The 115343-nt window shown below is 67.1% G+C and carries 99 protein-coding genes and 1 pseudogene (1 of these 100 running past the window's edge); 49 read left to right on the top strand and 51 right to left on the bottom strand.

What is annotated here, in order from left to right; genetic code table 11:
- The 5 genes from N825_RS39870 to N825_RS25660 all read left to right on the top strand — a co-directional run.
- A partial coding sequence (locus N825_RS39870; RefSeq protein WP_483852543.1) for a tetratricopeptide repeat protein occupies positions 1-718 on the top strand: 718 nt, incomplete at its 5' end.
- Complete coding sequence (locus tag N825_RS25645) at positions 715-1560, top strand: alpha/beta fold hydrolase (RefSeq protein ID WP_157619538.1); 846 nt, start codon at positions 715-717, stop codon at positions 1558-1560. The genes N825_RS39870 and N825_RS25645, both read left to right, overlap by 4 nt.
- On the top strand, positions 1554-2180 hold the full coding sequence (locus N825_RS25650; RefSeq protein WP_051513086.1) for a VTT domain-containing protein: 627 nt from the start codon (positions 1554-1556) through the stop codon (positions 2178-2180). The genes N825_RS25645 and N825_RS25650 overlap by 7 nt, the downstream gene beginning before the upstream one ends.
- Positions 2177-3322: a hypothetical protein gene (locus N825_RS25655; RefSeq protein WP_051513088.1), complete on the top strand. Its 1146-nt coding sequence runs from the start codon at positions 2177-2179 to the stop codon at positions 3320-3322. Before N825_RS25650 ends, N825_RS25655 begins: the two co-directional genes overlap by 4 nt.
- A 49-nt stretch (positions 3323-3371) precedes the next feature.
- Positions 3372-4961 (top strand): methyl-accepting chemotaxis protein, encoded by a 1590-nt coding sequence (locus N825_RS25660; protein ID WP_051513089.1) that lies wholly within the window; start codon positions 3372-3374, stop codon positions 4959-4961.
- Here the strand turns inward: N825_RS25660 and N825_RS41035 are convergent.
- The 3 genes from N825_RS41035 to N825_RS25675 all read right to left on the bottom strand — a co-directional run bounded on the left by N825_RS41035 (position 4948) and on the right by N825_RS25675 (position 7097).
- Positions 4948-5979, bottom strand: coding sequence for a glutathione S-transferase family protein (locus N825_RS41035; RefSeq protein WP_198038898.1), 1032 nt, complete (start codon positions 5977-5979; stop codon positions 4948-4950). The genes N825_RS25660 and N825_RS41035 overlap by 14 nt on opposite strands.
- A complete protein-coding gene (locus tag N825_RS25670; RefSeq protein ID WP_037458409.1) occupies positions 5976-6644 on the bottom strand; it encodes a glutathione S-transferase family protein in 669 nt (222 codons plus the stop codon). The genes N825_RS41035 and N825_RS25670 overlap by 4 nt, the downstream gene beginning before the upstream one ends.
- 144 nt (positions 6645-6788) lie before the next feature.
- On the bottom strand, positions 6789-7097 hold the full coding sequence (locus tag N825_RS25675) for a DUF427 domain-containing protein (RefSeq protein WP_084165065.1): 309 nt from the start codon (positions 7095-7097) through the stop codon (positions 6789-6791).
- 158 nt (positions 7098-7255) lie between these two features.
- Between N825_RS25675 and N825_RS25680 the strand changes: the two genes are divergently transcribed.
- A complete protein-coding gene (locus tag N825_RS25680) occupies positions 7256-8167 on the top strand; it encodes a LysR family transcriptional regulator (protein WP_037458513.1) in 912 nt (303 codons plus the stop codon).
- Here the strand turns inward: N825_RS25680 and N825_RS39155 are convergent.
- The 3 genes and pseudogenes from N825_RS39155 to N825_RS25690 all read right to left on the bottom strand — a co-directional run.
- Positions 8164-8439: pseudogene (locus tag N825_RS39155) on the bottom strand (IS701 family transposase); the annotation flags it as partial. The gene N825_RS25680 and the pseudogene N825_RS39155 sit on opposite strands and share 4 nt — an antisense overlap.
- A 269-nt stretch (positions 8440-8708) precedes the next feature.
- A complete protein-coding gene (locus N825_RS25685; protein ID WP_037458415.1) occupies positions 8709-10262 on the bottom strand; it encodes an ABC transporter ATP-binding protein in 1554 nt (517 codons plus the stop codon).
- Positions 10259-11266: a BMP family lipoprotein gene (locus N825_RS25690; protein WP_037458417.1), complete on the bottom strand. Its 1008-nt coding sequence runs from the start codon at positions 11264-11266 to the stop codon at positions 10259-10261. The genes N825_RS25685 and N825_RS25690 overlap by 4 nt, the downstream gene beginning before the upstream one ends.
- Positions 11267-11577: 311 nt before the next feature.
- On the opposite strand from N825_RS25690, the gene trhA reads away from it, so the two are divergent.
- The 3 genes from trhA to N825_RS25705 all read left to right on the top strand — a co-directional run bounded on the left by trhA (position 11578) and on the right by N825_RS25705 (position 14446).
- Complete coding sequence (gene trhA, locus N825_RS25695) at positions 11578-12234, top strand: PAQR family membrane homeostasis protein TrhA (RefSeq protein WP_157619539.1); 657 nt, start codon at positions 11578-11580, stop codon at positions 12232-12234.
- Positions 12231-13085 (top strand): alpha/beta hydrolase, encoded by an 855-nt coding sequence (locus N825_RS25700; protein ID WP_198038899.1) that lies wholly within the window; start codon positions 12231-12233, stop codon positions 13083-13085. Before trhA ends, N825_RS25700 begins: the two co-directional genes overlap by 4 nt.
- Positions 13086-13261: 176 nt before the next feature.
- Positions 13262-14446: an MFS transporter gene (locus N825_RS25705; RefSeq protein WP_051513093.1), complete on the top strand. Its 1185-nt coding sequence runs from the start codon at positions 13262-13264 to the stop codon at positions 14444-14446.
- A 94-nt stretch (positions 14447-14540) separates the two neighbouring features.
- On the opposite strand, the gene N825_RS25710 is transcribed toward N825_RS25705, so the two are convergent.
- Positions 14541-16574, bottom strand: coding sequence for a M3 family metallopeptidase (locus N825_RS25710; RefSeq protein WP_037458419.1), 2034 nt, complete (start codon positions 16572-16574; stop codon positions 14541-14543).
- A 305-nt stretch (positions 16575-16879) separates the two neighbouring features.
- Between N825_RS25710 and N825_RS25715 the strand changes: the two genes are divergently transcribed.
- Together N825_RS25715 and N825_RS25720 are read left to right on the top strand one after the other, a co-directional pair.
- Entirely contained in the window at positions 16880-18184 is a 1305-nt protein-coding gene (locus N825_RS25715) for a hemolysin family protein (RefSeq protein WP_037458422.1), read from the top strand.
- A gap of 3 nt (positions 18185-18187) precedes the next feature.
- Entirely contained in the window at positions 18188-18979 is a 792-nt protein-coding gene (locus N825_RS25720) for a ZIP family metal transporter (protein ID WP_051513094.1), read from the top strand.
- Between the two features lie 35 nt (positions 18980-19014).
- Here N825_RS25720 and N825_RS25725 read toward each other — a convergent pair whose 3' ends face one another.
- Both N825_RS25725 and N825_RS25730 read right to left on the bottom strand, forming a co-directional pair.
- Positions 19015-19647, bottom strand: coding sequence for a carbonic anhydrase (locus tag N825_RS25725; RefSeq protein WP_051513095.1), 633 nt, complete (start codon positions 19645-19647; stop codon positions 19015-19017).
- A gap of 244 nt (positions 19648-19891) precedes the next feature.
- Positions 19892-22555 (bottom strand): MGH1-like glycoside hydrolase domain-containing protein, encoded by a 2664-nt coding sequence (locus N825_RS25730; RefSeq protein WP_037458425.1) that lies wholly within the window; start codon positions 22553-22555, stop codon positions 19892-19894.
- A 188-nt stretch (positions 22556-22743) separates the two neighbouring features.
- Here N825_RS25730 and N825_RS25735 point away from each other — a divergent pair, with 188 nt between their 5' ends.
- Positions 22744-23352, top strand: a complete 609-nt coding sequence (locus N825_RS25735) for a peptidoglycan-binding domain-containing protein (RefSeq protein WP_198038900.1) — start codon at positions 22744-22746, stop codon at positions 23350-23352.
- Between the two features lie 23 nt (positions 23353-23375).
- Here the strand turns inward: N825_RS25735 and N825_RS25740 are convergent, their stop codons facing one another.
- A complete protein-coding gene (locus tag N825_RS25740) occupies positions 23376-24134 on the bottom strand; it encodes an SDR family oxidoreductase (RefSeq protein ID WP_037458429.1) in 759 nt (252 codons plus the stop codon).
- A gap of 115 nt (positions 24135-24249) precedes the next feature.
- On the opposite strand from N825_RS25740, the gene N825_RS25745 reads away from it, so the two are divergent.
- The 3 genes from N825_RS25745 (at position 24250) to N825_RS36930 (ending at position 29380) form a co-directional block, all read left to right on the top strand.
- The gene (locus tag N825_RS25745; protein ID WP_157619540.1) at positions 24250-24588 is read left to right on the top strand and encodes a hypothetical protein; all 339 of its coding nucleotides are present in this window, start codon (positions 24250-24252) and stop codon (positions 24586-24588) included.
- Positions 24589-24750: 162 nt separating this feature from the next.
- Positions 24751-25758: a TerC family protein gene (locus N825_RS25750; protein WP_037458434.1), complete on the top strand. Its 1008-nt coding sequence runs from the start codon at positions 24751-24753 to the stop codon at positions 25756-25758.
- 157 nt (positions 25759-25915) lie between these two features.
- Positions 25916-29380, top strand: coding sequence for a GAF domain-containing protein (locus N825_RS36930; protein ID WP_051513097.1), 3465 nt, complete (start codon positions 25916-25918; stop codon positions 29378-29380).
- A gap of 230 nt (positions 29381-29610) precedes the next feature.
- Here N825_RS36930 and N825_RS25760 read toward each other — a convergent pair whose 3' ends face one another.
- Positions 29611-30663 (bottom strand): DMT family transporter, encoded by a 1053-nt coding sequence (locus N825_RS25760; protein WP_037458437.1) that lies wholly within the window; start codon positions 30661-30663, stop codon positions 29611-29613.
- Between the two features lie 317 nt (positions 30664-30980).
- On the opposite strand from N825_RS25760, the gene N825_RS25765 reads away from it, so the two are divergent.
- Positions 30981-32906, top strand: a complete 1926-nt coding sequence (locus tag N825_RS25765) for a potassium transporter Kup (RefSeq protein ID WP_084165067.1) — start codon at positions 30981-30983, stop codon at positions 32904-32906.
- A 16-nt stretch (positions 32907-32922) separates the two neighbouring features.
- Here the strand turns inward: N825_RS25765 and N825_RS25770 are convergent, their stop codons facing one another.
- The 3 genes from N825_RS25770 to N825_RS25780 are packed head-to-tail and all read right to left on the bottom strand — an operon-like array spanning position 32923 to position 34471.
- The gene (locus tag N825_RS25770; protein ID WP_037458439.1) at positions 32923-33171 is read right to left on the bottom strand and encodes a twin-arginine translocase TatA/TatE family subunit; all 249 of its coding nucleotides are present in this window, start codon (positions 33169-33171) and stop codon (positions 32923-32925) included.
- Positions 33172-33219: 48 nt separating this feature from the next.
- Entirely contained in the window at positions 33220-33825 is a 606-nt protein-coding gene (locus tag N825_RS25775) for a hypothetical protein (RefSeq protein WP_037458441.1), read from the bottom strand.
- Position 33826: 1 nt separating this feature from the next.
- Entirely contained in the window at positions 33827-34471 is a 645-nt protein-coding gene (locus N825_RS25780; protein WP_245613233.1) for a MotA/TolQ/ExbB proton channel family protein, read from the bottom strand.
- Between the two features lie 441 nt (positions 34472-34912).
- Between N825_RS25780 and N825_RS25785 the strand changes: the two genes are divergently transcribed.
- From N825_RS25785 to soxA, 8 genes are read left to right on the top strand one after another with little or no spacing between them, the layout of a single operon-like run.
- Positions 34913-35407 (top strand): (2Fe-2S)-binding protein, encoded by a 495-nt coding sequence (locus N825_RS25785; protein ID WP_051513099.1) that lies wholly within the window; start codon positions 34913-34915, stop codon positions 35405-35407.
- Positions 35408-35430: 23 nt separating this feature from the next.
- Complete coding sequence (locus tag N825_RS25790; protein WP_037458445.1) at positions 35431-37635, top strand: xanthine dehydrogenase family protein molybdopterin-binding subunit; 2205 nt, start codon at positions 35431-35433, stop codon at positions 37633-37635.
- A complete protein-coding gene (locus tag N825_RS25795) occupies positions 37632-37919 on the top strand; it encodes a c-type cytochrome (protein ID WP_037458446.1) in 288 nt (95 codons plus the stop codon). The genes N825_RS25790 and N825_RS25795 overlap by 4 nt, the downstream gene beginning before the upstream one ends.
- Before the next feature lie 10 nt (positions 37920-37929).
- Positions 37930-39213, top strand: coding sequence for an NAD(P)/FAD-dependent oxidoreductase (locus N825_RS25800; RefSeq protein WP_084165068.1), 1284 nt, complete (start codon positions 37930-37932; stop codon positions 39211-39213).
- Positions 39210-39647, top strand: a complete 438-nt coding sequence (soxX, locus tag N825_RS25805; RefSeq protein WP_245613234.1) for a sulfur oxidation c-type cytochrome SoxX — start codon at positions 39210-39212, stop codon at positions 39645-39647. Before N825_RS25800 ends, soxX begins: the two co-directional genes overlap by 4 nt.
- A gap of 12 nt (positions 39648-39659) precedes the next feature.
- Positions 39660-40109: a SoxY-related AACIE arm protein gene (locus N825_RS25810; protein ID WP_037458447.1), complete on the top strand. Its 450-nt coding sequence runs from the start codon at positions 39660-39662 to the stop codon at positions 40107-40109.
- A 3-nt stretch (positions 40110-40112) separates the two neighbouring features.
- Positions 40113-40448, top strand: a complete 336-nt coding sequence (gene soxZ, locus N825_RS25815) for a thiosulfate oxidation carrier complex protein SoxZ (protein WP_037458448.1) — start codon at positions 40113-40115, stop codon at positions 40446-40448.
- The gene (gene soxA / locus N825_RS25820) at positions 40445-41215 is read left to right on the top strand and encodes a sulfur oxidation c-type cytochrome SoxA (protein WP_037458449.1); all 771 of its coding nucleotides are present in this window, start codon (positions 40445-40447) and stop codon (positions 41213-41215) included. The genes soxZ and soxA overlap by 4 nt, the downstream gene beginning before the upstream one ends.
- A gap of 20 nt (positions 41216-41235) precedes the next feature.
- Here soxA and N825_RS25825 read toward each other — a convergent pair whose 3' ends face one another.
- From N825_RS25825 to ilvA, 4 genes are all read right to left on the bottom strand, one after another.
- Entirely contained in the window at positions 41236-42264 is a 1029-nt protein-coding gene (locus N825_RS25825; RefSeq protein ID WP_051513101.1) for an ABC transporter substrate-binding protein, read from the bottom strand.
- Between the two features lie 79 nt (positions 42265-42343).
- The gene (locus N825_RS25830) at positions 42344-43132 is read right to left on the bottom strand and encodes an ABC transporter permease (protein WP_037458450.1); all 789 of its coding nucleotides are present in this window, start codon (positions 43130-43132) and stop codon (positions 42344-42346) included.
- Positions 43129-43980 (bottom strand): ABC transporter ATP-binding protein, encoded by an 852-nt coding sequence (locus tag N825_RS25835; protein ID WP_051513103.1) that lies wholly within the window; start codon positions 43978-43980, stop codon positions 43129-43131. The genes N825_RS25830 and N825_RS25835 overlap by 4 nt, the downstream gene beginning before the upstream one ends.
- A gap of 253 nt (positions 43981-44233) precedes the next feature.
- Positions 44234-45754, bottom strand: coding sequence for a threonine ammonia-lyase, biosynthetic (gene ilvA, locus N825_RS25840; RefSeq protein ID WP_037458536.1), 1521 nt, complete (start codon positions 45752-45754; stop codon positions 44234-44236).
- Between the two features lie 282 nt (positions 45755-46036).
- On the opposite strand from ilvA, the gene N825_RS25845 reads away from it, so the two are divergent.
- The 5 genes from N825_RS25845 (at position 46037) to N825_RS25865 (ending at position 53981) form a co-directional block, all read left to right on the top strand.
- Positions 46037-49366, top strand: coding sequence for an adenylate/guanylate cyclase domain-containing protein (locus tag N825_RS25845; protein ID WP_037458451.1), 3330 nt, complete (start codon positions 46037-46039; stop codon positions 49364-49366).
- Positions 49363-50616 carry a YcaO-like family protein gene (locus N825_RS25850; protein ID WP_198038902.1) on the top strand — a complete coding sequence of 418 codons (1254 nt, stop codon included), beginning with the start codon at positions 49363-49365 and terminating at the stop codon, positions 50614-50616. The genes N825_RS25845 and N825_RS25850 overlap by 4 nt, the downstream gene beginning before the upstream one ends.
- Positions 50613-51959, top strand: coding sequence for a TfuA-like protein (locus tag N825_RS25855; protein WP_037458452.1), 1347 nt, complete (start codon positions 50613-50615; stop codon positions 51957-51959). Before N825_RS25850 ends, N825_RS25855 begins: the two co-directional genes overlap by 4 nt.
- Entirely contained in the window at positions 51952-53319 is a 1368-nt protein-coding gene (locus N825_RS25860) for a gluzincin family metallopeptidase (protein ID WP_157619541.1), read from the top strand. The genes N825_RS25855 and N825_RS25860 overlap by 8 nt, the downstream gene beginning before the upstream one ends.
- Positions 53320-53426: 107 nt before the next feature.
- Positions 53427-53981 carry a hypothetical protein gene (locus N825_RS25865; protein WP_037458453.1) on the top strand — a complete coding sequence of 185 codons (555 nt, stop codon included), beginning with the start codon at positions 53427-53429 and terminating at the stop codon, positions 53979-53981.
- On the opposite strand, the gene N825_RS25870 is transcribed toward N825_RS25865, so the two are convergent.
- A complete protein-coding gene (locus tag N825_RS25870) occupies positions 53941-54429 on the bottom strand; it encodes an NUDIX hydrolase (RefSeq protein WP_084165069.1) in 489 nt (162 codons plus the stop codon). The two genes, N825_RS25865 and N825_RS25870, sit on opposite strands and share 41 nt — an antisense overlap.
- Positions 54430-54931: 502 nt before the next feature.
- Between N825_RS25870 and N825_RS25875 the strand changes: the two genes are divergently transcribed.
- The 5 genes from N825_RS25875 to N825_RS36935 all read left to right on the top strand — a co-directional run bounded on the left by N825_RS25875 (position 54932) and on the right by N825_RS36935 (position 61079).
- Entirely contained in the window at positions 54932-55429 is a 498-nt protein-coding gene (locus tag N825_RS25875) for a tripartite tricarboxylate transporter TctB family protein (protein WP_037458454.1), read from the top strand.
- 10 nt (positions 55430-55439) lie between these two features.
- A complete protein-coding gene (locus N825_RS25880) occupies positions 55440-56945 on the top strand; it encodes a tripartite tricarboxylate transporter permease (RefSeq protein WP_037458455.1) in 1506 nt (501 codons plus the stop codon).
- Between the two features lie 151 nt (positions 56946-57096).
- Positions 57097-58770 (top strand): alpha-amylase family protein, encoded by a 1674-nt coding sequence (locus N825_RS25885; protein ID WP_037458456.1) that lies wholly within the window; start codon positions 57097-57099, stop codon positions 58768-58770.
- 238 nt (positions 58771-59008) lie between these two features.
- On the top strand, positions 59009-59584 hold the full coding sequence (locus N825_RS25890) for a putative pterin-binding protein (RefSeq protein WP_051513107.1): 576 nt from the start codon (positions 59009-59011) through the stop codon (positions 59582-59584).
- 82 nt (positions 59585-59666) lie between these two features.
- Positions 59667-61079, top strand: coding sequence for a sensor histidine kinase (locus N825_RS36935; RefSeq protein ID WP_198038903.1), 1413 nt, complete (start codon positions 59667-59669; stop codon positions 61077-61079).
- 34 nt (positions 61080-61113) lie between these two features.
- Here the strand turns inward: N825_RS36935 and N825_RS25900 are convergent, their stop codons facing one another.
- On the bottom strand, positions 61114-61818 hold the full coding sequence (locus N825_RS25900) for a class I SAM-dependent methyltransferase (protein ID WP_051513111.1): 705 nt from the start codon (positions 61816-61818) through the stop codon (positions 61114-61116).
- Between the two features lie 321 nt (positions 61819-62139).
- A complete protein-coding gene (locus N825_RS25905) occupies positions 62140-62358 on the bottom strand; it encodes a hypothetical protein (RefSeq protein ID WP_157619542.1) in 219 nt (72 codons plus the stop codon).
- 64 nt (positions 62359-62422) lie between these two features.
- Between N825_RS25905 and N825_RS39160 the strand changes: the two genes are divergently transcribed.
- Together N825_RS39160 and N825_RS25910 are read left to right on the top strand one after the other, a co-directional pair.
- Positions 62423-62590 (top strand): hypothetical protein, encoded by a 168-nt coding sequence (locus N825_RS39160; RefSeq protein WP_157619543.1) that lies wholly within the window; start codon positions 62423-62425, stop codon positions 62588-62590.
- Positions 62580-63098, top strand: a complete 519-nt coding sequence (locus N825_RS25910; RefSeq protein ID WP_037458458.1) for a 2'-5' RNA ligase family protein — start codon at positions 62580-62582, stop codon at positions 63096-63098. Before N825_RS39160 ends, N825_RS25910 begins: the two co-directional genes overlap by 11 nt.
- On the opposite strand, the gene N825_RS25915 is transcribed toward N825_RS25910, so the two are convergent.
- Positions 63095-64270, bottom strand: a complete 1176-nt coding sequence (locus N825_RS25915; protein WP_037458555.1) for an epoxide hydrolase family protein — start codon at positions 64268-64270, stop codon at positions 63095-63097. The genes N825_RS25910 and N825_RS25915 overlap by 4 nt on opposite strands.
- Before the next feature lie 205 nt (positions 64271-64475).
- Here N825_RS25915 and N825_RS25920 point away from each other — a divergent pair, with 205 nt between their 5' ends.
- Both N825_RS25920 and N825_RS41040 read left to right on the top strand, forming a co-directional pair.
- The gene (locus N825_RS25920) at positions 64476-66041 is read left to right on the top strand and encodes a methyl-accepting chemotaxis protein (protein ID WP_037458557.1); all 1566 of its coding nucleotides are present in this window, start codon (positions 64476-64478) and stop codon (positions 66039-66041) included.
- 25 nt (positions 66042-66066) lie between these two features.
- On the top strand, positions 66067-67611 hold the full coding sequence (locus N825_RS41040) for a sensor histidine kinase (RefSeq protein ID WP_157619544.1): 1545 nt from the start codon (positions 66067-66069) through the stop codon (positions 67609-67611).
- 32 nt (positions 67612-67643) lie between these two features.
- Here N825_RS41040 and N825_RS25930 read toward each other — a convergent pair whose 3' ends face one another.
- From N825_RS25930 to N825_RS25945, 5 genes are all read right to left on the bottom strand, one after another.
- Entirely contained in the window at positions 67644-69926 is a 2283-nt protein-coding gene (locus N825_RS25930; RefSeq protein WP_037458460.1) for a putative bifunctional diguanylate cyclase/phosphodiesterase, read from the bottom strand.
- Between the two features lie 135 nt (positions 69927-70061).
- The gene (locus N825_RS25935) at positions 70062-72638 is read right to left on the bottom strand and encodes a cellulase family glycosylhydrolase (RefSeq protein WP_051513118.1); all 2577 of its coding nucleotides are present in this window, start codon (positions 72636-72638) and stop codon (positions 70062-70064) included.
- Positions 72639-72719: 81 nt separating this feature from the next.
- Positions 72720-72848 carry a hypothetical protein gene (locus tag N825_RS40835; protein ID WP_281174381.1) on the bottom strand — a complete coding sequence of 43 codons (129 nt, stop codon included), beginning with the start codon at positions 72846-72848 and terminating at the stop codon, positions 72720-72722.
- Between the two features lie 92 nt (positions 72849-72940).
- Entirely contained in the window at positions 72941-74275 is a 1335-nt protein-coding gene (locus N825_RS25940; RefSeq protein WP_037458461.1) for a hypothetical protein, read from the bottom strand.
- Complete coding sequence (locus tag N825_RS25945; RefSeq protein ID WP_157619545.1) at positions 74272-75402, bottom strand: hypothetical protein; 1131 nt, start codon at positions 75400-75402, stop codon at positions 74272-74274. Before N825_RS25945 ends, N825_RS25940 begins: the two co-directional genes overlap by 4 nt.
- A 182-nt stretch (positions 75403-75584) precedes the next feature.
- Here N825_RS25945 and N825_RS25950 point away from each other — a divergent pair, with 182 nt between their 5' ends.
- Positions 75585-77051 carry a protein adenylyltransferase SelO family protein gene (locus N825_RS25950; protein WP_037458463.1) on the top strand — a complete coding sequence of 489 codons (1467 nt, stop codon included), beginning with the start codon at positions 75585-75587 and terminating at the stop codon, positions 77049-77051.
- Here N825_RS25950 and N825_RS25955 read toward each other — a convergent pair.
- Entirely contained in the window at positions 77020-77382 is a 363-nt protein-coding gene (locus tag N825_RS25955; RefSeq protein ID WP_037458464.1) for a hypothetical protein, read from the bottom strand. The two genes, N825_RS25950 and N825_RS25955, sit on opposite strands and share 32 nt — an antisense overlap.
- A 175-nt stretch (positions 77383-77557) precedes the next feature.
- Here N825_RS25955 and ppk2 point away from each other — a divergent pair, with 175 nt between their 5' ends.
- Positions 77558-78478 (top strand): polyphosphate kinase 2, encoded by a 921-nt coding sequence (gene ppk2 / locus N825_RS25960; protein ID WP_084165076.1) that lies wholly within the window; start codon positions 77558-77560, stop codon positions 78476-78478.
- Positions 78479-78526: 48 nt separating this feature from the next.
- Here ppk2 and N825_RS25965 read toward each other — a convergent pair whose 3' ends face one another.
- The 9 genes from N825_RS25965 to N825_RS26005 form a co-directional block, all read right to left on the bottom strand.
- A complete protein-coding gene (locus N825_RS25965; RefSeq protein ID WP_037458465.1) occupies positions 78527-80212 on the bottom strand; it encodes an ABC transporter permease in 1686 nt (561 codons plus the stop codon).
- A gap of 119 nt (positions 80213-80331) precedes the next feature.
- On the bottom strand, positions 80332-80982 hold the full coding sequence (gene upp / locus N825_RS25970; RefSeq protein WP_037458466.1) for a uracil phosphoribosyltransferase: 651 nt from the start codon (positions 80980-80982) through the stop codon (positions 80332-80334).
- A 169-nt stretch (positions 80983-81151) separates the two neighbouring features.
- On the bottom strand, positions 81152-81457 hold the full coding sequence (rpmB, locus tag N825_RS25975; RefSeq protein WP_037458467.1) for a 50S ribosomal protein L28: 306 nt from the start codon (positions 81455-81457) through the stop codon (positions 81152-81154).
- Positions 81458-81551: 94 nt separating this feature from the next.
- Complete coding sequence (murI, locus tag N825_RS25980) at positions 81552-82451, bottom strand: glutamate racemase (protein ID WP_051513120.1); 900 nt, start codon at positions 82449-82451, stop codon at positions 81552-81554.
- A 101-nt stretch (positions 82452-82552) separates the two neighbouring features.
- Positions 82553-83236, bottom strand: coding sequence for a thiaminase II (gene tenA / locus N825_RS25985; RefSeq protein ID WP_037458469.1), 684 nt, complete (start codon positions 83234-83236; stop codon positions 82553-82555).
- A 6-nt stretch (positions 83237-83242) separates the two neighbouring features.
- The gene (locus N825_RS25990) at positions 83243-83575 is read right to left on the bottom strand and encodes a ferredoxin family 2Fe-2S iron-sulfur cluster binding protein (protein ID WP_037458471.1); all 333 of its coding nucleotides are present in this window, start codon (positions 83573-83575) and stop codon (positions 83243-83245) included.
- A gap of 156 nt (positions 83576-83731) precedes the next feature.
- Positions 83732-84400, bottom strand: coding sequence for a hypothetical protein (locus tag N825_RS25995; RefSeq protein WP_051513122.1), 669 nt, complete (start codon positions 84398-84400; stop codon positions 83732-83734).
- 72 nt (positions 84401-84472) lie between these two features.
- Positions 84473-85630 (bottom strand): cysteine desulfurase family protein, encoded by a 1158-nt coding sequence (locus tag N825_RS26000; protein ID WP_037458473.1) that lies wholly within the window; start codon positions 85628-85630, stop codon positions 84473-84475.
- Between the two features lie 27 nt (positions 85631-85657).
- Positions 85658-86134 (bottom strand): Rrf2 family transcriptional regulator, encoded by a 477-nt coding sequence (locus tag N825_RS26005; RefSeq protein ID WP_037458474.1) that lies wholly within the window; start codon positions 86132-86134, stop codon positions 85658-85660.
- 381 nt (positions 86135-86515) lie between these two features.
- On the opposite strand from N825_RS26005, the gene N825_RS26010 reads away from it, so the two are divergent.
- Positions 86516-87178 carry an alpha/beta hydrolase gene (locus N825_RS26010; RefSeq protein WP_037458476.1) on the top strand — a complete coding sequence of 221 codons (663 nt, stop codon included), beginning with the start codon at positions 86516-86518 and terminating at the stop codon, positions 87176-87178.
- Between the two features lie 57 nt (positions 87179-87235).
- Here N825_RS26010 and N825_RS38105 read toward each other — a convergent pair whose 3' ends face one another.
- Positions 87236-87409 (bottom strand): helix-turn-helix transcriptional regulator, encoded by a 174-nt coding sequence (locus N825_RS38105; RefSeq protein WP_084165072.1) that lies wholly within the window; start codon positions 87407-87409, stop codon positions 87236-87238.
- A 149-nt stretch (positions 87410-87558) separates the two neighbouring features.
- The gene (locus N825_RS26015; RefSeq protein WP_037458478.1) at positions 87559-88629 is read right to left on the bottom strand and encodes an anhydro-N-acetylmuramic acid kinase; all 1071 of its coding nucleotides are present in this window, start codon (positions 88627-88629) and stop codon (positions 87559-87561) included.
- A 160-nt stretch (positions 88630-88789) separates the two neighbouring features.
- Between N825_RS26015 and tyrS the strand changes: the two genes are divergently transcribed.
- The gene (gene tyrS, locus N825_RS26020; protein ID WP_037458480.1) at positions 88790-90043 is read left to right on the top strand and encodes a tyrosine--tRNA ligase; all 1254 of its coding nucleotides are present in this window, start codon (positions 88790-88792) and stop codon (positions 90041-90043) included.
- A gap of 142 nt (positions 90044-90185) precedes the next feature.
- Here the strand turns inward: tyrS and N825_RS26025 are convergent, their stop codons facing one another.
- Positions 90186-93458 (bottom strand): YhdP family protein, encoded by a 3273-nt coding sequence (locus N825_RS26025; RefSeq protein ID WP_198038904.1) that lies wholly within the window; start codon positions 93456-93458, stop codon positions 90186-90188.
- 147 nt (positions 93459-93605) lie between these two features.
- On the opposite strand from N825_RS26025, the gene N825_RS26030 reads away from it, so the two are divergent.
- Complete coding sequence (locus N825_RS26030; RefSeq protein WP_051513124.1) at positions 93606-96629, top strand: bifunctional [glutamine synthetase] adenylyltransferase/[glutamine synthetase]-adenylyl-L-tyrosine phosphorylase; 3024 nt, start codon at positions 93606-93608, stop codon at positions 96627-96629.
- Positions 96630-96634: 5 nt separating this feature from the next.
- Here the strand turns inward: N825_RS26030 and N825_RS26035 are convergent, their stop codons facing one another.
- From N825_RS26035 to N825_RS40840, 3 genes are all read right to left on the bottom strand, one after another.
- A complete protein-coding gene (locus N825_RS26035) occupies positions 96635-96949 on the bottom strand; it encodes a CcdB family protein (protein WP_037458485.1) in 315 nt (104 codons plus the stop codon).
- Positions 96949-97236 (bottom strand): type II toxin-antitoxin system CcdA family antitoxin, encoded by a 288-nt coding sequence (locus N825_RS26040; RefSeq protein WP_063833934.1) that lies wholly within the window; start codon positions 97234-97236, stop codon positions 96949-96951. The genes N825_RS26035 and N825_RS26040 overlap by 1 nt, the downstream gene beginning before the upstream one ends.
- A gap of 79 nt (positions 97237-97315) precedes the next feature.
- Positions 97316-100192, bottom strand: coding sequence for a DUF4214 domain-containing protein (locus N825_RS40840; RefSeq protein ID WP_051513126.1), 2877 nt, complete (start codon positions 100190-100192; stop codon positions 97316-97318).
- Positions 100193-100461: 269 nt separating this feature from the next.
- Between N825_RS40840 and N825_RS26050 the strand changes: the two genes are divergently transcribed.
- Together N825_RS26050 and N825_RS36945 are read left to right on the top strand one after the other, a co-directional pair.
- Positions 100462-100671, top strand: a complete 210-nt coding sequence (locus tag N825_RS26050) for a hypothetical protein (protein WP_037458488.1) — start codon at positions 100462-100464, stop codon at positions 100669-100671.
- Positions 100672-100802: 131 nt separating this feature from the next.
- Positions 100803-102167, top strand: a complete 1365-nt coding sequence (locus tag N825_RS36945; protein WP_051513129.1) for a hypothetical protein — start codon at positions 100803-100805, stop codon at positions 102165-102167.
- Position 102168: 1 nt separating this feature from the next.
- On the opposite strand, the gene pqqE is transcribed toward N825_RS36945, so the two are convergent.
- The 7 genes from pqqE to N825_RS26085 form a co-directional block, all read right to left on the bottom strand.
- On the bottom strand, positions 102169-103302 hold the full coding sequence (gene pqqE / locus N825_RS26060; protein WP_037458490.1) for a pyrroloquinoline quinone biosynthesis protein PqqE: 1134 nt from the start codon (positions 103300-103302) through the stop codon (positions 102169-102171).
- Positions 103299-103577 (bottom strand): pyrroloquinoline quinone biosynthesis peptide chaperone PqqD, encoded by a 279-nt coding sequence (gene pqqD / locus N825_RS26065; RefSeq protein WP_037458491.1) that lies wholly within the window; start codon positions 103575-103577, stop codon positions 103299-103301. Before pqqD ends, pqqE begins: the two co-directional genes overlap by 4 nt.
- A 4-nt stretch (positions 103578-103581) precedes the next feature.
- Entirely contained in the window at positions 103582-104316 is a 735-nt protein-coding gene (gene pqqC, locus N825_RS26070; protein WP_037458493.1) for a pyrroloquinoline-quinone synthase PqqC, read from the bottom strand.
- On the bottom strand, positions 104313-105227 hold the full coding sequence (gene pqqB, locus N825_RS26075) for a pyrroloquinoline quinone biosynthesis protein PqqB (protein WP_037458494.1): 915 nt from the start codon (positions 105225-105227) through the stop codon (positions 104313-104315). Before pqqB ends, pqqC begins: the two co-directional genes overlap by 4 nt.
- A gap of 39 nt (positions 105228-105266) precedes the next feature.
- Positions 105267-105344, bottom strand: a complete 78-nt coding sequence (gene pqqA, locus N825_RS41045) for a pyrroloquinoline quinone precursor peptide PqqA (RefSeq protein WP_084165078.1) — start codon at positions 105342-105344, stop codon at positions 105267-105269.
- Positions 105345-105483: 139 nt separating this feature from the next.
- Entirely contained in the window at positions 105484-106410 is a 927-nt protein-coding gene (locus tag N825_RS26080) for a phosphatase PAP2 family protein (protein ID WP_051513131.1), read from the bottom strand.
- Positions 106411-106511: 101 nt separating this feature from the next.
- Positions 106512-109565, bottom strand: coding sequence for a phosphoenolpyruvate carboxylase (locus N825_RS26085; RefSeq protein WP_051513133.1), 3054 nt, complete (start codon positions 109563-109565; stop codon positions 106512-106514).
- A 296-nt stretch (positions 109566-109861) separates the two neighbouring features.
- On the opposite strand from N825_RS26085, the gene N825_RS26090 reads away from it, so the two are divergent.
- The 4 genes from N825_RS26090 (at position 109862) to N825_RS26105 (ending at position 115249) form a co-directional block, all read left to right on the top strand.
- Complete coding sequence (locus N825_RS26090) at positions 109862-111433, top strand: bifunctional aminoglycoside phosphotransferase/ATP-binding protein (protein ID WP_051513135.1); 1572 nt, start codon at positions 109862-109864, stop codon at positions 111431-111433.
- 160 nt (positions 111434-111593) lie between these two features.
- Positions 111594-112457, top strand: a complete 864-nt coding sequence (locus N825_RS26095; RefSeq protein ID WP_037458496.1) for a universal stress protein — start codon at positions 111594-111596, stop codon at positions 112455-112457.
- Positions 112458-112591: 134 nt separating this feature from the next.
- Complete coding sequence (locus tag N825_RS26100; protein ID WP_037458497.1) at positions 112592-112867, top strand: hypothetical protein; 276 nt, start codon at positions 112592-112594, stop codon at positions 112865-112867.
- 96 nt (positions 112868-112963) lie between these two features.
- Positions 112964-115249 carry a glycosyltransferase family 2 protein gene (locus N825_RS26105; RefSeq protein ID WP_051513137.1) on the top strand — a complete coding sequence of 762 codons (2286 nt, stop codon included), beginning with the start codon at positions 112964-112966 and terminating at the stop codon, positions 115247-115249.
- A 6-nt stretch (positions 115250-115255) separates the two neighbouring features.
- On the opposite strand, the gene N825_RS36950 is transcribed toward N825_RS26105, so the two are convergent.
- Positions 115256-115343: the final stretch of a phytanoyl-CoA dioxygenase family protein gene (locus N825_RS36950; protein ID WP_198038905.1), read on the bottom strand. It continues 827 nt past the right edge of the window; the window shows 88 of its 915 coding nt (coding positions 828-915); its start codon lies beyond the right edge, outside the window; the stop codon is at positions 115256-115258.

Here is a 115343-nt window from a genome sequence, read left to right on the forward strand (position 1 = left end):
CGGCCGGCGCGCGGTCGGGCACGCGGCCGAGACGGGCGCCGACGATCCCTGGGCGCAGCACGCGGTCGCCCATGTGCTGGAGGCGCGTGGCGATCCCGCCGGCGGGCTGGCTTTCCTCGAACCGCTTTCGGCTGGCTGGGACCGCTGCTCCAGCTTCATGTACACCCACAACTGGTGGCACGCCGCCCTGTTCCACCTGGACCTGGACGACCCGGCCGCGGCGCTGGCGCTGTACGACACCCGCGTCTGGGGTGTGCGCAAGACCTATGTGCAGGATCAGATAAACGCCGTCTCGCTGCTGTCCCGGCTGGAACTGCGCGGGGTCGATGTCGGCGGGCGCTGGGCCGATGTGGCTGACCATGTCGGCCCCCGGGTCCACGACCGGCAGAACGGCTTCCTCGACCTGCACTACCTCTACGCCCTGGCGCGGGCCGGGCGGGACGCCGCCGTCGCCGGGATGCTGGCGGCGCTCGATACCCCTTCGCCAGAGGTCCCAGGCGCGAACCATCCGATCTGGCGCGAGGTCGCGGCGCCAGCATCCCACGCCCTGGCGGCCCACGCGCGCGGCCGGTACGCGGAAGCCGCCGCCCGGCTCGGTCCCGTGCTGCCCCGGATGTTCCTGCTCGGCGGCAGCACCGCCCAGCAGACTTGGTTCCACCGCCTCCACGCGGATGCCAGCCGGCGGGCATCCGGCCGCGCGTCGGGAGCTTGCGCGTGAGCGCCCGAAGCCTGTTCCGCACCGCTGGCGTTGTTCTGGTCGCCTTTGGCGTGTCCGGCTGCGGCGTGCCGGGACCGGCGACACCGGCGGAGGCGATGGCGCCGCTGCGCCGGGACCTGTCCTTGCCGGCCAAGGGCGACCGGACGGAGGCCGTCACCGTCAGTTATCTGGTGGCCGGCGATCCGGTCGGGCCGCGCCTGATCCTGGTCCATGGCACGCCGGGTGCCGCGGAAGGTTGGGCCGACTTCCTGTCCGATCCGCCTCCAGGGTTGGAGGTCGTGGCGCTCGACCGTCCGGGCTTCGGCCTCAGCGGTCCGGAGGAGGGCGCCATGACGACGCTCGACGATCAGGCCAACGCGGTCGCGGCGCTGCTGCCTGAAACCCGCCCCGCCATCCTGCTCGGTCATTCGTTGGGCGGCCCGATCGCGGCGCTCGCCGCCGCGCGCCATCCCGATCGGGTCGCGGCACTGATCCTACTGGCCGGCTCGCTCGATCCCGGTCTGGAGACCATCCATCCGCTCCAGCGGGTCGGCGCCTGGGCTCCCGTGCGTTCGATGCTGCCGCGTCCGATCCGCAACGCCAACGCCGAACTGCTAGACCTCAAGCCCCAGTTGGAGGCCTTGCGGGCGGAGCTGCCGCTGATCCGCTGTCCCGTCCTGATCGTCCACGGCACGGACGACGACCTCGTGCCCTTCTCCAACACCGCCTACGCGGCGGCGAACCTGACGGGAGCCTGCGCGGTCGAGACGACCGTGCTGGAGGGCGCCGACCATTTCCTGCCCTGGAACGCCGTGGCCGCCGTGCGCGCCGCGATCGCGCGTGCGGAGGAAATCCGATGCTGACGCCCGCGATCGATTGGCTGGGTTTCCTGGTGCTGTCGATGGACCCGTGGCTGCTGGTGCCGGCGCTGGTCCTGATGACGTTCCTGCTGGAGGACGTCGCCATCGCCGCCGGCGTGGCGCTGGCGATCGACGGCACGCTCGGCTGGCCCGTGGCGTTCCTCGCGGTCGCCGGCGGCATCGCGCTCGGCGATCTCGGCCTCTACGGCTTGGGACATCTCGCGGTCGGGGTGCCGTCCTTGCGGCGGCGTCTCGCCGATGGACGGTTCGACCGCGCGAAGCTGGCGCTGGAGGATAGGCTGGTCGCCGCCGTGCTGGTCGCCCGCGTGGTGCCGGGCCTGCGGCTGGCGACCTACACGGCGGCGGGCTTCCTGGCGGTCCCGTTCGCCCGCTTCACGGCACTGGTCGTCGTGGCCGTCGCCGCCTGGACCGCCGGCCTGTTCTGGCTGACCTCCGCGCTGGGCCAAGCTCTCGGTGGCGCGCTGGAGCGCGCGCTGGGCCTCTCCCCGACGACCGCCGTCATCGTCGCGATCCTGGCGCTGGCGTTTCTCGCCACCCGCCTGCCACGCGTCGCGCGCGGCTTTCGATCCACCCATACCTTGAACACGGGGGTATCGCCATGACCATGCTCGCCGAACCACCCGCCAAGCTCGCCACCATTTGGCCGGTGCCGCACGCGGGAATGCCGCCGCTGGACACGGCCGGCGAACCGCTCAGCGCGTTCGAGTTCTGGTCGATGCGCCGGTTCTACTGGCCGGTGGCGCTTTACGCGCTCTGGCTGATGATCCGCCATCGCGGCGTCACCTTGCCGCTTTCGGCCAATCCCTCCTTTCCCGGTGGCGGTTTCGTCGGCGAGTCGAAATCGGAAATCCTTGGACTCGCCGTCAAATCGGCGCCCCGCCACGTGGCTCCCTTCATCGCCATCGACCGGCCGGCGCACCCTGAGGACGCGGTCGGAGAGGCGCTGGCGGCGGAGGCGGCGCTGAAGGCGGCAGGCCTGGACTTTCCCGTCGTCGCCAAGCCCGACCTGGGCTGCCGGGGGGCCGGCGTGAGGCTGGTGCGCGACCTGGGGCAGTTGGCGGCCTATCTGGAGGGTTTCCCCGCCGATGCCCGGCTGGTTCTCCAACGCCATATCGCCCACGAGGCGGAGGCTGGCGTCTTCTATGTCAGGCAGGCGGGCGAGGCCAAGGGCCGGATCGTCTCCCTGACGCTCAAATACTTTCCCTACGTCCACGGTGACGGGCGCCGGACGCTGCGCCAGCTGATCCTGGCGGACCCGAGGGCCGGCAAGCTGTCGCATCTCTACCTGCCGCGCCACGCCGACCGCCTCGACACGGTACCGGCGCCGGGGGAACCCGTCCGCCTCGCCTTCGCCGGCAGCCACAGTCGGGGCAGCATCTTCCGCGACGGCACCGCTCTGATCACGCCCGCGATGACCGACCGGTTCGACGCCATCGCCCAATCCATGCCGGAGTTCTGGTTCGGCCGCTTTGACATCCGCTTCGAGGATATTGGGCGTCTCCAGGCCGGCGAGGGCTTCACCATCCTGGAGATCAACGGCGCCGGGGCGGAGATGACCCATGTCTGGGACCGCTCGACCCCCCTGGCGAAGGCGCGCCGCGACCTGATGGAGCAGTACCGCCTGCTGTTCACCATCGGCAGGGCCAACCGCGACCGCGGCCACCGGGGCCAGGGGATGCGCGACTTCATCCGCGCCTACCGGCGTGAGAAGGCGCTGACGCCGCTCTACCCGCCGACCCTGTGAATCCCCAATCTCCCGACCCACGATCCACGACCGCCCGGAGCGACCGCCCATGAATCTCGCCGCCATCCTCACCAGCCCGCTCGCCCGCAAGGTTGCCGCCGGGGTCCTGGCCGCCTTGGTGGCGGTTCAGCTGATCCTGCTGCTGGTCTTCTACATCGGCCAGCGCTCGATCTTCCTCGGCAAGATCTCCGAGGAAGGCATCAACATCGTGCGGGCGCTGGACCGCCTGCTGCCCGACGGCGCCGACGCGGCCTCCGTCAAGGCCGCGGCCGAACGGGTGATCCGGGACAACCGGGTGGTCGGTCTGGTGCTGGTCCAGGGCGACGGGACGGTCCTGGCCCGCGTCGGCGACGCCCCCACCCTGGCCTATGGTCCGCGGCCGGCCGACCAGCTCAACGCGGAGGAAACCCGCTACGACATCGTCATCCCGGCCAGCGCCCTGTCTGGAAATCCGGGGCGGCGAGGGGAAGGGCTGGGCGCCGTCGCGCGCCTGACGACCGACGGCGGCGACGCCTTCGTCCAGGGCAATGTCTGGCGCAGGTTCCTGTCCGACATGGGGGTGGCGCTGGTCGGCGGCGTCGTCACCCTGATCGTTCTCTCCAACCTGGTGCTGGCGCCGCTGTCGCGCCTGCGTCAAAGCTTGCGCGCGGGAGAGGGTGACCTGCCGGTCGAACGTCGGGACGACATCGGCGATGTCGCCCGCGCCTTGGCCGAGTCCCGGGCGCGGGACGCCGAGGTCGAGCGGTCACGGGCCGACCGGCAGCGCGCCGAGCGGGAGGCGGAGGATGACCGGCGCGCCCGGCTGGCGCGGCTCGCCGACGAGGTCGAAGGCGGCGTCAGCGCGATCCTGAGCCAGCTGGAATCGGACTCGGTCCAGCTTGGGGTGGTCTCCGGCGTCATGGTCGACGCCTCGTCCCAGACCGGCGAACGGGCCGAGGCCGTCCGGTCGGCGTCGGAGGACGCCGCCGCCAATGTCGAGACGGTGGCCGCCGCGGCGGAGCAGCTGACCGCCGCCAGCCACGAGATCGCCCGCCAGGTGGCGACGAGTTCCGAGATCGCGAAGCACGCCAACGCGGAGGCCAAGCGGACCGACGCCACCGTGCGTGGCCTGCAGGACGCCGCCTCGCGGATCGGCGACGTCGTGAACCTGATCCAGGAGATCGCGGCGCAGACAAACCTGCTGGCGCTCAACGCCACCATCGAGGCGGCCCGCGCCGGCGATGCCGGCAAGGGGTTCGCGGTGGTGGCGGGCGAGGTCAAGTCCCTCGCCGGTCAGACGGCGCGGGCGACCGAGGATATCTCCGCCCAAGTCACCGGCATCCGCGCCGCCAGCGAGGCGGCCGCCGGTGCCATCGGCGGCATCTCCACCACGGTGACCCGGATCGACGAGATCGCCGCCGGCATCGCCGCCTCGGTCGAGCGGCAGGGGGCGGCCACCGCCGAGATCACCCGCAACGTCGTCCAGGCGGCGGCCTCGACCCGCGGCGTCACCGGCCACGCCGTCGGCATGGCGGAAGCCGCGTCCGACACCAGCCGGGCCGCCGGCGATGTCCGCGTCGTCGGCGTGCGGCTGACCGCCAGCACCGCCGACCTGCGGGGTGCCGTGTCCCGGCTGGTCCGCCAGATCAGGGAAGGGTGAGCCCAGGGATAAGCCGGAGGGGAAAGTCGGGAAGGCGGCTAGTGCGGTTCCGCGTCAGACGGCATATCTCGAGTGTTTTATGGAGTTTGCGCATTCTCGTGGAGGGGAGTGGTCGAGGGTGGAGGCGATGGCCGCCCAAAGATCCTCGACGGATCTGGCGGCGATGCCTCGCGGGATGGTTTTGAGCTTGGCGAAGACCTGCTCGATGGGATCGGGACCTGTCGCTCACCAGCAGCCAATTCGCCGGCCTTGTCCCCTGCGCCAGGGCGGCCGGCCAACGCGGCAGCTCGGCCTCTTCCGAGCCGTACATCGCGTGCGCGCTGCCCGCCCCTTCAACTCCGCCAGTGCGGCGGATAAGCAGCGTCGTAGCCCCGCATGGCTCGATCCGCGACAGCCACGCGCCCAATGCTGGCAGACGCGCGCCTAGGTCTTCGAGGCCAAGAGCCATCTCGATAGCTTCCGGACGCGCTCCCACCCGTCGCAGCATCTGGATGTTCGGCAGCGCGACGATATCCGCCGCGGTGAGATCGTCACCCGCCAGATAAGGCACTACCGACAGCGCCTGCTCCATCCAGCCAAGCGCGTCATACGCCCGGGCAGCGGACACGCGCATGGCCTCTGGATCGTCTTTCGCATGACCGCGCAACAGCGGGCGGACAATCTCCACATCAAACAGATCGCGAGTGTAGTTCTCGAACTCGCTCACGCGCTGCCAGATGCGGCCGTGCTCCCGCGCCGTTTGGCCGAACAGCGGTACGGCGGGATGGGCGCGATCCAGGAAGGCGATGATCGCCACGGATTCGTGGAGCGCGCCGTTGCCCGTCTTCAGCACCGGCACCTTGCCGCGCGGATTGAGATGGAGAAATGCGAGTGAGCGTTCCGCCAACTGGGCCGAGTCCATACGGCGGGACGCATATGGCACGCCCTTGTATTCAAGCGCCAGTTGCACCCGCCAAGCGTAGGGGCTGCCGCTGACCCAGAAGAGTTCGTAATCCACCACCGACCCTTCCGCGCTCATAGCATGATCCCCGCGCCAGCCAGCGCGCTGTCGATACGGTCATCCACCTCCTGCTTCGTTTCCGCCCAGGCCGGCACGGTGTCGAGCAGCCGCTGTTGCCATGCGACAAGGTTCGGGAACTCCGAGAACGGCACCTTGGTACGAGCGTTCTGCGAAAAGGGCGCTGCGATATCGATGTCTGCGAGTGTCAGATGATCACCAACGATGAACCGATGCTCCGCCAGGTGAGCGTCAAGCACGGCGGCCGCGGCCCGGATCTTGTCGGCCGCCAACTGGACGATGCTGTTATCCTCCGGTTGACCCATGAAGCGCTTCGCGATCCGTTCATCGAACGTGAGCGTCGCGAATATCCGCCACTGCTCACCCGACCAGAACATCCACTGCAATATCTGGTAACGTTCAGCAGGCGAGGTGCTGAGCAGGTCCGAGCCGACTTTCTCGGCTAAGTAAATGTTGATCGCCGACGCCTCGTAGAGAACGACATCACCGTCCACCATCACAGGCGTCAGCCCATGGGGATTGAGCTTCAGGAATTCGGGCGTATGGCTCTCGCCTTTGAAAAGATCGATGTTCACACGCTCGATCTCGATGCCCATGATCGCTGCCGCGGACGTGACGCGACGCCGGCTACCAGACCCGGGATCGCCGTAAACCTTGATTGCCATAACTATTCCTTCCAGTTCGTGGCCCGTGAACGGGCGGTCGACTAACGTTTCTCATATTCTTATCTCGAACGATATTGACGGGTCTTGAATACCATCTATTCTTATTTGGAATGAATCGGGTGTTGTGCGCGTGGTGGGTTGTGGCTAGTCAGCAAGTTCGATCGCCACCCTGTCCGGATGAGAAGCGAGGTAGCCGGCGATCTCGCCGACCGCTTCGAAGGGCGTCTCGTAGTTCCACACACTGTTAAGCCCAGGCTCGCCGAGGGCCGGTATGCCGTAGTAGTTTGCTTCGCCTTTGTACGGGCAATAGGTGGTGTATTGCGGTCGCTCCAGTAGCGACATGTCGATGTCTTGAGGTGGCATATACTGAACAGGCGGATAAGACGCCTCCGAAAGCGTCAGGGCGGCCCGTGTTCTTGCAATATCAAGCCGTCCTTTTGTGACGTCGACCATCGACGAACATTTAGTGATCGTGATCGGATGACTTGCGTCGGGAGTCAAAATTTTGCGGTCGCCATAAGGTGTCCTTTCAACCGCGAAACTACGTCAATCAAGCAGCCAGGAAAGATTGGAAACCGTTATGCCTACTACTCTCCCGCGGAATGCGAGCGGTGGATAAGCTGGACGCGATGCGGATGTTCGTGCGCGTCGTCGAAAGCGGAAGCTTCTCGCAGGCGGCACGGGATCTGAACGTCAGTCAGCCAACCGTCAGCAAACAGCTCGCCGCGCTCGAAGCGCGGCTCGGGACGCAACTCGTTGCGAGAAACTCCCGGGCCCTTGCCGTGACGCCAACAGGACAGGACTATTACGAGGCCACCGTCCGTATCCTACAGGATCTCGACGTCGTTGAGGAAAGACTGCTTGAAGGGCAGTCGGTGCCTTCAGGGTTGGTCCGCGTGACCCTCTCGCCGGCCTTCGGGAGGATGTTCGTCATTCCCCGGCTACCCGATTTCAGGAACTGTTTCCCCGACGTGGCGATCGAAATGGAAGTCTCCGGGCGACACGTGGACCTTATCGAGGAAGGGATAGACGTCGCGATCCGTATCGGTCGGCTTTCCGATTCAGCACTTATTGCCCGGCGCATTGGCGACATGCGGATGATAACCCTGGCCTCCGCCGGCTATCTTGCCCAACACGGTACGCCGCAAACGTTGGACGAACTGCGCACCCACCAGCGTATCAGCTATGTTTACCAGAGCGATGTCATAGGGTGGGGCTTCCAGGTGGACGGTCGGCAAGTCACGATCGGCGGCGCGGGAGCGTTCCGCACAAATGACGCCGAGCATGTGCGCGGCGCAGTCCTCGCGGGCCTCGGCATTGCCCATCATGCGAGTTGGTTATTCACGGATGTGCTGGCCTCCGGCGAAGTTGTGCGAATTTTAGATCAGCACGCGCCGCCGCTCTTTCCAATCAACGCAGTTACCGCCGCCGGACGGCGCATGCCCTCCCGAGTGCGGCAATTCGTCGATTTCCTCGCTGCGATTTGCGCCGAGGAGCCGGAATTAAAGGTCGGCGACGGCTAGCGAGAACGGTGTTCGGATCGTATGGGTTCCGGGCGACGAGTCGATGAAGCAGGCGGCGCGCTTCGGGCACGGTCAGGGGCGGAAGGTCGGCCGCCAGATCGGCGGGGTCCTTTCCCCCCGATTGCCGCCTTGCGCGGGACGGTGAGAAAGGCGAAGCCCAGCAGGGCCAAGGTGATGTGCCGGGGCCGGCCGGTCCAGGAGCGGACCTCGTACTGGTCGAGCCCAACCTCCCGCTTGGCCATCTCGAAACTGCTTTCGATGCTCCAGCGCGCAGGTCGTCGCGCACGGCTTCGGCGTCCCAGCGCATGCGCCACAGGAAATCCCGAACGCCGTCGGGACTGGCGTCACCAGCGGCCCCAGCCAGATACCGCCGCACCCGGTCCCGAGCCTCGGTGCGGCATAACCGGCGACCGATACGCTCCACAACAGCGTCCAAATCATCCGACCAACTCGCCACTTCCGTTGCTGTCGTCAACCATACCTCCCGCAACTGGGAAGGCATATTCAACAGACTGCCAACCTAATTATCCCGGCTGTAGTACTAGTCGGCCGCCTCCTCGGTGATGCCGGCCATCATCAGACCCAGACGGCGCTCGGTGGCCTCGCCGGCGGGGATCTCGCCGACCAGATGGCCGTCGAACATGACCAGGATGCGGTCGCTCAGCGCCAGGATCTCGTCCAGCTCGACCGAGACCAGCAGGATCGCCTTGCCATCGTCGCGGAGCGCCACCAGCCGGCGGTGGATGAACTCGATGGCTCCGATATCGACGCCGCGGGTCGGCTGGCCGACCAGCAGCACGTCGGGGTTCCGCTCGATCTCGCGGGCCAGCACGATCTTTTGCTGGTTGCCGCCGGAAAAGCTGGACACGCGCAGGCTGGAGTCCGGCGGGCGCACGTCGTAGCTCTTCATCTGCGCCCGGCAGCGGCTCAGCATGGCGCCGTGGTCCATCAGGACGCGGCCGTTGTAGCGCGGGTCGTCCTGATAGCCCAGCACCGCGCATTCGGAGGCGCTGAACGAGGTCACCAGACCCACCTTCTGGCGATCCTCCGGCACATGCGCGATGCCGAGCCGGCGCAGCATCCGGGCGTTGAACACCGACTTGTCGCTGATCTTCTCGCCATGCAGCCGGATCGAGCCGCCGGCGATCGGCTGGATGCCGGCCAGCGCCTCCAGCAATTCCGACTGGCCGTTGCCGGAGACGCCCGCGATCCCGACGATCTCGCCGGCGCGCAGGTTGAAACTGACCTCCTTGACGCGGGCGACGCCGCCGCGGTCGATCACCCTAAGCCCGCGCACGTTGAGCACGACAGCACCTGGTTCCGCCAGCGTCTTGTCGACCCGCAGCAGCACCTTGCGCCCGACCATCAGTTCCGCCAGCTGTTCGCGGCTGGTCTCGGCCGTCCGCACGTTGGCGACCACCTCGCCCCGGCGCATCACGGTGACCGCGTCGGTCAGGTCCATGATCTCGCGCAGCTTGTGGGTGATGATGATGATCGTCTTGCCCTGATCGCGCAGCGCCCGCAGGATGCGGAACAGGTGATCGGCCTCCTGGGGGGTCAGCACGCCGGTCGGCTCATCCAGGATCAGCAGGTCGGCGCCCCGGTACAAAGCCTTGAGGATCTCCACCCGCTGCTGGAGCCCGACCGGAAGCTCACCGACCACGGCGTCGACATCGACCTCCAGCGCGTATTCCCGCTCCAGCCGCCTCAGCTCCTCGCGGGCCCGGGCGAGCCCGGGCGCCAGCGTCGGCCCGCCCTCGGCGCCCAGCAGCACGTTCTCCGCCACTGTGAAGGTGTCGACCAGCATGAAGTGCTGGTGAACCATGCCAATGCCGGCGGCGATGGCGTCCCTCGGCGTGCGGATGTCGGTGGGCTTGCCGTTGACCAGCACGGTGCCGCCATCGGCAAGCAAGTAGCCATAGACGATGCTCATGATCGTCGACTTGCCGGCGCCGTTCTCGCCGATCACGCCATGGATGCCGCCTCGGCGGACCGAGAGCGAGACATCCTTGTTGGCGTGGTTGGCGCCGAACCACTTGTTGACGCCAACCAGCTCCAGCGCTGGCGGCGCGTCACCCACCCCGATCGCCGTCATTGCTTGTACGGCTGCACCTGAAGCTCACCGGCGATGATCTGGGCCTTGGCGCCCTCGACCTTCGCCTTCATGTCGTCGGTGACCAGGGCCTTGTTGTCGTCGTCCAACGAATAGCCGACGCCGTCCTCCTTGAGGCCCAGGACGCGGGAGCCCGGAACCCAGGTGCCGTTCTTGGCCGAGTTCATGCAGTTGTGGACGGCGACGTCGACCCGCTTGATCATGGAGGTCAGCACCGAACCGGGATGCAGGTGGTTTTGGTTGCTGTCCACGCCGATCGACAGCTTCTTGTTGTCGGCGACCGCCTGGAGCACGCCAAGCCCGGTCCCGCCGGCCGCCGCGTAGATCACGTCGGCGCCGCGGTCCATCTGGCTCTTAGCCAACTCGCCGCCGCGGGTCGGATCGCGCCAGGCCGCCGGGGTGGTGCCGGTCATGTTCTGGAAGATCTCGGCCCCTGCGTTGGCGTGTTTGACGCCCTGCTGGTAGCCGGTCGCGAAGTTGCGGATCAGCGGGATGTCCATGCCGCCGACGAACCCGACCTTGCCGGTCTTGGACGCCATCGCGGCCATCATGCCGACCAGGAACGAGCCCTCGTGCTCCTTGAAGGTGATGGATTGGACATTGGGCCGCTCGACCACGCTGTCGATGATGCAGAACTTGGTGCCGGGGAACTCGTCAGCGACCTTCTCCATGGCGCTGGCCTGGGCGAAGCCCACGCCGACCACGATGGTGGCGCCGCGCCGCGCCATGGTGCGCAAGGCCTGCTCGCGCTGGGCCTCCTGCGTCACCTCGAACTCGCGGTACTCGATCCCGCTTTCCTTCTTGAAGCGTTCGGCCCCGACATAGGCCGCCTCGTTGAAGGACTTGTCGAACTTGCCACCCATGTCGAAGACGATGGCGGGCTGGAAACCCTGGGCCGCCGCAGGGCTGGACGCCATTCCGCCGGTGATGGCGCCGGCCGCCGCGATGCTGGCCGTGATGGACAAGGCTTTGAAAAGTCTCTTCATCGTTTCCCATCCGCTCCCTGGAATTCTGGGTTGGTTGAAGCATAGCGCCCACGCCCAATCGATCACAGGGGGATAATGCCGCTGGCCCACCCGCCGTGCCGCCAAAGCTCCCTTTGACCCAAAGGGTATCCAATCCTTCATTGGGACGACACAAAGCGGGTCTAGACTTGTTGATGTAACCATCGGGGCGCCACCGGACTTCCAAGGGAGGTCCACACAGGAGGGACCGCCGCATGTCCACGCGACGACTTGAGCCGGGTTTGGTGACAGGGGATGGGGCGGTCACCGCGGATCCGCTTGCCCTGGACCCCATGGCACTGGATAACGAATACACCCTGCTTGAAGAGGTCGCGAACGCCGTCACCCACGGCATCGGCGCGGTTCTCGCGGTCATGGCCCTGATCGCCATGGTGGCGCTGGCGGCCGTCGACGGGGATGTCTGGGTCATCGTCAGCCTGACGATCTACGGCTCGACGCTGGTGCTGCTGTATCTGGCGTCCACCCTGTACCACTCGGTCCGGCACGCCAAGGTCAAGCTGGTGTTCAAGACCTGCGACCACGCCGCCATCTTCCTGCTGATCGCCGGCACCTACACGCCCTACTGCCTGCTGGTGTTGCGCGGAGCCTGGGGCTGGACGATGTTCGCCGTGGTTTGGAGCATCGCCGCGTTCGGCGTCGTGTTCAAGATCCTGCACGTCAACCGGTACGCCCGCCTGTCGCTGATGCTCTATCTCGGGATGGGCTGGGTCGGGGTGCTCGCGGCCGTGCCGATCTTCGAGAACATGGAGACCGGCGGCTTGCTGCTGCTGGCGTTCGGCGGGCTCGCCTATACCGGTGGCGTGGCGTTCTATGTGTGGGAGAGCATGCCCTTCAACCATGCGGTCTGGCACCTTTTCGTCCTGGCGGGCAGCACCTGCCATTTCCTGTCGATCTACTACTATGTCGCGCGGGGCGCCGTTTCGGTTTGAGGCTGTTTCGACCGCTGGCGCCGCTCCTGGCGCTTCTGCTCGCCGGTTGCTCCGGCGCCACCCTCGTCGACGCGCTGGTCCCCTCGGATGGCTACCATGTCGCTGGCGACCTCCGGTACCGCGACGGGCCACGCGGCACTCTGGACGTCTACGTGCCGGACGCGGAGGAGAAATCCCCGCCGCTGGTCATCTTCCTCTACGGCGGCGGTTGGGAGAGCGGCGCCAAGGAGGACTACCGATTCGCCGGCCAAGCCTTCGCGTCGCGGGGCTACGTCACCGCCATCCCGGACTATCGCCTCTACCCGGAGGTCAAGTTCCCCGACTTCCTGCGCGACGCGGCGGCGGCCGTGGTCTGGGCGCGGCGGCACGCCGCGGAGTGGGGCGCCGCCGACGGTCCGGTCTTTCTAATCGGCCATTCGGCCGGAGCGCACATCGCGGCGATGCTCACCCTGGACGAACGCTGGCTGGCGGAGGCTGGCATGCCGGTCGGCGAGACCGTCCGCGCCACAGTCGGCCTCGCGGGCCCCTATGACTTCCTGCCGCTCACCGATCCGGTCCTGATGGAGATATTCGGCCCGGAGGCGACCCGATCCGAGAGCCAGCCGATCAACTTCGTCGACGGAACCGAACCCCCCATGCTGCTGGCGACCGGCACCGACGACACGCGGGTCAGGCCTCGCAACACCGCCAACTTGGCGGCGCGTATCGCCGAACGCGGTGGACGGGTTGAGACCTTGAGCTATGACGGGATCGGCCACATCCAACTGGTCGCCGCCTTGGCGGCACCGTTGCGCTGGCTGGCTCCCGTGCTGTCCGACATCGATACCTACCTGCGCCGACAAGCTCCGTGAAGCGATAGGCATGCGGGGCCGGTAATGCTGCGATGCGACGAAACACCTGTCCGAGTTGCTCCGTCAGACATACAGTTTCAATAACCAACCAAAAAGCGCCGGGAGGAACGCGTGTCCACGACGCCCCTCAACCTCCATCGCGGCCGCCTTGACCGGCGCCCTCCCGAGCGAGCCCCATGCCTCTCCCGCTTCTCGCCCTGGCCGTCGCTTCCTTCGGCATCGGCACCACCGAATTCGTGATCATGGGTCTGCTGCCCAACGTGGCGGCCGACCTTGGCGTCAGCATCCCCAGCGCCGGCATGCTGGTGTCCGGATATGCCTTGGGCGTCGTCGTCGGAGCGCCGATCCTGGCGATCCTGACCTCGCGCCTGCGCCGCAAGACGGCGCTGGTGGCATTGATGGCGCTGTTCATCGTCGGCAATATCCTGTGCGCCGTGGCGCCAAGCTACGCCTCGCTGATGGCGGCGCGCATCGTCACCGCGTTCTGCCACGGCACCTTCTTCGGCATCGGGTCGGTCGTGGCCTCCGGCCTCGTGCCGCCCAGTCAGCGCGCCCGCGCCATCGCCCTGATGTTCGCCGGGCTGACGCTCGCCAACGTGCTGGGCGTGCCGTTGGGAACGGCGCTTGGCCAATGGGCCGGCTGGCGCTCGACCTTCTGGGGCGTGGTCGCGATCAGCGTGCTCGCGGAACTCGCCATCATCATCTGGGTCCCCAAGGGTGGTGAGGAGGCGCCGTCGAACCTGCTGAGCGAGTTCCGGGTCGTCCGCCGGCCGCAGGTCCTGCTGGCGATGGGCATCAGCGTGCTCGCGTCCTCCAGCCTGTTCAGCGTCTTCACCTACATCACGCCGATCCTGCAGGAGGTCACCGGCGTCTCGCCGCATGGCGTCACCCTTGTGCTGCTGCTGTTCGGCGTCGGCCTGACCATCGGCAACCTGCTGGGCGGCCGCTTGGCCGACTGGAAGCTGATGCCGTCGGTGATCGGCATCTTCTGCGCCCTGGTCCCGGTGCTGGCGGCGTTCAGCTTCACCAGCGCGTGGTTCATCCCCGCCGTCATCACGATCTTCGTCTGGGGCGTCCTGGTCTTCGCGCTGGTCGCCCCGCTCCAGATGCGGGTGGTCGACGAGGCGCGCGGCGCCCCGAACCTGGCCGCCATCCTCAACCAGGGCGCCTTCAACCTGGGCAACGCCTCGGGTGCGTGGTTCGGCGGCATCGCGATCTCGTCCGGCCTGTCCTACACCGCGATCCCTTGGGTCGGCGTCGTCCTGGCCCTGGCCGCCCTTGGCGTCACGCTGCTATCCACCACCCTGCAACGCCGCCAGACCCAACGCCAGCAAGCCGAGATGGAATGCGGGATGGCGTGACGGCACGGGTCGGCGTTCGGCCCACGAGCCCAAGGCCGACCCACATCCACCAACGCTTCGGCGGGACCAAGTCCCGCCATCCCGCCGTTGAACGCTACGCCACCGGCAAGCCGCGGTGCCTCAGCAGCGCGTCGGTCTCGGGTTCGCGGCCGCGGAAGGCGACGTAGAGTTCCATCGGGTCGCGGGTGTCGCCCGCCTCGTAGATGTCCTTCAGCTTCGCGGCCAGACGCGGGTCGAAGATGTCGCCGGCTTCCTTGAAGGCGTCGAAGCCGTCGGCGTCCAGCACCTCCGACCACATGTACGAGTAATAGCCGGCCGCGTAGCCGCCCGAGAACAGGTGCTTGAAGTGGGGCAGGCGGTGCATCAGCCCGACCTCCTTCGGCATTCCCAGCCGGTCCAGCACATCGCGCTCGAACGCCTCCGGGTCCAGGTTGTCCGGGTTGGTCTGGGAGTGGATCTCCATGTCGATCAGCGCCGAGCCGGTATAGGCCACGGTGTTGAAGCCCTGGCCGAACTTCCGGGCCTCCAGCAGACGGCCCAGCAGCTCCTCCGGGATCGGTTCGCCGGTCTGGAAATGGGTGGCGTAGACCCGCAGCGTTTCCGGCGCGGTCAGCCAGTGCTCGTAGACCTGGGATGGGAACTCGACGAAGTCACGCCGCACCGAGGTGCCGGACTGCGACGGATAGCGCGCCTTGCTCAGCAATCCATGCAGCGCGTGGCCGAACTCGTGGAACAACGTCTCCGCGTCGTTGAAGGTCAGCAGGGACGGGCTGCTCTTGGCGAAGTTGCTGTTGTTGACGATGATCGGCGTGATCTCCGTCTCGTATGATTCGCCGTCGCGGTAGCTGCTCATCCAGGCGCCCGACCGCTTGGAGGCGCGCGCGAAGTTGTCCTGGATGAACAACCCGACATGCCGCCCGGTCCCGGTCTCGCGCACCTCGTAGACATGGGCGTCGGGATGATAGACCGGCAGGTCGTCGCGCGCGACGAAGCTGACGCCGAACAGCTTGGTCGCCGTGTCGAACGCGGCCTGGACCATGTTCTCCAGCAGGAAGTACGGCTTGACCTCGCCGTCGTCCAGGTCGTACCGGGCCTTGCGGACCCGCTCGGCGTAGAAGCGCCAGTCCCAGGCCTCGATCCCGCCGTCGAACCCGGCGGCCTCGGCCTCGGCCTGGATCACGCCGCGCTCGGCGATGGCCTGGACGCGGGCGGGCTCCCAAACCTTGTTCAGCAGCGACAGCACGGCGGTGGGGGTCTTCGCCATGGTGTCGTCGAGCTTGTAGTCCGCGTATGTCGGGTAGCCCAGCATGCGGGCCTGCTCGGTGCGCAGCGCCACGATCTCGCGGATCAGGTCGCGGTTGTCGGTTTCGCCCGCGTTGGCGCCCCGGCTGGTCCAGGCGCGTTGCGCCTTCTCCCGCAGGTCGCGCCGGGTCGAGAAGGTCAGGAACGGCTCGACCGACGAGCGCAGCAGGGTGATGACGTACTTGCCCTCCAGCCCCCGCTCCGCCGCGGCCTGCGCCGCCGCCTCGCGCACATAGCCCGGCAAGCCGTCGAGGTCGGTCTCCTCCAGCACCAGCTGCCACGCCTGCTCGTCGGCCTGGACATGCTGGCCGAACAGCGTCGTCAGCGTCGCCAGCCGCTCGGAGGTCTCCGCCATGCGCGCCTTGGCCGCCGGATCGAGGGCGGCGCCACTGCGCACGAAGCCGAGATGGCTACGCTCCAGCAGGCGCATTTGGTCGGGCTCCAAACCCAGGGTGTCGCGCCGGGCATGAAGGTCGGCGACCCGCTCGAACAGCACGGGGTTCAGCGAGATCTTGGAATTGTATTGCGACAGCTTGGGGCTGAAATCGCGGGCGATCGCTTCCAGCGCGTCGTTTGTGTCGCTGGAGTTGAGGTTGAAGAACACGGAGCAAACCCGGTTCAGCAGCCGCCCGGCCGCTTCCATGGCCTCGATCGTGTTGGCGAAAGTCGGAGGCTCGGACGAATTGGCGATGGCCTCGAACTCGGCCAAGCCCTCCTCCATGCCCCGCTCCAGCGCCGCCGGAATATGCTCGGGCTTGATCAAGTCGAAGGGGGGAAAACCGAACTCGTTGGTCCACGGCGAGAAGAAGGGATTTTCGGCGGACATCAAGGCCTCGTGAGGAAACGGATGCCGGATGATACTCCCTTCCGGCGGCGACCTCAAATCATGGGGACCACGCTCATGTTCTGTTGCCCCTGGACGGATCGGGCGTTCGGCCATATCTTCGGGAACACAACAATTTGGAGCGCTCCCGCGCCTCTCGGGCGGGGAACACGATGAATATCCTTCCAAGCGCTCCCAAGCGACCGATCCACCAATCCCAAATCATTCCGTGCCGGCCCAAACGCCGCTGGTTGACCGCCAGCGGCGTTTGGCTTTGGCGCATTCCTCCATGACCAACAGGACCCACCATGTTTGAAATCGTCATCATCGTCGCGCTGACATTGCTGAACGGAGTGTTCGCCATGTCCGAGCTCGCGGTGGTGTCGTCCCGCAAGGCCCGACTCCAGGGCATGGCGGACCAGGGCGTTCACGGCGCCCGCGCGGCACTCAGGCTGATCGACGACCCCAGCCGCTTCCTCAGCACGGTCCAGATCGGCATCACCATGGTCGGTGTCGTCGCCGGCGCCTATGGCGGCGCCACGCTGGGAGCGCGGTTCGGAACGTGGCTGGACGGCTTCGGCGCGCTGGGCGGCTATGGCGCCGCGATCGGCTACGTGAGCGTCATCGTCGCGATCACCTATCTGTCGATCGTGCTGGGCGAACTGATCCCCAAGCGCATCGCCTTGCGGGCGCCCGAGCGGACCGCCGCGATCATCGCCGGTCCCATGAGGACGCTGTCGCGCGTCACCGCGCCGTTCGTCTGGTTGCTGGGGACCACGACCGATCTGCTGCTCCGTCTCCTCGGGCTCCAAGGCGGCCGGGAGGAGACCGTGACCGAGGATGAGATCCGCTCCATGATCACCGAAGGCACGGAGACCGGCGTCTTCGATCCCCGCGAGAAGGAGATGATCGACGGCGTGCTCCGCTTGGCCGACCGGACGGTGCGGACCATCATGACTCCTCGGCCCGACGTCGTGTGGCTCGATGTCGGCGACAGCCAAGCGGACGTGATCAACGAGATCCGCACCTCGGGCCACTCGCGCTTCCCGGTCTGCCGGGGCGAGCTCGACGAGATCGTCGGCGTCATCCACAACAAGGACCTGCTCGAACTGGCGTTCCAAGGCAAGCCGGTCGACCTCGCGGCGGCGGCGGCGAAGCCTCTGGTCGTCCACGACGGCACCGCGATCCTGAAGCTGCTCGACATGATGAAGCGATCGGGCCTGCATCTGGCGATCGTCGTGGACGAGTATGGCAGCGTCGAGGGCTTGGTGACCATCACCGACATCCTGGAGACGATCGCCGGCGACCTGCCGGAGCCGGGCGAGGACGAGGAACCGGACGCGGTCCGGCGCCAGGATGGCTCGTGGCTGGTCAACGGCTCCATGCCGGTCGATGAATTCGAGGATGTGATCGGCATCCGCGGCTTGAAGGACGCTGGCGACTATCACACGATCGCCGGCTTCGCCCTGCATGGCATCGGGCATGTGCCGCGCGCGGGCGAGACGTTCGAGCACAACGGCGTCCGTTTCGAGATCCTGGACATGGACGGGCGCCGGATCGACAAGATCCTGGTCGTGCCGCCCACTCCGGCCGTCGAGACGGAAGTGGATTGATCGATGCTCTCCGCCCTGTCCGGCGTGGTGTCCGGAGCATTGCCCGAGCCGGTGATCGCCAGCCTGATCGCCGGTCTCGCCACAGGCGTGGGGGCACTTCCGGTGCTGCTGGTCCCGCGGATCTCGGAACGCCTCCAGGATACGCTGCTGGGGTTCTCGGCGGGCATCATGCTCGCGGCCAGTTTCTTCTCCCTGATCATCCCGGCATTGGCCGAAGCGGAAGCCCTTTATGGCAGCCCGCTGAACGGAGCGTCGGCGGTGGTCGCGGCGCTGCTGATCGGCGCCGCGGGGCTATGGTCGTTCGAATACATCACGCCGCACCTTCATTTCACCGACGCCGCGGGCCGGAAGGACCCGGTGGCCCTGCCGCTGATCGCCATCGCGATCACCCTCCACAACATCCCCGAAGGCTTGGCGGTCGGCGTCGGCTATGGCGCGATGGATGGTTCCGTCGGCGCCAACCTCGCGATCGCGATCGGCATCCAGAACATGCCGGAGGGCTTGGCCGTGGCCGTCTCCCTGATCGCGCTGGGCTGGCAGCGGTCGACCGCCTTGCTGGTGGCCTTCGGGACTGGGCTGGTCGAGCCGATCGGAGCCCTGATCGGGGTCACCGCCGTCGGGATGGCCGCCACCCTACTGCCTTGGGGGCTGGGCATCGCGGCTGGCGCCATGATCTTCGTGATCAGCCACGAGATCATCCCCGAGACCCATCGCAAGGGTCATGAGAACTCCGCCACCACGGGCCTGCTGGTCGGCCTGGGCGGCATGGTCCTGATCAGCGCGGCACTCGGCTGATCCAACACCGCGTCGCCGCTGGTTCCCACCGGTTCTCAGGCGACGCGGTTGAACGGCTCCGGCCCCTCCGTGCCGCCCCACAGCTCGCCCTTCTCCAGGTCGAACCACCAGCCGTGGAGTTCCAGGTTACCGGCCTCGACGCGCTCGCGGACCCAGGGAAAGGTCATCAGGTTGCCCAGCGACACCTTCAGCGCGGCGTGCTCCATCAGGCGGACGCCTTCCGGGCTGCTCAGGTCGTGCGGGTGGGCGCAGCGGCAGGCCGACTCCGCGATCGACACCCACTGAGCGATGAACTCGCGGTCCGATCCACCGCCCATGGCGGTGTGGCGCAGCGCCTCCATGCCGCCGCAGCGGGAGTGGCCCAGGATGACGATATGACTGACCTTGAGGTCGCGGACGGCGAATTCCAAGGCGGCGCTGGTGCCGTGATACTGGCCGTCGGGCTGGTAGGGCGGGATCAGGTTGGCGACGTTCCGGACGACGAACAACTCACCTGGCCGCGCGCTCAGCAGCAGTGCCGGATCGACCCGCGAGTCCGAGCACGCGATCATCAGCACCTCGGGCGATTGGCCCTGGCTGACCAGCTGCTCGTAAAGCTCCGGTCGGTGTTCGAAGTTCGAGACGCGAAAGGCCCTGAACCCGGCGACCAGCCGATCGATGGAAGACATGCTCGTTCTCTCCACGGTAGCGGAAGGAGCGGTGCTCCGACGCATCATCCGGGACCCGTCACCGCCATGCCCGCGTCGGCAAGCAAGCGGCGCGCCAAGCCCCGGCCGCGTCACGCGACGCGGCGGGCAGGTGATGCCTCGGATTGGCGGGTCCAGGCAAGCCCATTCTTTGATCATGCGCGCGCCTCATTGTCGCAAACGCGTGCAATTCGATGTCTCTCGATTAGCGTTCCCAGGATCGCCGTCAGCTCCGCTGGCCGTTCCGCCGCGACAGCAGATTGGCGACCAGCCCGGTCCACCCGGTCTGGTGCGAAGCACCCAGCCCGGCGCCGGTGTCGCCGTGGAAATACTCGTGGAACCAGACATGGTCGACGAAGGCGGGATCGGCTTGTAGCACCTCGCGGTCGCCGTGGATCGGCCGCCGGCCTTCCGCGTCCTTCAGGAACAGCCGCGTCAGCCGGTCGGACACCTCGCCGGCGACCTGTTTCAATGTCATCAGCGTGCCCGATCCGGTCGGGCACTCGACCAGGAAGTCGTCGCCGTAGTAGTGGTGGAACCGCTCCAGCGCCTCGACCAGCAGGTAGTTCATCGGGAACCAGACGGGTCCGCGCCAGTTCGAATTGCCGCCGAACATGTAGGTCTGGCTCTCGCCCGGCTCGTAGCCGACGCTGATCCGCTGGTGCTCGGTTTCGAACACATAGGGTTCCTTGGCGTGCGCCCGCGACATCGACCGGATGCCGTGGTCCGACAGGAACTCCTCCGGGTCCAGCATCCGGACCAGCAGCCGCTTGACCCGGTGGCCGCGCAGCAGCGACAGCAGCCGGCGCTCGCCGACGCCCGGCTCGTCCCAGCGCGACACCAGGCTGGCCAGATCGGTGCGCCGGTTGAGGAACAGGTCCAGCCGGCGGGCGAAGCGGGGCAGGCGGCGCAGCAGGTCGGGTTCGATCGTCTCGACCGCGAACAGCGGCGTCAGTCCGACCATGGAGCGCAGCTTCAACTCGTGCATGGTGCCGTCGGGCAGGTTCAGGACATCGTGGAAGAACTTGTCGCTCTCGCTCCACAATCCGATGCCGCGCTCGCCGATGTTGTTCAGCGCCTGGGCGATGTACAGGAAGTGCTCGAAGAACTTGCTGGCGATGTCCTCGAAGACATCGTCCTCCAGCGCCAACTCCAAGGCGATCCGCATCATCTTCAGCGCGAACATCGCCATCCAGGCGGTGCCGTCGGCCTGATCCAGGAAGCCCCCGGTCGGCAGCGGCCGGCTGCGGTCGAACACGCCGATATTATCCAGCCCCAGGAACCCGCCCTGGAAGACGTTGCGGCCCTGCGCGTCCTTGCGGTTGACCCACCACGCGAAGTTCAGCATCAACTTGTGGAAGATCCGCTCCAGGAAAACGCGGTCGCCCCGGCCGCCATTTGCCTGCCGCTCGATCTCGAACACGCGCCAAGCCGCCCAGGCGTGGACGGGAGGGTTGACGTCGCCGAAGGCCCATTCATAGGCCGGGATCTGCCCGTTCGGGTGCATGTAGTCTTCGGAGGTCAGCAGCAGCAACTGGTGCTTGGCGAAGGCCGGATCGATCAGCGCCAGGGGAACGCAGTGGAACGCCAGGTCCCAGGCCGCGAACCATGGGTACTCCCACTTGTCGGGCATCGAGATGATGTCCTCGGCCGACAGGTGGCGCCAATCGGCGTTGCGGCCCTGCTTCCGTTGCGGCGGGGGTGGCGGCATGGTCGGGTCGCCGCGCAGCCATCTGTAGACGTCGAACTTGTAGAACTGCTTGTTCCAGATCATCCCGGCGAAGGCTTGGCGCTGGACCGACCGCGCGTCGGCGTCCTCCAGGCCGCGCTGGATCACCTCGTAGAAACGGTCGGCCTCGGCCCGGCGCAGATCGACCAGCGAGTCGAATCCGGTGAAGGGCGGCAGGATCGGCTGGCCCCGCACCAGCCGGGTGCGGACCACCCAGCTCTCCCCCGGCGCCAGCGTCCGGATGTGCCAGGCGCCGACCTTGGTCGCGGGACCGTTGAACCTGATGGCGCCGCGCCGCTCGTGGACGATCCTCTCGTGCAGCCCGTCCTTGAAGACGCCGTTGCCGGGCGACAGGCCGAAGGTGTTCGGGTTGCTCTCGTTCTCACAGAAGAGCAATTCCGCGTCGACCTCGACGTGGAACGTGTGGCGGCCCAGCATCCTGTGGTCCGCCGCCACGCAGCGCGGCCCGTCCAGCGCCATGCTCGGCTTGGGATGGCCGTCGCGCCAGGACCAGTGATTGGCGAACCACATCTGGGGCAACATGTGCAGCCGGGCGGGTTCCGGCCCGCGGTTGACCGCCGTGATCCGCATCAGGATATCGGCCTCGTCGGCCTTGGCGTATTCCACGAAAACGTCGAAATAGCGGTTTTCGTCGAGGATGCCGGTATCCAGCAGCTCGAATTCGCCCTCCGACCGGGGGCGGCCCCGATTGGCGGCGCGCAGCTGGTCATAGGGAAACTCCCGCTGCGGGTACTTGTAGAGCATCCGCAGATAGGAATGCGTCGGTACCGCGTCGAGGTGCCAGTACAGCTCCTTGACGTCCTCGCCGTGGCTGCCCTCCGGCCCGGACAGGCCGAACAAGCGTTCCTTCAGGATCGGATCGACGCCGTTCCACAAACCCAGTCCCAGGCACAGGCGCTGCGTCGAATCACAGAAACCGGCCAGCCCATCCTCGCCCCAGCGGTACGCCCGCGAGCACGCCTGCTCGTAGGTCAGGTGATTCCACGCCTCGCCGTCGGCGCTGTAGTCCTCACGCACCGTGCCCCATTGCCGGTCACTCAGATAGGGTCCCCAGAGCTGCCAATCACGGAGACCTTGCGCCTGCTCCTTGAGCCGAAGGCGCTCTGGGTCCAACGCGTGGGTGCCAAAGGCTGCCGTCATCGCCTCTATTTCCTCGTGTCTCACGGTCGCTCACCCACGGAGAGGCCAACCATTGAATGAAAATACGCAAGAAGCGCGCCATGGCCGGGCCGGCGGGAGTAAATCCGCCGCCGGCTGTTGTCATCGGTGAAAGGTCGCGGCCTCCGACAGCCGAAGCCTCAACACTCAGACAAGGGGGAACACGGGAGATGAAGCGTATCGTACTGCTGGGACTGCTGCTGACGGGAACACTCTTTTCATCAACCACCATCCCATCGGTGACCCTCGCCCAGACGGCCGCCGCCCCATCAGCCACCAGCGGCCCGTCGCAGCTTAGCTACACGCAGCCGCTATCCCCCCAGGCGCAGAAGGAGATCCAGCGACGCCTGAAGGAGTTGGGCTCCTATACCGGAGCCGTGGACGGTATCTGGGGGCGCGATAGCCAGGAGGCCCTGGAGAACTTCCAGCGGAGCCGGAGCCTGCAAGTCACCAGCGGCCTCAATCAGGCGACGCTCGCGACCATGGGCATCAAGCCGGTCGATCTGTTGGATCTCGGCGGCGAGGCTGGCGTGGCGGCCCTGCCGTCGGAGGTTCAAGGCAGGGCCTTGACCAGGGATGCCGCCCGCACCGTCCAAGGCCGCCTGAAGCAGCTTGGCATCTACGCCGGCGAGACGGACGGGCTCTGGGGCGAGAGCACGCAAGCCGCCCTGGAGCGTTTCCAGCGCGACAGGGGGCTCCAAGTGACCGGGACGGTCAACCCGAACACGCTGACGACCATGGGGCTGGACAGCCAAGTCGTCATGGCGGGAACGCGCTGACCGTCACCGGCTTCCGAAAGCCTTCAGCCGCGGCCGACGAACGGCATCTTGGTCGCCATCACCGTCATGAACAGCACGTTGGCGTCCAACGGCAGGCTCGCCATGTGAACGACCGAACTGGCGACATGGCGCGGGTCCATCCGGGGTTCCGCCGCCATGGAGCCGTCGGCCTGGAGCACGCCCGCCGTCATCCGCTCGGTCATGTCGGTCGCGGCGTTGCCGATGTCGACCTGACCGCAGGCGATGTCGTATTTCCTGCCGTCCAGCGCCGTCGACTTGGTCAGGCCCGAGATGGCGTGCTTGGTCGCCGTGTAGGGAGCCGAGTTCGGCCGCGGCGTGGTGGCGGAGATCGACCCGTTGTTGATGATCCTGCCGCCGCGCGGGTCCTGGTCCTTCATCAGCCGGAACGCCCCTTGGGTGCACAGGAACGCGCCGGTCAGGTTGACGTCCACCACCTTCTTCCACTGGTCGAAGGTCAGTTCCTCCAGCGGTATGGCGGGTGCGCCACTGCCGGCGTTGTTGAACAGCACGTCGAGCCGGCCGAATGTCTCCTTGGTCCGGGCGAACAGCGCGTCGACCGAGGCCGGGTCGCCGATATCGGTCGGCACGGCCAAGGTCCGCTTGCCGAACTTGGCGCCAAGCTCCGCCGTTTCCTCCAGCGGTTCCTGGCGACGCCCGGCCAGCACGACCGAATATCCGGCCTCGAGCAGGGCCAGCGCCACCGCCCTGCCGATGCCCGTTCCAGCCCCTGTGACCAATGCGATTTTTTCGATGGAAGCCATATCCGTCGATTTCCTCCCCTGATGTTTCGAGCCCTGATGCTTGGAGCTTGAATTGCCCCTTCATCAAGCATGCTACATCAGGGATGGCAACCTTGACAGGACGAGGACCGATCCGATGCGTGCTTCGCACCTCCTGACGTTGTCTTGCCTGCTCCTGGTGGGGTGCTCCGACGTCCCGGATCAGGATTGGGGATATGGCACCGGCGGGCCCGCCGACTTGGAATGGGAACGTCGGTCCATCCTGATCGATCTGGCGCGGACATGTCGGGAGGGTGATCGCCAAGCCTGCGACACCCTCGATCGGGCGATCGAGGAACGGCGACGCCAAGACAGGTATTCGGGACCGCTGCCATCCCTGTCGGAGCGAAACCTCGATCAGCGGAGACGCGACCAGGAGAGATATGAGGAGAAGTCGAGGCGCCAGCGGCAGTTGCCCAACGACCTGTCGCGATAGTGAGGGCCGGCATCGCATGAGCCTTGACACACCCCACCCTGCGACCTAGCTAAGGCCGCTCTACCGAATCCGGGCCCCTCTGGCAGGTGGGTCGCCACCTGTGATGTCGGATTCCTTCATCTGCTCTTGCACCGACGGGTGTGACCGCATCTGGAGGGACCGATGGAAACATCGCCTCTTTTATGGATAGGCTTCAACGCCTTCGTCCTCGTTCTGCTTGCCCTCGATCTGGGCGTCTTCAATAAAAAACCACATGCCATCACGGTCCGCGAAGCGCTCATCGCCAGCGGGTGCTACATCTCCCTGGCCTTCGCCTTCAACGCCGGCATTTATTGGTTTATGGGAACCGAGAAGGGGCTGGAGTTCACCACCGGCTACCTGATCGAATGGAGTCTCTCGGTCGATAACATCTTCGTCATGGCCATGATATTCGGCCATTTCGCGGTCCCGCGGCAGTTCCAGCACCGCGTCCTGTTCTGGGGCATCCTGGGCGCCCTGGTCATGCGGGCGGCGCTGATCTTCGCCGGCACGGCGTTGATCCATCAGTTCCATTGGACGATCTACGTGTTCGGCGCTTTCCTGCTGTTCACCGGCGTCAAGATGTTCTTCTCCTCCGACGAGGAGCAGGACCTGGAGAGCAATCGCATCGTGCGCTTCGTCAAGTCGCGCGTCCGCATGACCGAGACCTACGAGGGCACGGCGTTCTTCGTGCGCCGCAACGGCTTGCTGCTGGCGACGCCGATGCTGCTCGTGCTGGTGATGATCGAGGCGACCGACCTGATGTTCGCGCTCGACAGCGTGCCCGCGATCTTCGCGGTCACCGACGATCCGTTCATCGTCTACACCTCCAACGTCTTCGCCATCCTGGGCCTGCGGTCGCTCTACTTCGCCCTGGCCGGCATCATCCACCGTTTCAGCTATTTGAAATACGGATTGTCGCTGGTGCTGGTGTTCATTGGCACGAAGATGATGCTGATCGACATCTGGAAGGTCCCGACCGCGCTGGCGCTGGGCGTCACCGCCGGACTGATCGTCGGCTCGATCGTGCTGTCGCTGATCAAGACCCGGAACGACCCCGCGCCCGAGGAGGACGCGCTGGCGGACCACGCGCCCACCGACTATGCCAAGGATCGGGCTGGCGAAGGCCGGGAAGCCACCCAGTCGTCTTGACCGACCGCCAATGGTCGTTGTGCGGGACGGTTTGGAGCCCTATGGTCGCATACGCTGATATGGTGTGTGCGTCCATGATCCAACCGACCCGTCCGCGACCCGTTCCGCCCCGCCGCGATCCCTCCGTCTCCGACCAGACCGCCGGATCGACCGCCGGATGATGATCGCGCCGGAGGGGGATCAGCCGGCTTTCCTATCGGGCGGCGGCGAGATGGGCGCCCGGATGCGCGCCCATGATTGGTCGGCATCCCCGCTGGGAATCCCGCGGGACTGGCCGGTGGCGCTGCGGACCGCCATCGGGATCACGCTGAACTCGCGCCACCCGATGTATGTGGCGTGGGGGCCCGATCTCCTCTTCTTCCACAACGACAGCTACATTCCCCTGCTCGGCGCCAAACACCCGGCCGAACTGGGGCAGCCGTTCCAGCGGCTATGGGCGGAGATCTGGGATGATCTCCGCCTCCTGACCGAGCGCGCCCTGGCGGGGGAGGCGATCTGGTTCGAGGATTTCCACCTCTCCATGAGCCGCAACGGGGTGATCGAGGATACCTGGTTCACCTTCTCCTTCTCGCCGCTGCGGGACGAGGGGGGAGAGGTGGCCGGTTTTCTCTGCGCCTGCATGGAGACGACGCGTGAGGTCCTGGCGCGGCGGCGCCTGACCCTGCAACTGGATCTCGCCGAACGGCTCCGCACGCTGGACACCTCCGGCGACATCGCCCTGGTCGCGGCGGAGACCTTGGGACGGCACTTCAAGGCGGCCCGAGCGGGCTATGGCGAGATCGACCGCGACGGGCTGACGGTCTCGATCGAACGCGATTGGACCGATGGCAGGTTGCCTGGCTTGGCCGGGCGCTCCTTTCCGCTCGATCTGTTCGGAAGCGCCGTGGTGGCGTGCCTCCAGGGCGGGCGGACGCTGTTGATCAACGATGTCGGGACCGACCCGCGCCTGTCCGGCGTCCCGTTCTCCTTGGAGATCGCCGCGCGGGCGGTGCTGGCCGTGCCTCTGATCAAGTCGGGGCGGCTCGCCGCCATCCTCTACCTGCACGAACCGATGCCGCGCCAGTGGACCGACGCCGACGCCGAACTGGCTGGCGGCGTGGTCGAGAGGACTTGGGAGGCGATCGAGCGGGCGCGCGCCGTCGCGGCCCTGAACCTCCAGCGGGCCGAGGAGAGCGAGCGTCTCCGCCGCCTGTTCGAACAGGCGCCCAGCTTCATGGCGGTGCTGCGCGAACCGGGCCACGTCCACGAACTGGCCAACGCCACCTACCGGCGCTTGGTCGGCGACCGCGACATCATCGGTCTGCCGATCCGGCAAGCCATGCCGGAATTGGCGGAGCAGGGGATCGTCCAACTGTTGGACCGGGTCCACGCGACCGGTCGCCCCCATGTCGGCGGGGCGGTCCGCCTGCTGTTCCAGCGGAGCGGCGACGCCACGCGGTCGGCGGCGCTGGAGGAACGGTTCGTCGATCTCGTGTTCCAGCCGATCACGCGGGGTGACGGGACGACGGCGGGCATCTTCATCGACGGCAACGACGTCACCGATCTGGTTCGGGCGCGGGAGCGGTCGGCTTGTCTGGTCGAGTTGGGCGACCGGTTGCGCGATCTCAATGACACCGGCGCCATAGCGCGGACGGCGGCGGAGATCCTGGGACGGACGCTGGGCGTCCCACGCGCCGGCTACGGCAAGGTCGACCCCACCGGACGCACCGTGACGATCGAGCGGGATTGGACCGACGGGAGGGTGGCGAGTGTCGCCGGCCTTCATCATTTTCGCGACTACGGGGACTTCGTCGACGCGTTGCGTCACGGCGAGACCGTCGTCATCCCCGACGTGACGACCGATCCCCACACCGCCGGTAAAGCCGATTTGCTGAACTCGCTCGACGTCGCGGCGCTGGTCAACGTGCCGATCATGGAGGATGGCCGCCTCTCGGCGTTGCTCTACCTGCACGACGTGACGCCGCGCGACTGGTCCGACGACGAGTTGAGCCTGATCCGCGATGTAGCCGACCGCACCTGGGCCGCCGCCGAGCGCGCCCGCTCCGAGGCGGCGCTCCGACAGTTCAACCGCACGCTGGAACAGCAGGTCGCGGAGCGGACCCGCGACCGCGACCGGATGTGGCGCCTGTCGACCGATGTGATGCTGGTCGCCCGCTTCGACGGCACCGTGGTCGCCGTCAATCCCGCCTGGACGACGCTGCTGGGCTGGAGCGAGGCCGAATTGCTGGCCGGCTCCTTCCTCGACCTGGTCCATCCCGACGATCGCGCCACCACGGAGGCCGAGGCTGGCAACTTGGCGAAGGGGCTGGTCACGTTGCGGTTCGAGAACCGCTACCGTCACAAGGATGGCTCCTATCGGGTGATCTCATGGACGGCGGTTCCCGACGAGAACCACATCCACGCCGTCGGCCGCGACATGACGGCGGAACGGGAAGCGGTGCAGGCCTTGCGCGCCGCCGAGGACGCGTTGCGGCAATCGCAGAAGATGGAGGCGGTCGGCCAGTTGACCGGCGGCGTCGCCCACGACTTCAACAACCTGCTCCAGGCGATCCTGGGCAATCTCGACATGCTGCGCGACAAGGTCGCCGATCGCCCCGACCTGTCGCGTCATGTCGACTTCGCGATCCAGGCTGGCGACAGGGCGGCGACACTGACCCAACGGCTGCTGGCCTTCGCGCGCCGTCAACCCCTGGCGCCGACCAGCCTCAATCTCAACACGCTGGTCGGCGACATGCGGGAGCTGATCCAGCGTTCCGTCGGCGAGGCGATCGTGTTGAGAACTGTGCTGGCGGGCGGCCTCTGGCGCGTTTGGGCCGACGCCAACCAGGTCGAGAATGGCCTTCTCAACCTCGTCATCAACGCCCGCGACGCCATGCCCGCGGGGGGGCGCCTGACCATCGAGACGTGCAACGCCAGCTTGGACGGCCGCTACATCGCGACCGAGTTCGGCCTTCAGCCGGGAGAGTACGCCTGCCTCAGCGTCACCGACACGGGCGCGGGAATGCCGCGCGATGTCGTGGACAGGGCCTTCGAGCCGTTCTTCACCACCAAGCCGATCGGGCAGGGCACCGGGTTGGGACTGAGTCAACTCTATGGTTTCGCCCGCCAGTCTGGCGGCCACGCGGCGATCTACTCCGAGGAGGGCAAAGGCACGACGGTCAAGCTGTACCTGCCGCGCCACGCCGACGCGCCCCCGCCCGAGCCGGAGACGACACCCGCCCCGGCGCCCCCGGAGCCGAAAACCGTCGGCAAGGGCGAGACCATCCTCGTGCTCGAGGACGAGGGACTGGTGAGGATGTTGCTGGTCCAGTCGCTGGAGAAGCGCGGCTACCGCGTGATCGAGACCTACGATCCCGAGGACGCCGTCAAGGTCCTGGAATCCGGCGACAGGATCGACCTGCTGGCGACCGATGTGGGCTTGCCCGGCATGAACGGCCGTCAAGTCGCCGAGATCGCCCGCCGGCACCGTCCCGACCTGCCGATCCTGTTCCTGACCGGCTACGCCCACAACGCCGCCCTGGACGACGACACACTCGGCCCCCGCACCCAGGTGCTGAGCAAACCCTTCAACATCCGCGTCCTGCTGGCGAAGATCGCCGCCATGCTGGCGAGCGCCGGGTAACTTTTCCCGAAACCATCCAGTGGCATGGTGGCCGGAGCCGTAGGTCGGGTAGAGCGCAGCGGCACCCGACAAGCAGGCGAGTTGGTGTCGGGTGCCGCTGCGCTCTACCCGACCTACGGTTGAATGACTTGTGGGCTAGTTGCAATCGCGGCAGATCGGCGCCCCGCGCTGGTCGCAACTCTAGCCGGCGGACGGCCTCGTTCCCGCCGCGAACTTCGGAATACCCAGCCTCAATGCGAATGCCGGTGGTGCAGGTCGGGGTAATGCGGGTGGCGGTGGACCATCGGGGCGTGGCGGTGCCAGTGGCTATGGGGTTCCCCCGACGGGTCGCCGGGGCCGTGGGTGTGCCGGTGGTGCCGGTCGTGGGTATGCCGGTGCTCATGCCCCAGGGGCGGATGCGCGTGTTCGTGCTCGTGCCGCTCGGTCAGGTGGAGCCAGAGGCCGACGGCCATCAGGCACCCCGCGATCAGCAGGCGCGTCGAAAGCGGTTCGCCCAGCATGACGACGGCCAATGAAGCGCCAATGAAGGGCGCCAGCGAGAAATAGGCCCCCGTGCGCGCGGTTCCCAGATGCCGCAGGCCAAGCACGAACAGCGCCAGACTGACGCCATAGCCGAGGAAGCCCACCACCCCAGCCGCCAGCAGCGTTCCGGCTCCCGGCCAAGCCGCTCCTTGGGCCAGCGCCAGCGACAGGTTGACGCAACCCGCAACCAGTCCTTTGGTCATGGCGATCTGGACCGGGTCGGCCGACGACAGCTTGCGGGTCAGGTTGTTGTCCACGCCCCACGCGAGGCAGGCCGCCGCGATGAAGGCGGCTCCCCAGCCCAATTCCGTGGCGTCTCCTCCCCGCCACGACAGCAGTGCCGCGCCAGCCAGGATCGCGAAGGCGCCCAGGATCAGGCGCCGGTCGACATTCTCCCGAAAGACGATCCAGGCGATCGCCATCGTGGCGAGGCCTTCCAGGTTGAGCAGCAGCGAGGCGCTGGCGGCGTCGGTCGTTGTCAGTCCCAGCATCAGGAACAGCGGCCCCAGGATGCCGCCCGAAACCACGACCACCGCCAGCCAGGGCATGTCCGACCGGCGGAGCGGCGCCTCCACCGCCGGCAGGCCCAAGGACCCGCGCGACCGGTGGACGACTCCAAGTCCCAGTCCCGCTCCCAGGTAAAGCAGCCCCGCCAGCAACCATGCGTCGACGTCGCCGAGCAAAAGTTTGGCGAAAGGCGTGCTGGCACCGAACAGGATCGCGGAAAGTAGAGCCAAGGCGACTCCAGTCGGCAGTACCATGTCAGGCTCTCCATGAACGCCTTTTGATCGATGTCCGGACGGGCGGCCCGACATCCGTCTTGTGGGTTCCTTATAGTGGATTATATTCGCTCCCTCCGGTGTCGGCATCCAAAAGCATCGACACCAAGGACCCATCCTGAAAGAGATCGAAGCCTTCCACGCTCCGGCCCCGCTGGACGGTGCCTCCTGGGTTGGGGGCAACAGGTGGGAGAGCCGCGCTTTCGTGGCAAACAAAGTGACGGAAAGATGCAAGCTGTGTATGGATGGCTGTCAGTCGTGTGCGAACGTCCACAGACCGCGATCGTGGGATAAGGTGTATGCAGAGCAGAAGTGAAACCGCTCCCATCGCGGCGCACGGTCCAGCGGACGCACATGGAGGAAAATCCTCCATCTTCACCCTGTTCTTCGGGGCCATCGGCGTGGTCTTCGGAGATATCGGCACCAGTCCGCTCTACACGATGAAGGAGACCTTCGCCGGTCCCCACCCCCTGGCCCTCGATCGACTTCACGTCTACGGCGTCCTATCCTTGATCTTTTGGGCCGTGATGTGCGTCGTGTCGATCAAGTACGTCATCATCATCATGCGGGCCGACAACAGGGGCGAGGGCGGCAGCTTGGCGTTGCTGGCCCTGCTGCGCCGCACGGCGGAGGGCAGGCTCGGCATCGTCAGGCTGGTCAGCGTGCTCGGCGTCTTCGCGGCGGCGCTGTTCTACGGCGACAGCATGATCACGCCGGCGATCTCCGTGCTGTCCGCCGTGGAGGGGCTGGAGGTGGCGGCGCCGCAGCTCCACTACGCGGTCGTGCCACTGACCATCGCGATCCTGGTCGGATTGTTCCTGGTCCAGCGCCACGGATCGGCCAGCATCGGCGTGCTGTTCGGCCCGGTCATGACGCTGTGGTTCGGCATGCTGGCCTTCCTGGGCGTCATGAACATCGGGCAGGCTCCCGACGTGCTCTGGGCGCTCAGCCCGCATTACGCGCTCGCCTTCATCATGCAGGATGGCGTCATCGCCTTCCTGGCGCTGGGATCGGTCGTGCTGGCGGTGACGGGAGCCGAGGCGCTGTACACCGACATGGGCCATTTCGGACGGCTGCCGATCCGGCTCGCCTGGTACCTGCTGGTGTTGCCGGCCCTGATGCTGAACTATTTCGGCCAGGGCGCGCTCCTGCTCAAGCATCCCGAGTCGATCGAGAACCCTTTCTTCCATCTGGCGCCCGCCTGGGCCGGCGTCCCGATGGTCATCCTCGCCACGGTCGCGTCGGTGATCGCCTCGCAGGCGGTGATCTCCGGGGCGTTCTCCGTCACCCGGCAGGCGATCCAGCTGGGCTATCTGCCCCGGATGAACATCGTCCACACCTCGGAGCGCGAGATCGGCCAGATCTACATCCCGGCGCTCAACTGGACGCTGGCGGTGTTCGTGATAGCGCTGGTCCTGGGCTTCCAGACGTCGAGCAGTCTGGCGTCGGCCTATGGCATCGCCGTCACCGGAACCATGATCATCGACACCGTGCTGATCGCCATGGTGATGCTGCTGCTGTGGAAATGGGCGGCGAAGCCGACGATCCTGCTGATCGCGTTCTTCCTGTTCATCGACCTCTCGTTCTTCCTCGCCAACTCGACCAAGATCCTGCATGGCGGCTGGTTCCCGCTGGCGGTCGGCATCGCGATCTTCATCCTGCTGACGACCTGGAACTATGGCCGGGCGCTGCTGAAGGCGGGCTTGGAGCGCGACGCCATCCCGGTCGAGGATTTCTTCGCCAACGTGTCGACCCGAATCACCCGGGTTCCCGGCACCGCCGTGTTCCTGGCCAGCGTCTCGGGCGGCGTGCCGCTCTCGCTCCTGCACAACCTCAAGCACAATCACGTGCTGCACGAGCGGGTCGTGCTGCTGAGCGTGATCGTCGACGAGGTGCCGTTCGTGCCAGCCGACCGCTGCGTCGAATCGCAGGAGATCGGCGGCAACTGCTTCCGGGTGAACCTGCATTACGGCTACATGCAGGCGACCAACATCCCCAAGACATTGGCCAACGCGCGCTATGACCAGTTGGGATTCTTCTACGAGCCGATGCGGATCTCGTATTTCCTCAGCCGCAAGACGGTGATCCCCAGCTCCAAGCCGGGCATGTCCCTGTGGCGGGAAAAGCTGTTCGCCTGGATGGTGCGCAGTTCGGCGACGCCGATGGAATTCTTCTGCCTGCCGGTCAACCGGGTGGTGGAGTTGGGCGGTCAGGTCGAGATCTGACCACCCTCTCCCGTGTTTAGAGCGAGTCCTCGCGGGACCGGGCGCGGGCGACATCCTCGCGCCGCTGTTCCAGGCGCTCGTCCAGGGTGCCTGGTCCGCCAGCGACCGGACCAGGGGTTTCCTTGTCGTCATCGTTCATGTTGCGCTTGAAGCTCTTGATGCCTTTGGCGACGTCGCCCATGACATTGGGAAGCTTGCCGGCGCCGAAGATGATCACGATCACCACGAGAACGACGATCCAATGCCAGATACTGAAAGAGCCCATGAATAACCTGCGTTTGGGTGCTCCGCTCCTCCTTGTTCCGGCCTGACCCTAGGTCTTGCCCGGAGAACGGAGCGGCTTGAAGACCGAGTGGACGGAGTTTGGCGCGAGATTGCATTGCTCATCAAGCCTGAATCGCAGCGCCGTCAGTTCCTGCCCCTCCCGATCGAGTTGAACCCGCGTGTTGACCACGTTCCGCGCGTTCTGCTCGGCCGAGCAGCGGACCGTCACATCGACGGGAACGGGATACTTGGCCTCGAGGTTGCGGAACAAATGCAGGTTGATCGTGTATTCGCCGGGCGGGACGCTGCGGCTGAACTGGTTCTCATAGCGCAACGGCGTCGGATTGTTGGATCCCAGATCGTCGCGCAGCAGGTTCATGATCAGCCCGCCCTTGTTCGAATACCCGACGGGCGTGTCGCCGGGCGCCTGCACCCACAGGTCGACATCGGTCCGCCAATTGTCCGGCCATTGGGCGTCGACGATCACGTTGCCAGGCGGGTTGATCGAGCCCGAGGTCTGGGCGTCGGCCTTCTTGGGGTCGTTCATGAAAGGCACCGCCAGGACGGCGCAGGCGACGAAGCCGCACAGCAGCAGCGTGAGCATGTCGCGGGCCACCAATGTGCCCGTCTGGTCCTCGCCGATGAAGTCGTTCATCTCACAGCCCTCCGCTGGTCGCGGCACCCCGAGGCAAGGCGGCGCCCAGGGCCGGGGTCGGAACCGGCGCGTGGGGGGCCGGAGGCGGAGTCGTCAGCTGGGCGCGCTGGTGCTTTTGGGCATGAGCCCGGTCCATGATCAGCGCGCAGAGCGATGCCGTGGCGCCGCGCAGCAGTTGGAGGTTGCAGGTCGTCCACAGGCAGAAGATGCCGCCCAGCATGGTGGCGTAGATCGCGACACCCAGACCGCCCGCCAGCGTGCTGACCAAGGCTCCGGCCGAGGACGCGTTGCTGACCTTGTCGGGGGTGATGTTGGCGGCGAACAGGCTGAAGCCCCAGGCGGTTCCGATCAGCCCCAGCAGTCCGAGCGAGTTGGCGACGTGCTGAATGTGGGAGATCCGTGAGAACAGGCGCATCTCCAGGGCGCGCTCGCTCTCCACGCTCAGCATCCGGCCCTGTCCCCGCTTGACCCGGTCCAACTCGTCGCCGACCTTCCACACCCGGTAGGCCGTCATGATCAGCCCGACCACGAACACGAAGCCGATGATCATCGCCGCGAGGGCGATATCCCCATGAAAGATCCTATCGAGGAAGCCCTGGTAATAGAAAACGAGCCCAATGGCAAAGCCGGCGATGTTGAAAGCCACGAATTTCGCTCTGAGGAGTCCTTCGAATTCCATGACGGCAAACCCTTTCATTTCTCTCTGAGAAGCTGACAGGTTCCAGTTTTGGACGCACCCTTGGCGCGGGATGCCGACTATCAGGGCGGGCCGGAGCTAAACTGGGTTCGAGCGGTAAACAAGCGGACGGGCCTTTCAGCCCAAGGCGTTTTTGGCCTTGCTGTTCATTGGCATCAATCATGGCGCGATGACTGGACTGGAAAAGCTGGGCAAACGGATGACTTGAATACCGGGACAGGTCGCCCTCGGGCCGGGCACGAACCCTCGGCGGTCCGTCTCAACCCGATTGCGCCACACCCGGCTCCGGGTTATCGTGAACACCGGACATGATTGGTCAAACCAACTAAAATAATCAACAAGTTCATGGGATTGGCAGGTCGCTTCGGTGACCGGGACAGGAGGGAGCCCGTGGTACAGCTTACCGTCAATGGCAAGACGCACGATGTCGAGGTCGATCCCGATACACCCTTGCTCTGGGTGATCCGAGAGCAGATCGGCCTCACGGGCACCAAGTTCGGCTGCGGCATCGCGCAGTGCGGCGCCTGCACCGTCCATCTCGACGGCGTCGCCGTCCGGTCCTGCGTGACACCGGTCAACTCCGTCGCGCCCGAACAGCAAATCGTCACGATCGAGGGCCTGTCGCCCGATGGCGCCCACCCGCTCCAGAAGGCCTGGGTGGCGTTGGACGTGCCGCAATGCGGCTACTGTCAGTCAGGCCAGATCATGGCCGCCGCCGCCCTGCTCCAGTCGAACCAGAACCCCAGCGACGACGACATCAACGCGGAGATGACCAACATCTGCCGCTGCGGCACCTACAACCGCATCCGCGCCGCCATCCGGATGGCGACGGGCGCGGATACCGGTTCCAACGAAACCCGGCCCAAAGAAGTCGGGCGCGGCTAAGGCCACCATTCGGGAGATATCAGATGACGATAGCGTTCAAGCCGTCGCGCCGTGACTTCCTGGCTGGCTCCACCGCCGCCGCGGGCGGTCTCATGCTGGGCTTCCACATTCCGTTCAACGCGGTGTCCGAGGCGAATGCCGCGACGCCCCCGTTCGCCGGGACCGCCACGCCGGAACTCAACGCCTGGGTCGTGGTCAAGCCGGACGAGACCGTGGTGATCCGGATCGCGCGGGTTGAGATGGGGCAGGGGACCCTGACCGGTCTCGCCCAATTGGTCGCCGAGGAGTTGGATTGCGATTGGTCGCGCGTCACGACCGAGTATCCCAGCCCCGGCCAGAACGTCGCGCGCAACCGGGTCTGGGGCAACTTCCAGACGGCGGGCAGCCGCGGCATCCGCGATTCCCAGGATTACGTCCGCAAGGGCGGGGCCGCCGCCCGCGTCATGCTGATCCAGGCCGCCGCCAACGAGTGGAAGGTGCCGGCCTCGGAATGCGCCGCGGAGAAGGGCGTCATCACCCACAAGGCGTCCGGCCGCACCACCACCTATGGCAAGGTGACCTTGGCCGCCGCCCAGCTCACCCCGCCCGCCGAGGTGACGCTGAAGGACCCGAAGGACTGGAAGATCGCCGGCAAGTCGGTCAACCGGCTCGATACGCCGGACAAGACCAATGGCAAGCTGGTCTATTCGATCGACGTCACGATGCCCGGCATGCTGAACGCGGCGATCCGCGAATGCCCTGTGTTCGGCGGCAAGGTCAAGAGCTTCGACGCCGCGGCGGTGGAGAAGATGCCCGGCGTCAAGCGGGTCGTCGCCGTCGGCGACACGGGTGTCGCGGTGGTCGCCGATACCTGGTGGCGCGCCAAGACCGCGCTCGATGCCCTGCCGGTCGAATGGGATGACGGCCCCAACGCCGATGTGTCGAGCGAGGACATCGCCGCGACGCTGCGGGAAGGACTCGACGCCACCGACGCCTTCGTCGGCAACCAGTCCGGCGACGTCAAGGCCTCGCTGGCCAAGCCCGGCAACAAGGTGGTGGAGGCGGTCTATGGCTATCCGTTCCAGCATCACGTGACCATGGAACCGATGAACGCGACCGCGCTGTTCACCGCCGACCGCTGCGAGGTATGGACCGCGACCCAGAACGCCGAGGCGGCGCTCGCCACGGCCTCCACCGCCGCCGGTCTGCCGATCCCGCAATGCGACGTCCATCGCCTGCACCTGGGAGGCGGCTTTGGGCGGCGTTCGTCCAGCCACGACTATGTCCGGCAGGCGGTCCTGATCGCCAAGGAGATGCCGGGCACGCCGGTCAAGCTGATCTGGACGCGCGAGGAGGACATGCTCCATGGCCGGTACCACCCGGTCACCCAATGCAAGCTGACCGGGGCGCTCGACGCCAAGGGCGATCTCGACGGGCTGCACATGCGGATCTCCGGCCAGTCGATCCTGGCGACGATCAACCCGCAGGCCCTCCAGAACGGACGCGACCCGGCGACATTCCAGGGCTTGAACGCGGGGGGCGCCGAGGGGGTTCTGGGTTACACCATCCCCAACCTCCTGATCGACCACGCCATGCGCAACCCGCCGGTGCCGCCGGGTTTCTGGCGCGGCGTCAACAACAACCAGAACGCCATCTACCTGGAATGCTTCATGGACGAGCTGGCCCACGCGGCCGGCGCCGATCCCCTGGAGTTCCGCCGCAAGCTGCTGGTCAACCATCCCAAGCACCGGGCCGTGCTCGACGCCGTCGCGGAGAAGGCCGGCTGGGGCAAGCCAGCACCGGAGGGCGTCTTCCGCGGCTTGTCGCAGCAGATGGGGTTCGGCAGCTATGTGGCGGCCTGCGCCGAGGTCTCGGTCAGCGACGATGGCAAGCTCAAGATCCACCGCATCGTCGCCGCGACCGACAGCGGACACGCGGTCAATCCCCAGCAGATCGCGGCCCAGGTCGAGGGCTCGTTCGTCTATGGACTGACGGCGCTGCTCCATGGTGAGATCACCGTGAAAGGCGGCCGGGTCGAGCAGGAGAACTTCGACACCTACCCGATGATGCTGATGGACGAGATGCCCGAGGTCGAGACCATCGTGATGCCATCGGGCGGCTTCTGGGGAGGTGTCGGCGAGCCGACCATCTTCGTGGCGGCGCCCGCCGTGCTCAACGCGATCTTCGCCGCGACCGGCAAGCGCATCCGCTCGGTGCCCCTGACCAAAGCCGACCTGCGCAAGGCATGAGGCGCCTCGCCATCCTCGCCTGCGTGATGGTGGCGGCGACGCCGATCGTCCACGCCGCCGAGGCGCCTCCGGGCGCTTCGGCGTGCTCGGGCTGCCATGCGCCTCGCGGCGGGGCGTCGGGCGGCATTCCGCCGATCGCCGCGAAATCGGCGGATGAGATCACGGCGACCATGCTGGCCTACCAAGCGGGCGAGGGGGAGCCGACGGTGATGAACCGGATCGCCAAGGGCTTCACCGAGCCGGAGATCCGGGCGATAGCCGCCTGGCTCGTGGCGGGGCGGTGACGGGAATATCATGACGCCGTGGAACCCGAACCGCCGCGCGGTCCTGAAGACCCTCACCGCCGCCACCGTGACGGTCACCGCCTCGGCGGCGCTGTCCCGGCCGGTCCATGCCCAGGGGGCCGCCAGGGTGGTCGTCATCGGCGGCGGCTTCGCCGGCGGGACGGCGGCCCGCTTCCTCAAGGGGCATGGGCTGGACGTCACGCTGGTGGAGCCGAACCCGACCTACACCGCCTGTCCGCTCAGCAACTCGGTGGTCGCCGGCCTCCGCTCCCTGGATCGCCAAACCTTCGGCTATGACGGGCTGAGGCGGGCCGGCGTCACGGTCGTCCATCAACGGGCGTCCAAGGTGGATGCCGAGGCCCGCCGCGTGACGCTGGGCGATGGCGTCGCGCTGGACTACGACCGGCTCGTGCTGGCTCCCGGCATCGACATGAACTTCGGCGCCTTGCCCGGCTATGACGACAAGGCGGCGGAGATCATGCCGCACGCCTGGAAGGCCGGGCCGCAGACGACCCTGCTGGCGCGCCAGCTGGAGGCGATGGAAGACGGCGGCGTGGTCGTCATGTCGGTCCCGGCCAACCCGTACCGCTGCCCGCCCGGACCCTACGAGCGCGCCAGCCTGATCGCCCATTACCTCAAGACCCGCAAGCCGCGCTCCAAGCTGATCGTGCTCGACGCCAAGGATAGCTTCTCCAAGCAGCGCCTGTTCCAGGCGGCGTGGGAGAAGCTCTATCCGGGGCTGCTGGAATGGGTGTCGCTGTCCTCGGGCGGCCAAGTCACCTCGGTCGATCCGGCCAGCCTGACGCTGGTCACCGATTTCGACCGGGTCAAGGCGGCGGTCGCCAACGTCATCCCGCCGCAGAAGGCCGCTTCCATCGCCGCCCTCGCGGAGGTCGCCGACCGCACCGGCTGGTGCCCGATCGACCCCGTGACCTTCGAGTCCCGGTTGCGGCCCGGGATCCACGTGATCGGCGACGCCGCCATCGCCGGAGCCATGCCGAAATCGGCCTTCGCCGCTAACGCGCAGGCCAAGGTCTGCGCCGCCGCCGTGGCCACTTTGCTGCGCGGCGAAAAACCCGCGGCGCCCAAGCTGATCAACACCTGCTACAGCCTGGTCGCCCCCGACTACGGCATCTCGGTCGCCGGGGTCTACGCCCCCAGCGATGGCAGGCTGGCGGATGTCGAGGGGGCGGGCGGCACCAGCCCGCTCGACGCCCCGGCCTCGTTCCGCGCCAAGGAGGCGGTCTACGCCGAATCCTGGTTCGACACCATCACGGCCGAGGTCTTCGGGTGAGGGTCCCGCCATCCCTGATCACCCTGGCCTTGGTCCTCGTCCTGGTCACCGCTCCCGCCTTCGCCGAGAGAATCGTGGGCGACGCCATGCCGGACCGGCTGGCGGCGGCTCCCGGAGATCCCGAACGGGGCCGCGCGATCGTCACCAGCCGCCAGACCGGCCTGTGCCTGCTGTGCCATTCCGGCCCCTTCCCGGAGGAGCGGTTCCAGGGCGATCTGGCGCCATCCCTCGCCGGGGTCGGGTCGCGGCTGTCCGAGGGCCAGATCCGGCTGCGGATCGCGGACGCGCGCGGCCTTGATCCCGACACCATCATGCCATCTTATCTCAGGACCGACGGGCTCGATCGGGTGGCGGAGACCTGGCGCGGCAAGCCGATCCTGTCCGCCGGCGAGATCGAGGACGTCGTGGCGTTCCTCGCGACGCTCAAGGATTAAGGGGAGGCATTCATGACGACAGCGACGCGGCGCGACATCCTGCGCGCGGGAGCGGCGCTCGGCGTGCTCCTGATGGTGCGGCCGGCCCGCGCCACGCCGGTGGAGATGAGGGTGGCGATCGAGGCCTTCACCAAGGGCGCGCCGGTCAGTTCCGGCAAGGTCGATCTGGTCCTGCCGCCCCTGGTCGAGAACGGCAATTCCGTCCCCGTGACCGTCAACGTCGCGCACTGGATGCGGCCCGACGACCACGTCAAGGCGGTGGCCCTGTTCAACGAGAAGAACCCCCAGCCCAACGTCGCGATCTTCCACCTGAGCCATCGGGCCGGGCGGGCCACCGTCTCGACCCGCATCCGGCTGGGCGACAGCCAGAAGATCGTCGCCATCGCCCAACTCAGCGACGGCACCTTCTGGTCGGACGAGGCCGAGGTGATCGTGACGCTGCCAGCCTGCGCGGAGAGCTGACCCATGGCCCGCACCCTGATCAACGTTCCGGCCACCGCCAAGCGGGGCGAGGTGGTCGAGATCAAGGCCCTGATCTCCCATCCGATGGAGACCGGCTTCCGCACCGGCTCCGACGGCGCCCTGATCCCGCGCGACATCATCCACCGCTTCGCCTGCACCTATAATGGCGAGGAGGTGTTCAGCGCCGACCTGTTCCCCGCCATCACCGCCAATCCCTTCATCACCTTCACCACGGTCGCGGAGGAGAGCGGCGAGATCGCGCTGAGCTGGACCGACGACCAGGGCAATACCCAGACGGAAACCGCCAAGATCACCGTTGGCCAAGATCCCGTTGAATGACGGTACGGCGTTCGTCCCTCGCCGCGGCGGTGATCCTTCTCGCCGGGACGGCGCTGGCGTCGGACACCGATCGCCGTTCCGGCTTCGACTTCATGGGGCCGCAGACCCAGGCGATGCAGGCCGACGACACGGCCAATCCGGGCATGCTGTCCGTCCTGGACGGCGAGGATTTGTGGAACACGCCGGCGGGCGCCGCCAACCGCTCCTGCGCCGACTGCCACGGTGACGCCGCCACGTCGATGCGCGGCGTGGCGACCCGCTACCCTTCATACGACGAGAAAGCCAAAGCCCCGATCACGCTCGACCAGCGCATCCTGCAATGCCGCGCCGACCGCCAGGAGGCCCCGCCGCTCGCGTGGGAAAGTCCCGACCTGCTGGCCCTGTCGGCCTATGTCGCCCACCAGTCGCGCGGCCTGCCCGTCGAGACCGGCGCCGACCCGCAGCTGACGCCCTTCATCGACCAGGGCCGCGAGCTGTTCACCCAACGCCAGGGCCAGCTGGATTTCTCCTGCGCCGACTGCCACGACGCCAATTGGGGCAAGCGGCTGGGCGGCGCCGTCATCCCCCAGGCGCACCCGACCGGCTACCCGATCTATCGGCTGGAATGGCAGGCCATGGGCTCGCTCCAGCGCCGCCTCCGCAATTGCATGGCGGGTGTGCGGGCCGAGCCCTACGGCTTCGGCTCCCCCGAACATACCGAACTCGAGCTCTTCCTGATGACCCGCGCCCGCGGCCTGCCCCTGGAAACGCCGGGGGTGAGGCCGTGAGCGGTGGCTTTCCACACAGCCTACTTCACCCAGGCTTTCTGGACAAAGCTTGGGTCGAAGGTCTTCGCCAAGTCGATCCGGGCGTCGGCGAAGTCGGGTTCCAGCATCTTCAGCATGGCGAGGACGCTTTCCATGCCGCGCGGGTCGGTGATGCCGTCCAGCGAATAGCTCTCCTTGGAATTGTCCACCGCGCGCATGTATAGATCGCGGTCGCCCAAGTGATATTCCGGCGGGACGACGGCGGCGATCTCCTCGGGGGTGGCCTTGGCGATCCAGTTCAGCGACTTGACGAAGGCGTTGACCAGCCGCTGCGTCGTCTCGGGATTGCGCTTGACGAAGTCGGATTTGGCGTAGAGCACGGCCGCCGGGTTCGATCCGCCGAACAGCGCCCGGGTACCGTCCTCGGTGCGGGTGTCGATCATGATCGTGATGTCACCGTCGGATTCCAGCTTGGCGATCACCGGGTCCAGGTGGACCAGGACGTCGATCTGGCGCTGCTTGATCGCGGCCACGGCGCTGGCGCCGCCGCCGACCCCGATCAGGACCGCGTCGGATGGGGACAGGCCGCTCTTGACCATGACGTACTGCACCGTCAGCGCGGTTCCCGAGCCCGGCGCCGTGACGCCGATCTTGCGGCCCTTGAAGTCGGCCGGGGACTTGATCTCGCCGGCCAGATCCTTGCGGACCGCGATGACGATCGCGGGGAAGCGACCCAGTTCGGCCACGGCGCGGATGTCCTGGCCCTTCTGCTGCATTCGGATGGTGTGATCGTAGGCGCCGGTCACGACATCGACCGAACCGCCCATCAGCGCCTGGAGCGACTTGGCGCCGCCGCCCAGATCGTTGATCTCGACGTTCAGTCCCTCTTCCTTGAAGAAGCCTTTCCGCTCCGCGATGGTCAGCGGTAGATAGTACAGCAGGGGCTTGCCGCCGACCGCCAGCGCCACGTCCTTCTTTTCGGGATCTCCCGCCAAGGCTCCACCCGCCAGGGAAAGGGCCAAGCCCGCGATGGCCAGCGCGCCGCACAGGGCAATCCTCAAACTTCTCATCGGTGCTTCCTTTTCTTGATTTTCGCCAAGCTGGTTTTGTTTCACCAAGCCTGTGCTTTGGTGTCGCCGCGCGATTTGGTCAGGTCGCCGCCGGGCGGGGCCGCCACGACAGAAGGTGCCGCTCCACCAGGGTGACCAGCCAGTCGATCAGGATGACGAAGGCCATCAGCACGAACATGCCGGCGAACACGCCGGTCACGTCGAACACCCCCTCGGCCTGTTGGATCAGGTAGCCAAGGCCGGCGGCCGAGCCGAGATATTCGCCGACCACGGCGCCGACCATGGCGAACCCCACCGAGGTGTGGAGCGACGAGAACATCCAGCTCAGCGCCGACGGCAGGTAGACGTGCCGCAGCAGCTGCCGCTCGTTCATGCCCAGCATGCGGGCGTTCGCCAGCACGACCGGGCTGACCTCCTTGACGCCCTGATAGACGTTGAAGAAGACGATGAAGAAGACGAGCGTGAAGCCCAGCGCCACCTTCGACCAGATGCCCAGCCCCAGCCACAGCGCGAAGATCGGCGCCAGAACCACGCGGGGCAGCGCGTTCGCGGCCTTGACGTAGGGGTCGAACACGGCGGCGACCAGCGGCTTCCGGGCGAACCAGAAGCCCACCACCACGCCGCTGAGGGAGCCGATGCCGAACGCCAGCGCCGCCTCCAGCAGGGTGACGCCCAGATGGTACCAGATGGTGCCGTGCAGCAGCCACTGGGCGATCCGCCCCGCCACGTCCAAGGGGGTCGAGAAGAAGAACCTCATCGTCAGCGGATCGCCGACCAGCGACGTCTCGGCCACCACGTGCCAAGTGGCGATCATGCCGATCCCGACGAGGATTCGGAGCGCCAATAGTTTTTCTCGTTTGACGGTCATGATCCCTCGCTCTGGCGATAGCCCTTCAGGACCTCCTCCTTCAGGGTGTGCCAGATCTGCCGGTGGATTTCGACGAACCGGGGGTCGAGCTTGATCTCGGCGATGTCGCGGGGGCGCGCCAGCGGTATCGCGTAGTCGCCGATGATGCGGGCGGCGGGGCCAGCCGACATGATCACGACCCGGTCCGCGAGTTCGATCGCCTCCTCCAGGTCATGGGTCACGAACATCACCGCCTTGCGGTCCGCCGACCACAGGTCGAGCAGCAATTCGCCCATGATCAGCCGCGTCTGGGCGTCGAGCGGACCGAACGGCTCGTCCATCAGGATGATCCTGGGATGCCGGATCAGCACCTGCGCCAAGCCGACCCGCTTGCGCTGGCCGCCCGACAGCATGTGGGGGTGGCGGTCGCCGAAGGCTCCCAGGCCCACCTTCCTCAACCAGTCGCGCGCCTCCTCCAGGGCGTCGCGCGCGGGGACGCCGCCGACCTCCAGCCCTATCGCGACATTCTGGGCCGCCGTCTTCCACGGCATCAGGCTGTCCTGCTGGAACAGGTATCCGGCGTGCCGGTTGATGCCCGACAGGGGCTGTCCCAGGATATGGACGGTCCCCGCCGCCGGTTTCACCAGTCCCGCCGCCGCGTTCAGCAACGTGGACTTGCCGCAGCCGGTCGGACCGACGATCGCCACGAACTCGCTTTCGGCGACGTTCAGGCTGGTCGGCGCGACCGCCTCGTAGGTTCCGCCGTCGGGCATGCCGAAGGCGATCTTGACGCCGTCGAGAGCGACTGCCACGGCGCGGCTGACCAGCTTGGGTTCGCTTCTTTCGGAAAATGCGGCTGCCAGGGCCATCGCGCCACATCCCTTTTCTTGGAACGGCACCGACCGGGGATCAGCCCCCGCGGCACCGTGCGGATGCATACCGGACAACTCGCCGCCCGGTGGTATCCCGGGAGAGATACCATCACGAAATTGTCCCTACTCTCGTATCGAATTCCTTAACGCGCGAACAAAAAAGCTTACCGCTCGTAATTTAATGTCCCGTTCGGGATGGTTCGCCCACGACGCCATACCATCATCACCCGATCCAACCGGGCATGGGGCGTCACGGTCCTGCGTGCAGGAACGACCGGTAGGCGGGGTTGCCGGTCTCGTCCCAGCACGGATAGCCAAGCTCGGCCAAGCGCCGCCGGAAACCGTCGCGCTCCCCCTCGGGCACTTGGATGCCGGCCAGCACGCGTCCGTGATCGGCGCCGTGGTTGCGGTAGTGGAACAGCGATATGTTCCAGTCGGTCGCCATGCCGTCCAGGAACTTCAGCAGCGCGCCCGGTCGCTCGGGAAACTGGAAGCGATAGATCAACTCGTCGCGCAGGCCCGGCACCCGTCCGCCGACCATGTGGCGGACATGCAGCTTGGCCATCTCGTTGTCGCTCATGTCGTCGACGGTCAGCCCCTCGGACCGGAGCAGTCCGATGATCTCCCTCTTCTCGCGCTCGCCGGCGGACAGCTGCACGCCCACGAAGATATTGGCCACGGGACCCTCGACGTAGCGGTAATTGAATTCCGTGATCGACCGGCGGCCCAGGACCTGGATGAATCGGCGGTAGCTGCCCGGCCGTTCCGGGATGGTCACCGCCAGCAGGGCCTCGCGGTGCTCGCCGATCTCGGCCCGTTCCGCGATGTGTCGCAGCCGGTCGAAGTTGAGGTTGGCGCCACTGTTGACGGTGACCAGGGCCTTGCCGGTGATGCCCGCGCGCTCGGCGTGAAGCTTCAAACCCGCCAAGGCGACGGCGCCCGAGGGCTCGGCGATGGCGCGGGTGTCGTCGAAGATGTCCTTGACCGCGGCGCAGATCGAATCCCCGTCCACCGTGACGATGTCGTCCAGCAACTCGCGGCACAGCCGGAAGGTCTCGGCACCCGCCTGGCGGACCGCGACACCGTCGGCGAACAGCCCGACCTGGTCCAGGATCACCCGTTCGCCCGCGTCCAGCGCCGCCTTCATGCTGGCGGCGTCGTCCGGCTCGACCCCGATCACCTTGACATCGGGCCGCAGGAACTTGACATAGGCCGCGACACCGGCCGCCAGCCCGCCGCCGCCGATCGGCACGAAGATCGCCTCGATCGGGTCGGGATGCTGGCGCAGGATCTCCATGCCCACGGTGCCCTGGCCCGCGATCACGTCGGGGTCGTCATAGGGGTGGATGAAGGTCAGGCCGTGTTCCGCCTCCAATAAGCGGGCATGGGCGTAGGCGTCGTCGAAGCCGTCGCCGTGCAGCACCACCTCGCCACCCAGCCGCTCGACCGCCTGGACCTTGATCGCGGGAGTGGTGCAGGGCATCACGATCATGGCCCTGGCCTTCAGCCGGTTGGCCGCCATGGCGACGCCCTGCGCATGGTTGCCGGCCGAGGCGCAGATGACGCCCTTGTCCAGGTCGGCCCGCGCCATCCCGCTCATCTTGTTGTAGGCGCCCCGGATCTTGAACGAGAAGACGGGCTGAAGATCCTCGCGCTTCAGGTGAACGCGGTTGCCGATCCGCTGGGACAGCCGGGGCATCGGGTCGAGCGGGCTTTCGATGGCGACGTCGTAGACGCGCGCCGTCAGGATCTTCTTGACATAGTCATGCACGGGAATGGGCTCCTGGTTTCCCGGGATGCTATACATCCCCGGACGCGTTTCAAGCTCCGTATCCCGCCCCGTCTCCTGATGGCGTCCCCAATGGGCGAAGCAGGCGCATCGGCCGCAATCGGCCTTGGTTCCCTCAATTTGGCTGAATGGCGCGTGACGCTCTGGTAAATTCGCGATTAAGCGTAACACTCGTCAATACTGGGAAACAAAAGCGGGTCCGGATGAGCGCGCGTTGGGAAACCGGCTTGACGCCGGCGGTGGTGGGGCTTCCGGGAGCGGCGCATGCCCGTTCTTGAGGAATGGCTGACCGCCATCGGCCTGGGCCATCACGCCGGAGCCTTCCGCGGCCATGACATCGACCTCGCCGACCTCGCCGAACTGACCGAGGACGATCTCCGCGAGATCGGCCTCAGCATGGGCGAGCGCAAGCGCTTCCTCCGCGCGCTCTCCCCCGCCAGCCAGCCGACACCGCTCCCATCCTTGCCGACCGCCCCGCATCCCATGGCCGAGCGGCGCCACCTGACGGTGCTGTTCTCCGATATCGTCGGCTCGTCGGCGTTGGCCGAACGGCTCGACGCCGAGGACGTGCTGGATGCGATGCACCGCTATCAGCGGCTGGTCGGCGACCTCGTCGAGCGGTTCGGCGGGCATGTCGCCAAGTTCCTGGGCGATGGCGTCGTGGCGTGGTTCGGCTATCCCACGGCGTCGGAATCGGACGCCGAATGCGCGTTGCTGGCGGCTCTGGAGATCACGCGGGCGATCGGCGGCGTGCCGCTGCCCGACGGCGGTAGGCTGCGGGTCCGGATCGGCATCGCGACCGGTCCCGTGGTGATCGGCGACCTGATCGGCAGCGGCACCGCGACCGAGCATCCCATCGCCGGCGTCACCCCCAACCTGGCGGCGCGCCTGCAAAACCTCGCCCCGCCGAATGGCGTCGTCGTTTCCGACGACAGTTGGAGCCTGACCGCCAGCCGTTTCCATTTCGAGGACATGGGAGCCCACGCCCTCCAAGGCTTCTCCCAGCCGGTCCGCGTCTGGCGGGTCAGGTCCGAGCGCCGCCGGGGCGACGCCAGCGACAGGGTGCCCCTGGTTCCGCTGGTCGATCGGCGAACCGAGCGGGCGCTGCTGCGCGAGTTGTGGCGCCAGGCCCGCGAGGTCACCGGCGCCGTCCTGCTGGTGCGCGGCGAACCCGGTATCGGCAAATCGCGGCTGATCGAGGAGTTCCTGGAAGGCGCCGGCGACACCGGCCATTGGACCTTCCGTCTCCAGGCGTCCCAGGTCAACGGCAGCAATCCCTTGTGCCCCGTGATCGCCGAGATCGAGCGGTTCACCGGCATCGACCGTCTCGACCCGCCGGCGACCCGTCTCGCCAAGCTCGACGCCTTCGCGTTCGGCGAGGACGCCGAGCGGGCGGAGGTGCTGCGCGTGATGGCCTCCCTGCTGTCGATCCGGCACGAGGAGGAATCAAACCAGCCACCCCTATCGCCGCGCCAGTTGAAGGAGCTGACGCTCCGGACGCTGGTCCGCCAACTCTGCCTCGCCGCCGAGGACCGGCCGGTCATCCTGCTGGTGGAGGACATGCACTGGCTCGACCCGACCACGGTCGAACTGCTGAACCGCCAGATCGACACGGCGCGCGGCCGCCGTTTGTTCATCATCGTGACCTCGCGCGAGCCATTCCCGGAGGACTGGAAGGGCCGACCCGGCGTCCACGCGCTGGATCTGCCCAAGCTGGCGGTGGAGGACTGCGCGGCCATGGTCCGCAGCCTGACCACCGACCGGCCGCTCGACCGCCGCACCCAGACGCGCATCCTGGAGCGGACCGACGGCATTCCGCTGTTCGTCGAGGAGTTGACCCGCACGCTGGTGGAGGCCAAGCCGACCGCGCCCGGCACCCGCCCCGACGCCATCCCGATCTCGCTCGAGGCCTCGCTGATGGCCCGGCTGGACCGCGCCGGCACCGCCAAGGAGCTTGCCCAAGCGGGTTCGGTGCTGGGCCGCTCGTTCGACCACGATCTGCTGAGTCGGGTGTCGGAGTTCCGCGCCGAGGACTTGGACGACGCGCTGGCGGTCCTGATCCGCGCCGACCTGATCCATGGCGACGGCGATCTCCGCTACAGCTTCAAGCACGCGCTGGTCCAGGACGCCGCCTATGCCAGCCTGCTGCGCGATCGGCGCCGCGCGCTCCACGCCCGTGCCGCCGCGGCGCTGCTCGACCTGACGCCGGAGGCGGGCGACCTCCGTCCCGACCTGCTCGCCCACCATTACGAGGAGTCGGCCCAGGTCGCACCTGCCATCGCCTATCTGCTCAAGGCGGCGCGGCGGGCGCTCGACCGCTCCGCCATGGCCGAGGCCGAGAACCACCTGACCCGGGCGCTCGCCCTGACCGCGGCTCCTTACAAAAGCGGGTTGAAGGAGCGTGAGGCGCTGGACCTCCGGATGGAGATCCTGGTCCTGCTCGGGCCGGTGCGGATCTTCCTGCGCGGCCCCGGCTCGCCCGACGTCGAACGGCTCTACGCCGAAGCCTACGAGATGTGCCGCCAACTGCCGGAAACCAGCAGGCACTTCCCGATCTCGTGGGGCTGGTGGCGGCTGTCGCGCGACTTCACGGTGATGGGCCAACGGGCCGACGCGCTGCTGGAGCGGGCGAGCGAGCGCGCCGACGACGGCATGCTGCTCCAGGCGCACCATTGCCAGTGGGCCAGCCACTTCAACCGGGGCGATCTGGCGCGCTGCCGTCACCACATCGACCGTGGCCTGGCGATCTACCAGGCCGGCGACTACCGCGAGCACGCCTCGCTCTATGGCAACCATGACGCCAAGGTCTGCGGCCACGCCGAGCGGGCGCTGGTGCTCTGGCTGGCCGGCGACGGCGCGGCGGCCCAGCGGGAGGAGGGCGCCTCGCTCGCCTGGGCCGCCGGGCTGGGCCATACCGGAAGCCGCGCCCACGCGCTCGACGCCTCGCTGACGCACCAGTTCTACCGCCGCGACACTGGGCTGGTGCTGGCCCGGGCCGCCGACATGATCGCCCTGGCGGAGGAACAGAACTTTCCCGATCACCGTGCCAAAGGGCTGCTCTACGCCGGCTGGGCGATCGCCATGCGAGGCGAGCCCATGCGGGGCCTCGATCAGGTCAGGGTGGCGCTGGCTCGTCAGAAGGCGATCGGCACGCCGGAGGACTTCCCGGTCTTCCACTGCATGCTGGCCGATGTCCTGGCCGGCGCCGGCAAGCCGGAGGAGGCTTTGGCCGAACTGATCGCGGCGCGCGAGGAGTTCGAGAGGATCGGCCTCCGGATCTGGGCGCCGGAGGTCGAGCGGCAGATCGGCGAGATGACGTGGCTGTCGGGTTCAGCCGACGATGGCGCCGTGGAGGCGGCGTTCCGGCGGGCCCAGAAGGAGGCCCGGCGGCAGGGTGCGTTGGCGCTCGAACTGCGCGCCGTCAACAGCATCGCCACCTTGTGGGAGAGGCGGGGCAGGGTGGATGAGGCGTTCGACCTTTTGCGCCGGATGCTCCACCGCTTGCCGCCCACCGCCGCCAATCCCGATCTGGAGACGGCGCGGGAGGGCGCCCGGCGGTTGTCCGCCCGCCTCCGGGTCGGATGGCCCCGGTGAGTGATCCGGTGATGGCGCTTCCTCGGGGATTGGCCGCCCTGGACGAGGCGCCCAAGGCGTGGCGGGACGGCGCCCATAGGGCGGTGCCGCCGGAAGTCACGCTGAAACGCTTCCTGCCCCTGGCGTCCCGCTTCGGCATCACCCGCCTCTCGGACGTGACCGGCCTCGACCGGCTGGGCGTGCCGGTCTGGATGGCCTGCCGTCCCAACTCCCGCTCGCTCGCGGTCAACCAGGGTAAGGGCCTGACCCACGCCGCCGCCAAGGCGTCGGCCTTCATGGAGGCGGCGGAGACCTGGCACGCCGAGCATGTGGCGCTGCCCCTCCGCCACCAAAGCTGGCGCGATCTCGCCGCCGCGGCGCCTATCGCCGATGTGGAATCCCTTCCCAGGTCGAAACAGGGCGGCTTCCATCCCGATCGGCCGATCCTATGGGCGGAGGGTCGGGACCTGCTATCGGGCGCTCCGGTCTGGCTGCCGTTGGAACTGGTCGGCGCCGACTTCACCGATCCACCTCCCGCCGGCAGCGGCTGTTTTCCCGCCACCACCAACGGCTTGGCGTCGGGCAACAGCCTGACCGAGGCACTGGCCCACGGCCTGTGCGAAGTGGTCGAGCGCGACGCCATCACCCTGTGGCGACGCGCCGGCGGGCCCGATCGCGCCGGCACGCGGCTCGACCTCGACACGGTTGAGGACGCCGCCGCGCGCGGTCTGCTGGCCAGGTTCGACCGCGTCGGCATCGATGTCGGCGTCTGGGACGTCACCAGCGATATCGGTGTTCCGGCCTTCCTGTGCGCCATCGCCGGGAAGGCGCCCGAGGCCGGCGACGCCGAACTGGGCAGCGGCTGTCATCCCGACGCCGGCGTGGCGCTGTCGCGTGCCTTGACCGAGGCGGCGCAGGCGCGGACCACCTTCATCGCCGGCTCCAGGGACGATTTCGACCCCGACGCCTGGAACCCCGACACGCGGGCCGAGCGCTGGCACACCGCCCGGCGCTGGCTCTCCGTCGGGGGATCACGCCGGGATTTCCGCGCGATCCAGTCCATCGCCGGACCGACCGTCCGGAGCGATGTCGCCACGGTGTCGGACCGTCTCGCCACCGTCGGCGTTGGACCGATCCTGTACGCCGACCTGACGCGGCCGGAGTTCGGTCTGCCGGTCGTTCGTGTCGTCGTGCCCGGCCTGGAGGCGGCGGATCGCGGCTCGGAAGGCGATTACCTGCCCGGCCGCCGGGCCCGCGGAGTGGTGCCATGAACAAGCCCGTCCTCTTCCTGGGGCCGACGCTGCCCCAGGCCGACGCCATGGCGATCCTCGACGCCGACTACCTGCCGCCGGTCCGCCAGGGCGACGTCTACCGCTTGGTCCGCGACCGCGGCCGAACCCGTCTCCCCAGCGCCATCGGCATCATCGACGGCGGGTTCGATCAGGTTCCCTCAGTCTGGCACAAGGAGATCCTGTGGGCGCTCGACCAGGGTGTCCCGGTGCTGGGGGCCGCCAGCATGGGCGCGTTGCGCGCCGCCGAACTGCACGGCTTCGGCATGATCGGGGTGGGAGGCGTCTTCGAGGCGTTCCGCGACGGCGCACTGGAGGCCGACGACGAGGTCGCCGTGATCCACGCGCCCGCCGAGCTGGACTTCATGCCCCTGTCCGAGGCGCTGGTCGATATCAGGGCGACGATCGACGCGGCGGTGGCCGCCGGGATCATCGTCGACGCCACCGGCCGCGCGCTGCTCGACCGGGCCCGCGCGCTGTTCCACGCCGATCGCGGCTGGCCCGCGCTGCTGGAGGACTGCGCCAGCCCGCTCGACCCGTCCGCCGGCACGGCGCTCCGCGGTTGGCTGCCGGGCAACCGCGTCCAAGCCAAGCGGCGCGACGCCGTGGCGCTGTTGGAGCGGCTGCGCGACGACCCGCCGCCGGTCCCGTTCCGCCCCTCCTTCCGGTTCGAGCGGACCCTTGTCTGGGAGCGGTTCCGAGCCGCCGCCGACGCGACACCCGCCCAACCCCCACGCGATGATCCCAGCGCCGACGCCCTGACCGCCCTGCGCCTCGATCCCGACGCCTGGTTCGCCCTGTCCGCGCGCGCCGCCCAGCGCCTGTGCGCGCTGGAGGAGGCGGCGCGGTGTTGCCCGAGCCCCGGTACCGCCGTCCTCCGCGAACGCCTGGACGACCTGCGCCGCCGCGTTGGCTTGAGCCGGCGGCGCGACCTGACCGCCTGGGTTCAGGCCAACGGGCTGGACAGCGCCAGCCTTGGCCGGTTGCTGAAGGACGAGGCGGCGCTTCTTGCCCTGGAAGGCGCCATGGCCGGGAGATTGACCGAGGCGATGGCCGACCTGCTGCGACTCGACGGCCGCTTCGCCGCACTGGCGGAGCGGGGCCGAAGTCTGCGGGAGGCGGCGAGGCCGGGCCGTGATCCCAGCGATCTGGAACGGGCGCGGCTGGCGGGATGGTATTTCGAGGAGCACCTGGAAGTGCCCGTGCCCACCGACCTCGACGCGTTCATCCTGAGGCTGGGCCACGCCGATCAGTCCGCTTTCTTCGACGCGGTCGAGCGGCTGTTTCGACACGGAGGGCGGCGTGGGAACGATGCCGATGGCTGAGGACGGTATCCCTGGGGGGACCCGGTTCCGCCTGTTCCGCCAAACTCCCGGGAGCGGCGGCCCGGAGACGCCCGATACCGTGACCGTCGGCCCTCGTCCCGGTCAAATCGGCGCCGGTCCGTGCGACGACAGGATGTATGTCGTGGACGCGCTGGGCCACAAGCCTCCCTATGATGACGGTTCCGGACCGCCTTGGCGGGGACCGTGCCGTCCGCCGACGCGTCCCGGCCCCGATGGACATTTCGACCATATCCCCGTCGATCACCCGGACTTTCCCGCCGTCCACATGTATGGCTCGGTCCGGCTGGCGCTGGATGTCTGGGAACGGTACCTGGGCGAGACGGTTCGCTGGCCGCGCTTCCCGTCGGGACCGCGGCTGGAACTGATCCCGGTGGTCGATTGGGACAACGCGCATTTCGGGCCCGGCTATATCGAGGCGGGGTTCAAGATCGCAGGGGATGGCGCCCGCTCCCCGTTCTGCCTCAACTTCGACGTCCTGGCGCACGAGACCGCCCACGCCATCCTGTTCTCCGTGATGGGCTATCCGGAGGAATCGCGGGTGACCGCCGAGTATCTGGGATTCCAGGAAGCGGCCGCCGACCTGATGTCCCTGCTCTCGTTCCTTCATTTCTCCGGTGCCATCGATCAGGTGCTGAACGAGTGCGGCGGCAATCTCTACGTCCTCAACGCCTTGAGCCGGATCGGCGAGTTCGCGGCGGCCGACCAGATCCGCGTCGCCAGCAACGACTCCGCCTTGGCCGATCTCGTGGGCGTGCGCTATCTGGGGCACGGAGACTGGTTCGACCCCAAGGGGCTCGACCGCGATGCCCACGACATGTCTCTGCCACTGACCGGGGCCGTCTTCGACATCCTGGTGGAGCTGTTCCAGGACGGCCTGGTCGCGCGCGGTCTGATCGAGCCCGACAACGACGCCCGGGGCTGGCGGCGGGACGAGGTGGAACTGGCGATCGACCGGCTGGGCGACCACTACGGCAGCCGCCTGGAGCGCTTCCGCGACGGCTTCCGCCACGCGCTGACCGACGCCCGCGATCTCGTCGGCGCCTGCTTGGCCGAAGCGGTCCGGACACTCCGGCCCGACGACCTGAGTTACGACGGGTTCGCCGCCCGTTACCTGACGGCGGCGCTCGACCGGGGGCAGCGGGGCAACCTTGAGGCGATCCTGATCCATTTCGGCGCGCGCGGGATCGACCCACTGGCCGTTCCAGCGCCACCCCTCCGCCCGCCGCTGTCCCCGAGCTACGCCGAGCGCCACGCCGCGGCGATGCGGCAGTCGCGGCCCCGCGCCGCCACACCCGCGATCCTGGCGTCGCTGAAGGCGCTGGGGCACCGCTGGCGGTAGGAGATTTAGCCTTAGTCTCCTTTGCCGCGGTTCGCATCTCACGGTGTCTGATCTATCGTCCCAATCCTTCTGCGATTGGACGATCGATACCGGGGGAGACGCCTGTCATGTCCGACGAGTTCCTGGAGACGTTGCTCGACCCATCGCTCGTGCGGATGTTCGGCCGGCCGTTTGGCGGATTGACCTTGTCCCATTCCGAGCCGGCGGCGAAAAGCGGCAAGTCGGCGCTGAAGCCCTCACCCCTCGGCGAATGCCTCAAGGCGGAGAGCGATCCCCGGCTGGCCCGGATCTACGGCTTCAGCTACGAGGGCAGCTATTACAAGCTGGCGAAGCCCTATGTCTTCGTCGTCCACGGCGATGGGACCAAGGTCGCCGAGGTCGAGGACATGTCGGCCCTGGGCGTCGAGTTCCGCCGCGACGAGAAGTTCTTCGACGACGTCGTGATGTGGGCCTACGACAAGGTCGACATGTCGGTCAGGATCGACATCGTGTCAGGTCCCCTGGATGAGATCCTGCTCGACCCGGCGCTGACCAGCGCCACCAACATGACCAGCGGCGATCTCAACCCGCGCATCGACATGCAGACGCGCGCCGATCTTCAGAGCCGGATCGACATGCAGGTCAGAGCGGATACGCAGATGCGCGGGCGTTTTTCGCGCTAAGTCCCGACTTTCGCGACGCACGCGATCCCTTGACGTTCGGCGGTTCGACGGCCAGTCCCAGCAGAAGGGCGGCCAGCGAACCTTCGTCGACAGCCAGCGCCGCCTGGGCGGGCGTCATCCAGCGGCGCTCGCGCTCGTCCATCTCCGGCCATTCGTCAAGCAGCTCTTCGATCTCGAACGGATAGACCGCGACCTCGACGTTCTTCAGGCTGCCGTTCTTCAGGCGCTTCTTGTACCGGTACGATCCCATCGCCTTGGCGCCGACTTGGCCTACGACGCCAGCCTCCTCGAACGCCTCGCGTGCCGCCTGATCCGGATCGGACACGTTCTTTTCTTGCCAACCTTTCGGAACCACCCATCGTTTCGTCTCGCGTGATGTCACCATCAGCACCATGACTTGGCCTTGGCGGATCTCGAAGGGTATTACGGCAAGCTGCGATCGAGGCATTTTTAGCGGGGTCCTGAGATATATTGGGCTGTCAGGCCATTGTCATCCCAAGGGATGAACAGACCTTTATACAGTCGCGAGGTCTCCTGTGAGATATTTGCGACAAGATATCTTATTATATTGTGTTTGACCATTCATTTCACAAGACCATCTCTTGTAAATACCCCTTTCGCGCGGCTATCCATTAGCCATATGAGAGAGAGGGCTTGCCGGAGTGTGGTTTTCGCTCCTGCCCGGTGGAATTTCGCGGAACGGCGATGTCGGGCCGGTACGCGCACGCTTCTTCTTGATGGTCGTCCCGTCGCTGGACCCGCTGGCGAGGCCCCAAACCTTCGCCATTCCCTTCCCGGAGTACCCAATTTCCCGAAATATCCTCCCTGACCGCGGCGGGGATCGGCGCTAAGCTGTTCCAACGACATCCGAAAGCCGTACGAAAACGGCGGTGTCCGGAACAAGGGTTCCGGGCGAGGGATGGGGCTTCAGGGACGGGGGAGGAGACCTCATGGCGACGGGACGCGGTTTGCGCCTGGGCGAGGCGATACTGGGCGGAGGCGTTCTGGCGCTCGGCCTGTTCATCGGATACGAGACATTCCTGCTGGGCGGCGGGGCCGGCAACGCGCCGGTCGGCCCCCGGCTGTTCCCCTTCCTGATCGCGGGAGGTCTGCTGGTGATCGGCGCCGTCCTGCTGCGCGAGGCCCTCGCTGGGCATGTCGCGCATGAACGGGGGCTGGAACTCGACTGGCGCGCCGTGGCGCTGGTCTCCACCGGCCTTATCGTCGAGATGCTGCTGATGGAATACGCGGGCTGGATCGTCGCGGCGGCGCTGCTGTTCGCCTTCACCGCCCGCGCCTTCCTGAGCCGGCGCATCCTGGTCGACGCTGGCTTGGGGTTGGCGCTCGCCATCCTGGCCTTCGTCGTCTTCAACTACGGCCTGGATCTCGGGCTGCCCGGCGGCGTCATCGAGGACATGATGGCTCCGGCCGAAACGGACGCGGAATAGGCGGAACCCGATGGAAACCCTCGCGGCACTCAGCCACGGCTTCTCCGTGGCGCTGACACCCTTCAACCTGATGTGGTCCCTGCTGGGCGTCACCGTCGGCACGGCGATCGGCGTGCTTCCCGGCATCGGTCCGGCGCTGACGGTGGCCCTGCTGCTGCCCATCACCTACAACCTCGAGCCGACCTCCGCCTTCATCATGTTCGCCGGCATCTACTATGGCGCGATGTATGGCGGATCGACCACCGCCATCCTGCTGAACACGCCGGGCGAGTCGGGCAGCATCGTCACCGCGATCGACGGCCATGAGATGGCCCGCCAGGGCCGCGGCGCGCAGGCGCTGGCGACGGCGGCCATCGGCTCCTTCATCGCCGGCACCATCGGCACCATCGCGCTGACCTTCGTGGCGCCCCTGATGGTCCAGATGGCGCTGCTGTTCGGCCCGGCGGAGTATTTCTCGCTGATGGTGCTGGCGCTGGTCACCGTCACCGCCGTGCTCGGCGACAGCCTGCCGCGCGGCCTCGCCAGCCTGTTCTTCGGTCTGGCGCTGGGCTTGGTCGGCATCGACCTGCAGACGGGCCAGGCCCGCTTCACGCTCGGCATCCCCGAACTGCTCGACGGCATCGACACCGTCGTGGTCGCGGTCGGCCTATTCGCGGTCGGCGAGACGCTGTTCGTGGCGTCCCGCTTCCGGTACGAGACCGAGGAGATCTTCGCGCTCAAGGGCTCGAAGTGGATGAGCAAGGAGGACTGGAAACGGTCCTGGAAGCCGTGGCTGCGCGGTACCCTGCTGGGCTTCCCGATCGGGGCGCTTCCGGCCGGCGGCAGCGAGATCCCGACCTTCCTGTCGTATCTGACCGAGAAGCGCCTGTCCAAGCATCCGGAGGAGTTCGGCAAGGGCGCCATCGAGGCGGTCGCCGGACCGGAGGCCGCCAACAACGCGTCCGCAGCCGGCACGCTGGCGCCGCTGCTGTCGCTGGGGCTGCCGACCTCGGCGACCGCCGCGATCATGCTGGCCGCCTTCCAGCAATACGGCCTGCAGCCCGGCCCCCTGCTGTTCGACAGCAACCCGGAACTGGTCTGGGGCATGATCGCCAGCCTCTACATCGGCAACGTGCTGCTGCTGCTGCTGAACCTTCCGCTGGTCGGACTTTGGGTCAAGCTGCTGACCATCCCGCGGCCGTGGCTCTACGGCGGCATCCTGGTCTTCGCCACGCTGGGAACCTACACGCTCAACAACAACGTGGTCGATCTGGTGATCCTGTGGATCATCGGCGTGATCGGGTTCGGCATGCGGGTCCTCGACGTGCCGGTGGCGCCCTGCGTCGTCGGATTGATCCTGGGACCGCTGGCCGAACAGCAGTTCCGCCGCGCGCTGGCGATCAGCCAGGGCGACGTGTCGGTCTTCGTCACACACCCGATCTCGCTGGGGCTCCTGATCGTGGCGCTCCTGCTGGTGATGGTGCCGTTCCTGCTGCGGCGCCGGAAGAAGCCGGTCGACCCGGCGGGACAGACCTGACACTCGTCTCCGATCACCCACCTCTTGTCATATGCCGTCCCGGGAACCTAACGGCTTCCCCGGCCTTACCTCAGAAGCCCGCGGGGAGAGCCCCACCCGCGGGCTCTCCCCCAGGACAGGCCCAGGATAGGCCAGTACAAGAAGGACCAGCATGGCGATCACCCGGACCAGCGACACTTGGTGGAAGAACGCCGTCTTCTACTGCCTCGACGTCGAGACCTTCCAGGATGGCAACGGCGATGGCATCGGCGACTTCAGGGGGTTGATGGAACGGATCGACTATCTGGCCGGGCTCGGTGTCACCTGCCTGTGGCTGATGCCGTTCTATCCCACGCCCAACAGCGACGACGGCTACGACATCACCGATTACTACTCGGTCGATCCGCGCCTGGGCAGCCTGGGCGACTTCGTCGAACTGGTCAGGCTCGCCAACGACCGGGGCATGCGGGTGATCGCCGACCTGGTGGTCAACCACACCTCGCGCGATCACCCCTGGTTCCAATCGGCCCGGTCCGATCCCAAGTCTCCCTACCGCGACTGGTACGTCTGGAGCGACCAGATCCCGGAGGGTGACAAGCAGAGCGGCTTGGTGTTCCCCGACAAGGAGGACAGCAACTGGGAGTGGGACGATCAGGCCAAGCAGTATTTCCTGCACCGCTTCTACAAGTACCAGCCGGACCTGAACATCTCCAATCCCGCCGTGCGGGACGAGATCGGCAAGATCATCGGATTCTGGCTGGAACTTGGTCTGTCCGGCTTCCGGGTGGACGCCGTGCCCTTCCTGCTGGAGACCATCGGCATCAAGGCGCGGATGGATGTCCTTCCCCATGACTGGCTCCGCGAGTTGCGCTCGTTCATGGGCCGCCGCCGGGGTGACGCCATCCTGATGGGCGAGGTCAACCTGGAGCCGGAGGAGGTCCGCCGCTTCTTCGGCGACGATGGCGACGAACTGCACATGTGCATCAACTTCAACCTGAACCAATCCTTCGCGATGGCTCTGGCGCGCGGCGACGCCAGCGGGTTGATCCACGGCTTGCGGGCATTGCCGACGCTGCCGGAGGACTGCCAGTGGGGCAACTTCATCCGCAACCACGACGAATGGTCGCTCGACAAGCTGACCGAAGCCGAGCGGGCCGAGGTCTTCCGCGAGTTCGGCCCGAAGGAGGAGATGCAGCTGTTCGGCCGGGGGTTGCGACGGCGCCTGCCGACCATGTTGAACGGCGACGAGGCCCGCATCCGCATGGCCTACAGCCTGATGTTCTCGTTCCCCGGGGCTCCGGTGCTGTTCTACGGCGAGGAGATCGGCATGTCCGAGAACCTCGCGATCCCAGGCCGGCTCAGCGTCCGCTCGCCGATGCAGTGGTCCGACGAGGTCAATGGCGGCTTCTCGACCGCCGACGCCAAGCTGTTGCGCCGTCCCGTGGTGTCGGGCAAGCGCTGGGGACCCGCCTCGATCAACGCCGCGGCGCAACGGCGCGACGACGGCTCGATGCTAAACTGGATCGAGCGGCTGATCCGCCGTCGGCGCGAGACGCCCGAGATCGCCTATGGCAAGTGGAGCATCGTGCCGGTGACGGATCCCGCCGTCTTCGCGCTCCGCTACGACTGGGACGACAGGACGGTCCTGACGGTCCACAACCTCGGAGGCAAGTCATGCGGCGCCAACTTCAAGGTTGAGAATACTTTGGGATGGGACAGCTTGGTCGATCTCTTCGGGCGGGGAGACTTCACCTTGGACAAGGATGGCACCGTCAGCATCCACTTGGATCGCTATGGCTGCCGATGGTTCCGGGTGCGGCGCAAGGGTGAGACGATCCTGCTCTAAACACTGTGTCCGGAAACCTTTCACCGATCCCGAAAGTCGAATGTAATATGAAATTCGGCCTATGGTATGTCGATCATTTGCAGTTGGTTTCGAACTAAGTAAGAACAAGCTGGAAATGTAGTTGGTTTTCATACGATCTTAAATAACACGCGGACAGTATTGTCCGATCACGCGGACATCGCGATTCGCCTGCCCGCCAACCGTCCGCCCGCGACATTCGTCCGCGAAGGAGATCCGAATGCTCAACCGTCTGGCCGCCATACTTGTCGCTTGCGTCGTCATCGTCGTGGTCGGCGGCGGTCTCGCGCCGTCGCCGGGCGTGGCGCAGTCCGTCTCGCCGGTCTACCAGACGGTGACCAAGCCAACGCTGATGGCGGGCATGGCGGTGCCCAAGCCCAAGGGGCCGGTGATCCTCACGGTCACGGGCCGCACCAACCTGGGCGCGGTGCGGTTCGACACCGCCACCCTGGAGAGCCTGGGATTGATCCGGTTCACCACGGCCACCAGCTGGACGGCGGAGGCGTCGGAGTTCGAGGGCGTCCTGCTGTCCAGCCTGCTCGACGTGGTCGGCGCCGATCCCGCGGCCACGACCTTGAAGTTGACCGCCCTCAACGATTTCGAGAGCCCGGCACCGATCGCCGACGCCAAGACGTGGCCGGTCATGCTGGCCCTGAAGAAGGATGGCGAGTACATGTCGCGTCGTGACCGCGGTCCCATCTGGATGATCTATCCGCAGCACGCCTATCCCGAGTTGAATCAGCGTGAGTTCCTGTCACGCTGGGTTTGGCAGTTGAAGGCGATCACGGTGGAATGACGGGCGTTCCAACATTTCCCCGTTGCCGTGACCGGCGTTCGCCGCGACCATGCCTCGGGTGACGGCCGCCAGGATGCGTTTCATGGATCTGGGCAAGATAGTCTGGACGGTATCCTTCGTCCTCGTGCTGTTGAGCTCGCCGATGCTCGTCGTCGATCTGATCGCCATCCAGCGGTCGGTCGAGGTCGCGAGCGGTGCCGACATCTGGTACGACGGGCAGTTGTCGGTCGACCTGCTTCGCCTCCAGGTCGCCATCCGGGCCTTGGATCAAGACAGTTCGCCGGATCTGATCGACGACGTCAAGCTGCGCCTCGACAACGTTTTCAACCGGATCAACTCGCTGCCGGAGGCGGGTAGTTCCGAATGGCACACCCAGGGCATCGGCCGCGAGGCCGGGGTCGCCGAAGTGCGCGGCGCGGTGGAGAGGATCGACCACGACCTGCCCTTGCTGGACAGTGATCCCGTCGCGTTCCGGCTGGTCGCCGACCAGGATATAGAGCGGGCGATCACCGCGCACCGCCGCATGTCGTTCTCGGTGATCGATCGGCAGAACAAGCTGATCAGCACGATGCAGAACCAGGTCAACGCCTTCAAGGTCAAGCTGCTGGGCTATGGCATCGGCTTCATCTTCCTAGTGCTGGCGCTGGCTTGGCTGATGCGGCGCCACATGCATTCCGAGACGGCGCTCCGCGCCACCAACCGCCAGCTTCTCGACCTGACCCAGAACCTCGTGGTGGCGCGCGACGCCGCCGTCCGCTCCAGCGAGGCCAAGTCCAACTTCCTCGCCAACGTCAGCCACGAGCTCCGGACACCGCTCAACGCGATCCTGGGCTTTTCCGAGGCCCTGCTGAGCGGCATCTTCGGCCGCATGAGCGAGCGTCAGGCGGAATACATCTCGGACATCCACCACGCCGGAGGCAGGCTGCTGGCGCTGATCAACGACATCCTGGACCTCGCCAAGCTGGAGGCCGGCAAGATGGAGCTTCGCGAGGAGGCGCTGGATCTGGTCGGCCTCGCGGCCGAGGCGGTGCGCGACCTGCGCGAGACGGCGCGGTCCGCCGGCGTCTCGATCGAGCTTGAGCCGCCCTCCCACGATGTCGGGATCTTCGCCGACCGGATGCGGCTGCGGCAGATCCTGGACAACCTGCTGTCCAACGCGGTCAAATTCACACCCGCCGGCGGCTTGATCGGCGTGACGGTGGAGCGCGACGCCGCCAGCCGGACCGTCATCATCGTCAGCGACACCGGCATCGGCATCCCCGCCGCCGATCTGGCGCGGGTCTTCCTGCCGTTCGAACAATCCGACAGCAAGTTGGCCCGTCAGGCGCAGGGAACCGGGCTGGGCCTGCCGCTGGTCCGCCAATTGGTGGACCGGCACGGCGGCACCGTCAGGATGTCGAGCGAGCCCGGCGTCGGAACCGAGGTGGTGATCGAATTGCCGGCCGAGCGCGCCTTGGTCGGCGAGAAGGCGTCGCTATCCTCACGCTCGGTCTGAGCCGATCCGAATCGACCACTGGCCAAACAGTCGGTCAATCCGCTGAAAAAGCCGGCAGGCCCGGCAGGGACGGCCCCTGGACCTCCGCCTCCAGCAGCGCCCGCACCACCGGCGACTCGATGGTGCGGAAAGCGACGTGAAGCTCCTCGGTCAGCGACACCAATTCCAGCCCCTCGATCGCCAGGCAATGCTCCAGGCTAAACTGGCTGTGCAGCCGGATATGGCCGTTGCGGGGCCGCGCGTACCACCAGCCCAGTCCTTGGTCGCGGATGTCGTCCGGCTGGATCAGGGTGCTGAGCAGCAGGGCGCCGCGTGGGGCGAGGAGACCGGCGAGTTCGCCGAACAGGGCCCGCTGGTCAGGGACGTGCTCGATCACCTCGAAGCAGGTCACCAAATCGAAGCGCCGTTCCGGGGCGGGCCTGCCATCGCCGTGGAACGGGTCGCAGGACAGCGCTTCCCGGAACCCCCGGTCACGCAGCAGCCGCGCCAGCAGGCCGTTGCCGCCTCCCCAGTCCAGGACGGCGAGCGTCTCCCGCAGGGACCCGACGATTCCGTCGATCAGGCCGGCGTTGCGGGCGGGACGGTCATAGGTGAACGGCGGATCGGCCAGTACGTAGTCATCGTTGTAGATCCGCCGCTGGAAGTCCTCGGAAGTCCAATCGTCCAGACAAGGCGTCCAGATGTGGTCACAGATCGGGCAGGCCCAGTAACGCACCATCATGCCCGTGTCGGCGAACATCCGCCGACCTTCGAAGGCGTCGTTGCAACTCTCGCCGAACTCGATTTGACCTATTTCGTATCCGGGGTTACGGCAGCAGGGACACGGACGTGATTGCAAAACGACACCTCGGGCGGGCGATGATGATACCTATGGTCAAATCCATAGTGCCGCGTTCCTGAGTATCGGAATATGATTAATAGTTTCAATCGATCGGAAAAACCGTGTCGATCCGCCGCGTGTCGGCACCGCCGGAACACGAAAACGCCAGAGGAGCCCCCGGGCATGGGGGCTCCTCTGGCGCTCGAACCAAACTCGGCGAGACTGGGTTTTACCTGGCGCTCAAGCCGACAGCCGCATCGGGGCGACATCCTCGGCGGCGGACAGCGTCCGCAACTTGTCCTGATAGGCCACCCACAGCGGGCGGATGGCGTCCAGGCACTCGCCGACATGGGACGAATGGGTCTGCTTGAGGACCTGATCGCGCGCGGTGGCGTACTCGGCGTAGATCTGGTCGAGGGGGGACATCGGGGACGATGGCGCTGCGGATGGGAGGGTCATGGCTGGTCTGGCTCTGTGTCTGCGATATCCTTATTGTGATTAGAAAGGAATTTAGGAGCCGTTAATGGCCTCGATCGCGACAAGGATAATTAGTGGTATGACCAAGCGGGAAAGACGCGAATTCATGACAATTGATATATTCCATGCCCATGGTCAAGAAATAGGCAATGACTACCAAGGCGCCATCCGTGGTGAATTCATGCGAACTTTGGTGGCCATCAATGCCGGATGAGTCCCGACCCCTGATCCTGACGCTCAAGCTCGACCAGCCCTCGTTCGAGCGTCTCGACGCCCTGCGGCGGGAACACTTTCCGGTCGAGCGCAACTTCCTGCCGGCCCACCTGACGCTGTTCCACCACCTGCCGGGCGGCGACCCCGGCGCCATCGCCGCGACGCTGCGGGGCGAAATGGCGAATACCCCGCCGCCCAACCTGCGCGCCATCGGATGGCGCTTTCTCGGCAAAGGCGTCGCCCAAGGTTTCGACGCCCCCGCCCTGGTGGCGTTCCGCGCCCGCTTGGCCGCCCGCTGGAGCGACCACCTGACCCCCCAGGACAGGCAGCCGCCCAAGCCCCATGTCACGATCCAGAACAAGGCCGATCCCGCCGCGGCACGCGCCTTGTTCCAGCGGCTCCAGGCCATGTTCGAACCGTTCGACGCGACGGGGGAGGGGGTATTGCTGTGGCGCTACCTGGGCGGTCCCTGGGAGCCCTTGGGCGAGTTCCCCTTCGCCGTTCCCTAGCCGTCGCTCCCTTGGCCCCGAAGCGGCTTGAAGAACGCCCGGATCTCCGCCGCCAGCGCGTCGGGTTGCTCCATCGCGGCGAAGTGTCCGCCACGCTCCATGACGCTCCAGCGCTGGATATCGGTGAAAACGCGGGCCGCCATCGAGCGCGGTGGTCGCAGGATCTCGGTCGGAAACTGGCAATAGCCCGTCGGCACATCGACCGTCCCGCCATCGGGGATCGGCCAGGGCCCGTGCATTCGGGCATAATACGGCCAGAACGATGACCCGATCGCGCCGGTGAACCAGTACAGCCCGATATTGGCGAGCAGGTGGTCGCGGCTGAACACCGACAGCACGTCGCCGCCGCAGTCGGACCACGCTCGGAACTTCTCGACGATCCAGGCCGCCAGCCCCGCCGGACTGTCGGTCAGGCCAAAGGCCAGCGTCTGGGGCCGCGTGCCCTGGATCCACTGATAGCCGGTCTCCTCCTTCATGAAGACCGACAACTCGTCCAGATAGCGCCGCTCGTCGGGCGTCGGGGAGGCGACCGCCGCCAAGTCGCGTTTCAGCGGCAGGAGGTTCAGGTGGACGCCCACCACGTTCGCCGCGTTGGTGTGGCCTATCCTGGACGTGATGAACGACCCCCAGTCGCCGCCCTGCGCGGCGAACCGGTCATATCCCAGAACCTCCGTCATCAACTGGACGAAGCGTTCCGCGATCTCCTCCGCGCCAAACCGTTTCTGGCCCGGCGCGAACGACAGCCCGAAGCCCGGCAGGGACGGCGCCACCACGGTGAAGGCGTCGGCCGGATCGCCGCCGAAGGACGCCGGATCGGTCAGGCGCGGGATCAGGTCCATGAACTCGAACACCGAGCCCGGCCAGCCATGCGACAGCAGCAGCGGCAGGGCGGGCCTGCCTGGAGCACCCTTGCCGGGGACATGGAGGAAGTGCAGGTCGACGCCATCCAGGGCCACCTTGTACTGGGGGAAGGCGTTCAGCCTCGCCTCCTGCGCCCGCCAGTCGAACCCATCCCGCCAGTAATCCACGAAGTCGCGCATCCAGGCGACGTCGGTTCCGAAGGCCCAGGGCTCGCCGGGCGCCTGATCGGGAAACCGCGTCAGGCGCAGGCGGTCGCGCAGGTCCGCGATGGCCTCATCGGGCACGCGCAGGGTGAAGGGTGTCGGCGTCACTGGCATTTATCCTCCCATGAACGGATTTCCCGCGCCGTTTCGCGCGCGTTGTCGGGTGATGGTAAAGGGACATTTCAAATAACTGACAAAAAACAGACGCACACGAACGTCATACTAAAATCGTCATACGCGCGGCTGGACGGTGATGCCTATGAATTGGGCGCACCGGCCGCCGCGTCCGGATCTCATTGGAACGGATATCGCCATGCTCGCCCTCTTCCGCCGAAGCTTCGCCGTGCAGGCCCTCGCGCAGATCACCATCCTCCTGATCGCCCTCGCGGCGGTGACCATAGTGGGCCTGTCGACGATGTCGCGGAACATGGCGCGGGAGGAACTCGCCGACAGGGCCAGGCTGCTCGCGACCATCGTGTCGGGCGGCAGTGGCGAAATGATGTGGAACATGGACAATCAGGCCGCCGTGGGTTTGCTGGGGGCGCTGGCCTCGGATCGCGACTATGTCTACAGCCGGCTGACCGTGGGCAAGGGCGAGGTCTTCGCGTCGCATGGCGACACCGGCAACGCGGCCTCCGATTTGGTCGTCGAAAGCGCTCCGGTGATGTACGGCGCTGGCGACAAGCGCAAGAGCATCGGCACGCTGGAACTGGCGGTCAGCCCGAAAGGCGTCTTCGCCAAGATCGCCCACACGACCGACAGGATCGTCCTGGTCGGCGCCATCGCGCTGGTCTGCCTGTTGCTGGCCTTCACCCTGATCCTGCGGCGGATCACCCGTCCGATCGAGATCATGACCACGACCATGACGGCGCTGGCCGATGGCGATACCGCCGCCCATATTCCGGCGACCCGCCGCCTGGACGAGATCGGCCGCATGGCCAAGGCGGTCGCCACCTTCCGCGACAACGCGATCGCGAAGATCCAGCTCGAAATGGATCGCGAGCGCCTGAAGCGCGAGGCCGAGATCGAACGCCGGCAGTCGCTGCGGATGGTCGCCGCCAGCTTCGAATCGGAGGTCAGCGGCGTGCTGGGATTGCTTGGGACCACCGCGTCGGCGATGACCTCCTCGGCCAGCGTCGTCCAGGGCACGGCGGACGACAACAATAGTCTTTCCGGCGCCGCCTCGGTCGCAGCCGACCGGGTCAGCGCCAACGTCCAAACAGTCGCCGCGGCGGTCGAGCAGTTGGCGGCCTCCATCCGCGAGATCGCGTCGCGGTCGTTGAACTCCCACACCGTCTCGATCGAGGCGGCGCGGCGCGCCCAGGACGCGGTCGAGAAGGTCAAGAACCTCGTCGGCGCCGCCAGCAGGATCGGCGACGTGGTGACCCTGATCAACTCGATCGCGGCGCAGACCAACCTGCTCGCCCTCAACGCCACGATCGAGGCGGCGCGCGCCGGAGACGCCGGCAAGGGTTTCGTGGTGGTCGCGAACGAGGTCAAGCAACTGGCGGCGCAGACCGCCCGCGCCACGGGCGAGATCTCCCAACATATCGGGGCGATCCAGGCCTCGACCGGCGGGACCGCCGCCGACATCACGGAAGTCGCCAACATCATCGGCAGCGTCTCCCAGATCAGTTCGGTCATCGCCGCCGCCGTCGAGCAGCAGAACGCGGCCACCTCGGAGATCAGCCGCGCCGTGACCAGCGCAGCCCAGGGCACCCAGGAGCTTCAGGAGAATGTCCGCGACGTCGCCAGTTCGGCCGAACGGAACGGCGCCGCCGCCGTCGTCCTGATGGGCTCCATTCATAGCCTCCAGCAATCCTTCGACACGCTCCAGTCCGGCGTTCGCGGCTTCGTCTCGAAGCTGGAAGCCGCCTGACCCCAAAGCGGCTGCGGTGGCCGCCGTGGTGCCGCTCCGTCACAGTCTGCTGGCGCGGACGCTGGCGGTCATCTGCCTGCCGCTGATGGTGGCCGTGGCCATCGCCGTGTTGGCCGCCATCACCTTCACCAGCCGTGACGCCGCCAACGCCCTGGACGACCGCGCGCGCCGGATCGCGGGCATCCTGGCGGGCGCCGCCGCCGAGATCCTGTGGAACGTGGACGACATGGCGGCGCGCGCCTTGCTGCAACCGGTCGCCAACGATCCCGATTTCCTCAGCGTCGCCATCCTCGACGCCAGCGGCGCGCCCTTCGCCGCCTTGGGTGATGTCGCCGCGGCGGCGGGCAAGGACGATGTGGACGAACGGGTCACGCTGGAGCATCATCCGCCCGGCCGATCGGCGGCGCGGCCGATCGGCACGCTCGAGCTTCGTCTATCCGGCCGCCGCGCCGCCGAATTGGCCGCCGACCGCGCCCGCGCCATAGCCTTGGCCGGCGCCGTCCTGCTGACCGTGGTGGCGGCCACGCTGCTCCTCATCCTGCGCGGCGTGACCGAGCCGGTGCGGGCCATGACGCTGGCGATGTCGGAATTGGCGGCCAGCCGGACATCGATCGAGATTCCAGCCCGGGGTCGCCGCGACGAGATCGGGCACATGGCCGCGGCCCTGGCGACCCTCCGTGAGCACGAGGACGAGCGCCTCCGCTTCATCGGCAGGCAGTCGCACCTGATGGAGGAGATCGAGCGGACGGTGGAGGAGCGCACCGCCGAACTCCAAGCGGCGCTGGACACCCTGCGGCTCGCCCAGGGCGAGCTGGTCCGGACCGAGAAGATGGCGGCCTTGGGTGGCATGGTGGCGGCCATGGCCCACGAGATCAACACGCCGCTCGGCAACAGCCTGACCGTCGCCACCACGCTGGCCGACGAGATCGAGCGGTTCCAGGCGATGGTGGCCGGCAAGGAACTGCGCCGCTCGGCGCTGCGCGAGGCGTCGGAGAGCTTCGCCACGGGCGGGCGGCTGCTGGTCGCCAACCTGACGCGGGCCGCCGAATTGATCGGCAGCTTCAAGCGGGTCGCGGTAGATCAGACCAGCGAGTTGCGGCGCGGGTTCGATCTGGCCGGCGTCTGCGGCGAGATCGTCACGACACTGTGGCCCAGTCACAAGAATTCCGGCGTCCGGATCGACTTGGCGGTGCCGCCCGACATCGTCATGGACAGCTACCCGGGGGCCCTTGGCCAAGTGCTCGGCAACCTGGTCGTCAACGCGTTCATCCACGCCTTCGACGGCGTTCCGCCCGGCACCATCCGGATCGTGGCCACCCCGGCGGACGGCGGTGATGTCGTGATGATCGAGGTCATCGACGATGGCCGCGGCATCCCCGCCGCTGACCTGCCGAGGATCTTCGATCCCTTCTTCACCACCAAACTGGGCTTCGGCGGCAGCGGGCTCGGCTTGCACATCACCTACGCGCTGGTCAGCCGCGTGCTGGGTGGCAGGATCACCGTCGCCAGCCGCCCCGGGGAGGGTACCCGCTTCACCATGACGCTCAACCGCGTGGCGCCACGCGGTTGAGCGTCATGGTGAAGGTGCAGGGAAAGGCGCCGTCACGCCGCCGCGGTCCTGTTACACAGCCAAGTCTCCAGCTCCGCCGGTGGCAGCGGCTTGGAATGGAGGAAGCCCTGCACCTCGTCGCACTCAAGCTCGCGCAGCACCGCTTCCTCCTCCAGGGTCTCGACGCCTTCGGCCAGCACGTCCAGCCCTAATTCGTGGCCCATCTTGACGATCATCGACGCGATCGACCGGCTGTCCGTGGCGTGATCCATGCCGCGCACGAAGGCGCGGTCGATCTTCAAGAGCGAGGCCGGAAGCTGCCGCAGCCGCGCCAGCGACGAATAGCCGGTCCCGAAATCGTCGATGGCGATGCGGAAGCCCATGGCGCGCAGCGTCTCGGCCGTGGACAGCACCTTGGAATCCTCCATCGCGTGGCTCTCGGTGATCTCCAGCTCGATTTCCGCGGGGTGGGCCCCCGTCTCGCGCAGCGCGCGCTCGGCCACCGCCGGAAAGTCGCCGTCACGGATCTGCCGGACCGAGACGTTGACCGCCATCCGCAGGGGGGCGACACCACCTCGGCGCCAAGCCACCTGACGCTGGCAAGCCTCGCGCAGCACCCATTCGCCCAGCGAGACGATCTGCCCGGCGTCCTCCGCCGCGGGGATGAAGGCGTCCGGCCTGATCCACGACCCATCCGGACAGCGCCAGCGCAGCAGCGCTTCAACCCCGACGACGGCGTCGTCGCGCAAGCGGATCTGGGGCTGATAGACCAGCGAGAACTGGCCACGCGCCTGCGCCTCGGCGATTCGCCCGATCAGCGCCAGTCGCGAGTGCAATTCCTCCTCCATCTCCGGCTCGAACCGCAGCACCCGGCCGCGCCCCGACTTCTTGGCGAGCTTCATCGCCATGCCGGCATGGCGCATCAGGCGCGGCACGTCGGCGTCGCCGGCACCCGCGACCGCGTAGCCTCCCGACATCCTCGCCATCAGCGGAGCGCCGCCCAGTTCGAGCGCCACTTCGAAGCCGCCATTGATCAGGGCGATCGCCGCCGCCTCGTCCCCGGCATGATGGAGCGGGGTGAGGACGCCGAACATGTCGCCGGACAGACGGCCGACCGCGCCATCCGCCGCGAAATAGTCGGTCAGCCGCGCCGCGATCAGGCGCAGCATCTGGTCGCCCGCCTCCTGGCCCAGCCCGTCGCTGACCGCCTGGAAATGATCCAGGTCCAGCGTGAAGAGCGCCAGCTTCTCGTCGCCCTCCAGGCGGGCCAGCCGCGCCTCCGTCCGCTCCCGCAGCAGCGCGCGGTTGGGCAACCGGGTCAGCGGATCGTAATAAGCGAGGCTTCGGACCCGGTCGAGCAGCGCCGCGTTGTCGTAACCCAGCGCCACGTTGGATGAGAACACCTCGAGCAGCGTCCGGTCGAGCGGTTCGATGCCGCGGCTGTTCGCCAGATAGACCGCCAAGTCGTCGCCCGAGGGACCAGCGATGTGCAGGCCGGTGGCGCGATCGTCATAGATGGTGATCCGCTGTTCCAGCACGCGCAGCAGCAGCGTCCTGACATCCTCCTCCGTGATGTGGTCCAGCGCCTGTCCCGATAGGTGGCGGAACGATCCGGACGCCGCCAGCACCACCGGTCCCTGGGAGCGATCGCCACCATCGCGCGCCAGGACGATGCCGCCGGTGTCCATGTCGAGCAAGGCGCCGAGTTGGATCAGGATGCCTTCGCAGAAGGCCGGCAGGGAGTTGCGGCGGAACAGTTCCGCCGACGCCTTGATGATCTGTTCCAATCCGCGCCGGTGGGTTTCCAGGGCGAGCAGATGGCCATGGGTGCGCAATGCCGAGTAGAGCGACGCCAGCAGCCGGGTCCGCGTCAGCTCCGACTTGGTCCTGTAATCGTTGATGTCGTAATCGCGGATGACCGCCAGTTCCGGCGCGTAGCCCGGCTGTCCCGTCCGCAGGATGATCCGCACGGCGGAAAGCGCCAGATCCTCGCGCACGGTCCTGACCATCCGCAGCCCGGCGTCGTCCGTCTCCATCACCACGTCGAGCAGGATGACGGCGATGCCGGGATGCGTGCGCAACGCCTCGACCGCCTCGGCCGAGGAGCGCGCGTGGATCAGCGACAGCCGCCGTCCCAGCAGGTCGACGCCCCGCAGCGAATAGGCGGTGCTGTGGTGGACCTCGTCGTCGTCGTCGACGACCAGCACCTCCCATTGGCGGTCACCCGCGGCTGCGGATGTGGCGGGCGACACCACCCCGTCATCCTCGATGATGCCGACTTCCTCATCCTCGATGATATCGACGCGGTCGTCGTCGGGTTCCAATGGCGTCGTCATGATGATCCGTGACCTGAATTCGTTTGAACCCGCGCGGACACGGTTTCTACATCATGGGAGCTACCTCTTTAGGTATGTTGCGTGACGTTTTTCTGACGGTTGTCAGGCTTTGGCATCCTCCGACCCGCGGCCGATCTAGCCCAGGAAGTCCCAGTGGAACGAGTCCGCCGACGGTACCCCCAGCGCTTGGAAGCCGAAGCTGACCGTTTGGTCCACCGGGATCTTGTCGTTCCAAGCCAGATTGCGGATGACATAGCTGTCGCCGGTGTGGCTGACGATCTCCGCGTTCCAGATGTTCGTGATGGAATGCGGCGTGTCCAACTCCAGCGTCCAGTCGTCCACCGCGACATCGCCCGTGTTCCTGACCGCCACGTTGGCGACGAAGCCGGTGTTCCACCTGTCGGCGATCGTGACGGTAGGCGTCACCTCCTCGCCACCGCCCGATGAGGGTGGCGTCACAGGGGGGGTGACGGGCGGGGTGACCGGCGGCGTCACCGTCCCGCCATCGTCGTTCCGAATCACGACCGAGGCCTGGGCATCCGCCACCACCGCGTTCTTCGGATTGGACAAGGCGATGAGAAAAGTCTCGTCCGGCTCGACCTTGGCGTCGCCGACCACCGCCACCTTGATCGTCTTGGCCGTCTCGCCCGGAGCGAAGGTCAGCGTGCCGGACGTGCTGGTGAAGTCCTCCGCCGTGGCGCTGTCGGTCAGCGTCCGATAATCGATCGTGACGGCCTCCGCCCAAGCCTCCGACAGCGTCACCGTGGTCGTGGCGTAGGTGACGCCGTTCTCGGTCACCGTCCCGCCACCGCCACCGCCACCGCCACCGCCGCCATCCGCCCCCAGGTCGAACATCAGCGGCCGCAACTCGTCGACCTTGTTCTGGTTGACCGAGGTCCAATCGTCCTTGAGGATGCCGCCGGTATCGCCGGAATTCGGGTTCCACGACCACCAGGTCCAGCTCATGCCCTCCTTGTTGGCGGGGATATCGCGCGAGCCGTTGGCGTCGAGGTCGCCGGACAGATAGGCCTGGATCTTGTCCAGCCACGCCACGTCCTTGGGGTCGGTCAGCTTGCTGCCGAACTCGCCCAGATAGACCGGAGCCTCGCCGGTCTCGTAGATGTGCCCCCACATCTGCTCGAACTTGTCCGGTAGGTTGTTGGGAAAGTTGGGATCGTTGAACCAGGGCTGCCCATAGATCGAGTTGGGATAGTCGTGCGGCGAATAGACCAGCTTGTTGTCGGAGTTGAGGTCGATCGGCCGGTCCTTGACCCCCATCAGGTTGCCGCCCCACCAGTAATAGTTCCCCTGGTACGACTCGACCCCTTCGACGAAGACCAGCCAGCCGCCATTGACCGTGTGGATCGCGTTGCCGGCCCGTTCCGCCGCCGCGGCCCAGTCGGTGGCCCCGCCGCCGCCCCAGGTCGCCGGACCATGCGGCTCGTTGTGCAGGTCAGCCCCGATCACCGTCGAGTTGCCGGCGTAGTGCTGCGCCAGCATCTTCCAGTCGTTGATCCAGCGCTGCTCGGTATAGGTGCCGTCGTACCACAAGCCGTTCTCGGAAGCCCCGGCGCCCGCGTTGTTGCGGTGATGGTCTAGGATGATCCTCAAGCCGATCTGTCCGGCGTAATCGACGATCTTGTCCATGATGCCGAGCCCGTTGAGCCCGGCCAGATCCGCGTTCTTCGAATAGTCGATGCCGTTCGGCGTGCTGCCCGAATTGAACAGCTGGCCGGAGAAGGGCAGGCGGATGGTATTGAATCCCAGATCGACCATCTGGTCCATCATGTCCTTGTAGTTCCGCGTGTGCAGCCCATCGGGAGCGTAGCGCCCGGACTCCATGCCGAACCAGTTGACGCCCGCGATCTTGACCGGTGCCCCGGCGCTGTCGACGATCTGGTTGCCGCTGGTGCTGAAGAACCCTGCGTGCGCGCCCGCTCCACCGCCAGATCCCCCGCCGCCGCCTGTGGTGACCGGGTTGCCCTCGACCACCGAGGTGTCGGTGATGGTTAGGCGGGGCAGCGCCCGGGCGTCGTCATTGTTGAGGGTGCCGACGCCCTGGCCATCGGCGATGGTCGCCTTGGTCGGGCTGGTCAGGTTGACCAGGACCGTCTCGTTGCCCTCCACCACCGTGTCGCCATGGACGGTGACCTTGATCGTCTTGGACGTCTCGCCCGGCGCGAAGCTCAGCGTGCCCGACCTCGCCTGATAGTCGGCTCCGGAACCGGCCGCCCCGGCGGTGGCGGTGCCATTGGCCGTGGCGTAGTTGACCGTCACCGTCTCCGTCGAAGCCTTGTCCAGGCTGATGGTGAAACTCATGTCCTTGGTCCCGGAATTCCCCTCCGCCAGCGCCACGTCGTTGACGCTGAACTTGGGAAGAGTGGCGGGAGGGGGAGTGTCGACCCCGCTCGCCTGACCGTTGACCGTGAACTTTGTCGGCTCGACCACGGCGCCGGTATTGGCCGCCTGGAACCCGAAATTGACGCTGCCGCCCGCCGGCAGCGTCGCGTTCCAGGACAGGTTGCGGAAGACGTAATGGTTGCCGACATGGCTGACCAGTTGGGCGTTCCAAGTGTTGGAAATCTGGAACGCCGCGTCGAACTCCACCGTCCAGCCGTTCGCCGCCGAGGTGTTGGTGTTCCTCAGCGAGACGGAGCCGGTGAACCCGGTGTTCCAACTACTCGCCACATCGAAATCGACCACATACGCCATATCAAGCATCCCCGCCCAAGACTGATCCACGTTCTTTCGAGGGCCGAGTTTGGGAATGCTCTTTCGATAGAGTTGTAACAATTATCGGCTACCGCCGCCGCGCCATCCCTCCAAGGACTCCAGTCGCTCGCTGGCGAGCACCCACGGGGACAGCCCGAACCCGATCAGCGGCAGGGCGCAGATCAGGATCGTCTCGAACTTGATATCCATCACGCCGAGATGCGCGACGCTCGACCACAGCGAGATTTGAAGCAGCTGACAGACGCCATGGACATCGGTGTCGGCCCAGGCTCACCCCGCCGCTAGCCCGCAGCCGCCATCAGCTTGACCCGCAATTCCTTGACGCGGTCATAGCCCTCGACGATATCGCATAGCCGCAGGCGGTCCATGATGATCTGGTTGATCTCGGAGCGCGGCAACCCTTGGCGCACGGCGGCGCCGATCTGCTCGATCGCCTCCGTCTCCATCGACCGGATGATCGTGTCGAACTTTCCTTTGGTCTGGTGGTCGATCTTCAGCGAGCGCGACAGGTCGCGGAACTGCCTGATCGCCGACGCGCGGTCCTCGGCCTCGGCCGCCTGGGTGTCGCTGATGGCGCCGGGGTTCGCCGCCATCGCCGCCCGCGACGCGGCGGAACCGCTGGCGGTGCGGTCGAGATTGCCCATCACGAAGTCGCCAATCGCCTTGCGCGTCCTGTCCAACGTCTTGTTGTCGATGTTGACCGTCCCCCACTGGCGCTTGCGGCCCAGCGAGTCGAGGCTGCTGACCAGACGGCCCGCGACCTTGGCCGCGACTTGGAGATCGGTTTCGGGGATGTCGATCAGGCGTTCGGCGTCGTCGCCCAGCCGCTCGATCACCGACTGGGTGAGGTCGCCCACCAGCGTGTCGCGCTGCCGTTGCGTCGCCTGGAGCTTGACCCGCTCCAGCATCTCCAGGATCCTCGCGGGTTCGGCCGACAGGCTCAGCAGGATGCGGGTGAACAGCGAGACGTCCTCGGGAGACGGCAGGCTGACGAAAGCCTCCTCGATCATCGCGACGTGATGGGCTTGGAGGTCATCGAAAGGCTTGGGCGGCAGGTCGGCCTTCAACCGCTCCAACTCGGCGCCAAAGCGCAGGAAACCCGCCAGATCGGCGATCTGGACCAGCACGTCGTCGTCGCGGCCGATCCGCTCGATCCGCAGTCGGCCGTCGACCTCCGCCCGCTTGGCGAACTCCCCCAGGATCTCCGCCGCGGCCGGCCATAGCCGCTCGCCCAGTGCCAGGGAGAAGGCCCGGTCCTTGGTCGTCTTGCACATCAGTTCGGCGCGGATCGCGGCGGTCTTGGCGGCTCCCAGGCCGGCCTCCACGAGGTCGACCACCGGGCGGATGATGGCCCGGCTGAACCTCCGGCTGCCGCGCCGATAGCGGAGCGGCATGTCCAGCAGATCCTCGACCGGGGAGAACAGCATCCGCGCCATCGACAGCGGCCGCGGCGGGCGTAGCACAAATAGCCGGTGCCGGACCTTGGCGATGGCGTCGTCCAGATGCGTCCGCTCCGGCAGGGTATCCACCATCCTGACGATCTGGATCAGTTTCTCGTCGGACGCCTGGGCGATCGCCAAGCCCAGCTGCTGCAGCTCCGACCAGTTCAGCGTCATGCCATGGCTCCCTTGAGAAGCTCGTTCCTGACAACCAGCTCCTGCAAGTTCCTGCCGGTGCGCCAGTCCTGGTTCAGCCGTACCCACTTCCGCTGGATCGTCCGCGCCTCCTGGTCCAGGCCGCTGGCGGTCCATTCCGAGATCTCCTTCGGCATCACCGGAATGTGCCGGGCGAGGTCCAGGATCGTGTCGCGCTGCCGCTCGTGCGGCTCATGCTCCACTGAATTCCACAATGATACGATGTACGACCAGCCGTCCAGCAGCCACGCCAGCCGCGACATCTGGCCGCTGACGATTTTCGAGTCGCGATCCCAGTTGCGCATGATGCTCAGGACGTTCCGCACCAGGATATCCGTCTCGGCCAGCGTAAGGCGCGCCATGGTGGTGGTGTGGTGGGCGACCTGCGCCGCGAATCGGCCGACCTCGCCCGCTCCCGAGACGTCCCGGCTCTGCCATTGCGTAACGGAGGCCTGGAAGGCGTCGAGATCCGCCAACAGGCGCCGAAGCCGTCCGGGGGAGGGCGCCCAAGGCAGTCCGACCGAGAAGGTGGAGCGCGTCAGCCGCTCGATCCGCTGGTACAGAACTTCCGGCGAAACGGCCAATGAGCCGGCGACCTGATGGATCGCCCGCTTCATGCGCGCCTCGGTGTCCTCGCCGGCTTGTCCCCTCATCAGCTCCTGCGCCGAAATGCCTGTCAACTTCAGCAGGTCCACGACCAGCAGGAAGTTGGTCAGGAGCGACTCCTCCTTCTCCTCGGCCAGCAGGGTGGTGGCGCGGCGCATGGCGTCGCGGCCGGCCAGACCCTCCGCCGCGACGTTCAGCGTGGCCGTCCTGACGGTGGCGGGATCGATCCGCTCCACCCGCATCACGGCCTCGTAGAGCGCGTGGTCGTGCATGGTGATGGTCGCGTACTGGACCAGCGAGCGCCACGCGAGGATATAGGATCCGCGACCGCCCGCCAGATTGGGCAGGATCAGTTCGACCGAATCGCCGCTGGCCTGCCTGATCCTGGCCTGGACCAGCAGCGGTGTCGTGAAGTCCACCGCCACGCCTCGTTGGGCGAATGTCGACGGAGCGAACTCCGCCGGCTTTTCCATGATCTGTCCCAGACTATCGGACGAACTCATTCAGAGCCTCTCCAGGCGCGTGCCGCTCATGGAGGGTTAATTATCATGTCGAGGTTAAGACAATATATCTGACCCATCGGTCGTTCTGATCAATCCGTTGATTTTCATGGCCCGGCGGCGTGACCAGCGTATCCTGGGGCGGTTGATGACGGTGCTGTTTGAATAACTTGGATAGGGCGATCATGGCCGAACCCGATGACACGCGCCTCCTTGCCGCCCGGCACCATGAGGAACTTGGCGACGCCTTCTTCGATGTCGTCGAACCGGCGCGCTTCCCGCAACACATCCTCCGCTGGCGGAACGACGCCTGGGCCGACCGCGTCGGCTTGGGCGCCTTAAGCGACGAGGACTGGATCGCCCATTTTGGCCGGTTCGAACCACTGCCGGGCAGCCTGGAACGACCACTGGCGCTTCGTTACCATGGCCACCAGTTCCGCAACTACAATCCCGACCTTGGCGATGGCCGAGGCTTCCTGTTCGCCCAGTTGCGCGATCCCGTCGATGGACGGCTGCTCGACCTCGCCACCAAGGGCAGCGGCGAGACGCCGTGGTCGCGGGGAGCGGATGGCAGGTTGACCTTGAAGGGCGGCGTCCGCGAGGTGCTGGCGACGGGCCTGCTGGAGGCGCGTGGCGTCGACACCTCGAAGAGCTTCAGCCTGATCGAGACCGGCGAGAACCTGTACCGGGGTGACGAGCCGTCGCCGACCCGCTCGTCGGTGCTGGTCCGTCTCAGCCATTCCCACATCCGGATCGGCACCTTCCAGCGGCTGGCCTATTTGGGCGACCAAGCCAACCTGCGGCGGCTGGTAGATCATTGCATCCGCCATTACATGCCGGACGCCTGGGCGGAGGACGAGAGCGCCAGAACGCTGGCGTTCTTCGAGCGCGCCTGCGCCAATGTCGCCCGCATGGGCGGCCAGTGGACGGCGGCCGGCTTCGTCCATGGCGTGATCAACACCGACAACGTCACGATCACCGGCGAGAGCTTCGACTACGGTCCCTACCGCTTCCTGCCGGTCTACGATCCGAAGTTCGTCGCGGCCTATTTCGACCCGGTTGGGCTCTACGCCTTCGGGCGGCAGCCCAACGCGCTGCGCTGGAACCTGACGCGGCTTGCGGAATGCCTGCTGCCGCTGACCTCGCCGGGACGCCTGGAAGGAGTCGTCAAGGGGTTCGACCTCCTGTTCGCCGAGGCTCTGACCAAGGCGACACTGGACCGCCTCGCCCTGGATCCATTGGCGCTGGAACCCGGCGACCCTGGCGCCGACCTGGATTTCGCCAGCGCCATCTATGGCTTCATGGCGGCCAGCGGCGTGCCGTTCGAACGCTTCTTCTTCGACTGGCGCGGCGGCCCGGCGAGCGAGCGGCGCGCGGCCGATAGTCCGGTGGCCGACCTGTACGCGGGAGCGGAATTCGCGCCCGTGCGCGCCGGATTGCTGGCGCGGACTCCAACGCCGTCGGCCAATCCGTCCCATCCCTATTTCCAGGGAGAGCCCTGCACCCTGCTGATCGACGAGATCGAGGCTCTGTGGGCACCGATCGCGGAAGCCGACGACTGGTCCGCTTGGCACGCCAAGCTGAGGGAGATCGCGGTGGCGGGCGAGGCTATGGGAACCGCTATCGCCGGGTACAGGCGACCTTCCCGATAGCGGTGTAGCGGCACACCATGCCGGTGCTGAAGCGGAACTGCTCGGTTCCCTCGCGCCGGACGGCGGCGCCGTTGGAGAACTGGACCCAGCCCAGAGAGTCCATGTGGGCCTGGATGCCATTGGAGAACAACAGTTCGCCCTTGGGCGACTTCGCCACCTTGACGCCGTCCGACATCAGGATGTCGTGCTCGCCCTCCCGAAAGGCGGCGATCCCGTGCGAGCAACGGACGCCGCCGATCGAGACCTCGCAGGTGAAGGGCTGCTGGTTCGGCCCCAGCGTCACCATCGCGAAGACAGCGACCTCCAGCACATTCATGATCACAGTGGGCATCCCGCGCGTCGTGACAGCGGGTCCGGTTTAAGGCCCGAATGGTAAAAATCCCCTATACCGCGATGCGTCGCCCACGGCGGTGCACCCACAGCGGTGATGTGTCCCATCTCCCGTCGGTCATTTTGGCTGTAATACTATTGACATCAACAAGAACAACCACGGGATGGGCAGGGCGATGGGCGACAGGAAGTCGAAGGAGAAGAAGGCCAAGGCGGGCGTCGGTGGCGAATTGCTGCGCGACGCGCGCGAGGTCGCCGCGGTGGAGGCTCATTGGCACGAAGTCGGCCACGAGACGGACCACGCGAAGAAGAATGGCGACAAGCCGCCGAAGAAGTACAAGTACATCGATGAACTGGCGCGGCTCCAATTCGAGCTGATCAAGCTCCAGGAATGGGTCAAGGCCGAGGGGCTGAAGGTCTGCATCATCTTCGAGGGGCGCGACGCGGCCGGCAAGGGCGGCGTGATCAAGCGGATCGCCGAAAGCCTAAATCCCCGTGTCTGCCGCATCGTGGCGCTCGGCACCCCGACCGAGAAGGAGCGTGGCCAGTGGTACTTCCAGCGCTATGTCGCGGAACTGCCCGCCAAGGGCGAGATCGTCCTGTTCGACCGCAGCTGGTACAACAGGGCCGGCGTCGAGAAGGTCATGGGCTTCTGCAATGACGAGGAATACAAGGAATTCCTGCGCTCCTGTCCCTTGTTCGAGGAGATGCTGGTCCGGTCCGGCATCCATTTGATCAAGTATTGGTTCTCGGTAAGCGACGAGGAACAGGAGCGGCGCTTCATCGAGCGGTCCAACAACCCGATCAAGCGATGGAAGCTCAGCCCGATGGACCTGGAATCGCGCAAGCACTGGGTCGAGTATTCCCAGGCCAAGGACCTGATGCTGAAGCACACCGACCTCAAGCTGACGCCCTGGCACATCGTCGACGCCGACAACAAGAAGCGTGCCCGGCTCAACTGCATGGCCCATCTGCTGCACCAGATCCCCTACCAGGATCTGCTGCCGGCTCCGCTGGAACTGCCGGCGCGCCAGCCCGACACGGGCTACAAGCGCCCGGCCAAGTCGGACCAACGCTGGGTTCCGAAGCTGTATTGAGCGGGACGGGAGCAGGGAGGACGGTTCGGCCCGCCTCGATCCTCTCGCTCAATCGTCGGCGTGGCCGGGGCGGGAGCGGGTGATCGCGACGCTCAGCAGGATTACCGGCAGGATGCCGACCGCGACGATCGCCAGCGCCGGGGCCGACGCCTCGGCCAATCGCTCGTCCGACGCCAGCTGGTAGGTCCGGACCGCCAGCGTGTCGAAGTTGAAGGGCCGGACGATCATGGTCGCCGGCAATTCCTTCATGCAGTCGACGAACACCAGCAGCCCCGCCGTCAGCAGGCTGCCCAGCATCAGCGGCGCGTGGACCTTGACCAGCGTCTTCGACGGGGTCTGGCCCAGGATGCGCGAGGCTTGGTCCATGTTCGGCCGGATCTTGCCCAGGCTGGCCTCGATCGTGTTGAACGACACCGCCAGGAAGCGGACCAGATAGGCGAACACCAGCGCCGCGATCGTGCCGCTCAGCATCAGGCCGGTCGAGATGCCGAAACGCTCCACCATGAAGGCGTCCAGCGCATTATCCAGATGGGCGAAGGGGATCAGCACGCCGATCGCGATCACCGATCCGGGCACCGCGTAGCCCATCGCCGCGACCCGCACCGCGCCGCGCAGCAGGGGGGAGGGGCGCAGGCGAAGGCCATAGGCGATCACCAGGGCCAGCGCCACCGCCAGGACCGAGGTCAAGGCCGCCAGCACGACGCTGTTGGTCGCCCACTGCCAGAACATGTCGCCCAGCAGCGCGTCACCCTCGCTGAAAGCGAAATCCGCCAGCGCCGCCGCCGGCACGAAGAAGCCCAGCACCAAGGGCGTCAGGCAGCCGATCAGGGCGGCGGCGCCGCGCGCGCCGCGCAGGCGGTAGCTCGGCAAGCGGCGGTAGCGGCTGGTCGTGTGATGGAACCGGGCCGCCCCGCGCGACCAGCGCTCCATCAGCATCAGCGCCAGCACGAACAGCATCAGGACCGAGGCCAGCTGCGCCGCCGCGATCGGCTGTCCCATGGCGAACCACGTCCGGTAGATGCCCGTGGTGAAGGTGTCGACCGCGAAATACTGCACCGTGCCGAAATCGGCCAGCACCTCCATCAGCACCAGGGCCAGTCCCGCGACGATGGCGGGGCGGGCCAGCGGCAGGGCCACGCCGAAGAAGCTGCGCCAGGGTCCGCGCCCCAGCGTCCTGCTCACCTCCAGCACGCAGACCGACTGTTCCAGGAAGGCGGCGCGCGACAGCAGGTAGACATAGGGGTAGAGCACCAGCGTCAGCATGGTGACGGCGCCGCCCAGCGACCGGATGTTCGGGAACCAGTAGTCGTGCCGGGTCCAGCCGGTCAGCTCCCGGATCGTCGTCTGCACCGGCCCGACGAATTGCAGCAGGTCGGTGTAGACATAGGCCATGACATAGGCCGGCACCGCCATAGGCAGCAGCAGCGCCCATTCCAGCACGCGGCTGCCGGGAAACCGGCACATCGTCACCAGCCACGCGGTCCCGACGCCCAGCACCAGCGTGCCCACGCCGACCCCCAGCACCAATTGGGCCGTGTTGGCGAGATAATAGGGCAGCACGGTCGAGGCGAGGTGCGACCAGACGCCCTCGGTCGGGATCAGGACGCGACTCAGCACCACGATCACCGGCAGGGCCACGAGGCAGGCGATCGCCAGGGTGGCGATCGTCCAGCCACTCGGCATCAGGCGGTGGCGGGCGCGCGTGGCGGCGTTGCTCAAGGCTTGGATGGTCAAGGCGTCAACTTCGCTGGAACGGCGGCTTCACCGCGAAACCCGCATCGTCCCACAGGCTGCTATTAAGTCGCAATGACAAGATCGCCGCACCCGCTCCCGGAGGTGCGGCCGATCCCGCCCTACTTGGTTCCGAACATGCGGTCGCCGGCGTCGCCCAGACCGGGGACGATATAGGCGTTCTCGTCCAGATGGCTGTCCAGCGCCGCCGTGTAGACCGCGACATCCGGGTGGGTCTTCTGGAACACCCGCACGCCTTCCGGCGCCGCCACCAGGGCCATGAACCGGATGTTGCGGTCCTCGACGCCGTGGCGGTTCAGCACGTCGCAGGCGTAGGCGGCCGAGTTGCCGGTCGCCAGCATGGGATCGACCAGGACGAAGACGCGGCCCTCCGGCTCCGGCAGCTTGACCAGATATTCCACCGGCTGCTTGGTCTCGTGGTCGCGATAGAGCCCGATATGTCCCTCGCGCGCGGATGGCACCAACTCGTGCAGCCCCTGCGCCATGCCGAGCCCGGCGCGGAGGATCGGCACGATCGCCAGCTTCTTGCCGGCCAGCACTGGGGCGTCCATTTCCGCCAGCGGTGTTTGGATCCGCTCCGTCGTCATCGGCAGGTCTCGGGTGATCTCGTAGCCCATCAGCAGCGCGATCTCCTTCAGGAGGGACCGGAAGCCCATGGTCGACCGGTCCCGGTCGCGCATGTGGCTGAGCTTATGCTGGATCAGCGGGTGGCTCAGGATGTACAGGTTCGGAAAATCTGGATGGGTCTGCATGATCGGGCTTTTCCGAAGCTGTGGGAGAGGCCGCGACACAATAGCGCGTGGACACCGGACTCGGAAGGCGGCTGGGCGCATCCAAGGGATGAAAACGCCAAAAAGATCGAAGCCGGCGCGCTCTCGCGGCCGGCTTCGATCCTTCGAACCCGTCAGCGCCTCGAAAGGCTCAGGCGGCGTCCTGCTGCTGCTTCGCCTCGACCTTGGCGACGATGCGGCGCTTGATGCGGCGCGCTTCGAGGCTCAGGTTCACGTCCTTGGCGTCGAGCATGAAGGCGTCGAGGCCGCCCTTGTGCTCGATCGTGCGGATCGCGTTGGTCGACAGGCGCAGGCGGATCATGCCACCCAGCGCGTCGCTCAGCAGCGAGGTTTCCTGCAGGTTCGGGTGGAAGCGGCGGCGATTCTTGTTGTTGGCGTGGCTGACGTTGTTGCCAAACATCACGCCCTTGCCGGTCACGGCGCAACGTCGTGCCATCGGACAGGTCCTTAACTTTGTGAACACAAAAACCAAGTCGGGACGGCCTATCCGCCCGGCGGAAGCGGGTTTATAGGGACCGCGCCCGGAGAAGTCAAGCTGACGGGCCAACCCGTCGCGGTGAATCTTCGAACGCCTTGTTGACCGTCCTGACCGGAACCGGGCCTAGGTCGACCAGTTCGACCATGGCCGGGGTGATCGGGAAAGGAAGGAAGTTGGCGGCCACCCGGGCGAAGCGGTCGGGCGCGTCGGTCGCCAGCAGCCGGATCTCCGCCGGCGCGTGCTCCGACCGTGACGCGACCCCGGCCCGCTCCAGCATCACCGCCACCACGTCGGCTGTCGTGCGGGCGCTATCGACCAGCGCCACGTCCGGCCCAACCACGGCTTCCAGCACGGGGCTGAGCAGGGGGAAATGGGTGCAGCCGAGCACCAGCGTGTCGGGCTTGGACCCGGCGGGCGCGTCCTGGAACAGCGGCGCCAGATAGCGGCGCGCGGCGGCTTCCGCCACCGGACCGTCGAGCCAACCTTCCTCCGCCAGCGCCACGAAGACCGAGCAGGCCTGGGTCGTGACGTCGGCCTCGGGCATGATCCGGTGGATGGCGTGCTGGTAGGCGCCGGCCCGCGCGGTGCTCTCGGTCGCGATCACCGCGATCCTGCCGCTGGCCGACGCGGCGCAGGCGGCTTCGGCGCCCGGCTCGATCACGCCGGTCACCTCGATCTGGGGATAGGCGTCGCGCAGCGCGTCCAGCGCGTGGGCCGACGCCGTGTTGCAGGCGACCACCAGCAGCTTGATGCCGCGCTCGACCAGCAGGCCCGCCGCCTGCACGGCGTAGCGGGCGATCGTCTCGGGGCTCTTGGTGCCATAGGGCAGGCGGGCGGTGTCGCCGAGATACAGCAGCCGTTCGGCCGGCAGCCGCTCGCGCAGCGCCCGCAGCACGGTCAATCCGCCGACGCCGCTGTCGAAGATGCCGATCGGCCGGTCATGGAAAGTCATGGCTGCTCATGGGGAGTGGGGAAGGGGCCCGCCGACCCTGGAGCAATATGGTAAAGACCCCATTAATCACGCTGCGATCCAAGTTGGGATCCAAGCCGGAATCAGGGCAGGAGCCGCAGCCCCATCTCCCAGAACCCGGCCTCCAGACGGCTGGCGGTGGTGAAGGTCTTGACCAGATCGGCGAACCGGGCCTCGCCGCCGCGCCGGGCGGACAGGCTGTCGAGCTGGGCGATCTCCGCCGACGCGACCGCCCGGTATTCATCGCCGGCGTACATCTCGATCCAGGCGCGATAGGGGTTGCCGTCCAGCCGGGTCGCCGGGTCGGCCATCAACTCCGCCGCGATCTCGGCGTAACCGACGATGCAGGGAGCCAGCGCCACGTGGAGGTCGAGCAGGTCACCGGCCATGCCGCGCTCCAGCACGAAGCGGGTGTACGCCAGCGTGCCGGTCGCCTCGGGGGCCGTGGCCATGGCCGCCTCGTCCAGGCCCCAGCCGGCGCAGAACTGGACGTGCAGCCCCATCTCCAGGTCCAGGATCGCCGAGAGCGAGGCGCCGGCCTGCCGCATGTCGGCGAGAGTGTCGCTCTTGTAGACCGCCAGCGCGTAGGCGCGGGCGAAGTGGATCAGGAACAGGTAGTCCTGGATCAGGTAATGGCGGAACGACGCCTCCGGCAGTGTGCCGGCGCCCAGCTGGCGCACGAAGTCATGGCGGGTATAAGCCCGCCATTCCCCGCCGGTGGCGTCCTTCAGCCGGCCGAACAACCCCTCCGACAATCCACTTCCCATCAAGCGTCAGCCGCCCATCATGTTGCGGGTGCCGGTCGGCAGGCGGACGGTCAGGCCGTCGAGTTCGTCCGACATGATGATCTGGCAGCCCAGGCGCGACGTCTTGGTCAGACCGAAGGCGAGGTCGAGCATGTCCTCCTCGTCCTCCGACGCGTCGGACAGCAGGTCGTACCATTCCGGCTCGACGATGACATGGCAGGTCGAGCAGGCGAGCGAGCCCTCGCAGGCGCCTTCCAGGTCGATGTCGTTGCGATGGGCTATTTCCAGGATCGACAGCCCGAGGGGGGCGTCCACGTCGCGGCGGCTGCCTTCAGTGTCGATAAAGGTGATCTTCGGCATGATGCCACAACTCCGTCATTCTCAAATCAGTGGTCGATTTACTCGAGCCTGGAAACCGAACGGCGGGACTAAAGGTTCACCCAAAGGCGTCGTCAAGCGAATCCTTTAAAATCTCACCCGAATTCCCCCTGAACGTGCCCTCAAGGAGGGGACGGCTCAGGAGGCGTCGCCGCGCAGTCCGGGCCTCCGTTCCCGCGCGGCGCCGGCCAGAGCCTCCAGCCGCTCCAGCCGATGGACGACACGGGTGGCGGTGTCGAAGTCGTTGGCGCGGAACGCCGCCGACAGGTCGTGGATGCAGCGCTCCATCTCGCGCGTCGCGTGATTGGCCAGCCTGTCCAGTTCCACCGTGTCGCCGGCCGCCGCCAGTTCCGCCTCCAGCGCGTCCAGTTCCGGATCCGCCAAGGGCGCCCGCCGGGCCGCCGCCCCATGGGCGATGTCGAGCAGGTGGCGAGCGCGGCGGATCGGGTCGCGCAGCGTATCGTGGGCGTGCCTGAAGGCGTCCAGCTGGGCGCGGGCGTTCGACTTCTCACGCGGACCCTTGGACTCGAACCGCTCCGGGGAGAGCGTCCGCTGAAACCCCGCGAACTGCCGTTCCACCGCCGCCGGGTCCAGGTCGAACCGGATCGGCAGCCCCAGCCGCGTGAAGGGATCGAGGACCCGCGGCGGCTGGATCGTGCCGCAGGTATGGCAGAACAGGGCGCGCGTCGACACCGGGTTGGAGCACAGCCAGCAGGACACCATGTCCCCCATCACCATGCCCGGCCCGCCGCCGTTGGCGCCTTTTCCCGAACCGCCCCGCGGCCCACCGCTCTTGCGTTGATTCATGCCGGATCGCTTGCTGCTTGAAGGATTTCGCTTCCGAGGCCGACGGATCCGCCCCGCGTCGGAGTAGCGTCATTATAGATAAGCGCTCGGCTGGGCAACGCCAGCCGCGACCGGCGCGCGCGCCCGGCGCTCGCACAGTCTAGCCCAGGCGGCCAGGAAGCGGTCGATATCTTCCGCCGTCGTGTTCCAGCCCAGGCTGACCCGGATGGCGGAGCCCGCCTCGTCCGCCGCCACGCCCATGGCCGTCAGCACGTGCGACGGCTTGACCTTGCCGCTGGAGCAGGCCGACCCGGCGCTGACCGCGACTCCGGCCAGATCGAACGCCATCAGCTGGGTCTCGCTGGACGCGCCGGGCAGCGAGAGGCAGGACGTGTTGGCGACCCGCGCCGCGTGACGGCCATGGACCGTGGCCCGCGCGCCAATGGCTTCGGCGGCCTGGAGGGCGCGGCTCTCCAGCCCGTCGCGAAGCCCCGCCAGCCGTTCCCGCTCTCCGGGGTTTCCCAGCGCCAGCCGCGCCGCCGCGCCGAATCCGGCCAGTCCCGCGACGTTCTCGGTGCCGGCCCTGCGGCGCTGTTCCTGTCCGCCACCGCGCAGGACCGGCGTGATGGCGAGCCCCTCGCGCGTGATCAACGCGCCAACGCCCTGCGGCCCTCCCAGCTTGTGCGCCGACAGCGTCATCAGGTCGACCGCCAAAGCGTCGGTGTCGAGATCGAGCCGCCCGGCGGCCTGCACCGCGTCGCAGTGGAGCAGCGCGCCATGGCGGTGGGCGGTGGCCGCCGCGTCCGCGACAGGCTGGACCACGCCGGTCTCGTTGTTGACCATCATGACCGACACCAGCGCCGGGCCATCGCCCGAGGCCAGCATGCGGTCCAGCGCCTCCAGGTCGATCACGCCGCCGGCGGTGACGGGGACGCGTTCCGCGTCGGGAACGGTCTCCAGCACGGAATCATGCTCGATCGCGGAGACCAGCACCCGCCGCCGGCCGGTGGCCCGCAGGGCCGCCGTGTTGGCCTCCGTCCCACCCGACGTGAAAACCACCCGCGCCGGGATCACGCCAACCAGCGCCGCCACCGAGGCGCGCGCGTCCTCCACCACCCGGCGCGCCGCCCGGCCGAAGCCATGGACCGACGACGGGTTGCCGGTGACGTCCAGCGCCGCCATCACGGCGTCGCGGACGTCCGGGCGGATCGGCGAGGTCGCGTTGTGGTCGAGATAGCTCTTGCCGGTCATCTGGGTTCCGCGCTTATTCCGCCGCCCCTATTCGGCGGCCGCGGCCCTCGGCTCGCTGACGGCGTCGGGCAGCATCACGTGGGAGGATCCCAGCACCCTCCGCTCGCAGACATCCGCGACGGTGACGCTGCTCAGGTAGAGGTGGATCTGGTTGCCCAGTTCCTCCCATAGGTCATGGGTCAGGCAGCGGCCGCGGTTCGTCCTGCATCCGGCCGGCGAGCCGGCGGCGCAGCGGGTCGCCCGGATCGGCTCGTCGACCGCCAGGATGATGTCGGAGATCCGCATGGCGTCGGCGGGATGGGCCAACAGGTATCCGCCGCCGGGTCCGCGCACGCTCTTGACCAGCCCGCCCTTCCTCAACTTGGCGAACAGCTGCTCCAGATAGGAGAGCGAGATCTCCTGGCGTTCCGCGATGTCGGCTAGGGCGATCGGGCCGGTCCTGCCGGCGCTGGCCAGATCCACCATCGCCATGACGGCGTAGCGTCCCTTCGTGCTCAGTCTCACTTCAGCCTCCCTAGTTCCGGTCCTGGTTCCGGTCGCCCGTCGCCGCCCTCGCGCCACGCATGCGAATTACTCGCGTATTCGCTTGCGAAGATGCTTGATCAGTCGGTCGCTCGCTGTGATATAGTCGGCGGTCTTGTCGGACTGGTATGACCAACACCCCGGCGATTCGCGCCGGACGACGCTGGCCGTCCCAACCGATATATGATGACCCAGTACAGTGGTCAAGTAATGCAACGGCGGGATCTTCGCATGCTCGGGTGAAAGTCCTACCAACCTCCTCGGTTTTCCCCTGGGGTCCGCCCAGCGGGAGTTTCCATCGAGCCCCGCCCACTCATACCGTCAGGTATGGGCCAACCTGTTTTCGCCGGGACCCACACCGCAATGCCCGAAGTAATGATCAATGGACCGGCCGGACGGATCGAAGGCCGGTATGTTCACGGCAAGCAGCCCAACGCTCCCGTCGCGCTGTTTCTCCACCCCCATCCCCATCATGGCGGAACGATGAACAACAAGGTGGTCTACACCCTGTTTCACGCGTTCGGCCGCCGCGGCTTCTCCACGCTGCGGTTCAACTTCCGGGGTGTCGGACGCAGTCAGGGTACCTATGACCGGGGCGAGGGCGAACTGAGCGACGCGGCGTCGGCGCTGGACTGGCTCCAGACCTTCAACCCGAACGCCTCCTCGTGCTGGATCGCGGGCCACTCGTTCGGCGCCTGGATCGGCATGCAGCTCCTGATGCGCCGGCCGGAGATCGACGGCTTCATCTCGGTGTCTCCCCCGGCCAATTCCTTCGACTTCAGCTTCCTGGCGCCCTGTCCGTCATCGGGCTTGATCGTCCACGGCAACAAGGACGAGTTGGTGCCCGAGAACTCGGTCCAGAAACTGGTCAACAAGCTGTCGCACCAGCGTGACATCCGGATCGACTACAGGATCGTCGACGGTGCCACCCACTTCTTCTCCAACCATGTCGAAACGCTCGACAAGCACGTCGACACCTATCTCGACAACACGCTGGGTAGCCGCATGGCGGCGGTCGCGGAGTAACCGGCTCCCCGGCGGCTCACGGGTCGCCGTCACCCGCGCTGGCGAGCCCCAAGGCAGTCAGCACCCGCCAGGCGTTGACCACCGCAGGTTTCCCTCGCCCTTCTCCAGCGCCAATATCGTCGCGTGATGGACGCCCACCAGATCGGCCAGTTCCTTCTGGGTCAACCGCTCCGCGACCCGCCGCTCCCGCGCCAGCGCGCCGATCGCCCGCAGGGACGGCAGCTTATCCATGAAGCCTCTCCCAACGCATGGGGCTATGATTTTCCATCATATGATTCCGCTGGTACGATTTTCCGTACTTCGGAGGCAAACCCCACGCAAATCGTACGGATTTCCGTACCGAATGGACTAAAAGTACGGAAAAGCGTACCGTCCTGAACTCAAGGCTCGCTGAACTGGCCGCCCGTCATCGGGCTGGGGACGCCGGTGGTGCCGGGGACGCTCAGCGGCAAGCCGGCGCGGCTGCGGACGGCGAGATAGGCGAAGGCTTGCGCCTCCAGCGCGTCGCCGTGCCAGCCGACGCTGTCCACCGGTTCGACCGGCACGCCCAGCATGGCGCGCAGCAGCGCCATCAGGTGACCGTTGCGCCTGCCGCCTCCCGTCACCAGCCACCGGACGGGCGGTTGCGGCAACTGGCCGGCGGACCTCGCGACGGCGGCGGCCGTGAAGGCGGTCAAGGTGGCGGCGCCGTCGGCGGCGCCCAGGGCGGCCACCGGCGTCACGTCGAACGCGTCGCGGTCCAGTGACTTCGGCGGCGCCTTCCGGAAATAGGCCGCCGTCATCAGCCGGTCCAGCACGGCCCGATCCATCGTGCCGGACGCCGCCAGCGCGCCGTCGGCGTCATAGGGCTGACCGGTGTGGGACAACACCCAGTCGTCGATCAGCGCGTTGCCGGGACCCGTGTCGAAGGCCAGCACGTCCTTGCCGCCACGCCGGCCCAGCCACGTGACATTGGCGACACCGCCGATGTTGAGCACCGCCAAGGGGCGCTCCAGCTCCGTCGCCAGGGCTTGGTGATACAGCGGGACCAGCGGCGCTCCCTGTCCGCCGGCCGCGACATCGGCGGTCCGGAAGTCGTGGACGACCGGGATGCCGGTCAGCTTGGCCAGCAGCGTGCCGTCGCCGATCTGCCAAGTCTTGCGCCGTTCGGGAGCGTGCAGGATGGTGTGTCCGTGGAAGCCGATCAAGTCGATGCCGCCGGCCAGTTCCTTCAGCTGGTTGACCACCCCGGCGTGAAGCTCCGTCAATTCCCGCTCCACCTCGGCCACGGGACCCTGGCCGCCCAGGCAGCCGCGCAGGCGGGCGCGGAAGCCCTCCTCATAGGGAACGGTGATGAAGGCGCCCGTCTCGACATGGCTGACGCCGTCGGTGCGGATCACCGCGGCGTCGATGCCGTCGAGCGACGTGCCGCTCATCAAACCCAAGGCTGTCCGCGGGGACGGAGACGTCATGGCTTGGCCGCCGTGCTGGAAGGGGGAATGGGATCACCCTCTTTCCCATGGCTGGCACCGGTTCCGCAAGCCCCGCTGGCCCGGTTCCGCCTATTGTGCTAACAGACGCCGCCGTTGAACCTAGTCCTCGACCCCACACATCACGTCCCGGAACAAAGCGATGACCGATCTCCGTTCGGAATTCCTGCGCATCCTGAGCACGCGCGGTTTCATCCACCAATGCACGGACCTGGAAGGCCTCGACAAGCTGGCCGCCGAGGGAATCGTCACCGCTTATATCGGCTTCGACTGCACGGCGGATAGCCTGCATGTCGGCCACCTCGTCTCGATCATGATGCTGCGCTGGCTCCAGCGCTGCGGGCACAAGCCGATCGTCCTGATGGGCGGCGGCACGACCAAGATCGGCGACCCGACTGGCCGCGACGACACCCGCAAGATGCTGACCGACGAGCAGATCGCCGCCAACATGGCCGGGATCAAGCGGGTGTTCGGGCAGTTCCTGACGTTCGGCGACGGCCCGACCGACGCTGTCATGGTCAACAACGCCGACTGGCTGGAAAAGCTCGGCTACATCACGTTCCTGCGCGACATGGGCGTGCATTTCACGGTCAACCGCATGTTGACCTTCGACAGCGTCAAGCTGCGGCTGGAGCGTGAGCAGCCGATGACCTTCCTGGAATTCAACTACATGATCCTCCAGGCCTACGACTTCCTGGAGTTGCACCGCCGCGTCGGCTGCCGTCTCCAGATGGGCGGCTCCGACCAGTGGGGCAACATCGTCAACGGCGTCGAATTGGGGCGCCGGGTCGATCAGGCCAGCCTGTTCGGCCTGACCACGCCGCTGATGACGACCGCGTCCGGCGTCAAGATGGGCAAGAGCCTGGGCGGCGCCGTCTGGCTCAACGCCGACCGTCTGTCGCCCTACGACTACTGGCAGTTCTGGCGCAACACCGAGGACGCCGATGTCGGCCGCTTCCTGCGCCTCTTCACCGAACTGCCACTGGAGGAGATCGCGGAGATCGAGCGGCTGGAGGGGGCGGCCATCAACGAGGCCAAGAAGCGCCTGGCGTTCGAGCAGACCAAGCTCGCCCATGGCGAAGCCGCGGCGCTGGAGGCGGCGGAGACCGCGCGCCGCACCTTCGAGCAGGGCGGTCTGGCCGAGGGACTGCCGACGATCGAGATCGCCCGCGCCGACCTGGAGGCCGGCGTCACAGTGGTCGATTTGCTGATCCGCGCCGAGCTGGCGGCGTCCAAGGGCGAGGCCCGCCGGCTGATCAAGGGCGGCGGCGCCCGGCTGAACGACGCCGTGGTGGTCGAGGACACCCAAGCGGCCGGAGTGTCCGACCTCAACGCCGACGGAGTGCTCAAGCTGTCGTCCGGAAAGAAGAAGCACGTCTTGGTCAAGGCGGTTTAATGTCGATCAATTTTTGATTGTGGACGTAGGTCGGTTAAAGCGCAGCGGCACCCGACAAAGCAGGCGAGTTGGTGTCGGGTGCCGCTTCGCTTTACCCAACCTACGGTTGAACGATGAAGACTCCCTCTCGTCCTGATACCCCTCAGTCGCTTTCCGGGTATTCGTAGACCCATGGGCTCTTGCCCGTCTCTCCGGTGGCGGCGTCGTGGTCCAGGAAGAACAGGTTGCGGAGGAAGCCCGGCGCCAGCACGGCCAAGGGGTTGACGCGGACTGCGGGGTCGTTCAGGGGCCCCTCTATCTGGTATGTGGCCGCGAAGATGCCCTGGCCCTCGCCGCCGGTCAGCAGGTCACCCAGCAAGGGTATCGCCCCCAACAGGCGGTTCAGGCCATAGACCGGCACGATGGTCCCCTGAAGCTCGACCCTTTCGGCCCCGATGTCCATCAGTCCCTCCATCGTCAGACCCAGGGCCGACCCCGAGGTGCGCACATTGGCGAACCTCACCCGCTTGAGCCGTTCCTGCCAGCTGAACTCGCCAGTCAGCTTGGCGAAGCCCAGGCCCTGGCCGCCGACCAGTTCCGCGAAGCCGCCGGGTGACACGGCGTTGAGCAGCCGCGCCAGCACCGGCGCGTTGACCATGGTGTAGTCGCTCATCTCGATCCGCCCGGCCAGCGGGCTGTCGGGCTTGGCGGGATCGGTCCTGCCGACGATGGTCAGCCGGCCGCCGCGAATATTGTCGAACAGGTCGAGCGCCTGGAGTAGGGCCCCGGCGTCCCCCGTCTCCAGCACCAAGCGGCGCCCCGCACCCTCCGGGGCGTATTGCAGGGACACGTGCGAGCCGCTGGCCCCCACCCGCGCGTTGACCTGGGCCGCGGTCCATTCCCGGCGGTCGCGCTGGAGGTTGGCCGAGACGCCGCGCAGAACCCGCCCCTCACCCAGGATGACCCGTTCCAGGACGGCGGTGACCTCGAGCGGAGTCTGATCGGTCTCCTCCTTGGCGCCGCCAACCCCACTCCCGGCTCCAGGGCCCTTCTTATTCTCATGGAGGGGTTGGGCATCCAGGCTTGGTCCCATCAGGTTCAGCTTCCAGCCACCGGAGGGCATGGGGGTGGCGTTGCCGCTCAACCTGGTCTGTCCCAATGACAGGTTGGTCACGGTGGCACCCCGCACGGAGCCCTCCGGGGTCAGTTCGACGGCGCCGGTCGCCTTCAGGCCAGCCGTGTCCAGCGCGATGTCCGACAACCTGACGGCGTCGCCCTTGGCAAGTTCCAGCGTGCCCTTGGCGCTGCCCGGCGTCCCCGGCCGCTTGATCCAGGCGAGGGGCTCCACCGACATCGCGGCGTCGCGCAGGTCAAGGTTGGCCGCCAGCCGGCCTTGGCCGGGCTTGACCACGGTGTAGACCGCGTCCAGCCCGACCGGTCCGGTCAGGTAGGGTTGGGTCGGAAAGCCCAGCCGCTCGCGGTCGGCCTCGCCGACCTCGCCACGGGCCGTGATCCGGGTCAGGATGTCGGCTTTGGACGACAAGCTCTCCATCCAGCTGATCTCCGCCGGGATGCCGTTGACCCGCGCCTTGCCGGTGATGGTCAGCTTCGCGGGGTCCAGCGTCAGGTCGGCGTCGGCCTTCGTCACAGGCAGGCGCGGCAGCAGCCCGCTGATCGACACGTCGGACAGCTTGCCCTTGGCGCCGAACACCACGTCGTCGATCGTCAGCCGGTTGAACAACGGAAACTTGAAGGTCAGCTGGGCACTGGCCGATCCGCCCACCGCCGATGGTTTCAGCCCGAGCTTGTCGGGAAAGCCCAGCGGCTTGAAGTTCAGGACCTCCAGCGCCGTGCGCAGTGGCCCGGACAGCGGCGTGGCGATGTCGATCGACTGGTCCTTCTGGTCAAGTCCGGTGATCACGATCTTGGACGCGCCCACCGCCATGTCGCGCAGCTTGCCGCCGTCGCCGTCCACCGTCAGCGTGGTCGGCGAGATCCGCACCACGCCAGCCATCCCGGTGACCGGCGGCAACTCCTTGAAATAGCGGACTTGGACGTCCTTGACGTGGATCTCGCTGTCGAGCGCCTTCAGGACCGAGCGTTCCAGGTCGTCCAGATCGATCACCGCGTTGCCGGTGGCGATCGCCCGTTCGGCCACTCCCACCGAGAGGTGTTCGGTGATCCAACCCCGCGGGTTGCCGGCCAGGCCGCGCGGCCACAGCCGGTCCAGATCGTCGATCGGCACGCCGGTGGCGCCAACGGTCCCGGTCAGGTCGAGCCGGCGGTCACCCAGGTCCACGGCGGTGGCGGTCAGCGTCACGGCCGGGCCGCCCAGATCGGCCGTGAACTGGTCGATCACCACGCGTCGCTTCAGGCTGTCGAACGAGGCACGCAGGCGCGCGTGGTTCAGCTTGAGCGGTTCGGCGTAGAATTCCGGCAGGGTCAAGGTGCCGTCACCGCCGGACACGTCGACCCTCGCCTCCATCGGGATGAAGTTCCGGTCCAGCCGGAGTTCCGCCGTACCGTCCAGCACCATTCCCAAGGCGGCCAGGGATTCGAGCCCGGGCGCCCGGTTCGCCAAATCGGCGGGCGCCATGTTCCGGAAGCCGCCGGTCACCTCCGTGACTCCATCGGAGCTCCGGAACCTCAGCCGGGTATCCAGCCTGGCGATCCGATTGCCGATCTCCAGGTCGAGCCGGGCGCCGCCGCGCAGGCCCGCGGCATCGCGCCGAAGCGTCACGTCGGCGCGTGGGGCCTGCCAGACTTGCCCCAGCAGGCGGTCGTCCAAGGTCAGGCGGGCACCGGCGATCCTGACCTCCCTCAACCGGGACAGGGGGCCGGGCTGGCTGCCGGGCGGAAGTTGCAGCGCCTTCAGCACCTCCTCCGCGATATCGATCTCACCGTGCTCGACCGCCAGATCGCCGGCGCGGATATCGACGTCGACCTCACCGTCCTCGCCGCGCTGGAATTGCAAGTTCGGCTGGATCACGGTCAGCATGGTCGGCTGGACATGGCCCCGCACCAGCTCGCGCATGTCGAAACTGATGCCCAAGGCGGGGACCGCCGCGATCAGCGCACCGGTCGGGCCATAGACCCGCGCGTCCCTGGCGCGGATCTCGAAGGCGTGGAAGTCGAAGACGCGCCCCTCCTCGCCGGCTTCCGCGCCCCTCTCGTTCGCGCCTCCACCATCCGGGCCGCCATCACCTTCGGCTTCGGTGCCTCCCCAGTTCAGCACGGTATCGTCGATCTCGACCCGCACTCCCATCTTGGCGTCGTTCAGCGTCTGCTCGATCATGGGTGTCAGGAAGTCGATCTCGATTGGCCCCTGGGACAGGCGCCACAGGAACAGCGCCGCCAGCACCGTCAGCCCGATCAGCACGGCGCTGATGGCTTCGATCACGACGAGCCCGGTGAGGCGCCCCGCTTTCCGGATCACGGTGCCGCTCCGATTCGCCCGGCGAACCATCCGCCTGAAAAACGGGCGTTCCGGTTGACCAGCGGCGCTTCGGCGCGCAGTCTCGCTCCCATGTCACCAGACCGACGGACCTTTCCGCCCAACAGTGCCCCGAATAGCGCCGATGCCATGACCGCCGCAGCAATCCCCTTGGATCCCACCGTCATCAGGCCCGCCACCACGCCGAAGCCGGCCGACCCGGCCGCCGCCGCCCTTGGATTGGAGCGCTGGGAGGAACAGGCCGCCCGCTGCCCCGACGCGGAGGTCGCCGCCTTCGCCCGGGCGTACGCCACCGATCCGGCGGGCCGTCGGCTGCTGGAGGCGGTGTTCGGGAATTCGCCCTTCCTGACCCAGGCGATGGTGATCGATCCAGCCTTCGCGCGCCGCATGCTGACGCTGGGCTGGGACGCCGCGTTCGACGCCGAGCTGGAGGCGGTCCGAACGGAGCTGGCGGCGGAGCGCGACACGGCCAAGCTGATGGCTAGGCTGCGTGTCGCCAAGCGGCGGGTCTCGCTGTTGACCGCCGTGGCCGACATCGCGGGTGGCTGGGATCTGGCGCGCGTGACGCTGGCGCTCAGCCGGTTCGCCGAGGACGCGCTCCGCCTCGCCTGCGACCATCTGCTGTCGAAGGCCGCGGCGGGCGGGTCGCTGATCCTGCCCGAGCCGGAGCGGCCCTCGGTCGGGAGCGGTCTGATCGTTCTGGCCATGGGTAAGTTCGGTGCGCGCGAGCTCAATTATTCCAGCGATATAGATCTGATCGTCCTATACGACGACCACGTCGTTCAAACCACCCAGCCGGACAACATGGCTCGAACATTCGTTCGTCTCGCGCGGGAACTTGTCCGTATTATGGAGGAACGCACGCGGGACGGCTATGTCTTCCGCACCGACTTGCGCCTGCGCCCCGATCCGGGGGCGACGCCGCTGGCGGTTTCCGTCTCCGCCGCGGAATCCTATTACGGCAGCCTGGGCCAGAACTGGGAACGCGCGGCCATGATCAAGGCCCGCGCGGTGGCGGGCGACCTCGAAGCGGGCCGGAACTTCCTGCGCTTCCTGGTGCCGTTCATCTGGCGCCGCAGCCTGGATTTCGCGGCGATCCAGGACATCCACTCGATCAAGCGCCAGATCAACGCGCACCGCGGCTACAGGAGCACGGCGGTCAACGGCCACAACGTCAAGCTGGGCCGCGGCGGCATCCGCGAGATCGAGTTCTTCGCCCAGACCCAGCAGCTCATCTTCGGCGGCCGCGATCCGACGCTGCGCACCTCGGGCACGGTCGAGAGCCTGCTGGCCCTGGTGGCGTCGGGCCGGATCGAGCGTCCGGTCGCCGACGATCTGATCAAATCGTACGAATTTCTCCGAATGGTCGAGCACCGCGTCCAGATGAAGGACGACCGCCAGACCCACACCCTGCCGACCGACGACGCCGGCGTCGCGGCGCTCGCCGCCTTCATGGGCTATGCCGAGGCGGAGCCCTTCCGCGTCGACCTGCTGGAGACGCTGGACCGGGTCGAGGACCACTACGCCGCCCTGTTCGAGGAGGCGCCGCCGCTGTCCGGCCCCGGCAACCTCGTGTTCACCGGGACGGAGGACGATCCCGACACGCTGGAGACCCTGCGCGCCATGGGCTTTGGCAATCCCGCCGCCGTGGCCGCCGCCGTGCGGGCGTGGCACCATGGCCGCTACCGCGCGACCCGCAGCACCCGCTCGCGCGAGTTGCTGACGGAGCTGGGGCCGACCTTGCTGGAGGCGCTGGGCGCCACCGCCAACCCCGACGACGCCTTCAACCGCTTCGACGAGTTCCTGGCCCGTCTGCCGGCGGGGGTCCAGCTGTTCTCCATGTTCTACAGCAACCCCAACCTGCTGAGCCTGCTGGCCGAGATCATGGGATCGGCTCCCCGTCTGGCCGAGGTGCTCAGCCGCAACCCCAACCGGCTCGACGCGGTGCTGACGCCCGGCTTCTTCGACGCCCTACCCACGCGCGCGGCCCTGTCCGAGCAACTGGACCTGCTGCTGCACCAGGCGCGCGACTATGAGGACGTGCTGAACATCGCCCGGCGCTGGACCAACGACCAGATCGTCTGGGCCGGCATCCACATCCTGCGCAACATCACGGACGGCGAACGCTGCGGGCCATTCCTGTCCGATGTCGCCGACCTGGGCTTGGCGGCGCTGGAGCCGCGCGTCGCCGACGATTTCGCCCGCCGCCATGGCCGGTTCGCGGAGGCCGAAGGGGCGGCGCCGGAGGATCGCCACGGCATGGCGATCCTGGCGCTCGGCAAGCTGGGCAGCCGGCAGATGACCCTGCGGTCCGACCTGGATCTGATCATGGTCTACGACACGCCGCCCGGATCGACCGCCTCGGATGGCCCGAAGCCGCTGGCCCCCAACGAGTATTTCATCCGCCTGACCCAGCGCATGATCAACGCCCTGACGGCGCCGACCGGCGAGGGCCGCCTCTACGACATCGACATGCGGCTGCGTCCCAGCGGCAAGTCGGGTCCCCTGGCGATCAGCCTGGAGAGCTTCCAGCGTTATCAGATGAACGACGCCTGGACCTGGGAGCACATGGCGCTGACCCGCGCCCGCGTCATCCATGGCCCGGCGGAGTTGACCAGCCGCCTGGACGCCGCGGTGCGCGAGGTGCTGACCCGTCCGCGCGACCCCGACAAGCTGCTGCGCGATGTCGCCGAGATGCGGGCCCGGATCGACAAGGAGTTCGGCACCACCGACATCTGGGACGTCAAATATGTCCGTGGCGGCACCATCGACGTGGAGTTCATAGCCCAATACCTGATGTTGCGCCACGCCGCCGAGCACCCGGAGATCCTCGGCGGCGACGCGGCGGCGGCTTTGCGGATGGCGGCCGGAGCCGGCCTGCTGGACGAGGGGATCGCGACCGACCTGCGCGAGGCATTGTCGCTCTGGCGCCGGATCCAAGGCTTCCTGCGCCTGACCACCGAAGGCCGCTTCGACATCGCCAAGGCGCCGGCGGGCCTGCGCCAAGCGCTTGCCCGCGCCGCCTTCCCGGACCGCGCCGAGATGCCCGGCTTCGACAGCGCCGCCCTGGAGAACCAAGCCCGCGCCATCGCCACCCGCGCCCACCGCCACTTCATCCATCTGGTGGAGGAACCGGCGGCGGCGCTGCCGTGAGGCCCTTATTCTCCGTAGGCGATCAGTTCATCGATCGCGCGAATGATCCGCGTGCTGTGCTGGTCGAGATTGTCGATGGAGGGACCGAGTTCCTTGGTCGGAAAGCTTACGATCGCGAGAGGGTCAATGACAACGTCGTGGCCTTCGATCGTGAAACAGGGGTTAAGGTCGTGATCCGTGTGGCCGGCATGCGATCGTAGGACGAGCGGCACGATCGCACGACGTGGAGTCCTGTCGTAACGATCACGCTGGATCACCAGCAGGTAGGGAGTCGCTGTCTTGGTACGTCCAAGATTTCTATGAACGTCGAATTGCGGCATCAGGGGACGCGGTCTTCTGGCAAGTAATCCCCGATATGGTCGTCGGCCACGCATCCATGCTTCTCATGAAATTCGGTCCAGGACGCGCAGACCCTGTCCCAATGTTCCTGATCCGCCAGCTTCGACCGCCGCTCCATTTCGATGGCTGAAGCCAACAGCTTCTCGACATAATCTGAGAGGTTGTCCGTGTAGTCGCGGGCGACGCGGACCAAATCCTCATTGAGGGTCATGTTGATCCGCTGCTTCGGAGCCGAGGCATCGTAGACGTGTCCGGTTCCAAGTCGCATGGGTTCCTCCTTCGACCGCATCATGTGTATGGTAATTCACATGATGCGGAGGGACCAGCGCCGCTTGACCGGCCCGCCGTCAGACGTACCAGATGCCGTCGTCGATGTAGGGCGCCCGCTGGATCTGATGCTCGGTCGATTCGGAGAAGCCCAGCACCGCGTCGGCCCTGGTCAAGCCGGCGTCCAACGCGCGGGTCCAGTTGGCGTGTCCATTGGCGTCCGGACCGCGCTCCAGCACGTTTTGGTACAGCAGGTCGACGAAGGCGCCATTCTCGACCGCGCCGAACCGGGCCAGGAATTCGGGTGAGTCGATGAAGCCCTTGGCCGCCTCGTGCGGGGTCATGCCGGCCTTGATGGCGGCCGTCCAGGCGACCAGCCCGCCGGCGTCGGGCAGCCGGTCGAACACGCTGTCATAGAGGCGGGCCACCGTCGCGGCGTCATCGTCGCGCAGCCACAGGCCCTGCTCCACGGCGGGTGCCGTGCGCTGGATGTTCTCGACCGATTCCGAGAACCCCACCAGAGCCTCGGCCCGGGTCATGCCGTGGTCGATGGCGTTGGTCCAATTCGCGACGCCGCCATCCTCGCCCTCGCGGTGGAGCACGTTGCGGTAGAGCTGCTTGACGAAACCGGTGCTGTCCAGCTCACCATAGCGGACATTGAATTCCTCGGAGAGAACGAAGCCATTGGCCGCCTGGACCAGCGTCATGGCACCGGCATCCACCGCGTGCTTCCAGTTCAGCAATCCGCCCTGGTCGGGGGTGCGGTCCAGCGCCGCGCCATAGAGGCGATAGACCTGCGCCGCGGTGTCGCCGGTGTCGGTGACGTAGCGCCCGTCCGCGAAGACGAGATGCTCGACGTTCCGGACCGTGTCGACGCCCTCCGGGCCGGATACCGTGCTGTCGCCCTTCATGTTGAGCGAGATGCCGTATTCGCGGCGGACACCCGTCCAGATCGCCGTGTCGATGCCGTCGCCGCCGTCGATCAGATCGTTGCCGGTGCCGCCGTCCAGGTGGTCATCGCCAGCCCCGCCATAAAGGCGGTCGTTGCCGGCCCCGCCGATCAGCAGGTCGTTGCCGCCCATGCCTTGGATCAGGTCGTTGCCAGCTGTGCCACGCAGCACGTCGGCACCGGCGGTGCCGGTCAATTCCGATCCCAGCGGGCCGCTGTCGAACGAGCCGTCGTCGTTGGCCGCGAAGGCGGTGCCGCGGATCGCCGCGATGGCGTCGATCTTGTCATGCAGGACGGTGCGCCAGTCATCGGCCAGGATGCCGCCGGTGTCGCCGGAGTTGGGGTTCCACGACCACCACGCCCAGGACAGGCCGGCGCTCGGCATGCCACCGTCCGTGGCACCGTCGCTGTTGAGGTCGCCGTTGAGCGTCGCCATGATCTTGGTCAGCCAGACCTTGTCCTTGGGATCGGACGCTTCCAGCTTGGTGCCGAACTCCCCCAGCAGGACCGGGGCGATACCCTGCCGGGCGATGTAGCCCCACTGGGTGTCGAACACGCCCTGGAGCTTGGACGCGTAGTCGTTCCCCTGGAACCATGGCTGGGGGTAGACCGAGTTGGGATAGTCGTGGGGCGAGTAGACCACCTTGTTCGCGATCGGCAGCGTGACCGGATCGTCGGCGACACCCTGGAGGTTGCCACCCCACCAGTACCAGCTTCCCTTGTAGGTCTCGATGCCCTCGACCATGATCAGCCAGTCGGGATTGACCTGCTGGATCGCGGATCCCGCCCGCTCGGCCGCCGCTTCCCAGTCCGTCGCCGGGTTGTCGTCGCCCCAGGTCGCCGGGCCGTGCGGCTCGTTGTGCAGGTCGGCGGCCACGACGCTGTCGTTGCCCTTGTAGCGCTGGGCCAGCATGACCCAGTCGTCGATCCAGCGCTGCTCGGTGTACTGGCCGTCGTACCACAACCCATTGGCGTTCGGCCCATCGCCGGCGGCGCTGCGGTGATGGTCCAGGATGATCCGCATGCCGATCTGGCCGGCATAATCGACGATCTTGTCGATGATCTGCAGTCCGCTCAGCCCGGCCAGATCCGGGTTCAAAGTGAAATTGATGTTGGTCGGCGTCTTGCCCGCCAGCAGTTCCGACGAGAAGGGCAGGCGGATGGCGTTGAAGCCGGTATCCACCATCTGCTTCATCATCTCCTGCCAGTTCCGGAAGTTCAGTCCGTCGGGCGAGGCGCGCTGCGATTCCAGGCCGAACCAGTTGACGGCGCTGAGCCGCACGGCGGCGCCGCTGGCGTCGATGATCTCGTTGCCGCGGGTCGACAGGAACCCATCGGCGATGGTGTTGGGATTGGCGGGCGACGGGCCATCGTCGTCATGGATCGTCCCGATCGCCTCCCACCGGGTCGGCACGGCGCCGTCGGGGGACGACAGCACCAGCCGGAAGGTCTCGTTCAACTCCGTCCTGGTGTCGCCGGTCACGTCGATCTTGACGGTGGCGTGGGTCTCGCCCGGAGCGAAGGTCACCGTCCCGGTGGCGTCGGTGTAATCGGTCCCGGATGTCGCACCGCCCGCGACCGTCTTCCAATTCAATGTCACCGGCGTGGTCGAGGCGTGGGTCAGCGTCAGGTGGAAGGTCAAGGGCGTCGTGCCGCCATCCCCCTCGACCGCGAAGGCGTCGGTCACGGTCAGGAACGGCGTCGTGGTCTCCGGGTCGGGATTGGATGACAGGAAAACGGGCTCGACCGGCTTCCCGCTGGCGGTGAAGCCGATGTTGATCTTCTCGCCCGGTTGCAGGACATGGTTCATCTCGACCGGACCGAGGGTCACGACACCCGGCGCCGAAGGCTGCGTCGTGACGTTCCACGAGGACTGGATCACCCAAGGCGCCGTGAACGACACCCGCCAGTCCGACACCGCTTCCGTCCCGTCGTTGGTCAGGAAGATCTCGCCCGTGAAACCTTGGTCCCAGGTGTTGCCGAGCTTGAATTCAGTGCGGATGGCCATTGGATCTCGCCTCGAAGGTCCGGTGTGACGAGGCCAATAGATATACGTGATCTAAGGTTTTCTAACCCTTTATAACGGATGGAAATCCGCCGCTTCGGCGTCAGGCGCAGGGGGTTTTCCTTCGCGCCGCCGCTTCGCTTCGTGGCTACGCCCGGCGCTACTCCCTTGGGGCCACATTGACGGTGGCGGCCGCCGTGACATAGACTCCGGAGGCGCCGACCGCGGGGCTCCATCGTCGCCCATGGCGGCATTCCAACGAAAGATCATCCATGTCCATCACCACGCTCGGCCCGCTGGCCGCGGCCGCCCGGTTCGTCTTCGGCGCCGATCACGCGACCTCCAAGGGCCTGACGGAGGCGGCGACCGGCGGGACCGAGGCCGATGTCAAGCGCGCCCAGGCGCTGGTGAAGAAGCTGCCGCCAAAGGACAGGACGCGCCTGATGGCGGCGTTCCAGACCTTCAGTGACACGGGGCCATGAATCTGGGCCACAAGCCCCCCGACATCAATTCCATCCGCTCCGGCACCGCGCCACTTTTACCCGCGCTTTCGAAAGAGGTAGTGTGACAGAGTGCGCCGTGTTTCGCGGTGGGTTGAGGGTGGAAGATCGGCATGAATGTCGCCGGGTTCAAATTCGCGGTCGAGATCCTGCAGAAAGGTGACTGGACGATCCTCTGCCTGATGGCGGACGACATCGCCGCCGCGCGGATGGCCTATTCCCTAATGACGCTGCATCCCTATGACGGGGTCCGCCTGGCATTGATCGATCCGGCGCTCCGCGACTCACCCGAGCGGGTCATCTGGGAACACCTCAAGGCACCGGAACCGGAGCCGACGGACGATTCCGGCGTCCTCGACCTGATCCCGCTGCCGGACGGGCATCCGCTGCTGACGTCCGACCTCGATGACGACGATACCGGGAACGCCCCCAGGTCCTTCCGCCTGGGCTCCGAACGGGAAATCGACGATCCGGGTGCCGCCGCGCGGCGCAGGATCTCCGCTGGACGGGTCGATGACGGCAAGCGCCCCCGCATGTGGCCACCAACCCGGCGCGCCATCGGCAAGGCGCTCGGTGCCGGGATGATCGTGTCCGGCATCTTCGGCGCGGCGCTCTGGAACCTGCCGGAACGGCCTGGGCCAGAGGCGCCGATGGAGCCTCCCCGTCTGGCCGCCCCGGCGCCGGCGCGGTTCGCCGAGACGCCGACCGAGCCTCCCGCACCAACGCCACCACCCCCCGCCGCGGCGGCACCGACCTCCGCCGAGGTTCCGGACACGACGGCGCTGTTCGGCAAATGGGCCAAGGACGCGGCCGGTTGCGCCACCGACTATCTCCTGTTCCAGCCGGAGCGGGCCTTCATGGTCGATTCGCGCTTGGCGCTGGCGTCCGGAGGCCCGGCTTTCTACGGCGTCGTGGAGAACGACCTCACCGTCTTCGACGGCGCCACGGAGTCGCGCTACGGCCGGCTTGGTCCGGACCAGTTGCGGCAGGTCTCGTTCTTCAGCACCCGGACCGGACCGCACGAAGGAGGGCCGACCCTGGTGCGCTGCGCCAATACCGACCCGCCCGACCGGGTGGACTGGACGCCGAACCCGATCGACCGCGCCACGGCGCTGGCGAGGCTGGCCGACGCCCGTTCGCGGTTCGAGGCGGCGCGGGCGGTCGCCGGCTCATCGCAGGTTCCCGCACCGCTACGTGGGCGCTGGGGTGCCCGCTGCGACATCGGCTATCTGGAGTGGGAAGACGGCGTCCAAACCTCGTGGAGCACCTTCGGCGGCGCCGAGAAGCGCGCCATCGCGGCCTTCAAGGAGCTGGGCAGCCGCTACACCATCGTTTTCGAGGGCGGCTACACCCAGTTCTACGATCTGGTGGCTGATGACCAAGTCGTCCTGTCCGGTGTCGGCGCGCAGGGCGTCATGACCGATCCGGCCCCGCCGCCCTGGACCGGAAGGCGCTGCCCGGTCCCGACCAACTCCTGAGTCAGGCGCCGCCGATGCGCCGGTAGATGAAGGGCGGGGGGGCGGCGCCCGCTTCCCGTTCGGCCAGCGCGAAGATCTCGTCGTGGAACGGCGACAGGCCGCAAGCCGGGTCGACCGCGTCGGCCTTGCCGGTCAGGGCGAAGGCTTGGCAGCGGCAGCCGCCCCAGTCGATCTCCTTCCGCTCGCAAGTCCGGCAGGTCTCGGGCATCCAGTCGGTGCCGCGGTAAGCCTGGAAAGCGGGCGAACTCCGCCAGATCTCCCCCAGCGGCTTGTCGCGGACGCTGTCGAACTCCAGCCCGGTGATGCTCTCCGCCGCGTGGCAGGGCAGCACCTTGCCGGCCGGCGAGATGTTGAGGAACTGTCGGCCCCAGCCGCCCATGCAGGACTTCGGCCGCTTGGCGTAATAATCCGGGATGACGTAGTCGATCATCAGCCGGCCCTTCAGCCGGACGCGCGCCTCGTTGACCACGGATGTCGCGTTGTCCAGCTGCTCGCGGGTCGGCAGCAGGGACGCGCGGTTCTTCAGCGCCCAGCCGTAATACTGGACATGCGCGACCTCCAGCCGTTCCGCGTCCAGGTCGAGCGCCAACTGGATCATCTCCTCCAGCCGGCTCAGGTTATGGCGGTGGACGACGGCGTTGACGGTCAGCGGGAAGCCAGCCTCGCGGATCTGGCGTGCGATCTCCATCTTGCGCTTCTGGGCACCGGCCAGGTTGCCGATCCGCTCGGCGCTCTCGACATCGGTGTCCTGGAAGCTCAGCTGGACATGGTCAAGCCCGGCGTCGTAAAGCTCCTTCAGCCGGGCCGGGTCCAGCAGCACGCCCGAGGTGATCAGATTGGTGTAGCAGCCCAGCTTGGCCGCGTGTTTGACCAAATCGGCCAAGTCCTTCCGCACGGTCGGCTCGCCGCCGGAGAAATGGACCTGGAGCACGCCAAGCCCCACCGCCTCCTCCAGCACGCGCTTCCAGGTCGCCGTGTCCAGCTCGGCGCCCGACCGCTCCAGCTCCACCGGGTTGGAGCAGTAGGGGCATTGCAGCGGGCAGCGGTGGGTCAGCTCGGCCAGCAGCGCCAAGGGCGGCGCCGGGGCGGCGGAACCGGACTTCTCGATCGTGGGAGATGGCGAGAGGGCGTTCATGTCGTGATGATTCCCTTGTCGGCGAGATCCTGGAGCATCGCCACGACGTCGGTCGCGACCGTGTCGCGCTCGGCCTCGAAGGTCTTCGCCAGATCGTCGATGATGGCCTTCAATGTCGTGTCGCCGTCGCACCTTTTCAGGATCTCGACCGCGATCTCATCCGGCATGAAGACTTTTTCCGGAGCCAGCACGACCCAGGCCTCACGCGCCTGATCGAACCGGAATTTGACGTGCCGCGGCAGCCGCGGCACGTTTTCCTCGGTGATGACGGTCATCGCCTCAGCGCCGCTCGGGCACGAAGGCGCCCGGCGGGATGTGGCCGGGTTCGACATAGGCGTGGTACAGCGCGTCGAGCTGCGCCCACAACACATCGCATTTGAACTCCAGCGCCGCCAGGACGGCCTGCTGCTGGTCGGGGCGCCGGGCCTCGCGCTTGACATAGGCCAGCGCGAAATCGGCGTCGCGTGGGGCCTCGGTCAGGCGGTTGTTGAAATAGGCCAGCGTGTCCTTGCTGATGAAGTCGTAATTCGCCAGCATGCCCGACACCCGGTTTTGGATGATGCCCGGCGAGAACAGCTCGGTCAGCGAGGACGCCACGGCCTCGAGCACGGTGCGGTCGCGCACGTAATGGACATAGGCCTCGACCGCGAAGCGCGTTCCCGGCAGCAGGCCGGCGCAGCTCTCCACATAGGCGGTGTCGAGCCCCAAGCCCTCGGTCAGCTTCAGCCAGCGCGCGATGCCGCCCTCACCCGGCTGCGAGCCGTCATGGTCGATGATCCGCTGGCGCCAGGCGCGGCGGTCCTCGACACTGGTCAGGCGCGATAGCACGACCGAGTCCTTGATCGGGATGTTGCACTGGTAATAATACCGATTCAGCGCCCAGGCCTGGACCTGCCCGAAGTTGAGCTTGCCGTTGTGGAGCAGCTGGTGAAAGGGATGGAGGCTGTGGTACCGCGCGGCGCCGATCGCCCGCAGGCGTTCCTCGAGCTGGTCCTGGCTCAATAATTCAGTCATGGCGATAGTTCCATTCCGTCTTCCCCCACTTCCCAGCCGGCCTCGTTGACCGAGGCTCGTTCTGGACTGTCATCCAGCAGGATGGGGTTGGTGTTGTTGATGTGGATGAATACCTTGCGCCGGATGCCGAGCGGAGCGAAAGCGGCCAGCGATCCTTCCGGACCGGACACGCTCATGTGACCCATGCGACGGCCCGTCTTGGTGCCCGTCTCGTTGCGGATCATCTCGTCGTCCCGCCACAGCGTTCCGTCGAATAGCAGGAGGTCCGCGCCCCTGATGCGGTCGGCCAGCGCCGGTGTCAGCTTGGCGCAGCCGGGAATATAAAAGAAACTCTTGTCGCCAGCGCTGATCCGCAGACCGACGGTATCCTCGGTCTCGCCGTCCAGCACCGGGGCGGCGTCCTCCAGATAAAGCGCCACCTTGCCGGGCACCGCGAACATCTCGATCGTGATGCCGCTCGGGCCTTCCGGCCCGACCAACTCGACCGGGGCGTTCAGACCCAGGGTGCGCCGCTGGACCAGATCGGGATTGAGCACCTGGAAGATGCTGTTGGCCGACAGGACCGCGTGGATCCGCGATGTCGCGTAGAGCGACAGCGGCTGGCTCTCCCGCAGGTTTATCAGCCCGGCGATGTGGTCGACATCCCCATTGGTCAGCACCACGCCCGCGATGGGGCTGTGACGCTTGCCATGGCGCGGATACAGCGTCGGGGTATTCAGGATCTGTTGCCGCAGGTCGGGCGACGCGTTCAAAAGGAACCAGCGCTCACCGTCGGCGCTGATCGCCAGCGACGATTGCGTCCGGGGCTTCGCCGCCGGATCACCCGACCGGGCTCGCCGGCAGGTGTCGCACGCGCAGTTCCATTGAGGGTAGCCACCGCCGGCGGCCGAGCCCAGCACAACTATTTTCACGGCCGTATCCAGTCTTGTCCGCAGGCGGCGGCGGGTAGCTTAGATTTCGGCGCAGGCGTAGCAGTTGATTTCCATGCCGACGGCGATTTCAACGATGCGCGGGGTCTTCCACTTCATAGCGTGATCCTCTCCAGGTTGAATTTACGAGCAGTGCTCGCCACACCTTATCGACGGTGAAGGACGCCATCATAACGCCCCATGCGAGACTGTAACGCTGTACTTTGGTCTAACTGCCGTTTTGGTCAAGGGGTAGGCCTCATACGGACGGCGTCAGGTCCCCCGGTTCCGGCTCCTGGCGGTCGCCCAGGCCGGGCTTCGAACGCGCGGCTTGCCGCGACGTGTGCCACTCCGTCACGACCACCGCGACCGCCAGCCAGAAGCCGCCGACCAGATAGCCGCTGGCGACATCGCTCAGGAAGTGGACGCTCAAATAGATCCGGCTGAAGCCGATCAGCATGATCGCCATGGCGCCCCAGAACAGCACCTCGAAGCGGGCGCGCGGCTGCGTCTGGATGGTCCGCCACACACTATAGGCGATGAAGCCATAGACGGAGATCGCCGCCGTCGCGTGCCCGCTGGGAAAGGCCGGGCTGTGCGCCTCGATCAGGTCCCAATTGGCCGGCCGGTCGCGCGCGATGATGTATTTGGCGCTCCAGGTCGTCAGCTGCGCGCCCAGCACGCAGATCCAGAACGGCAGCACCAGATGGCCTCGCTTGCCGCTCCACCACAGCAGCGACGCCACCAGCCCGACGATGGTCGTGGTCGGTCCCTCGCCCCACAGCGTCAGCCATATCATGGCGTCGATGAACGGCTGCACCCGGTGCGCGTCGAACCAGCGGTCCACCGCGTTGTCCAGCGCCACCAGCCCCTCGGCCTCGTGAAGCTCCCGGACCAGCCCACCGAACAGCGCCACCAGGTAGATCGCGAAGATCACCATCAGGGTCAGCGGCAACCCAGTGAAGACCTTGCTGTCCAGCCGCGCCTTGACGAAACGCGAGGCGCGCGGGAACCGGCTGTCCAACAAGGCCACCACCGGCCGGTCGCGGACCCAGTGCCGCGACACCCGCACCGGACCGTGGAGGCGTCTGGCCGCCATCCCGATCAGGGCGACCAGCCCGCGCGCCAGCCAATGGAGGACGGCCAACGCCGCGATCAGGATCGCGATGGCCAGCAGCAGGTTCATCGTGGAAATGACGGGTCTCCAAAGGCGCGCGGTCTAAAACGGGTGTACCTTTCCGATGACGGACAGAACGCCGATCGGCCGCCGTTGTTGCCTCGCCCTCCTCAGCCGAAGAAGCCGATCCGGTGGACGACGCCGACGCTGACCCGGCGCATCAGCTCGTACAGGCCGGTCATCGGCTTGAAGATGTCCTCGTTCTCGCGCTGATAGTTCTGGCTCTCGTCGCTGGCATAGGTCGCCCGCTCGCCGAAATCCCCCGTCACCGCGTCGTCGGTGGTGGCCGGGAATATGCGTTCCAGCTGGCTGACCGCCGTCGGGATGTCCAGGTGGAGCACCCGCATCAGCAGCCGGGCGTGGGTCGTGTTGTGCTGGCTGCTGAACTGCGGGATGTGCGTCGCCAGCAGGAAGATCTCGTGGATCAGCGCGATCCGGACCGCGTGCAGGATGCCCAATTGCTCCCTCGCCTCCGGGCTCACCAGCGCGCCGCAGCCGGTCCGGTCGGACCCGACCAGGGCCAGCCCGTCGCGCAGGATGCAGAAATCGGCGAACAGCTTCCGCCCCACCTTGGTCTGGCGGGCGTGCAGCGGGCTGTCCTCCAGGTAGCGCGCCAGCAGCCGCATCTGCTCCGCCCGCGCCTTGTCCCGAGTCTTGGCGGCGCGCAGCAGCCACAGACCGGGGTCCAGCGTGTCGACATAGGCCCGCAGCGCGTCGGGCGAGGCGATCGCGGCGCCGTACTCGACCATGCCGATCAGCTGGCGGAACCGGTTGGACCGGGCGTAGAGCTGGCGGAACCGCTCCGGGTCCTTGCCGATCGCCTCGCCGACGCCGCTGATCGTGTTGGCGGGCAGCCCCAGTTGCTGGAGGATCGCGTTGTGCGGGATCGCGCGGATCTGGCTGACCGAGGCCTGCTCGATGTCGTCCGTGCTGTCGTGCTGCCGCTTGATCGCGCGGCTGCCCGACGGGAACAGCAGGTTGGTGCCGAAGGCGCCCAGCAGCATGGCGTAGTCGGGGCTCTTGACCAGCGAGACCTGGAACTCCTTCACCGTGGTGAAGAACTCGGTGATGTAGTCCGGGTCCTCGTAATAAGGATCGCTCCTGGCGTCGCCCCGGTCGCCCAGCATGTGCTCCAGGATGCGGGTGACCACCGCGAAGGCCCCGCCGGGCGTCACGAAGTACAGGAAGCCGTCGCCGCCCTGGAAGCTGACCTCCTGCTTGAAGTCCACCTTGTTGTCGGCCAGGAACTCCAGCGAATAGGGTGTGGCGGTATAGCCCAGCCGCTCCTCGAACCCGGCGGGATGGGCGCCCCGGCCGATCGACTCGCCATGGGTGTCGAAGATCACCAGCTGCACGCCGGTCAGGCCGTGCTTGGGGAACAGCCGGGCGACGCGCAGCCGCAGCCGCTCGATCGAGGCCGAGGCCGGGGTCTGGCCCAGATACCGTCCGGCGTCGGAGAAGCCGGTCTGGATGCACAGCCGGCCGCGCGCCTGGACATAGGCCCGGTAATGCGGGTTCTCCAGCAGCTGGTCGATCACCCGGCTGCCCAGTTCCAGCGCCTTCTCCGTCTCGAACAGCGGGCTGATGTCGACCTTGTCGGCGACGCCGAACAGGCGGGCGTAGTACAGCGCCGTCAGCGGCGTGAAGGCCGATTCGCACTCGGCGATCAGGAAGCGGACCGGCGTGGTGGCGTCGGCGTATTTCAGCATCTGCGCCACGATCATGAACAGCCGCTTGGACGAGGTCCGCTCCGACATGATCGAGCCGAAATTGATCGTCCGCGGCTCGACCTTGTCCAGCAGCTCGTTGAGCGACGTCAGGTAGGACTGCCGATAGCGCGGATCGTCCGGCGCCGTCTCCATCCCGACGGTCTTGCGGATCGCGTTGTGCAGCTGGGTCGCGTTGATCCGGACATGGGTGTGCGCCATGCCCAGCCCATAATTCGCCAGCTCCGCCCGCAGCGAGCACAGCCGCCGGATCGCCGGATCGCGCGCCGTGCCGTCCGCCGTCGCCAGCTTGATCACCCGGTCGATCAGCCCGATCGCCTGCGAATTGTCGGTCAGCCGCAGCGAGATGCCGTCATGCATGCGCTGGGCGATCCGCTGGATGTGGGGCAGGGCGCCCGTCCCGCCGGGATCCTGGGCGAACACGCCGATCTCGTCGGTGACCTCGTTGATCGCCAGCGCCAGCCGCGACTCCAGCAGGTCGAGCGTGTGGCCGATGTCCTCCCCGGCCACCGCCAGCCCGCGCACGGCGCGGACCTCCTCGCGGTAGTGCTTGAGCTGGGCCACCTGCACGATCAGGCGCTTCCGCAGCGTGTCGGTCCACTTGATGTCGGATCGGCCGTCCAGGTCATAGCCGACCCAGCTCGCCACCGTGATCAGCTTGGGCGTCAGCTCGGTCCAGCGGTCGGGATAGACCTCTTCCGCCACCGCGTAGACGATGCCGTAGAGCCGGCGGAGCGCCGCTTGGACGTTGCCGATCGCGATCAGCGACAACCCGTGCTCGCGCGTCAGGCTCAGATCGGGATCGGGGCGGTGGACCAGCCCGGCCATGTGCTCGATCAGCTCGGCCCGCGTCGACTCCGTCAGGGGAGTGCCATCGCCGGCCCGGCCCGAGGCCAGCGTCGTCAGCAGCTCCATCAGCTCGCCCGACAGGTTGAAGGTCGGGTGCGCGGTCATCACGATGCCGAACAGCTCGTGCTCCACCCGCGCGCGGAACCGCTCGAACGGCACGGGACCCTCGGCGCCCGGTGGAATGGCCAGCGCCCGGATCAGCCCGGTCAGCGAGGCGGCGTTGGCCTCCGGGTCCATCTCCCCGACATAGCGCGACAGCCGGGCGGCGCGGCCGATGAAGCCCTGCGCCGACAGATGCTGGATCAGCTGCTCCAGCGTCGCGTGCGAGACCGATCCGTCCTCGATCTTCCTCGACAGTTCCAGCGCCACGCGCTGCACCGGGTTGCTGAACGGATCGTCGTCGGTCGAGGCGGAAAACCGCCGCAGCGCCTCGCCCAGCTCCGCCGTCAGCGCGGCCAAGTCGGGCGACGGCGCGTCCTCCGCCGGAAAGCACGCGTCCACCGTCAGCAACGGCCATTTCAGGTCCGCCGCCCCGGTGGAAGCAGGATAGGAGGGGGCGAGAGCGGTGACCGGGGCGTCCTGAGGCATGCGGCGGGCTTTCGTCGATCGGGTGGGGCGGGAGGGGGCGCCTGAAACGGCGGAGGTGGCAGAGGGGCGCCGGGGCATGGGCGTCGAACCTTCCGTATGAACTTCTTCCGGCGGAGCGACTGGCGCCAGCACGTACCGCGGCGCGGCAACGATGCTGCGGACCCCTGGGTCTGTCAACGGCTATCGCCCGCGTTTTATGGAAATGCCCGCCACTCTCCGGGAAGTGCTTTCACCTGTAAGCGTCCTCAGGCCACGGCACCTTCCGCCGGGCACGATCACCCTGATATGATCCCGCCATGAGCGATCACCCCGACGACACCGGCATCGACACCGAGGATCAGGCCGCGGTCGTGGCCTTGCTGTCCGACCCGGCCATCCATGGCGGCGTTCCGGTCCAGCGCATCGACACCAATGGCAGCATCGTCTTCGTGGCGGGCGACAGGGTGTGGAAGCTGAAGCGCGCCGTGCGCTTCCCCTACATGGATTACGGCACGGTCGAGCGCCGCCGCGTCGCCTGCGCGGCGGAGGTCAGGCTGAACCGGCGCACGGCGCCCTCGGTCTATCTCGGTGTGGCGCCGGTGACCCGCCGGCCCGATGGCCCGCTGGCCCTGGGGCCGGTCGGGGAGCCTCCCCAAACCCCACCCACCGATCAGGTGGTGGACTGGCTGGTGGTGATGTCCCGCCTCGACCAGGACACGCTGTTCGACAAGCTGGCCGACCGCGACGCCCTGACCACCGACATGATGCGCGCCCTCGCCGAGACCATCGAGGACTTCCACCGCGCGGCCGAGGTCTTCACCGACCGGGGCGGGGCCGCGGCATTGCGCTGGGTGGTCGACGACAACATCGCCGAGCTGCGCCACTTTCCCGATGTCTTCCCGAAGGATCTGGTCGCCATCCTGGCCGAAACCTCCACCGCCGCGCTGGACCGCCATGGCGGATTGCTGGACCGGCGACGCGACGGCGGGTTCGTCCGCTTCTGCCACGGGGACCTGCACCTCCGGAACATCTGCCTGGTCGACGGCGTGCCGACGCTGTTCGACTGCGTCGAGTTCAACGACGACATCGCGATCATCGACGTTCTCTACGATCTGGCGTTCCTGCTGATGGACCTGGAGCATCGCGGCTTGAGGGTCCAGGCCAACACGCTGTTGAACAGGACGCTGGACCTGACGGACGACCACGAGGGCTTGGCGCTGCTGCCGCTGTTCCTGTCCGCCCGCGCCGCGGTGAGGGCCAAGGTGATCGCCAGCGGCGCCGCGAACGAGCCCGACCCCGATGCCGCCAACGCGGCGGCGCGTAGCTATCTCGACCACGCCGTGGCGGCGATCACCCCCATGGGGCCCCGTCTGATCGCCATCGGCGGCCTGTCCGGCACCGGCAAGACGACGGTGGCGCGGGCCCTGGCGCCCCGGATCGGCCCCGCGCCGGGAGCCGTGGTCCTGCGCAGCGACGTGCTGCGGAAGCGGCTGTTCGGCGTGGCGGAGACCGAACGGCTGCCGCCCGACGCCTATGCCGGCACAGTCACCGACCAAGTCTACGCCGACCTGCTCGACCGCGCCGGACGCGTCATCCGAGCCGGCCACGCGGTCGTGGTAGACGCCGTCAACGCCCGGCCGGAGGAGAGGGCGGCGCTGGAAAGACTGGCCGAGAGCGCTGGCGTGCCCTTCCGCGGCGTCTGGCTGGAGGCCGACGCCGATACCTTGGTGGCCCGCGTGACATCCCGCCGGGATGACGCGTCCGACGCCGACGCGGCGGTCGTCCGCCGGCAACTGGCCTATCAGGTCGGCCCGATGTCCTGGACACGCGTGGCGGCGGGTGGTGACCTCGTGGCCAATATGGATGAAATAGAGAAAATTACCAATTAATTACCCGTAAAATGATCAAAGTTCCAAAACGCCATGAGGCCGAATGATTCTCCGCCCGGATTGATGTGGGTCATTGTGGACCCCTTCCGCCAGTCTTAGTCTTCCGTCAACCATAAGGTTTCCTCGCCATAGAGTTTCCTCGGATGAGGGAGAGACTGGAATGATCCGCAAGATCCTCGTACCCCTGGTCGGCCGCGACAGCGATCGCGCCGTTCTGGCGATGGGGTTCTCCGTCGCCAAGACCTTCGACGCCCATGTGGAGGCGCTGCATGTCGGCGGCGACCCGCGCGACGCGGTCCCGATGCTGGGCGACGGTCTGTCCGGCGCGCTGATCGAGGAGATCATGCGGGCGGCCGAGCGTGAATTCGCGGCCGACGCGGAACTCGCCCGCAAGCATTTCGAAGGCGCGCGCGCCGCCGCGCAGGCCGCCGTCACCCAATCCGCCCCGGGACCCGGCATGGCTTCCGGCTGGATGCGGTCCCTGACCGGCGCCATCGAGGACGTCGTCACCCACGAGGCCCGGCTGGCCGACCTCATCGTCTTCCCGCAAAGCGCCGGTGTCGGCGACACCCGCCTCGCGGTGACGCTGGAGGCGACGCTGCTTGGATCCGCCCGCCCGCTGTTGCTGACGCCGGATCGGCCGCCGGCCAAGATCGGCGGCACCGTCGCCATCGCCTGGAATGGCGGGGCGGAATGCGCCCGCGCGGTCGCGGCCGCCATGCCCTTCCTGATCCGGGCGGGCACCGTCCACATCATCACGGCGGATACCTCGGCGACCTCGTCGGACGAAGCCGGCAAGCTGGCCGAATATCTGGCGTGGCACGGCATCCAGGCCAAGGTGGACAAGATCGCCCCAACCGGCGAGCCGGTGGGCGGGGCCCTGCTGGCGCGCGCCGCCGAGCTGGGCGCCGACCTGATGGTGATGGGAGGCTACGGCCACAGCCGGATGCGGGAGTTGATCATGGGCGGCGTCACCCGCCACGTCCTGGCCCATCCGGGACTGCCGATCCTGATGGCCCACTGACCCCAGGGTCCGGCCCAAAGGCCAAGCCCCAAAGTCGAACTTGGAGACGACGTCGCGACGGGAAGGCGAATCGAAACCACCACAACGGAGAAGCCCTGGCCAACAAGGGGTGTCAACCGGAGGAGTTCCAAGACATGCTCACCATAGAGGACTGCATCGCCCTCAGTGAATTGACCGAGAACGAGATCAAGGCCATAGCGGAACACGAGCACGTGCCCGAGATGATCGCCCTGGAGTTGGGGAACTACCTGCTCCACCGCGATGACGGCCAGACCTGCATCAAGGGCATCATCCTCGACGACATCCGTCAAGCCGAGGAGCGGGGCGACAAGCGGCACGCCACCCGCCTAAAGCTGGTCCTCCGCCACTTCATGGACACCCATCGGGACCAGGGCGCCAGGCTCTGCTGAGTTGATGGCGAGGCGTCGGCGCCTATGCCCAAATGATTAAGCAATACCGGATAGGGTGCGGCCTGTTTCCCATCGGATCCAGGAACCGCACCCACCATGCCATCGCGCGGCGCCGCCCTCTTCCCAAGTCTCGCGCGGCGCGCGGTCGACCGCGTCACCGGCCGCTGCCACGTCACGCTCGAACGCATCCAGGACCTTCGGGACGAGGGCGGCGGCCGTTTCACCGCGACCGGCGCCGCCCCCCGTTTCGCGGTGCGGACGCTCGAAGGTCCGCCGCCCTCCGACTGGGTCAGGGTAAGGGTCTCGATCACCGGCGCCAAGCCCTATGCCAGCGGCACGATCCGAGTCTGCGCCGGGGGCGACCAGCCGACCATCAGCCATCCCTTGCCATCCCTCAGGGATGGCGCCCTCGACCAGATGATCCGCCTGCCGGACCGCGTCGCGTCGCTGCGCTATGACCCGATGGACCAAGTCGGAGAGTTCACGCTCCACGGATTCCGCATCGACCGGGTCAGCCGGGCCCGCGTGTTGGCGCGTGCGGCGTTGCGCGATCCCGGCAAGGCGATCCAGGCGATCCGCTACATTGCCCGCCACGGACTGACCGCCGCCAAGATCCGCATGGCCGAGCGGCTGAACGCGCCATCGCATGATGGCTACGGCGCGTGGCTCGACCTGTTCGACACCTTGAACGCCGACGATATCGACGCGATCCGGTCCCACATCGACGCCATGCCGGCCCGGCCGCTGATCTCCGTGCTGATGCCGGTGCACGACCCCGATCCCGCCTCGCTGCGGAGCGCCATCGAGTCGGTCCGGGCCCAACTCTATCCCGACTGGGAACTCTGCGTCGCCGACGACGCCTCGACCAATCCGGAGATCGCCAGCATCCTGGCGGAGTTCGCGGAGCTCGACCCGCGCGTCAAGATCACCACCCTGCCGGTCAACGGTAACATCTCCGCCGCCAGCAACGCCGCGCTCGATCTCGTCACGGGATCCTTCGTGGCCTTGCTCGACCACGACGACAGGCTGGCACCCCACGCGCTGTACAGGGTCGCGGTGGAACTCGAACTGCATCCCGACGCCGACCTGATCTACAGCGACGAGGATAAGCTGGACGCCGAGGGCAAGCGCCACGATCCGCACTTCAAATCCGGCTGGAACCCCGAACTGCTGCTGGCCCAGAACATGGTCAGCCATCTCGGGGTCTACCGCACGGCGCTGGTCCGGCGCGTCGGCGGTTTCCGGCTCGGTTTCGAAGGCAGCCAGGATTGGGATCTGGCGCTGCGCGTGGCCGAGGCCAGCGCCTCCGACCGGCTCCGCCACATCCCCCACGTGCTCTATCATTGGCGGGTCTTCCGCGGATCGGGCTCGTTCTCGACCCGCCAGGGCGGCCGCGCCGCCGAAGCAGGCCGCCGAGCGGTCGAGGAACACCTGCGCCGCACGGGCCAGCCGGCGACGGTGACGATCAACGCCGCCGGATACAACAGGGTGAAGCGTACGCTACCCGATCCCGCCCCCAAGGTTTCCCTGATCGTGCCGACCCGCGACCGGGTGGAGTTGTTGCGCAACTGCGTCGAGGGCTTGCTGCTCCGGACAGACTATCCCGACCTGGAGATCCTGATCGTCGACAACGGCAGCGTCGAACCGGCCACGCTCGACTATTTTCGCGACCTGGCATCCGAACCGGCCGTCCGCGTTCTCCACCGCGACGGCCCGTTCAACTTCTCCGCCCTCAACAACTTCGCGGTCTCCCAGGCCACCGGATCGATCATCGGCCTGATCAACAACGACATCCAGGTGATCGAGCCCGGCTGGCTCACCGAGATGGTCAGCCACGCCGTCCGCCCCGGCGTCGGCGCGGTGGGCGCCAAGCTGCTCTACGCCGACGGCACGATCCAGCACGCCGGCGTGATCCTGGGCATGCAGGGCGTGGCCGGTCACATGCACAAGGGGCTTGGCCGGCATGACCACGGCTATTTCAACCGGCTCCAACTGGCTCAGAACCTGTCCTGCGTCACGGCGGCCTGCATGGTGATGCCGAAGTCCGCCTTCCAAGCCGTCGGCGGCTTCGACGAGACCAACCTCGCCATCGCCTTCAACGATGTCGACCTCTGCCTGAAGCTGCGCGAGGCCGGCCACCTGATCGTCTGGACACCCCACGCCGAACTCCATCACCTGGAGTCAGCGTCGCGCGGTTCCGACATGACGCCGGAGAACCACGCGCGCTTCGCCGCCGAGGTCAAGCACATGCTGGACCGCTGGGGCGACACCCTGCTCCAAGACCCCTACTACAACCCCAACCTCTCCCTGGAAGCCACCGCCTTCGCCCTGGCCGGCACCCCACGCGCGCTCCGCCCCTGGCACCAGCCGCCCCTGATTTGATGAAAGCTATCCAACCACGGTATGCAGGGTGTTCCGAAGCGCCTGCTTGACCTTCCGATGCGCCCGGCTGACCCAGCGCTCCTCGTAGGCCTGC

The sequence above is a fragment of the Skermanella stibiiresistens SB22 genome (assembly GCF_000576635.1).
GTDB classification, from domain to species: Bacteria; Pseudomonadota; Alphaproteobacteria; order Azospirillales; family Azospirillaceae; genus Skermanella; species Skermanella stibiiresistens.

What these genes read in the sequence shown, in the direction of transcription:
- pqqA (WP_084165078.1), bottom strand. Translation starts at nt 105,344, where the DNA reads ATGAAGTGGAAGACCCCGCGCATCGTTGAAATCGCCGTCGGCATGGAA.
- N825_RS26000 (WP_037458473.1), bottom strand. Translation starts at nt 85,630, where the DNA reads ATGACCGGCAAGAGCTATCTCGACCACAACGCGACCTCGCCGATCCGC.
- N825_RS41035 (WP_198038898.1), bottom strand. Translation starts at nt 5,979, where the DNA reads ATGAGCGCGGAAGGGTCGGTGGTGGATTACGAACTCTTCTGGGTCAGC.
- N825_RS25750 (WP_037458434.1), top strand. Translation starts at nt 24,751, where the DNA reads ATGGAAACATCGCCTCTTTTATGGATAGGCTTCAACGCCTTCGTCCTC.
- N825_RS25790 (WP_037458445.1), top strand. Translation starts at nt 35,431, where the DNA reads ATGACGATAGCGTTCAAGCCGTCGCGCCGTGACTTCCTGGCTGGCTCC.
- N825_RS25950 (WP_037458463.1), top strand. Translation starts at nt 75,585, where the DNA reads ATGGCCGAACCCGATGACACGCGCCTCCTTGCCGCCCGGCACCATGAG.
- N825_RS25995 (WP_051513122.1), bottom strand. Translation starts at nt 84,400, where the DNA reads ATGAATCAACGCAAGAGCGGTGGGCCGCGGGGCGGTTCGGGAAAAGGC.
- N825_RS26100 (WP_037458497.1), top strand. Translation starts at nt 112,592, where the DNA reads ATGCTCACCATAGAGGACTGCATCGCCCTCAGTGAATTGACCGAGAAC.
- N825_RS26015 (WP_037458478.1), bottom strand. Translation starts at nt 88,629, where the DNA reads ATGACGTCTCCGTCCCCGCGGACAGCCTTGGGTTTGATGAGCGGCACG.
- N825_RS25955 (WP_037458464.1), bottom strand. Translation starts at nt 77,382, where the DNA reads ATGCCCACTGTGATCATGAATGTGCTGGAGGTCGCTGTCTTCGCGATG.
- N825_RS25800 (WP_084165068.1), top strand. Translation starts at nt 37,930, where the DNA reads ATGACGCCGTGGAACCCGAACCGCCGCGCGGTCCTGAAGACCCTCACC.
- N825_RS25690 (WP_037458417.1), bottom strand. Translation starts at nt 11,266, where the DNA reads ATGAAGAGACTTTTCAAAGCCTTGTCCATCACGGCCAGCATCGCGGCG.
- N825_RS25765 (WP_084165067.1), top strand. Translation starts at nt 30,981, where the DNA reads ATGCAGAGCAGAAGTGAAACCGCTCCCATCGCGGCGCACGGTCCAGCG.
- N825_RS25725 (WP_051513095.1), bottom strand. Translation starts at nt 19,647, where the DNA reads ATGTCTTCCATCGATCGGCTGGTCGCCGGGTTCAGGGCCTTTCGCGTC.
- N825_RS25715 (WP_037458422.1), top strand. Translation starts at nt 16,880, where the DNA reads ATGTTTGAAATCGTCATCATCGTCGCGCTGACATTGCTGAACGGAGTG.
- N825_RS26010 (WP_037458476.1), top strand. Translation starts at nt 86,516, where the DNA reads ATGCCCGAAGTAATGATCAATGGACCGGCCGGACGGATCGAAGGCCGG.
- N825_RS25905 (WP_157619542.1), bottom strand. Translation starts at nt 62,358, where the DNA reads ATGACCCTCCCATCCGCAGCGCCATCGTCCCCGATGTCCCCCCTCGAC.
- N825_RS26040 (WP_063833934.1), bottom strand. Translation starts at nt 97,236, where the DNA reads ATGCGACTTGGAACCGGACACGTCTACGATGCCTCGGCTCCGAAGCAG.
- murI (WP_051513120.1), bottom strand. Translation starts at nt 82,451, where the DNA reads ATGACTTTCCATGACCGGCCGATCGGCATCTTCGACAGCGGCGTCGGC.
- N825_RS25675 (WP_084165065.1), bottom strand. Translation starts at nt 7,097, where the DNA reads ATGGTCGACGTCACAAAAGGACGGCTTGATATTGCAAGAACACGGGCC.
- N825_RS38105 (WP_084165072.1), bottom strand. Translation starts at nt 87,409, where the DNA reads ATGGATAAGCTGCCGTCCCTGCGGGCGATCGGCGCGCTGGCGCGGGAG.
- N825_RS25735 (WP_198038900.1), top strand. Translation starts at nt 22,744, where the DNA reads ATGAAGCGTATCGTACTGCTGGGACTGCTGCTGACGGGAACACTCTTT.
- N825_RS25685 (WP_037458415.1), bottom strand. Translation starts at nt 10,262, where the DNA reads ATGACGGCGATCGGGGTGGGTGACGCGCCGCCAGCGCTGGAGCTGGTT.
- N825_RS25935 (WP_051513118.1), bottom strand. Translation starts at nt 72,638, where the DNA reads ATGGCGTATGTGGTCGATTTCGATGTGGCGAGTAGTTGGAACACCGGG.
- N825_RS25795 (WP_037458446.1), top strand. Translation starts at nt 37,632, where the DNA reads ATGAGGCGCCTCGCCATCCTCGCCTGCGTGATGGTGGCGGCGACGCCG.
- N825_RS25855 (WP_037458452.1), top strand. Translation starts at nt 50,613, where the DNA reads ATGAACAAGCCCGTCCTCTTCCTGGGGCCGACGCTGCCCCAGGCCGAC.
- N825_RS40840 (WP_051513126.1), bottom strand. Translation starts at nt 100,192, where the DNA reads ATGGCCATCCGCACTGAATTCAAGCTCGGCAACACCTGGGACCAAGGT.
- N825_RS25835 (WP_051513103.1), bottom strand. Translation starts at nt 43,980, where the DNA reads ATGGCCCTGGCAGCCGCATTTTCCGAAAGAAGCGAACCCAAGCTGGTC.
- N825_RS25745 (WP_157619540.1), top strand. Translation starts at nt 24,250, where the DNA reads ATGCGTGCTTCGCACCTCCTGACGTTGTCTTGCCTGCTCCTGGTGGGG.
- N825_RS25660 (WP_051513089.1), top strand. Translation starts at nt 3,372, where the DNA reads ATGAATCTCGCCGCCATCCTCACCAGCCCGCTCGCCCGCAAGGTTGCC.
- rpmB (WP_037458467.1), bottom strand. Translation starts at nt 81,457, where the DNA reads ATGGCACGACGTTGCGCCGTGACCGGCAAGGGCGTGATGTTTGGCAAC.
- ppk2 (WP_084165076.1), top strand. Translation starts at nt 77,558, where the DNA reads ATGGGCGACAGGAAGTCGAAGGAGAAGAAGGCCAAGGCGGGCGTCGGT.
- pqqE (WP_037458490.1), bottom strand. Translation starts at nt 103,302, where the DNA reads ATGAACGCCCTCTCGCCATCTCCCACGATCGAGAAGTCCGGTTCCGCC.
- N825_RS25760 (WP_037458437.1), bottom strand. Translation starts at nt 30,663, where the DNA reads ATGGTACTGCCGACTGGAGTCGCCTTGGCTCTACTTTCCGCGATCCTG.
- N825_RS25720 (WP_051513094.1), top strand. Translation starts at nt 18,188, where the DNA reads ATGCTCTCCGCCCTGTCCGGCGTGGTGTCCGGAGCATTGCCCGAGCCG.
- N825_RS26080 (WP_051513131.1), bottom strand. Translation starts at nt 106,410, where the DNA reads ATGAACCTGCTGCTGGCCATCGCGATCCTGATCGCGGCGTTGGCCGTC.
- N825_RS25875 (WP_037458454.1), top strand. Translation starts at nt 54,932, where the DNA reads ATGGCGACGGGACGCGGTTTGCGCCTGGGCGAGGCGATACTGGGCGGA.
- tenA (WP_037458469.1), bottom strand. Translation starts at nt 83,236, where the DNA reads ATGGGAAGTGGATTGTCGGAGGGGTTGTTCGGCCGGCTGAAGGACGCC.
- N825_RS25810 (WP_037458447.1), top strand. Translation starts at nt 39,660, where the DNA reads ATGACGACAGCGACGCGGCGCGACATCCTGCGCGCGGGAGCGGCGCTC.
- N825_RS25860 (WP_157619541.1), top strand. Translation starts at nt 51,952, where the DNA reads ATGGCTGAGGACGGTATCCCTGGGGGGACCCGGTTCCGCCTGTTCCGC.
- N825_RS26085 (WP_051513133.1), bottom strand. Translation starts at nt 109,565, where the DNA reads ATGCCTCAGGACGCCCCGGTCACCGCTCTCGCCCCCTCCTATCCTGCT.
- N825_RS25990 (WP_037458471.1), bottom strand. Translation starts at nt 83,575, where the DNA reads ATGCCGAAGATCACCTTTATCGACACTGAAGGCAGCCGCCGCGACGTG.
- upp (WP_037458466.1), bottom strand. Translation starts at nt 80,982, where the DNA reads ATGCAGACCCATCCAGATTTTCCGAACCTGTACATCCTGAGCCACCCG.
- N825_RS25940 (WP_037458461.1), bottom strand. Translation starts at nt 74,275, where the DNA reads ATGACGCTGAACTGGTCGGAGCTGCAGCAGCTGGGCTTGGCGATCGCC.
- N825_RS25910 (WP_037458458.1), top strand. Translation starts at nt 62,580, where the DNA reads ATGCCGGATGAGTCCCGACCCCTGATCCTGACGCTCAAGCTCGACCAG.
- soxZ (WP_037458448.1), top strand. Translation starts at nt 40,113, where the DNA reads ATGGCCCGCACCCTGATCAACGTTCCGGCCACCGCCAAGCGGGGCGAG.
- N825_RS25945 (WP_157619545.1), bottom strand. Translation starts at nt 75,402, where the DNA reads ATGAGTTCGTCCGATAGTCTGGGACAGATCATGGAAAAGCCGGCGGAG.
- N825_RS25930 (WP_037458460.1), bottom strand. Translation starts at nt 69,926, where the DNA reads ATGACGACGCCATTGGAACCCGACGACGACCGCGTCGATATCATCGAG.
- N825_RS26090 (WP_051513135.1), top strand. Translation starts at nt 109,862, where the DNA reads ATGAGCGATCACCCCGACGACACCGGCATCGACACCGAGGATCAGGCC.
- N825_RS36935 (WP_198038903.1), top strand. Translation starts at nt 59,667, where the DNA reads ATGGATCTGGGCAAGATAGTCTGGACGGTATCCTTCGTCCTCGTGCTG.
- N825_RS25880 (WP_037458455.1), top strand. Translation starts at nt 55,440, where the DNA reads ATGGAAACCCTCGCGGCACTCAGCCACGGCTTCTCCGTGGCGCTGACA.
- N825_RS25730 (WP_037458425.1), bottom strand. Translation starts at nt 22,555, where the DNA reads ATGACGGCAGCCTTTGGCACCCACGCGTTGGACCCAGAGCGCCTTCGG.
- tyrS (WP_037458480.1), top strand. Translation starts at nt 88,790, where the DNA reads ATGACCGATCTCCGTTCGGAATTCCTGCGCATCCTGAGCACGCGCGGT.
- N825_RS40835 (WP_281174381.1), bottom strand. Translation starts at nt 72,848, where the DNA reads ATGGATATCAAGTTCGAGACGATCCTGATCTGCGCCCTGCCGCTGATC.
- soxA (WP_037458449.1), top strand. Translation starts at nt 40,445, where the DNA reads ATGACGGTACGGCGTTCGTCCCTCGCCGCGGCGGTGATCCTTCTCGCC.
- N825_RS36930 (WP_051513097.1), top strand. Translation starts at nt 25,916, where the DNA reads ATGATGATCGCGCCGGAGGGGGATCAGCCGGCTTTCCTATCGGGCGGC.
- trhA (WP_157619539.1), top strand. Translation starts at nt 11,578, where the DNA reads ATGGCACTGGATAACGAATACACCCTGCTTGAAGAGGTCGCGAACGCC.
- N825_RS26095 (WP_037458496.1), top strand. Translation starts at nt 111,594, where the DNA reads ATGATCCGCAAGATCCTCGTACCCCTGGTCGGCCGCGACAGCGATCGC.
- pqqD (WP_037458491.1), bottom strand. Translation starts at nt 103,577, where the DNA reads ATGACCGTCATCACCGAGGAAAACGTGCCGCGGCTGCCGCGGCACGTC.
- N825_RS25825 (WP_051513101.1), bottom strand. Translation starts at nt 42,264, where the DNA reads ATGAGAAGTTTGAGGATTGCCCTGTGCGGCGCGCTGGCCATCGCGGGC.
- N825_RS26050 (WP_037458488.1), top strand. Translation starts at nt 100,462, where the DNA reads ATGTCCATCACCACGCTCGGCCCGCTGGCCGCGGCCGCCCGGTTCGTC.
- N825_RS39160 (WP_157619543.1), top strand. Translation starts at nt 62,423, where the DNA reads ATGGCCTCGATCGCGACAAGGATAATTAGTGGTATGACCAAGCGGGAA.
- N825_RS26030 (WP_051513124.1), top strand. Translation starts at nt 93,606, where the DNA reads ATGACCGCCGCAGCAATCCCCTTGGATCCCACCGTCATCAGGCCCGCC.
- N825_RS36945 (WP_051513129.1), top strand. Translation starts at nt 100,803, where the DNA reads ATGAATGTCGCCGGGTTCAAATTCGCGGTCGAGATCCTGCAGAAAGGT.
- N825_RS25740 (WP_037458429.1), bottom strand. Translation starts at nt 24,134, where the DNA reads ATGGCTTCCATCGAAAAAATCGCATTGGTCACAGGGGCTGGAACGGGC.
- N825_RS25900 (WP_051513111.1), bottom strand. Translation starts at nt 61,818, where the DNA reads ATGTTCGCCGACACGGGCATGATGGTGCGTTACTGGGCCTGCCCGATC.
- N825_RS25670 (WP_037458409.1), bottom strand. Translation starts at nt 6,644, where the DNA reads ATGGCAATCAAGGTTTACGGCGATCCCGGGTCTGGTAGCCGGCGTCGC.
- N825_RS25865 (WP_037458453.1), top strand. Translation starts at nt 53,427, where the DNA reads ATGTCCGACGAGTTCCTGGAGACGTTGCTCGACCCATCGCTCGTGCGG.
- N825_RS25830 (WP_037458450.1), bottom strand. Translation starts at nt 43,132, where the DNA reads ATGACCGTCAAACGAGAAAAACTATTGGCGCTCCGAATCCTCGTCGGG.
- N825_RS25775 (WP_037458441.1), bottom strand. Translation starts at nt 33,825, where the DNA reads ATGAACGACTTCATCGGCGAGGACCAGACGGGCACATTGGTGGCCCGC.
- N825_RS26105 (WP_051513137.1), top strand. Translation starts at nt 112,964, where the DNA reads ATGCCATCGCGCGGCGCCGCCCTCTTCCCAAGTCTCGCGCGGCGCGCG.
- N825_RS25920 (WP_037458557.1), top strand. Translation starts at nt 64,476, where the DNA reads ATGCTCGCCCTCTTCCGCCGAAGCTTCGCCGTGCAGGCCCTCGCGCAG.
- N825_RS25705 (WP_051513093.1), top strand. Translation starts at nt 13,262, where the DNA reads ATGCCTCTCCCGCTTCTCGCCCTGGCCGTCGCTTCCTTCGGCATCGGC.
- N825_RS25650 (WP_051513086.1), top strand. Translation starts at nt 1,554, where the DNA reads ATGCTGACGCCCGCGATCGATTGGCTGGGTTTCCTGGTGCTGTCGATG.
- N825_RS25845 (WP_037458451.1), top strand. Translation starts at nt 46,037, where the DNA reads ATGCCCGTTCTTGAGGAATGGCTGACCGCCATCGGCCTGGGCCATCAC.
- N825_RS25885 (WP_037458456.1), top strand. Translation starts at nt 57,097, where the DNA reads ATGGCGATCACCCGGACCAGCGACACTTGGTGGAAGAACGCCGTCTTC.
- N825_RS25655 (WP_051513088.1), top strand. Translation starts at nt 2,177, where the DNA reads ATGACCATGCTCGCCGAACCACCCGCCAAGCTCGCCACCATTTGGCCG.
- N825_RS25870 (WP_084165069.1), bottom strand. Translation starts at nt 54,429, where the DNA reads ATGCCTCGATCGCAGCTTGCCGTAATACCCTTCGAGATCCGCCAAGGC.
- N825_RS26035 (WP_037458485.1), bottom strand. Translation starts at nt 96,949, where the DNA reads ATGCCGCAATTCGACGTTCATAGAAATCTTGGACGTACCAAGACAGCG.
- N825_RS25770 (WP_037458439.1), bottom strand. Translation starts at nt 33,171, where the DNA reads ATGGGCTCTTTCAGTATCTGGCATTGGATCGTCGTTCTCGTGGTGATC.
- pqqC (WP_037458493.1), bottom strand. Translation starts at nt 104,316, where the DNA reads ATGACTGAATTATTGAGCCAGGACCAGCTCGAGGAACGCCTGCGGGCG.
- N825_RS25710 (WP_037458419.1), bottom strand. Translation starts at nt 16,574, where the DNA reads ATGTCCGCCGAAAATCCCTTCTTCTCGCCGTGGACCAACGAGTTCGGT.
- N825_RS25890 (WP_051513107.1), top strand. Translation starts at nt 59,009, where the DNA reads ATGCTCAACCGTCTGGCCGCCATACTTGTCGCTTGCGTCGTCATCGTC.